At 53.9% G+C, this 115,343-nt stretch carries 84 protein-coding genes, 1 tRNA gene and 3 pseudogenes (2 of these 88 cut by a window edge); 45 read left to right on the forward strand and 43 right to left on the reverse strand.

Annotated elements, in window-relative coordinates; genetic code table 11:
• The 4 genes from nrdD to IM291_RS09325 all read right to left on the reverse strand — a co-directional run.
• Window positions 1-2,099: the 5' portion of an anaerobic ribonucleoside-triphosphate reductase gene (gene nrdD, locus IM291_RS09310; protein ID WP_192986701.1), read on the reverse strand. 40 nt of this gene lie to the left of the window's left edge; 2,099 of the gene's 2,139 nt are visible here — the first part of the coding sequence; the start codon lies at window positions 2,097-2,099; its stop codon lies beyond the left edge, outside the window.
• Between the two features lie 369 nt (window positions 2,100-2,468).
• Window positions 2,469-3,041: a fructose PTS transporter subunit IIA gene (locus IM291_RS09315; protein ID WP_192986702.1), complete on the reverse strand. Its 573-nt coding sequence runs from the start codon at window positions 3,039-3,041 to the stop codon at window positions 2,469-2,471.
• A 1-nt stretch (window position 3,042) separates the two neighbouring features.
• A complete protein-coding gene (locus IM291_RS09320) occupies window positions 3,043-5,640 on the reverse strand; it encodes a glycoside hydrolase family 38 C-terminal domain-containing protein (RefSeq protein ID WP_192972023.1) in 2,598 nt (865 codons plus the stop codon).
• 10 nt (window positions 5,641-5,650) lie between these two features.
• Window positions 5,651-7,048 (reverse strand): PTS fructose transporter subunit IIC, encoded by a 1,398-nt coding sequence (locus IM291_RS09325; protein ID WP_192986704.1) that lies wholly within the window; start codon window positions 7,046-7,048, stop codon window positions 5,651-5,653.
• A gap of 179 nt (window positions 7,049-7,227) precedes the next feature.
• Between IM291_RS09325 and IM291_RS09330 the strand changes: the two genes are divergently transcribed.
• Window positions 7,228-7,887: a MurR/RpiR family transcriptional regulator gene (locus IM291_RS09330; protein WP_041911449.1), complete on the forward strand. Its 660-nt coding sequence runs from the start codon at window positions 7,228-7,230 to the stop codon at window positions 7,885-7,887.
• An 8-nt stretch (window positions 7,888-7,895) separates the two neighbouring features.
• Here the strand turns inward: IM291_RS09330 and IM291_RS09335 are convergent, their stop codons facing one another.
• From IM291_RS09335 to treR, 4 genes are all read right to left on the reverse strand, one after another.
• Complete coding sequence (locus tag IM291_RS09335) at window positions 7,896-8,642, reverse strand: oligogalacturonate-specific porin KdgM family protein (protein ID WP_045259644.1); 747 nt, start codon at window positions 8,640-8,642, stop codon at window positions 7,896-7,898.
• A gap of 136 nt (window positions 8,643-8,778) precedes the next feature.
• On the reverse strand, window positions 8,779-10,434 hold the full coding sequence (treC, locus tag IM291_RS09340) for an alpha,alpha-phosphotrehalase (protein ID WP_192972025.1): 1,656 nt from the start codon (window positions 10,432-10,434) through the stop codon (window positions 8,779-8,781).
• A 51-nt stretch (window positions 10,435-10,485) separates the two neighbouring features.
• The gene (gene treB / locus IM291_RS09345) at window positions 10,486-11,904 is read right to left on the reverse strand and encodes a PTS trehalose transporter subunit IIBC (RefSeq protein ID WP_028015311.1); all 1,419 of its coding nucleotides are present in this window, start codon (window positions 11,902-11,904) and stop codon (window positions 10,486-10,488) included.
• A gap of 127 nt (window positions 11,905-12,031) precedes the next feature.
• A complete protein-coding gene (gene treR, locus IM291_RS09350) occupies window positions 12,032-12,979 on the reverse strand; it encodes a trehalose operon repressor TreR (protein ID WP_028015312.1) in 948 nt (315 codons plus the stop codon).
• Between the two features lie 390 nt (window positions 12,980-13,369).
• On the opposite strand from treR, the gene mgtA reads away from it, so the two are divergent.
• Window positions 13,370-16,078: a magnesium-translocating P-type ATPase gene (gene mgtA / locus IM291_RS09355; RefSeq protein ID WP_048957647.1), complete on the forward strand. Its 2,709-nt coding sequence runs from the start codon at window positions 13,370-13,372 to the stop codon at window positions 16,076-16,078.
• Window positions 16,079-16,256: 178 nt separating this feature from the next.
• Window positions 16,257-18,641 (forward strand): beta-N-acetylhexosaminidase, encoded by a 2,385-nt coding sequence (locus IM291_RS09360; RefSeq protein WP_192986706.1) that lies wholly within the window; start codon window positions 16,257-16,259, stop codon window positions 18,639-18,641.
• A gap of 85 nt (window positions 18,642-18,726) precedes the next feature.
• On the opposite strand, the gene gbpA is transcribed toward IM291_RS09360, so the two are convergent.
• The 5 genes from gbpA to IM291_RS09385 all read right to left on the reverse strand — a co-directional run bounded on the left by gbpA (window position 18,727) and on the right by IM291_RS09385 (window position 22,323).
• Window positions 18,727-20,178, reverse strand: coding sequence for an N-acetylglucosamine-binding protein GbpA (gbpA, locus tag IM291_RS09365; protein ID WP_045259606.1), 1,452 nt, complete (start codon window positions 20,176-20,178; stop codon window positions 18,727-18,729).
• A gap of 139 nt (window positions 20,179-20,317) precedes the next feature.
• Window positions 20,318-20,704, reverse strand: coding sequence for a 2-iminobutanoate/2-iminopropanoate deaminase (ridA, locus tag IM291_RS09370; protein WP_003863373.1), 387 nt, complete (start codon window positions 20,702-20,704; stop codon window positions 20,318-20,320).
• A gap of 73 nt (window positions 20,705-20,777) precedes the next feature.
• Window positions 20,778-21,239 carry an aspartate carbamoyltransferase regulatory subunit gene (pyrI, locus tag IM291_RS09375; RefSeq protein WP_010427352.1) on the reverse strand — a complete coding sequence of 154 codons (462 nt, stop codon included), beginning with the start codon at window positions 21,237-21,239 and terminating at the stop codon, window positions 20,778-20,780.
• A 12-nt stretch (window positions 21,240-21,251) separates the two neighbouring features.
• Complete coding sequence (gene pyrB / locus IM291_RS09380) at window positions 21,252-22,184, reverse strand: aspartate carbamoyltransferase (protein ID WP_028015316.1); 933 nt, start codon at window positions 22,182-22,184, stop codon at window positions 21,252-21,254.
• A gap of 34 nt (window positions 22,185-22,218) precedes the next feature.
• Window positions 22,219-22,323: a pyrBI operon leader peptide gene (locus IM291_RS09385; RefSeq protein WP_022646880.1), complete on the reverse strand. Its 105-nt coding sequence runs from the start codon at window positions 22,321-22,323 to the stop codon at window positions 22,219-22,221.
• Here IM291_RS09385 and IM291_RS09390 point away from each other — a divergent pair.
• A pseudogene (locus IM291_RS09390) lies at window positions 22,303-22,420 on the forward strand (hypothetical protein). The gene IM291_RS09385 and the pseudogene IM291_RS09390 overlap by 21 nt on opposite strands.
• A 3-nt stretch (window positions 22,421-22,423) precedes the next feature.
• Here the strand turns inward: IM291_RS09390 and IM291_RS09395 are convergent.
• The 5 genes from IM291_RS09395 to arcA form a co-directional block, all read right to left on the reverse strand.
• Window positions 22,424-22,903, reverse strand: coding sequence for an arginine repressor (locus IM291_RS09395; protein ID WP_028015317.1), 480 nt, complete (start codon window positions 22,901-22,903; stop codon window positions 22,424-22,426).
• An 80-nt stretch (window positions 22,904-22,983) separates the two neighbouring features.
• Window positions 22,984-24,387 (reverse strand): YfcC family protein, encoded by a 1,404-nt coding sequence (locus tag IM291_RS09400; protein ID WP_045259604.1) that lies wholly within the window; start codon window positions 24,385-24,387, stop codon window positions 22,984-22,986.
• Between the two features lie 47 nt (window positions 24,388-24,434).
• Window positions 24,435-25,439 (reverse strand): ornithine carbamoyltransferase, encoded by a 1,005-nt coding sequence (gene argF, locus IM291_RS09405; protein ID WP_003863360.1) that lies wholly within the window; start codon window positions 25,437-25,439, stop codon window positions 24,435-24,437.
• A gap of 25 nt (window positions 25,440-25,464) precedes the next feature.
• Window positions 25,465-26,376, reverse strand: a complete 912-nt coding sequence (gene arcC / locus IM291_RS09410; RefSeq protein ID WP_192986708.1) for a carbamate kinase — start codon at window positions 26,374-26,376, stop codon at window positions 25,465-25,467.
• Between the two features lie 9 nt (window positions 26,377-26,385).
• On the reverse strand, window positions 26,386-27,606 hold the full coding sequence (arcA, locus tag IM291_RS09415) for an arginine deiminase (RefSeq protein WP_008501384.1): 1,221 nt from the start codon (window positions 27,604-27,606) through the stop codon (window positions 26,386-26,388).
• A gap of 675 nt (window positions 27,607-28,281) precedes the next feature.
• On the opposite strand from arcA, the gene IM291_RS09420 reads away from it, so the two are divergent.
• The 5 genes from IM291_RS09420 (at window position 28,282) to IM291_RS09440 (ending at window position 35,058) form a co-directional block, all read left to right on the forward strand.
• Entirely contained in the window at window positions 28,282-28,734 is a 453-nt protein-coding gene (locus IM291_RS09420) for a YhcH/YjgK/YiaL family protein (protein ID WP_045259600.1), read from the forward strand.
• A 202-nt stretch (window positions 28,735-28,936) separates the two neighbouring features.
• A complete protein-coding gene (gene yagE, locus IM291_RS09425) occupies window positions 28,937-29,845 on the forward strand; it encodes a 2-keto-3-deoxygluconate aldolase (RefSeq protein ID WP_028015323.1) in 909 nt (302 codons plus the stop codon).
• A gap of 14 nt (window positions 29,846-29,859) precedes the next feature.
• Window positions 29,860-31,827, forward strand: a complete 1,968-nt coding sequence (yagF, locus tag IM291_RS09430; protein WP_048999499.1) for a xylonate dehydratase YagF — start codon at window positions 29,860-29,862, stop codon at window positions 31,825-31,827.
• 226 nt (window positions 31,828-32,053) lie between these two features.
• The gene (locus IM291_RS09435; RefSeq protein ID WP_192986710.1) at window positions 32,054-33,436 is read left to right on the forward strand and encodes an MFS transporter; all 1,383 of its coding nucleotides are present in this window, start codon (window positions 32,054-32,056) and stop codon (window positions 33,434-33,436) included.
• 11 nt (window positions 33,437-33,447) lie between these two features.
• Complete coding sequence (locus IM291_RS09440) at window positions 33,448-35,058, forward strand: glycoside hydrolase family 43 protein (RefSeq protein WP_192986712.1); 1,611 nt, start codon at window positions 33,448-33,450, stop codon at window positions 35,056-35,058.
• Here IM291_RS09440 and xynR read toward each other — a convergent pair.
• The 5 genes from xynR to IM291_RS21910 all read right to left on the reverse strand — a co-directional run bounded on the left by xynR (window position 35,043) and on the right by IM291_RS21910 (window position 38,158).
• Window positions 35,043-35,804 (reverse strand): DNA-binding transcriptional repressor XynR, encoded by a 762-nt coding sequence (gene xynR / locus IM291_RS09445; RefSeq protein ID WP_192986714.1) that lies wholly within the window; start codon window positions 35,802-35,804, stop codon window positions 35,043-35,045. The genes IM291_RS09440 and xynR overlap by 16 nt on opposite strands.
• Before the next feature lie 190 nt (window positions 35,805-35,994).
• A complete protein-coding gene (locus IM291_RS09450) occupies window positions 35,995-36,447 on the reverse strand; it encodes a DUF3828 domain-containing protein (RefSeq protein ID WP_192986716.1) in 453 nt (150 codons plus the stop codon).
• Window position 36,448: 1 nt separating this feature from the next.
• Window positions 36,449-36,811 (reverse strand): hypothetical protein, encoded by a 363-nt coding sequence (locus IM291_RS09455; protein ID WP_033144509.1) that lies wholly within the window; start codon window positions 36,809-36,811, stop codon window positions 36,449-36,451.
• Between the two features lie 277 nt (window positions 36,812-37,088).
• On the reverse strand, window positions 37,089-38,093 hold the full coding sequence (argF, locus tag IM291_RS09460) for an ornithine carbamoyltransferase (protein ID WP_050859691.1): 1,005 nt from the start codon (window positions 38,091-38,093) through the stop codon (window positions 37,089-37,091).
• Window positions 38,063-38,158: a hypothetical protein gene (locus IM291_RS21910; RefSeq protein WP_213083700.1), complete on the reverse strand. Its 96-nt coding sequence runs from the start codon at window positions 38,156-38,158 to the stop codon at window positions 38,063-38,065. The genes argF (IM291_RS09460) and IM291_RS21910 overlap by 31 nt, the downstream gene beginning before the upstream one ends.
• A gap of 99 nt (window positions 38,159-38,257) precedes the next feature.
• Between IM291_RS21910 and rraB the strand changes: the two genes are divergently transcribed.
• From rraB to IM291_RS09530, 14 genes are all read left to right on the forward strand, one after another.
• Window positions 38,258-38,683, forward strand: coding sequence for a ribonuclease E inhibitor RraB (rraB, locus tag IM291_RS09465; protein ID WP_003862940.1), 426 nt, complete (start codon window positions 38,258-38,260; stop codon window positions 38,681-38,683).
• A gap of 47 nt (window positions 38,684-38,730) precedes the next feature.
• Window positions 38,731-39,489 (forward strand): tRNA isopentenyl-2-thiomethyl-A-37 hydroxylase MiaE, encoded by a 759-nt coding sequence (gene miaE, locus IM291_RS09470; RefSeq protein ID WP_192986718.1) that lies wholly within the window; start codon window positions 38,731-38,733, stop codon window positions 39,487-39,489.
• Window positions 39,490-39,519: 30 nt separating this feature from the next.
• Window positions 39,520-40,242 carry a topoisomerase II gene (locus IM291_RS09475; RefSeq protein WP_192971532.1) on the forward strand — a complete coding sequence of 241 codons (723 nt, stop codon included), beginning with the start codon at window positions 39,520-39,522 and terminating at the stop codon, window positions 40,240-40,242.
• Between the two features lie 106 nt (window positions 40,243-40,348).
• Window positions 40,349-40,433 (forward strand) — tRNA-Leu (locus IM291_RS09480).
• A gap of 198 nt (window positions 40,434-40,631) precedes the next feature.
• Entirely contained in the window at window positions 40,632-41,897 is a 1,266-nt protein-coding gene (locus tag IM291_RS09485; protein WP_192986720.1) for an integrase arm-type DNA-binding domain-containing protein, read from the forward strand.
• A gap of 1,139 nt (window positions 41,898-43,036) precedes the next feature.
• Entirely contained in the window at window positions 43,037-47,746 is a 4,710-nt protein-coding gene (locus IM291_RS09490; RefSeq protein ID WP_192986722.1) for a hypothetical protein, read from the forward strand.
• The gene (locus IM291_RS09495; RefSeq protein ID WP_192986724.1) at window positions 47,743-49,974 is read left to right on the forward strand and encodes a hypothetical protein; all 2,232 of its coding nucleotides are present in this window, start codon (window positions 47,743-47,745) and stop codon (window positions 49,972-49,974) included. The genes IM291_RS09490 and IM291_RS09495 overlap by 4 nt, the downstream gene beginning before the upstream one ends.
• 251 nt (window positions 49,975-50,225) lie before the next feature.
• Window positions 50,226-53,084 carry a DEAD/DEAH box helicase gene (locus IM291_RS09500; RefSeq protein ID WP_192986726.1) on the forward strand — a complete coding sequence of 953 codons (2,859 nt, stop codon included), beginning with the start codon at window positions 50,226-50,228 and terminating at the stop codon, window positions 53,082-53,084.
• 2 nt (window positions 53,085-53,086) lie between these two features.
• Window positions 53,087-58,018, forward strand: coding sequence for a class I SAM-dependent DNA methyltransferase (locus IM291_RS09505; RefSeq protein ID WP_192986728.1), 4,932 nt, complete (start codon window positions 53,087-53,089; stop codon window positions 58,016-58,018).
• Entirely contained in the window at window positions 58,018-64,359 is a 6,342-nt protein-coding gene (locus tag IM291_RS09510) for a DEAD/DEAH box helicase (protein ID WP_192986730.1), read from the forward strand. The genes IM291_RS09505 and IM291_RS09510 overlap by 1 nt, the downstream gene beginning before the upstream one ends.
• Entirely contained in the window at window positions 64,356-66,479 is a 2,124-nt protein-coding gene (locus tag IM291_RS09515; RefSeq protein ID WP_023343028.1) for an ATP-dependent helicase, read from the forward strand. Before IM291_RS09510 ends, IM291_RS09515 begins: the two co-directional genes overlap by 4 nt.
• A 180-nt stretch (window positions 66,480-66,659) precedes the next feature.
• Window positions 66,660-68,042: a hypothetical protein gene (locus tag IM291_RS09520; protein ID WP_031518863.1), complete on the forward strand. Its 1,383-nt coding sequence runs from the start codon at window positions 66,660-66,662 to the stop codon at window positions 68,040-68,042.
• The gene (locus IM291_RS09525; RefSeq protein WP_031518861.1) at window positions 68,039-69,940 is read left to right on the forward strand and encodes a hypothetical protein; all 1,902 of its coding nucleotides are present in this window, start codon (window positions 68,039-68,041) and stop codon (window positions 69,938-69,940) included. Before IM291_RS09520 ends, IM291_RS09525 begins: the two co-directional genes overlap by 4 nt.
• Window positions 69,930-72,584: a DEAD/DEAH box helicase gene (locus IM291_RS09530; RefSeq protein WP_192986732.1), complete on the forward strand. Its 2,655-nt coding sequence runs from the start codon at window positions 69,930-69,932 to the stop codon at window positions 72,582-72,584. Before IM291_RS09525 ends, IM291_RS09530 begins: the two co-directional genes overlap by 11 nt.
• Window positions 72,585-73,006: 422 nt before the next feature.
• Here IM291_RS09530 and IM291_RS21915 read toward each other — a convergent pair.
• The 4 genes and pseudogenes from IM291_RS21915 to IM291_RS09550 form a co-directional block, all read right to left on the reverse strand.
• Window positions 73,007-73,452 (reverse strand): annotated as a pseudogene (locus tag IM291_RS21915) (inovirus-type Gp2 protein).
• A 167-nt stretch (window positions 73,453-73,619) separates the two neighbouring features.
• Window positions 73,620-74,243, reverse strand: a complete 624-nt coding sequence (locus IM291_RS09540) for a hypothetical protein (protein WP_048328396.1) — start codon at window positions 74,241-74,243, stop codon at window positions 73,620-73,622.
• A gap of 95 nt (window positions 74,244-74,338) precedes the next feature.
• The gene (locus IM291_RS09545; protein ID WP_072065341.1) at window positions 74,339-74,545 is read right to left on the reverse strand and encodes an AlpA family transcriptional regulator; all 207 of its coding nucleotides are present in this window, start codon (window positions 74,543-74,545) and stop codon (window positions 74,339-74,341) included.
• A gap of 107 nt (window positions 74,546-74,652) precedes the next feature.
• Window positions 74,653-75,231 carry an inovirus-type Gp2 protein gene (locus IM291_RS09550; protein WP_048291786.1) on the reverse strand — a complete coding sequence of 193 codons (579 nt, stop codon included), beginning with the start codon at window positions 75,229-75,231 and terminating at the stop codon, window positions 74,653-74,655.
• 416 nt (window positions 75,232-75,647) lie between these two features.
• On the opposite strand from IM291_RS09550, the gene IM291_RS09555 reads away from it, so the two are divergent.
• Entirely contained in the window at window positions 75,648-76,565 is a 918-nt protein-coding gene (locus IM291_RS09555; protein ID WP_192986734.1) for a hypothetical protein, read from the forward strand.
• A 442-nt stretch (window positions 76,566-77,007) separates the two neighbouring features.
• Window positions 77,008-78,036: an HNH endonuclease signature motif containing protein gene (locus tag IM291_RS21920; protein WP_226840322.1), complete on the forward strand. Its 1,029-nt coding sequence runs from the start codon at window positions 77,008-77,010 to the stop codon at window positions 78,034-78,036.
• A 111-nt stretch (window positions 78,037-78,147) separates the two neighbouring features.
• Here the strand turns inward: IM291_RS21920 and IM291_RS09565 are convergent, their stop codons facing one another.
• A complete protein-coding gene (locus IM291_RS09565; RefSeq protein ID WP_048328403.1) occupies window positions 78,148-81,777 on the reverse strand; it encodes an ATP-binding protein in 3,630 nt (1,209 codons plus the stop codon).
• A 290-nt stretch (window positions 81,778-82,067) separates the two neighbouring features.
• Between IM291_RS09565 and IM291_RS09570 the strand changes: the two genes are divergently transcribed.
• The 11 genes and pseudogenes from IM291_RS09570 (at window position 82,068) to IM291_RS09620 (ending at window position 89,412) form a co-directional block, all read left to right on the forward strand.
• Entirely contained in the window at window positions 82,068-82,673 is a 606-nt protein-coding gene (locus tag IM291_RS09570) for a hypothetical protein (protein ID WP_064373968.1), read from the forward strand.
• 231 nt (window positions 82,674-82,904) lie between these two features.
• The gene (locus tag IM291_RS09575) at window positions 82,905-83,780 is read left to right on the forward strand and encodes a GTPase family protein (RefSeq protein ID WP_192986736.1); all 876 of its coding nucleotides are present in this window, start codon (window positions 82,905-82,907) and stop codon (window positions 83,778-83,780) included.
• Between the two features lie 243 nt (window positions 83,781-84,023).
• On the forward strand, window positions 84,024-84,740 hold the full coding sequence (locus IM291_RS09580) for a YafY family protein (protein ID WP_192986738.1): 717 nt from the start codon (window positions 84,024-84,026) through the stop codon (window positions 84,738-84,740).
• Window positions 84,741-84,775: 35 nt separating this feature from the next.
• On the forward strand, window positions 84,776-85,228 hold the full coding sequence (locus tag IM291_RS09585; protein ID WP_000734321.1) for a hypothetical protein: 453 nt from the start codon (window positions 84,776-84,778) through the stop codon (window positions 85,226-85,228).
• A gap of 71 nt (window positions 85,229-85,299) precedes the next feature.
• Window positions 85,300-85,773 (forward strand): hypothetical protein, encoded by a 474-nt coding sequence (locus tag IM291_RS09590; RefSeq protein WP_060175535.1) that lies wholly within the window; start codon window positions 85,300-85,302, stop codon window positions 85,771-85,773.
• A 119-nt stretch (window positions 85,774-85,892) separates the two neighbouring features.
• A pseudogene (locus IM291_RS09595) lies at window positions 85,893-86,714 on the forward strand (DUF932 domain-containing protein).
• A gap of 30 nt (window positions 86,715-86,744) precedes the next feature.
• Complete coding sequence (locus tag IM291_RS09600) at window positions 86,745-87,185, forward strand: antirestriction protein (protein ID WP_060175537.1); 441 nt, start codon at window positions 86,745-86,747, stop codon at window positions 87,183-87,185.
• Between the two features lie 12 nt (window positions 87,186-87,197).
• A complete protein-coding gene (gene radC / locus IM291_RS09605) occupies window positions 87,198-87,740 on the forward strand; it encodes a DNA repair protein RadC (protein WP_192986740.1) in 543 nt (180 codons plus the stop codon).
• Window positions 87,737-87,958 (forward strand): DUF987 family protein, encoded by a 222-nt coding sequence (locus IM291_RS09610; RefSeq protein ID WP_192986742.1) that lies wholly within the window; start codon window positions 87,737-87,739, stop codon window positions 87,956-87,958. Before radC ends, IM291_RS09610 begins: the two co-directional genes overlap by 4 nt.
• A gap of 25 nt (window positions 87,959-87,983) precedes the next feature.
• Window positions 87,984-88,340 (forward strand): type IV toxin-antitoxin system YeeU family antitoxin, encoded by a 357-nt coding sequence (locus tag IM291_RS09615; RefSeq protein ID WP_049010462.1) that lies wholly within the window; start codon window positions 87,984-87,986, stop codon window positions 88,338-88,340.
• Window positions 88,341-88,677: 337 nt separating this feature from the next.
• Window positions 88,678-89,412 (forward strand): DUF3800 domain-containing protein, encoded by a 735-nt coding sequence (locus IM291_RS09620; protein WP_097404727.1) that lies wholly within the window; start codon window positions 88,678-88,680, stop codon window positions 89,410-89,412.
• A gap of 222 nt (window positions 89,413-89,634) precedes the next feature.
• On the opposite strand, the gene IM291_RS09625 is transcribed toward IM291_RS09620, so the two are convergent.
• Window positions 89,635-90,264 (reverse strand): hypothetical protein, encoded by a 630-nt coding sequence (locus IM291_RS09625; protein WP_192986744.1) that lies wholly within the window; start codon window positions 90,262-90,264, stop codon window positions 89,635-89,637.
• Between the two features lie 1,542 nt (window positions 90,265-91,806).
• Entirely contained in the window at window positions 91,807-92,676 is an 870-nt protein-coding gene (locus IM291_RS09630; RefSeq protein ID WP_045259571.1) for a phosphorothioated DNA-binding restriction endonuclease, read from the reverse strand.
• 300 nt (window positions 92,677-92,976) lie between these two features.
• Here IM291_RS09630 and IM291_RS09635 point away from each other — a divergent pair, with 300 nt between their 5' ends.
• Window positions 92,977-93,450: a SymE family type I addiction module toxin gene (locus tag IM291_RS09635; RefSeq protein WP_075206615.1), complete on the forward strand. Its 474-nt coding sequence runs from the start codon at window positions 92,977-92,979 to the stop codon at window positions 93,448-93,450.
• 77 nt (window positions 93,451-93,527) lie between these two features.
• Here IM291_RS09635 and IM291_RS09640 read toward each other — a convergent pair whose 3' ends face one another.
• The 7 genes from IM291_RS09640 to trpS form a co-directional block, all read right to left on the reverse strand.
• Window positions 93,528-93,899 carry a hypothetical protein gene (locus IM291_RS09640; protein ID WP_192986745.1) on the reverse strand — a complete coding sequence of 124 codons (372 nt, stop codon included), beginning with the start codon at window positions 93,897-93,899 and terminating at the stop codon, window positions 93,528-93,530.
• A 114-nt stretch (window positions 93,900-94,013) separates the two neighbouring features.
• Entirely contained in the window at window positions 94,014-94,262 is a 249-nt protein-coding gene (locus IM291_RS09645; protein WP_045259639.1) for a bacteriocin immunity protein, read from the reverse strand.
• Between the two features lie 58 nt (window positions 94,263-94,320).
• A complete protein-coding gene (locus IM291_RS09650; RefSeq protein ID WP_075206614.1) occupies window positions 94,321-94,578 on the reverse strand; it encodes a colicin E3-like toxin immunity protein in 258 nt (85 codons plus the stop codon).
• A gap of 39 nt (window positions 94,579-94,617) precedes the next feature.
• Window positions 94,618-94,869: a hypothetical protein gene (locus tag IM291_RS09655; protein WP_045259569.1), complete on the reverse strand. Its 252-nt coding sequence runs from the start codon at window positions 94,867-94,869 to the stop codon at window positions 94,618-94,620.
• Window positions 94,869-96,410 carry a colicin E3/pyocin S6 family cytotoxin gene (locus tag IM291_RS09660; protein WP_045259568.1) on the reverse strand — a complete coding sequence of 514 codons (1,542 nt, stop codon included), beginning with the start codon at window positions 96,408-96,410 and terminating at the stop codon, window positions 94,869-94,871. Before IM291_RS09660 ends, IM291_RS09655 begins: the two co-directional genes overlap by 1 nt.
• A gap of 3 nt (window positions 96,411-96,413) precedes the next feature.
• Window positions 96,414-96,896: a hypothetical protein gene (locus tag IM291_RS09665; RefSeq protein WP_192986747.1), complete on the reverse strand. Its 483-nt coding sequence runs from the start codon at window positions 96,894-96,896 to the stop codon at window positions 96,414-96,416.
• Window positions 96,897-97,147: 251 nt separating this feature from the next.
• Window positions 97,148-98,149, reverse strand: coding sequence for a tryptophan--tRNA ligase (trpS, locus tag IM291_RS09670; protein ID WP_192986749.1), 1,002 nt, complete (start codon window positions 98,147-98,149; stop codon window positions 97,148-97,150).
• Window positions 98,150-98,348: 199 nt separating this feature from the next.
• Between trpS and fosA the strand changes: the two genes are divergently transcribed.
• On the forward strand, window positions 98,349-98,774 hold the full coding sequence (gene fosA, locus IM291_RS09675; protein WP_126326252.1) for a FosA/FosA2 family fosfomycin resistance glutathione transferase: 426 nt from the start codon (window positions 98,349-98,351) through the stop codon (window positions 98,772-98,774).
• Here fosA and IM291_RS09680 read toward each other — a convergent pair.
• Window positions 98,760-99,767 carry a LacI family DNA-binding transcriptional regulator gene (locus IM291_RS09680; protein WP_192986751.1) on the reverse strand — a complete coding sequence of 336 codons (1,008 nt, stop codon included), beginning with the start codon at window positions 99,765-99,767 and terminating at the stop codon, window positions 98,760-98,762. The two genes, fosA and IM291_RS09680, sit on opposite strands and share 15 nt — an antisense overlap.
• A 185-nt stretch (window positions 99,768-99,952) precedes the next feature.
• On the opposite strand from IM291_RS09680, the gene IM291_RS09685 reads away from it, so the two are divergent.
• Together IM291_RS09685 and IM291_RS09690 are read left to right on the forward strand one after the other, a co-directional pair.
• Entirely contained in the window at window positions 99,953-101,041 is a 1,089-nt protein-coding gene (locus IM291_RS09685; protein WP_048999281.1) for a cellulase family glycosylhydrolase, read from the forward strand.
• 45 nt (window positions 101,042-101,086) lie between these two features.
• Window positions 101,087-102,481, forward strand: a complete 1,395-nt coding sequence (locus IM291_RS09690) for an MFS transporter (RefSeq protein WP_048999282.1) — start codon at window positions 101,087-101,089, stop codon at window positions 102,479-102,481.
• A gap of 36 nt (window positions 102,482-102,517) precedes the next feature.
• Here the strand turns inward: IM291_RS09690 and IM291_RS21925 are convergent, their stop codons facing one another.
• From IM291_RS21925 to IM291_RS09715, 5 genes are all read right to left on the reverse strand, one after another.
• A complete protein-coding gene (locus tag IM291_RS21925; RefSeq protein WP_048999283.1) occupies window positions 102,518-103,759 on the reverse strand; it encodes a hypothetical protein in 1,242 nt (413 codons plus the stop codon).
• A 125-nt stretch (window positions 103,760-103,884) separates the two neighbouring features.
• Window positions 103,885-104,706: an alpha/beta fold hydrolase gene (locus IM291_RS09700; protein WP_048999284.1), complete on the reverse strand. Its 822-nt coding sequence runs from the start codon at window positions 104,704-104,706 to the stop codon at window positions 103,885-103,887.
• 30 nt (window positions 104,707-104,736) lie between these two features.
• On the reverse strand, window positions 104,737-106,356 hold the full coding sequence (locus IM291_RS09705) for an MFS transporter (protein WP_192986753.1): 1,620 nt from the start codon (window positions 106,354-106,356) through the stop codon (window positions 104,737-104,739).
• Window positions 106,353-106,760, reverse strand: coding sequence for a DoxX family protein (locus IM291_RS09710; RefSeq protein WP_028015359.1), 408 nt, complete (start codon window positions 106,758-106,760; stop codon window positions 106,353-106,355). Before IM291_RS09710 ends, IM291_RS09705 begins: the two co-directional genes overlap by 4 nt.
• On the reverse strand, window positions 106,760-108,631 hold the full coding sequence (locus tag IM291_RS09715; RefSeq protein WP_192986755.1) for an amidohydrolase: 1,872 nt from the start codon (window positions 108,629-108,631) through the stop codon (window positions 106,760-106,762). The genes IM291_RS09710 and IM291_RS09715 overlap by 1 nt, the downstream gene beginning before the upstream one ends.
• A 219-nt stretch (window positions 108,632-108,850) precedes the next feature.
• Here IM291_RS09715 and IM291_RS09720 point away from each other — a divergent pair, with 219 nt between their 5' ends.
• The 5 genes from IM291_RS09720 to IM291_RS09740 all read left to right on the forward strand — a co-directional run.
• Complete coding sequence (locus tag IM291_RS09720; RefSeq protein ID WP_023331928.1) at window positions 108,851-109,537, forward strand: hydrolase; 687 nt, start codon at window positions 108,851-108,853, stop codon at window positions 109,535-109,537.
• A 61-nt stretch (window positions 109,538-109,598) separates the two neighbouring features.
• Window positions 109,599-109,820, forward strand: a complete 222-nt coding sequence (locus IM291_RS09725) for a DUF1427 family protein (RefSeq protein ID WP_028015362.1) — start codon at window positions 109,599-109,601, stop codon at window positions 109,818-109,820.
• Window positions 109,817-110,077 carry a XapX domain-containing protein gene (locus tag IM291_RS09730; protein WP_028015363.1) on the forward strand — a complete coding sequence of 87 codons (261 nt, stop codon included), beginning with the start codon at window positions 109,817-109,819 and terminating at the stop codon, window positions 110,075-110,077. Before IM291_RS09725 ends, IM291_RS09730 begins: the two co-directional genes overlap by 4 nt.
• A 23-nt stretch (window positions 110,078-110,100) precedes the next feature.
• Window positions 110,101-110,481 carry a response regulator transcription factor gene (locus IM291_RS09735; RefSeq protein WP_028015364.1) on the forward strand — a complete coding sequence of 127 codons (381 nt, stop codon included), beginning with the start codon at window positions 110,101-110,103 and terminating at the stop codon, window positions 110,479-110,481.
• A gap of 9 nt (window positions 110,482-110,490) precedes the next feature.
• Window positions 110,491-115,343, forward strand: partial view of an ATP-binding sensor histidine kinase gene (locus IM291_RS09740; protein WP_192986757.1) — the 5' portion only. 730 nt of this gene lie beyond the right edge of the window; only the first 4,853 of its 5,583 coding nucleotides appear in the window; the start codon lies at window positions 110,491-110,493; the stop codon falls past the right edge of the window.

Consider the following 115,343-nt stretch of genomic DNA (forward strand, 5'->3'; position numbering starts at 1 on the left):
TTCACCTCTTCCTGCTTGCCGGCGTTAAACGGACGGGCATCCGGGCTGCCGAGATAGCCGCACACGCGGCGGGTCACGGAGACACGGGCTGCATCGTGGTTGCCGCATTTCGGGCAGGTAAAGCCTTTGCTCGTACACTCGAACTCACCGGTAAAGCCACACTCGTAGCATTCGTCGATTGGCGTATTGGTCCCGTAATACGGCACGTGCTGATAGCTATAATCCCACACGTCTTCCAGCGCCTTCAGGTTGTGCTGAATGTTCGGGTACTCGCCGTAGCAGATGAACCCGCCGCTGGCGATGGGCGGATAGGCCGCTTCGAAGTCGATCTTGTCGTACGGGTTTACCTTTTTCTCCACGTCGAGGTGGAAGCTGTTGGTGTAGTACCCTTTGTCGGTCACGCCTTCCACAATCCCGAACTCGGCGGTGTCCAGACGGCAGAAGCGGTCGCACAGGTTCTCGCTCGGCGTACTGTAGAGGCTAAACCCGTAGCCAGTTTCCTCTTTCCACTGGTCAACCGCGTCGCGCAGGCGCTGGACAATCGCAATGCCTTTTTCGCGCAGGGCCGCGCTGTCGTACATATGCGCGTCGCCAGACAGGGCGTTGATGGTTTCGTGGATGCCGATATAGCCCAGCGAAATCGACGCGCGGCCGTTTTTGAAGATCTCGGACACGTCGTCGTCCGCCTTCAGCCGCACGCCGCAGGCCCCTTCCATATAGAGGATGGGCGCCACGCGGGCTTTCACCCCTTCAAGGCGTGCGATACGGGTCATCAGCGCCTTACGCGCCAGCTGCAGGCGTTCATCCAGCAGTTTCCAGAATTCAGCTTCATTGCCTTTGGCCTCCAGCGCGATGCGCGGCAGGTTCAGGCTGATGACGCCCAGGTTGTTACGCCCGTCGTGGATCTGCTCGCCGTTTTCATCCTCGTACACCCCGAGGAAGCTGCGGCAGCCCATAGGCGTTTTAAACGAGCCGGTGACTTTTACCACCTGGTCGTAGTTCAGAATGTCCGGGTACATGCGCTTGCTCGCGCACTCCAGCGCCAGCTGTTTGATGTCGTAGTTCGGATCGCCAAACTTGTGGTTCAGGCCGTCGCGGATGGCGAACACCAGTTTCGGGAACACCGCGGTTTTGCGGTTCTTGCCGAGGCCGGAAATACGGTTGCGCAGAATGGACTGCTGGATCAGGCGTGATTCCCAGCTGGTGCCCAGGCCAAAACCGAAGGTCACAAACGGCGTCTGCCCGTTGGCGGTGTGCAGCGTGTTCACTTCATATTCCAGCGACTGGAACGCGTCGTAGCACTCTTTTTCGGTACGGGAGCGCGCATAGCCGTCCGCGTCCGGGATCTGCCACTCTTCGGCAGTTTTCCGATGCTTGTTGAAGCTCGCCGTCACGAACGGGGCCAGCACTTCGTCAATACGGTTAATGGTGGTCCCGCCATAAATGTGGCTCGCCACCTGAGCGATGATCTGTGCCGTTACCGCTGTCGCCGTGGAGATCGACTTAGGCGGTTCAATCTCGGCGTTACCCATTTTAAAGCCCTGGGTCAGCATGCCTTTCAGGTCGATCAGCATGCAGTTGAACATCGGGAAGAACGGCGAGTAATCGAGGTCGTGATAGTGGATCTCGCCGCGCTCGTGTGCCGAGACCACGTCGCGCGGCAGCAGATGCTGGCGGGCATAGTGTTTGGCGACGATACCGGCCAGCAGATCGCGCTGGGTCGGGATCACTTTGCTGTCTTTGTTGGCGTTTTCATTGAGCAGGGCAGAGTTGGTCTGCTCCACCAGGCCACGGATCTCCTGATTCAGACGACCGCGCTTCTCACGCTGCACGTCGCGATCGTGGCGATACTCAATGTAGGCGCGGGCTAACTGTTTGTAGGGGCCAGCCATCAGCTGGTTTTCAACCGCGGTCTGGATCTCGTTGATATCGACCTGGCTGCGTTCAGTCATCTGGCTGCTAACGACTTCTGCGACGGTGGCGCAGTAATCTGCGTCATCGACTCCCGCTGCTTTAGCTGCACGCAGAATGGCTTCCTGGATGCGCTCTGATTTAAACGGCACTTTACAGCCATCACGTTTCATCACATGCGGTGTCATGATCACTCCATTTTTAAAAACAGGTTATCCACAGAGGTGGAGAAGTATTCACCGGACGTATTCCCCGCCAGGCCAAAGACTTCCCCCGTTCCCAGCTCATGTTATCCACAATTCCGGCCAGCGTAAGCGCCGTCTTGTTGTTGGAATAGTAGACGATTAATACAAGATGTTGGGTCGGCGTGCATTTTAAGTTCTACATATAGTGATTTGCATCAAACAAGTTTGCGATTTATTTGACGCAGAACAAAGTAAAAAGACGAGAGTACAAACGGCGGGCGCTTCAGCCTTTGTAAAGACGCGAAGGAAAAATCTGATTAATTATTCAACAAAAACAAGCGCTCAACGTGGTACATGCTGAGCGCCGTTCGGTTAACTCACCGCGCAGGCCCAGCTCAATCCTGCCTGTAAAAAGGCTGCGGTAGCGATACTGCCCAGTATCACCGGAATGAGAAGGGAGCGGTCAGGGGCCGCATCCTGTTTTTGAGGTTCTTCAGCACTCAGGGCGGACATCGCCTCTTCCCGGGTGCGCGCCGCCAGAAGCTGCGCGCGCACTCGATCTTCTGTCAATAAACTGGTCAGCGTCGTCAGCAGTTGCATATGGGTACTGCCTGCTTCCGCGGGCGGAATGGCGAGCAGGAAAACCATTCTGACCTCTTCATCACCGTCCAGCCCCGGCCAGCGTATCGGGTCGTCAAAGAGTGCCAGACAAAACGCCGCCTGCTGCACCGCCTCGGTTTTACCGTGCGGAACGGCGAGCGCTTCACCCAGCGCGGTAGGGCCTTCGCTTTCGCGCTGTAACACGCTCTGGATGAATGTTTCTTCATCGCAGATGATTTTTCGCTTGGCGAGCGGTTCGGCGAGCCAGCGGATCAGCGCTTCAGGCGTACGGTGCGGCGGATTGATAAAAACCAGATCGGGGTGCGTCAATGCAAGCAAGTTCATATTAAGCCTCCATCAAAAAATCGCAGGTTGCGAAAGGGGGGATTGCCGTTACCGGCGGCACAGGCTCTTCCAGATAGTTGATCTGACGTAGCCCCGCCAGACTTTCCGGGACGGGAACCGGCTGCGTCCCGGCGTTAAACACCCGGACGACGGTGCCATTCGATCGTTGCGCATGGGGCAGGGCAGAAAGGACTAGCGGCTCCGGCAGGGTCAATAATGAGAATTGTGCCGGAAGCTGATGCTCGGGCAGACGCAACGCAAAGCGCTCAAGGCGGTGATCGAGCGTGTGTAACGATTGCCGTTGGTAGGTGAAGGGCTGTCCGGCCGCCTGATTTTCCAGCTGGCGAAGCGTGAGATGGTCGGCGTTGTCGGCCAGCGCGACGGTAAATGAAAAGTGCAGCGGTTTCAGTAACTGGGCGTCGGGGGTCTCAACCACCGTATTATTAATGCCGGACGCCCGGCCCGGTCGCCAGTCGAGATCGTTGCGCCCGAGCACGCCCGTCGCTTTAAATAACGTCAGGGCAATCGTCGCGGGTTCGCTGCCGATAATCTGAAATTCCTTCATACCGCGACTATTCACCACCAGCGCTTTGCCCGCTTCCGCGACAGCAATAATGCCTTCGGTGGTTTCGATATCCACGGGCATCTCGCGATAGCGCTCCTGCCAGTTTCCACTCTCACACCCCGTATCGCGCTGGATTATCGCGAAGGGCTGGGAGGCGATAGCGTGACGGGTGCGAATATCGCTGCCGATCAGTAAACGTAGCCGGTGATCGCAGTGGCTGTTTTCCAGCGAAGCCTCGACGTACAGGTTCGGATCGTCTTCGCGTAATGTACACTCCAGACGAATGGATAACGGCGTTCGGGCAGTATCCTGGCGTCCGGCGAGATCTGGCGGAAGAAACAGGGTGACTTCAACGATCAGCTTTTCGACAAGCGGCGTTTTCAGGCAGTCGACGAGCGTGAAATGGTCGCATCGCGTCGGCGTATCGCCCGCAAGCGGTGAGAAATCGTAGCTGTCGCCCGCATCCGCACAGTCTTCAAGGGTAAAGAACGAGGGGATGCATCTGCCACTGCGTTTGTCGTGCAGAGTTAGCGTTCCGTCGTCCAGCGTTAATCTGTACTGTGCATTCTCTATCTCGCTGCCCGTTGTCTGTTCAGGCTGCCGGAAAGGCGCCGGGTCATCTTCAACGTTAACGCTGAGATAGCCGACCGGCGGCAGAACCGGTGTTTTCACAGCAACGTGCCAGCGGTAATAAGGGGGAAGGGGCGTTTCACACTCGCCTTCGGCGTTAAGGGAGATCGCCGTTCCGCCGGGCAACACGTCTCTTTTCAGGACGTCGAAGGGGATGGCCTGCCCCTGATACATCAGGGCGATATTTTCAGCGCGGCTATAGAGAGTGGTTTTCACCACGCGCTGCGTTTGCGTGGCCAGCGGGTTAAAAATCAGCAGATCGCCTTCCCGAGCGCAGCCGGCGGCCAGCGTTTTTACCACCAGGTTCCACAGGCTGTGGCACAGCTGTTCGGTTTGCTCCAGTCGATGCAAAATATCGCGGTTGGTGGCATCGCTGTTACAGCCGCCGATGGAGTCATGGGCATGGCTTCGCAACAGCTTCTTCCAGAGCGTATCGACCACCGAGAGGTTGACCGGGAGCCCCTGATGACGCGCCATGGCGATTGTCGGCTCCAGCTGCCGCAGGATGAACTGCTCAACTGCATCATTTTTCTTTTTAATGTCGTAGCGCACGGAGCCGATCGTTTTATGGATGCGGGTGTAGCGCGGCGATTTCAGCTCTCCTTCCCAGAATTCAAACTGCTCACGCTGCGCGCGCAGAATGTCGACGTAGCGCTCCAGCGAACTGATGACGTAATGGTCCTCATCCGGGGAGCGTGCGCTGGCGACCTGCAGGATTTTCGGCAGCGCCGGGTCGATACTGACCTGATCGCCGCCGCAGGGCAGCAGCAGGTCATTTATTCCGGCCCGCGAGCGCAGGAGATTAACCATCGGGAAGATTTTTCCCTGCAAATGGCTCGCGTCTGAAGAGATGTTTTTAGCCGCGCCATAACCGAATGCCATCGCGCAGGCGATAACGGTCGCCCCTGACGGCGCGCGCCAGAGGAACTGGCTGCTTTTCGCCTGTCTGTCGTGATCGATGCCGCGCCAGAAGACGATGTTGTCGATATTGCAGCCCTGCAAAATCGTGGGCATCTGCGCATTGTGGCCGAAGGTATCCGGAAGATACCCAACCTGCATGGTGTGCCCCAGCTTACGGGCAGAGAAGATGCCGTATTTGAGGTTGCGGATAATGGATTCGCCATGCACGTTGTAGGTGTCCGTCTGGGTATACCACGGCCCCACAAAAATCCTTTTCGCTCTGACCAGCGTCTCCAGCCTGGTGCGATACTCGGGATTGATGGCGAGAAAGTCCTCTACCACCGCCATCTGTCCATCAAGGTGATAGCAGCTGTAAGCCGGGTCCTGCTCCAGCGTGTCGATGACGTCCGCAAAGTTATATGACGCCAGCACCATGCTGTCCTGACGGGTGAAATACCACTCCTGATCCCAGTGCGTATGGGCAATGACGTGGATCTGATTCATAACCTTCCCCTTAGCTGGCGTTCTTTGGGCTGACGTAAAGCACGCCCAGGGCGCAAATCAGTGCGCCAATAAAGACGCTCGCCAGGTAGCCCACCACGTTGGTTGCCAGCGGCCAGCCCCAGATGGCAGGCAGCGGCAGCGTCTGCTTCACGCCGAGTGCAATGGCGACCAGCGCGCCGGCGACGGCACCGGTCATGAACACCGGGATCAGACGTGGGTTTTTCAGGATGAACGGGATCGCGCCTTCGGAGATCCCAATCACGCCCAACAGCAACGAGGTACTCCCGACGGTTTTCTCTTCCCGGCTAAAAACATCCGGTAATCCAAAGCGGCCGTTGAGGAACGCGGCAAAGCCGACACCAATAGAGGGGATCACGATGGTGAGTTCGCGGGCGGTGAGATCAAACGTTTCGCTCATGCCATTCAGGCCGAGCGCGACTGAGCCTGCCGCCTTGTTGACCGGGCCGCCCAGGTCGAACGCGGTGCCTGCGGCGATCATCGCGGAATAGAATCCGCGCCCGGTGTCACCTGCCGAGGTAAAAAAGACCACCATCAGCTGGTTAAGCGAGCCAAAAATCGGGTTAATCAAATATTCCATGACCATCACCAGCGTAATGCCGGTGATCAGTGGGACGACCAGCATGGTCTTGATGGTGGTGAGCTGCTGGCGGACGTGAATGGAATCATTCAGCCAGCGCACCAGATAGCCCACAAAAAAGCCAATGCCGATCGCGCCGAAAAAGCCGGACGGCATAAAGCCTTCGATATCAAAGAAGCGCTTGTAGACCTCGTCTGACATGATGCCGCCGATAAGTCCGGGGATCAGCGCCGGTTTGCCGGCAATGGAAAACGCCAGATACATGGCGAAAACCGGATACATGAACTTAATGGTCATAAAGCCCACTTTATCCAGCACGCTGAACGGCGAATGGTCGATGTTAATAAACTGGCCGGTAATTTTGGCCGTTGCCATCATCAGCCCGCCCATGACCACCACCGGCAGCATATAGCTGATGGCCGCCATGATATGGCCGATAAAAATCTGGTAAGCCGAAGGCTGGAGTTCGTCTTCATGTACGACAGTCGTGACGTTTTTTTCCATGGCAAGCGCCTGACGCAGATAGCGATCGGTATGCTTGATCAGCTCTTGCGTGCGGGTCTGAAGGTGGGGAATGTTTTCAAAGCGCTCGGCATCCTGAATGGGGACGTCGGTTGCCAGAATAATGGCCGTGGCGGAGGCGATATCCTGCTTCGTTAAGCGGTTTTTAACGCCGTCGCTGCCCTGCGTTTCGACCTTAACCTCAATATTGTGCTCTTTAGCCCATGCAATAATTTTATTCGCCGCCATAAAGGTATGTGCAATGCCCGTCGGGCAGGCCGTTACCGCGACAACTTTCTGTTTCGTCATTGTCATAATTCCCTGGATGTGAAAACAGGGAAAGTATAAAGAGAACCTAAAACAGTTTTTAACGTTTGCTAATACTAATTACGTATCGCGATACGCGTAAATGCAATGTGTGAAGCGCCTTCCAGAGACTATTTCTCTGTTGTGTTAATATCATGCCGGGATTAAACAGGGTGTAATATATGAATTCATTCCAGGGAAGTGAACGCTTGATATTTGAATACATTCAGCATCACGCGTGTAATATTTCTAATATTTCGGCAAAAGAGATTGCCCGTGATACCTTTACAACGACAACATCCGTTAATCGTGTGTGTAAAAAAATGGGGTATAAAAGCTATACCGAGCTTCGGTATCGTTTTTTACGCGATCATTTTACCCCGGCGCCTGCAGTGCCCGACGCGGGTCCGCAGGCGGACGACATTGTGGCGGAGGTGTCCAGGCTGCTCATCCATTCCAGCCATATCTATCTGTACGCACGCGGCGCCTCGCTTACCAGCCTCAACTACCTGTCGCGCTTTTTATCGCTGGCGAGCCTGCCGCATCTTATTTTGAATGACATGCACCAGCTGACACGGGTATCGAAGGGGACGCTGGTGCTGATCAGCAAATCCGGGGAGACACAGTCGCTGATAGAAATGGCGCGAAACGCGCTGCGCAAGGGCTTAAAGATTATTGCAATTACCCGTCAGGGGGCGACGCTGGCGTCGATCTCAACGCTATGCTGGCCGTTATCGATCGACATTAACGCGGTATCGCTGTATCAGCGGGAGGGCCAGCTTGAACTGTTAAGCGCCGTGGACCGTATCGGCTGCAGGCTGCTGCAGCACGATACGGTGTAGTCAGGCCGTCAGAGCTGCTTCACTATCCCCAGACGTACGGCATAATCATTTTCATGGTTGCCGTCATTGTTGATATAGGTTTTATCCAGTGACACCAGCTCGACGTAAGGCGTCCAGCCATCGTCGAGCTGGTAGTTGAACGCAACGGTATGCTCCCAGTAGGTATCATCCCCGGTTCCCTGATCGACATTATCCTGCCAGCGGAAGCGCGGGTTGTAGGACATACCGAATTTGCCAATGTTGTACGCGAACCAAATGTCGAACTGGTGTGACTGGCGGCGGGTATAGCCGCTGCCGTCGAGTTCTTTGTCGCTGTGCGCGTCATTGACGGTGTTATAACGGTAACGGGCGGAAAGATTCAGACCGTTATCAAACGCTTTCCAGCCCTGAATGAAGGGGCGATAGTGGGTATTACTGGGGGTGAAAACCGTCACCATGCCAGGCGCAACGGCAAAGCCATTGCCCAGATTGAAGCGCCAGCGCGTTTCAATCTCCTGTGCCGCCTCCGTTAATCCTTTGTCATCGGGATTATTTCGGTCGGTATCACCAAAAAAGGTATCGTTGTGGTTTTGTGCAGCTTCAACGGAGAAGTAAAAACCGTTATCCGCCTGATGCATAACCTTAATACGTGAATCATTTACGTCAGAGCGCGTATTATGGCCAAAGCGAAGGTCGACGGACGTATTTCCGCACCATCCCTGTGTGCTCAATAATAATGCGCTAATACACGTTACTTTAATAATTGTCTTTTTCATCATGTCCTGCCGAGGTTATTTAATTGGCAGGGCTATTTTTATTTTCGGTACGCCGTGATGTAAAAGTTATCGTCGTACATTTAGCGTATCGCTAAACATAAAAAAAGGAGATACAGCATGCTGTATCTCCTGACGTTTATTCCTGCACCCACCAGATGGCTTCAAACGGGCGCAGTTGCAGCGTATCGGGACGAGAGGGGACGTCCTCATAGTTGCTGAGTGCGACCTGCCATGCGCCCTGTACCGGGTCCGGCTGCCACTGCTGGTGCTCTCGGCTCAGGTTCGCCACCACCATCAGCGTCTGGCCCTGCCACTGGCGGCGATAGCACCACAGGGAAGGGTGTTCCGGCAGGAGATCTTCATAATCTCCCCACGTCAGCACCGGGAGGGCTTTGCGCAGACGAATCAGCGACTGATAGGTGTAGAACACTGAATCCGGGTCGTCCAGCGCCGTACGGGCATTCACAGTTTCATAGTTATCGCAGACCCCAATCCACGGCTCGCCCTCGGTAAAGCCCGCATTGTGTGACGCGTCCCACTGCATTGGGGTTCGCCCGTTATCGCGGGATTTACTCGCCAGAATCGCCAGTAATTCATCCGGCTCACGGCCATTGGCCCGCAGTTCGGCGAACATGTTCAGGCTTTCCACGTCGCGGTAGTCGGTGATGCGGCTGAAGTGCGGGTTAGTCATGCCCAGCTCTTCACCCTGGTAGATATACGGCGTGCCCTGCATGCCGTGCAGCACCATGCCGAGCATCTTTGCAGCGTGAACGCGGTGTTCCCCTTCGTCGCCAAAGCGCGACACGATGCGCGGCTGGTCGTGGTTACACCAGAACAGCGCGTTCCAGGCTTTGTTGTGCATCCCCTGCTGCCAGTGGCGGAAAAGGGTTTTCAGCGCCACGAAGTCCGGCTTTGCCTTCGTCCACTTTTCGCCGCCGGGGTAGTCCACCTTCAGGTGGTGGAAGTTAAAGGTCATCGACAGCTCGCGCCCGTCGAGCGACGCGTACTGCTGGCAGTTCTCCAGCGAGGTTGACGACATCTCGCCCACCGTCATCAGGTTGCGCGGGGTGAAGACGTCGCGGCTCATCTCCTGGAGATATTCGTGGATGCGCGGGCCGTCAGTGTAGAAGCGGCGACCATCGCCAATGGTGTCGTCCGGGAAATCCTGATCTTTAGAGATGAGGTTAATCACGTCCAGACGCAAGCCGTCCACGCCGCGATCGGCCCAGAACTCGCATACCTTTTTCAGCTCGGCGCGCACCGCCGGGTTTTCCCAGTTGAGATCCGCCTGCTCGGGCGCGAAAAGGTGAAGATAATACTGCTCGCTCTCGGCGTGCCAGCGCCAGGCGTTGCCGCCAAACTTGGAGCGCCAGTTGTTGGGGAGCTGCTCCGGCGTGCCGTCGCGCCAGATGTAGAACTGGCGGTACGGGCTCTCTTTGTTCAGCGACTCGCGGAACCAGGCGTGCTGCGTGGAGGTATGGTTAAACACCATATCCAGCACGATGCGAATGCCGCGTTCGTGCGCTTCTGCAACCAGCTCGTCAAAGTCATCCAGCGTGCCAAAGGACGGGTCGATGGCGGTGTAATTCGCCACGTCGTAGCCGTTATCCACCTGCGGGGAAATATAAAACGGCGTCAGCCAGATGGCGTCGATGCCGAGGGTTTTCAGGTAATCCAGCCGCTGCGTCACGCCGCGCAGATCGCCGGTGCCGCTGCCGGTGGTGTCCTGAAAACTCTTTGGGTAAATCTGGTAGATGACGCCGTTCTGCCACCAGTGAGGAAGGGTATTCATAATGCGTTCCTGCAAATGCGAAGGGGCGCAACTGCGCCCCGAAAGATGAAGTTAAACAATCTGCAGCGTGCCCTGACGGAACTTACGCTGGTAAACCACGGTGGTGAGCGCCATGGGGACGATAATCGCCACCGCCATGGCCAGGGCAAACACTTGCCAGAAAGTAGGCTGGATGGAGAGGATCCCCGGCAGGCCGCCGACGCCAATCCCGTTCGCCATCACGCCGTTCAGGCCGCACAGCAGGCCCGCCAGGCCAGAGCCGATCATCGCGCAGAGCATCGGGAAGCGATACTTCAGGTTGATACCGTACATCGCCGGTTCGGTGACGCCGAGATAGGCGGAGATGGCCGCCGGAACGGAGATCTCACGCTCGTTGTGCTTACGGCTAACGATAATGATGCCGGTCACCGCAGAGGCCTGTGCGATGTTAGAGAGGGCGATAATCGGCCAGACCGGGGTACCGCCGAGGCTCTGGATCATCTGCATATCGATGGCCAGCGTGGTCTGGTGCACGCCGGTGATCACCAGCGGGGCATACAGGAAGCCAAACAGCGCGGCACCGATTGGCGCGAAGCTGCCGGTCATCAGATGACGCACCGCGAAGGCCACGCCGTCGCCGATCATGCGGCCAAACGGACCGATAAAAGCGTGCGCCAGGAAGACGGCCAGGATCAGCGAGCAGACCGGCACCACCACCAGGTAGAGGTAATCCGGCACGATGCGCTTCAGACGCGTCTCAATAAAGCCCAGCGCCAGACCCGCCAGCAGGGCCGGAATGACCTGCGCCTGATAGCCCACCTTGGCGATGGTAAACAGGCCGAAGTTCCACACTTCCGGCACCTGCTGACCAAGTAAGTAAGCGTTCATTAACTGCGGAGAGACCAGCGTGACGCCCAGTACGATACCGAGAATTGGCGTACCGCCCATCTTGCGCACCGCGGACCAGCAAATCCCCACCGGCAGATAGAAGAAGATCGCTTCGCCAATCAGCCACAGGAAGTCATAGATGCTTTGCAGCGCCGGGTACATCTGCGCCAGGGTTTTACCGTCGCTCATTGGCACATCGCCGATGACGTTACGGAAGCCCAAAATTAAGCCCCCGCTGATCAGCGCCGGCAGCAGCGGGAAGAAGATTTCTGCAAAGTGGGAAATCAGCTGCTCGTGCCACTTCATATTCTGGCGCGCCGCCTTCTTCGCCTGCTCTTTATCGGCAGAAGAGTGTCCGGTGGTCGCCAGCAGAGCCTGATAGTAATCGCCCACTTCGGTACCAATCACCACCTGGAACTGTCCGGCGTTGGTGAAGCAGCCTTTCACCATGGAAAGCTCTTCAATCGCCTTCGGGTTGGCCCTGGCCGGATCGTTCAGCACGAAGCGCAGGCGGGTAATGCAATGGCTGACGGTGGCGATGTTCTCGCGGCCGCCGACCAGGACGATCAGCCGATCGATATCTGCTTGTTTGACTTTACTCATCATGAAACCTCATGACAGATGTTGAGGGGGGTAATGACCTGAGCGCAAGCCTACTCCTTCAGCGTGACGGCGAAAATGGGAACGTTCCCGAAATCGGGCGAAGATCACAATAAACGATTCAGGGGGGTTATGAGAGACGGGCAGGAATAACGATCTGGCGCGGCTCGCTCCGCCCGTTGATCTGCTCGATCAGCTGCGCGGCGGCCTGTCTGCCGGACTCGGCGTAGCCCGGATCGACGGTGATAATTTCAGGGTGCAGGAACTTCATCAGCGGCGTGCTGCCGACGCTCGCCACCTGCAGGTTATCAATGCGCTGCTCCTGCAGATACTTGCTGGCACCCAGCGCAAGGGTGTCCGTGGCGCACACCAGCGCGGTGGTCTGCGGCGTCAGGACGCTGGCGACCTGCTCGTAGCCCTGCTTCATGCCCAGCCCCGGCAGGGAGGCCACGGCAGGGAGATTGTGCTTTTTGCAAAAGGCCAGATAGGCTTCGTGGCGGCGCTTGCCGGTGGTAACGTCCGCGTGCGGCACGCCCAGATAGCTGATGTGGCGGTGGCCTTCTTCGTACAGGCGCTGCATCAGGGTAATAATCGCCCCCTCATCGTCATAACAGACGGAGGCAAAGCCGTGGGCATCGCGCGCCAGCAGCACCAGAGACGGCTGCCAGTGTTTCAGCATCTCCTCGTCAATGCCGGTAAAACCAAACAGCACCACGCCGTCAATGTTACGGCGCTGGAGCATGCCGAGATGTTCTTCCACCAGCTGTGGCGAGAACTGGCTCTCCATCATGATCGGATCATAGCCCTGCTCGTAGAAGGCAGGCAGCATGGTCTGAACGGCGAGGTTTTCGGAGAGGGAATCCAGACGCGAAACGATGATCGCAACCACTTTATCGCTCTGCCCGCGCATGGCGCGCGCGGAGCGGGAAGGGGAAAAACCGTGCTGATTCATGACCGCCTCAACGCGCTCGCGGGTGCGTTCGCTGACGCCGCTTTCGTTGTTCAGCACGCGTGAGACGGTTGATTTCCCCACGCCGCTTAAACGCGCGATGTCTTTAATTGTAAGGCGGTTCTGCATGCTGTTTTCCCTGTAACAACGACAAAATGGTCAATTGAGCCTAATGCTATAGCGCGATTTCGCTATGGGCAAAGTCTGGTTTACGTACTGTTTATTTGCAGGCGCGTATAATACCGCCCGAATCGTCACAAAGGGTACGCTTAAATCTTTATACTGCGCGGCGACACCCTGTTTTTTTACTTACCGGAGGCTTTATGGATCCCGATCCCGCACCTCTCCTGAACGGGAGAATTTGTTCTTTCCGGTAAGCCAGCTTTTGCTGTCTCACCGGTAATGTGAGGCAGCAACGTCCCAAACGTTCCTGCTTGAAAAATTGAGTGCCTGACAGGTACGGCTTTGCCACGCCTGAAGGGAATGCTGCGTCCGCCTGGCGGATGCGGAGGAATGTCTATGTTTAAAAATATCACCCGGCAGCTGCAGGCGCTGCTGAGCCGCCATCTGCCACACCGTCTTGTTCAGCGCGATCCGCTGCCCAATGCCAAAAACATGGCGGGAGCGGCGATCCCGGCGTCCCTGACCGAACGCTGCCTGAACGTGGCGGCGATGGATGAAAACGAAGTCTGGCGCGCCTTTGGCGGCCATCCGGAAGGGCTGAACGCGTCTGAAGTGGAAAAAATCCGCGCCGTGCACGGCGATAACCAGATCCCGGCGCAGAAGCCCTCTCCGTGGTGGGTGCACCTGTGGCTCTGCTACCGCAACCCGTTCAACCTGCTGCTGACCGTACTCGGCATTATCTCTTACGCGACGGAAGATCTCTTTGCCGCGGGCGTGATTGCCCTGATGGTGGGTATCTCCACGCTGCTGAACTTCATTCAGGAAGCCCGCTCCACCAAAGCGGCGGACGCCCTGAAGGCGATGGTCAGCAACACCGCGACCGTCTCGCGCGTGATTAACGACCTCGGCGAAAACGCCTGGGTTGAGCTGCCCATTGACCAGCTGGTGCCGGGCGACCTGGTGAAGCTGGCGGCGGGAGACATGATCCCGGCGGATTTACGCATCATCCAGGCGCGGGATCTGTTCGTGGCGCAGGCCTCCCTGACTGGCGAGTCCCTGCCCGTTGAGAAGGTATCGCGCAGCCGCGACCCGCAGCAGATGAACCCGCTCGAGTGCGACACCCTGTGCTTTATGGGCACCACGGTGGTCAGCGGCACGGCGCAGGCAATTGTCACCGCCACCGGGGGCAACACCTGGTTTGGCCAGCTGGCCGGACGCGTCAGCGAGCAGGAGAGCGAGCCGAACGCCTTCCAGAAAGGGATTGGCCGCGTCAGCATGCTGCTGATCCGCTTTATGATGGTCATGACGCCGATTGTCCTGTTGATCAACGGCTACACCAAGGGCGACTGGTGGGAGGCGGCGCTGTTTGCGCTCTCCGTGGCCGTCGGCCTGACGCCGGAAATGCTGCCGATGATCGTTACCTCCACGCTGGCGCGCGGGGCGGTCAAACTCTCTAAACAAAAGGTGATCGTCAAGCACCTCGACGCCATCCAGAACTTTGGCGCGATGGACATCCTCTGCACCGATAAAACCGGCACCCTGACGCAGGACAAAATCGTGCTGGAGAACCACACCGACATCGCTGGTAAAACCAGCGAGCGCGTGCTCCACAGCGCGTGGCTGAACAGCCACTACCAGACCGGGCTGAAAAACCTGCTCGACGTGGCGGTGCTGGAAGGCGTGGACGAGGAGGCCGCCCGTACGCTCTCCGGCCGCTGGCAGAAGGTGGACGAAATCCCGTTCGACTTCGAGCGCCGCCGCATGTCGGTGGTGGTGAGCGAGCAGCCGGACGTGCACCAGCTGATCTGCAAAGGCGCGCTGCAGGAGATCCTGAACGTCTCCACGCAGGTGCGCCATAACGGGGAGATCGTGCCGCTGGACGACACCATGCTGCGCCGCATCAAGCGCGTCACCGACAACCTGAACCGTCAGGGGCTGCGCGTGGTGGCGGTGGCGAGCAAATTCCTGCCCGCGCGGGAGGGGGACTATCAGCGTATCGACGAATCCGATTTGATCCTCGAGGGTTACATCGCATTCCTCGATCCGCCGAAAGAGACCACCGCACCGGCGCTGAAGGCGCTGAAGGCGAGCGGCATCACCGTCAAAATTCTCACCGGTGACAGCGAGCTGGTGGCTGCCAAAGTGTGTCACGAAGTGGGGCTGGACGCGGGCGACGTGGTGGTCGGGAGCGACATTGAGCACCTCACCGACGACGAACTGGCGCAGCTTGCCCAGCGCACGACGCTGTTTGCCCGCCTGACGCCGATGCACAAAGAGCGCATTGTGACGCTGCTGCGTCGTGAAGGGCACGTGGTGGGCTTTATGGGCGACGGCATCAACGATGCGCCCGCGCTGCGTGCGGCGGACATTGGCATCTCCGTGGACGGCGCCGTGGATATCGCCCGTGAAGCGGCGGATATCATCCTGCTGGAAAAGAGCCTGATGGTGCTGGAGGAGGGCGTCATTGAAGGGCGCCGCACCTTCGCCAACATGCTCAAGTACATCAAAATGACCGCCAGCTCCAACTTCGGTAACGTCTTCAGCGTGCTGGTGGCGAGCGCGTTTCTGCCGTTCCTGCCGATGCTGCCGCTGCACCTGCTGATCCAGAACCTGATGTACGATGTCTCTCAGGTAGCGATCCCGTTTGATAACGTGGACGACGAGCAGATCCAGAAGCCGCAGCGCTGGAACCCCGCCGATCTGGGCCGCTTTATGCTGTTCTTTGGGCCGATCAGCTCCATCTTCGACATTCTGACCTTCTGCCTGATGTGGTTTGTGTTCCACGCCAACACCCCGGAACACCAGACGCTGTTCCAGTCCGGCTGGTTCGTGGTAGGGCTGCTGTCCCAGACGCTGATTGTGCATATGATCCGCACGCGCCGCATTCCGTTCATCCAGAGCCGTGCCGCGTGGCCGCTGATTGTGATGACGGGCATTGTGATGGCGCTGGGTATCGCGCTGCCGTTCTCACCGCTGGCAAGCTACCTGCAACTTCAGGCGCTGCCGCTGAGCTACTTCCCATGGCTGGTGGCGATCCTCGCGGGTTATATGGTGCTGACCCAGATGGTGAAAGGATTCTATGCGCGTCGATATGGGTGGCAGTAAGCTCATTTTGCCACAATCCAAACGTAGGCCGGGTAAGGCGAAGCCGCCACCCGGCATCTGGCTTTCCTCCCAAATTCAACAACCTGTGATCTCCGTTGGCGCATTCGCTTGACGACAATTTGTACGCATGTTAACAGAATGTTTTGCCTGTATTTGGCCCGTCAGATAAGGAACATTCATGTTACGGTACAGTCTCTTAACCGCCGGGCTTATGCTCGGCGCCTCCGCTTTTGCCGCGCCGGCAGGCGATCTTCCCCTGATGCCCTGGCCTGCGAAGGTTGAACGCCCGACGACGCAGGGCGCGCTGGTGCTTAACAATCAACTCTCCGTGAGCGTCAGCGGCGACGATCTGGGGGACGCGGTCAACCGCCTGCGCCAGCGCATTGCGCTGCAAACCGGCTGGACGCTACAGCCACAGGCCGAAAAACCTGACAAGCCGACCATCCGTATCGCCATCGCTAAAAAGGTGAAGCCGCAGCCGCTGCCGGACAGCGATGAGAGCTACAAACTCATAGTGGATGCCAACGGCGTGAACATCTCCGCTAACACCCGCTTTGGCGCATTGCGCGCAATGGAAACCTTGCTCCAGCTGATGCAGAACGGTGCCGAAAACACCTCGATTCCGTGGGTAACCATCGAAGATTCGCCGCGCTTCCCGTGGCGCGGGCTGCTGCTCGATTCGGCGCGCCATTTCATCCCGTTACCCGATATCAAACGCCAGATCGACGGTATGGCCGCGGCTAAGCTCAACGTCCTGCACTGGCATCTGACTGACGATCAGGGCTGGCGCTTTACCTCGAAGCGTTATCCAAAATTAACCCAGCTTGCCAGCGACGGGCTGTTCTACACCCCTGAGCAGATGCGCGAGATTGTGCGTTACGCTGCCGAACGCGGCATACGCGTGGTGCCGGAAATCGATATGCCGGGCCACGCCTCAGCGATTGCCGTCGCCTATCCAGAACTGATGAGCGCGCCGGGGCCGTACGCTATGGAGCGCCACTGGGGCGTGCTGAAGCCGGTGCTGGATCCCATCAAAGAGGCGACCTACACCTTCGCCGACGCGATGGTCAGCGAACTGGCGGCGATCTTCCCCGATCCGTATCTGCATATCGGCGGCGATGAGGTGGACGACAGCCAGTGGAAGGCAAACGCGGCGATCCAGAGATTTATGCGCGACAACAAACTGGCGGACAGCCACGCGCTGCAGGCGTATTTCAACCGCAAGCTGGAGACGATCCTTGAGAAGCACCACCGGCAGATGGTCGGCTGGGATGAGATCTACCATCCCGATCTGCCGAAAAGCATTCTGATCCAGTCCTGGCAGGGACAGGACGCGCTGGGGCAGGTGGCGCAGAACGGCTATAAGGGCATTCTCTCAACCGGCTTCTACCTCGACCAGCCCCAGTCCACCGCCTATCACTACCGCAACGAAATCGTGCCGCAGGGGCTGAGTGGCGTGGACGTGATAGCGGACACCGACAGCGCCCAGAGCTGGGCTTTCTCCATGCCGCGCCTGAAGGGCAAGCCGGTGGAAGGCAGCTTTACGCTGGTGAAAGGCGACGCCGGGTGGCGCGGATTTATTGATTTTGCCGGGAAATCGCGTCGGGCGGTGAATAACATTCAGTGGCGCGACGACAACCAGGTGACCTTTACCGTCGACACCTGGATGGGTGAAACGCGCCCGGTGGTCAACGTTGATAACGACAAACTCACCGGCTATTTCCTGGTGGGAAACACCCGCTACCCGATTAGCGGCGCGCGTCTGGACGACGTGCCGAAAGGTACCCCTCCGGTCGTGCCGGACGTGGCGAATCAGGCCAACCTGCTCGGCGGCGAAGCCGCGCTGTGGGCGGAAAACGTGGTCGCGCCGGTGCTGGACATCCGCCTGTGGCCGCGCGCCTTTGCGGTGGCGGAGCGGCTGTGGTCCGCGCAGGACGTCAACGACGTCGATAACATGTATACCCGCCTGCAGGCGATGGACAGCTGGTCGACGGTGTCCGTCGGGCTGCAGCAGCATACCCAGCAGCAGGTGCAGTTCACGCGCCTCGCTAACAATGCCGACACACTGCCGCTGCAAATCCTCGCCCAGGCGCTCGAGCCGGCCCAGTATTACACCCGCCAGCACCTGAAGTTCCAGGCCGGAAACTACCATCAGTTTGAGCCGCTTAACAGACTTGCAGATGCGCTGAACGCCGAAAGCGCTACCGTGCGCCAGATGCACAAGTGGGCGGACCGCCTGGTGAGCGACGCGGAAGACACGGAGAGCGCCGAGGCGCTGCGCCACGTCTTTAACCGCTGGCAGAACAACACCAGCGATGTGCTGGCCTTGAGCGAAAACAGCTATCAGCTGAAGGCCATTAAGCCGGTCATTCTGGAGGTGGATAAGCTGGCCTCGATTGGCCTGAGGCTGACGGATCTGGTGGCGCGTCAGGGGACGCTGGACGACAAAGAGATCGCGTCGATCCAGAGCGAGCTGGACAGCGCGGCGAAGGTGCAGGATGAGGTGGTGATTGCGGCGGTCTATCCGCTGGAGACGCTGCTACGCGCCACGCGAAATCAGTAACACGCATGCCCGGTGGCGCTGCGCTTACCGGGCCTACGTGGTGTGTAGGCCCGGCAAACGCAGTGCCGCCGGGCGTAAAGGCCACTCAGTTCTTCAGAACCCACGCCTCTTTCCAGTGTGCGCCAACGCCTGGCTCATACTGGTTTGCGGTTGGGCTGTACTGCACGCAGAAGCCGCTGTACGGGAATGGCTTACATTCGTAGGTCTTACCGTCTTTAGGCTGAAGCACCACGGTACCCGCCTTGTACGACGCGATATTGTCCGGGAAGGTAAAGTCGTGGTGGCCGGTGCTATCCGCAGCGGCATCGCCTTCCAGCATCAGGTTCAGGACGTCCTGCGCGAACAGGGTGCCGTCTTTATTGGTCGCGTAGTATTTCAGCATGTGGTGACCGGCGGTCACGTCGGTCAGGGTCATGGTGACGTCCTGATTGCTGTTGTTCATGTCCTGCTTCAGGTAGCCTTTTTCCGCACCGTGGTGGTTCATCACGTGTGCTTCAAAATTCACGTCGCCCTGCGTATTCACGTGGAAGGTCACGGTCGCGTTGCCATGTTCGATTTTGCTGTATTGCAGATCGGTAACGGCAATGGTCTCATTCACCTGCGCTTTTTGCTCTTCATAAGAGATAGCAACGGACTGCAGCGTGCTGCCGTCTTTCACGAATACGCTGTTGGCGCCGTGAACCGGGCTGATGTCACCGGCTTCATCTTTCACGCCGACGCGCACGTCGTGCTGTGCGGTGTTGATCTTCTGCGCCAGATCGTAGGACCACTGGTTAGCGTCGCCTTGTTCAGCAGAGCCGATGGTCATCTCGGTGCGCATGGCGGTCACTTCGCCGTGGGCGTCGAAGAAGCGTGCGATAACTTTATCGCCCACGTTCAGGTTATTACCGGCAATCTGGCCGCTCAGGGTTTTGCTCCACTCGGACACAACCGCAGGCGTTTCGTCCGGGGTAACGTTGCCGCCATTCCCGAAATCAACGTCGATAGCCTGATAGAAGCTGTTTGTGGTATCTGCAATTTCCCATACGCCGTAAATTACCTGATAGCCTGTGCGTTCAGGAACATTACAGGTCATGGATTTAGTTACGGCTGGCGCCTGGCTATTTCCGTTAATTGTACAGAACGGGGTTAATTCAAACTGATCGCGAGTTAGCGGCTTATTTGGGTCCCAGTTTTGTTTGGTAATGTAATAACGCCAGTTGGTGGTTTTGTGCGGCGCAGTATGGTGCCAGACAAATTCATGCGGGCCCGCGGTCATCGGGTTTTTAGTCCACGCATTCAGGCTCTGCTTATCCAGCTGAGAATATTGAGAGATACCCGCGCTGGCGAGGTGTCCGTCTGCTGGCTCTGCCCCGGTCGGGAAGCCGGAGGTTTTCTCTACGCTCTGCGGTTCATACTGTACGGAGCCGCAATCAATATTTTGACCCAGCTTACACATATAGGCGCGGCTGGCAGGAGATTCAATATATCCGTGAGCAAATGCCGAAGATGCAACGGTCACTGTTGCGAGGGCAAGTGCAATTTTTGAAAGTTTCATTACTCATCCATTATTAGAGAATATTACTAGGCGAGGGAGAGTCTAATAATGGATCTGGCTCTGTGTCATTTTACCCGGAGAGTAAAAATAACCGAAATAAAAAAGGCAGCCCGAGCTGCCTTCTGTTTATTGAAATGTATTAACGACGTACGGCGATCGCTTCAATTTCAATTTTCACGTCTTTTGGCAGACGCGCCACTTCCACGCAGGAGCGCGCCGGGAAGGTGGCGTTGTGCTCGGTGAAGAACGCTTCGTAAGTGGCGTTAACGGTGGCGAAGTCGTTCAGATCTTTCACGAACACCGTCGTTTTGACGATATCACCCACTTTCAGGCCCGCAGATTCAACGATAGCTTGCACGTTTTCCAGCGACTGACGCGCCTGCGCCGCCACGTCGGCCGGTACTTCACCGGTTTTCGGGTTTACCGGGATCTGGCCAGAGGTGATGATCATGCTGCCCAGATCAACGCCCTGAACGTATGGGCCGATAGCCGCTGGTGCATTTTCCGTCGCGAGTACTTTGCTCATTTTTTCTCCAGAATTACAGCGTTAAGAATGTTCCCGGCCATTATAACAGCCGGGATTTCATTACCAACCTCAATTAGTTGGCCAGCACCACATAATGGGAAAACTCTTTTTCGCAGTATTTGCATTTAAGCGCGATGTCATTGGCGCGCTTTTTCACTGCAAAGCTGGACGAAACCGGCTCGGCGTGGCTGATGCAGTTGCTGTTCGGGCAGACCAGCACGCTTTCGATGCGCTCCGGCAGGCTCGGGCGGGATTTGCCCACCACGTCGTAATCGTCGATGCGGTTAACCGTGGCGTCCGGCGCGTACAGCGACAGCTGGTTGACCTGCTCGTCGGTCAGGAAGGTGTTCTCGATCTTGATCAGATCTTTACGGCCCATTTCGCCGGACGGCAGGTTCAGGCCGATGGTGATGCGCTGGTCGGTTTCGGTCAGTTTGAACAGCGTCAGCAGCTTAAAGCCCACCTGCGCAGGGATGTGGTCAATCACGGTGCCACGCTTGATGGCTTCAACCTGGAGTTTGTTATCGTGTGTCATGGTCGTCTCCCCTTACAGAGCTAATTCGCGATTCAGAACCAGTGCCAGTAACGCCTGGCGAGCGAAGATGCCGTTTCCGGCCTGCTGGAAGTACCAGGCGTGCGGCGTTTTATCCACGTCGGTGGCAATCTCATCGATGCGCGGCAGCGGGTGCAGCACCTTCATGTTGTCGCGTGCGCCGTCGAGATCGCTGGCGCGCAGCACGAACTGCGCCTTCACGTTGGCGTATTCGGACGGATCCAGACGCTCTTTCTGCACGCGGGTCATATAGAGAATATCCACGTTACCCACCACCTCTTCGATGCTGGCGTGCAGGCTCCACGTAATGCCTTTCTCGTCCAGCATGTCGAGGATGTACTGCGGCATCGCCAGCGCGTCCGGGGCGATGAAGAAGAAGCGGTTGCCGCTAAATTTCGCCAGCGCCTGGGTCAGGGAGTGGACGGTGCGGCCGTACTTCAGGTCACCGACCATGGCGATGTTCAGGTTTTCAAGCGTGCCCTGTGTCTCCTGAATGGTGAACAGGTCCAGCAGGGTCTGCGTCGGATGCTGGTTGGCGCCGTCACCGGCGTTCAGCACCGGAATGCCGCCAGAAAACTCGGTCGCCAGACGCGCCGCGCCCTCCTGCGGGTGGCGCATCACAATCGCGTCAACGTAGGTGCTGATCACTGAAATGGTATCCGCCAGGGTTTCGCCTTTTTTGCCCAGCGACGTGTTGCTGCTGTCCGAGAAGCCCACCACGCTCGCGCCCAGGCGGTGCATGGAGGTTTCAAAGGAGAGGCGGGTGCGCGTCGAGGCTTCAAAGAAACAGCTCGCGATCACCTTGTGCTTCAGCAGCTCCGGCTGCGGATTGGCCTTCAGTTTTGCCGCGGTTTCCAGAACCAGTTCCAGCTCTTCGCGGCTGAGGTCGTTTATGGAAATGATGTGTTTTTGATAAAGCGGATTCATGTTTATCTCCTGACGCCGGGCAAAAAAAAGCCCCTCAAATGAGGGGCTCTGGGAATAGGTTTAGCAACGGGAAGAAAAACGGCAGGCCAGCGTCTGATTTCAGACGCGGTAAGACGTTATGTCGTACACGCTTGACCATGCTTCCTCCCGGCAAATTGTCGGGCATTATACGCAGCTCGTTTTTGGGATCAAGCGATTTAATGCACGCTTTACTCAATGCAAACGGTTCTTTATGAATATTAATGCATTCTGAGTAAATAATTAATTTGCTTATGCACCAGCGCGGTACGTTTCACCACCCGGGGCGCGACCCAGACAATACTGCTTCCCGCCACCACGCCTAAAATTTCCGGTAACTGGTGATAATCCAGAATACGCGCCACCGCGCGGCCATATCCGGCAACGGTATGAATAAGGATAAATTCGCTATTGTGCTCCACGCTCACCACCATTTCGGAGACGGTACGCGCGGCGTCGGGGGCAGGGCGCAGCTGGGGATTCAGCGAATAAATCTTTAGCCCTTTGGCATTGCGAATTTTTATGACGCCAAGCAGCTTGAGCAGACGTGAAACGGTGGACTGGCTGATGGTCTCAAAACCCCGCTCCTGCAAGTCGCGGCGGATCTCTTCCTGAGAGAGATAGCTCTTTTCCGCGATCAGACGCTGGCAGACCGTTAGCTGTAGTTGCTCTTTGGGAGAGTACTCTTCGTAATCCATCATAGTTCCCATATCAGTTCCCGAAATAACCGGTGGCACCGCACCGATCCGTAGGCCGGATGAGCGCAGCGCCATCCGGCAAATCACAACAACGCGCCCAGGCTTAACGCCACCATAATCACCACCGTCAAAATCCCCAGCAGCGGCGCGACCCATTTCAGATAACGCACGTAGGGCACGCGGGCGATAGCCAGCCCGCCCATCACAACGGCAGAGGTGGGGGTGATAAGGTTAACGATGCCGGACGCCGACTGGTAAGCCGTAACCACCAGGTCGCGGTTGACGTTAGCGAAATCGGCAAGGGGCGCCATGATCGGCATCGTCAGAACGGCCAGGCCGGACGAAGAAGGCACAAGAAACGACAGCACCACCTCCAGCCAGTACATCACGTTAATGAACGCCACCGTCGACAATCCGGTGACCATCCCCTCGGCGCTGTGCAAAATGGTGTGGGTAATCATGCCCTTATCCATAATCACTACGATACCGCGCGCGATGCCGATAATCAGCGCGACGCCCAGCAAATCTCGCGCGCCGTTGATAAACGTCGACGTCAGCTCCTCTTCGCTCATGCGGGCGATAAGCCCAACGATAATGGCGCTGGCGAGGAACACCGCCGAGATCTCCGCCATCCACCAGCCCAGCACCGCCACGCCGTAGATCATCACCGCGAAAGCGAGGGCGAAAATCACCAGGATGAGTTTGCGCACCGGAGTAAATTCCAGCGACTGCTCGCCCTTGTTGCCGAGGAAGTGGGCGAGGTTCTCCTCCTGTTTATCCGCCACGATCGACAGCGACGGATCTTTGCGCACCTTACGGGCATAGCGCATCACCCACGCCACGCAGATGATCCAGCCGATGACCAGCAGCGCGATGCGCAGCATGATCCCATTGGTGAAGGGGATCCCGGCGGCGTTGGCGGCGATCACCGTCGCGAACGGGTTAATGGTGGACCCGAGCGTGCCGATCCCCGCCCCGAGCAGTACGGTGGACGCGGCAACCACCGGATCGAACCGCGCCGCCAGCATCACCGGCACCAGTAAGGTATAGAAGGGCAGCGACTCTTCGGCCATGCCGTAAATCGTGCCGCCTGCGGCAAACAGCGCCATCAGGATCGGGATCATCCACTCTTCGCGCCCGCGCAGCTTAGTGGTGACGCGCTCGATCCCGGCGTCAATTGCCCCGGTTTTGGTGACGATCCCGAGAAATCCCCCGATGATCAGGATAAACAGCGCAACGTCGATCGCCCCGGCCTGGCCGGATTCCGGATCGTACAGTCCGGCAATCGGCGCCATCAGCACCGACACCAGTCCCTGCGGGTGCGATGCCACGTGCGCATAGGTGCCGGCAACCGGCACCTCTTTGCCGAGCGCCTCGTTCATCGCCATATGGTACTGCCCGGCCGGAACAATCCACGTCAGCACGGCAACCACGGCAATCAGAAAAAAGAGAATGGTGTAAGCGGAGGGAAACTTGAACTTGCCCATGATGTTCTCCTGAAACCCGGCGCACCCCGCGGCGCGCCGGGCGGTGATTAGTCGCCGAGTGTCGCCACCATGACCGCCTTAATGGTGTGCATGCGGTTTTCTGCTTCGTCAAAGACGATAGAGTTCGGTGATTCAAAGACCTCTTCCGTCACCTCCAGCCCCTTCAGGCCGTACGCCATCTCGATCTCGCGGCCCACTTTAGTGTGCTCGTTGTGGAACGCGGGCAGGCAGTGCATGAACTTGACGTTCGGGTTGCCGGTGGCCTTCATCACGTCCGCGTTGATTTGATACGGCTTCATCAGGCTGACGCGCTCGGCCCAGGCCTCCTTCGGCTCTCCCATGGAGACCCACACGTCGGTGTAGAGGAAATCGGTGCCCTGCACGCCTTCTTCCACGTCGTCGGTGAGGGTGATGCGTGCGCCCGTTTCTTTGGCGATGGCGCGGCACTGCTCAACCAGCCCGGCTTCCGGCCAGAAGGATTTCGGTGCCACAAGGCGGATATCCATCCCCATCTTGGCCGCGCCGACCATCAGGGAGTTGCCCATGTTGTTGCGCGCGTCGCCGAGATAGGCAAAGCTCAACTCCGGCAGGGTTTTGCCCGGAGAATGCTCCAGCATGGTCATCAGGTCAGCGAGAATTTGCGTTGGGTGGAACTCGTCGGTCAGGCCGTTCCACACCGGCACGCCCGCGTACTCGCCCAGCTCCTCGACGATGGCCTGGCCGTAGCCACGGTACTCGATGCCGTCATACATGCGGCCCAGCACGCGGGCGGTGTCTTTCATCGACTCTTTGTGACCGATCTGCGACCCGCTTGGGCCGAGGTAGGTAACCTGCGCGCCCTGGTCAAACGCGCCCACTTCGAAGGCGCAGCGGGTGCGGGTGGAGGTTTTTTCAAAGATCAGGGCGATGTTTTTCCCGACCAGGGTCTGCTTTTCGCGCCCGGCTTTTTTGGCCGCCTTCAGCTCGATGGCGAGGTCGATCAGGTACTGAATTTCCGCCGGGGTGTAGTCCAGCAGTTTGAGGAAGTTGCGGTTTTTCAGGTTGATGGTCATGGCTAAATCCTTTTTAAATGAGTGATCAGTTACGAATCAGCGTGCCTTTCTCGCCCGCGAGGATCTCCGCGCCGTCGGCCAGCGCGCCGATCCCGGCAATGCCGTTGCAGGCCTCAACAAATTCGCGGCAGGCGGCCACTTTCGGCCCCATCGATCCGGCGTCGAACGGCATGTCTTTAAGCAATTCCGGCGTCACCTGCGCCAGCGGGCGCTGGGTCGGCTTGCCCCAGTCGAGGTACACCGCGTCGGCATCGGTGAGGATCAGCAGGGCATCTGCCTCGATCTGGCGCGCCAGCAGGGCGGCGGAGAGGTCTTTGTCGATCACCGCTTCAACGCCGCGATAGCCGTTGGCGTTTTCCACTACCGGCACGCCACCGCCGCCGTTGCAGATGACCAGGTGGTCACGCTGGATCAGCGCCGTAATGGCGTCGCTCTCCACGATGCGCTTCGGCTGCGGAGAGGGCACCACGCGGCGGAAATAGGCGCCGTCGGCCCTGAACGTCCAGCCTTTTTCTGCGGCCAGCGCTTTCGCCTGCGCTTCGCTGTACACCGGACCGATGTACTTGGTCGGGTTGCTGAACGCCGGATCGGCGGCGTCCACTTCCACCTGGGTGAGCAGAACGCTCACCTCACGCTGCGGCAGATTGTTTTTCAGCGCCTGCTGGAGCATGTAGCCGATCATCCCCTGGCTTTCCGCGCCGAGAACGTCCAGCGGGTAGGGCGTCACTTTGTCGTAGGCGCTGTTCTGCAGCGCCAGCAGCCCGACCTGCGGCCCGTTGCCGTGCACCAGCACCACGCGCCACTGTTCTGTTAATCCGGCGATGATGCGGGCGGCCTGCTCGATGTTCTGGCGCTGGATATCCGCTTCCAGCGGCTCGCCGCGCTTGAGCAGCGCGTTGCCGCCCAGGGCCACAACCAGAGTGGGTTTTCGTTCCATGATGGCTCCTTAAATTCCGTCGCGTTCCAGTGGGCAGCTCATGCAGCGCGCGCCGCCGCGACCGCGTCCCAGCTCGTCGCCGGGGATCGGCAGCACGGTAATGCCCGCTTTGTCGTACTTCTCGTTGGTCCAGACGTTGCGCTCGTAGCCAATCACCACGCCAGGGCGGATGGTCAGAACGTTGTTGGCGTCGTTCCACTGCTCGCGTTCGGCTTCAAAGGCGTCGCCGCCGGTGGTGATGAGGCGGACCTGGTTAATGCCGAGGGCTTTTTCGATGGCGTGCAGCAGGTCGGTTTCCTGCGTGCGCAGCAGGCCGCCGCGTCCGTCCGGCGTGAGCGTCCAGCACTGAGCGTCTTTACGCACCACTTCCGGATAGACGGAGAAGGTGTCCACGTCGATGTGGGTCATCACGGTGTCGAGGTGCATGCAGGAGCGGTGTTTTGGCAGCTCAACGGCAATCACGCGTTCGGCCTGACGGTGTTTAAACAGGCTGTTGGCGAGGAACTCCACGCCCTGCGGCGTCGTGCGCTCGGACATGCCGATCAATACCGCCCCGCGGCCAATCACCAGTACGTCGCCGCCTTCTAAGGTGGCGTGGTCGTAATTAATATTCTCGTCGCCGAAATACTTAATAAAATCGCCGTCGGCAAATGCCGGGTGCCAGCGATATATCGCGCGCAGATTATTGGTTTCACGCTGGCGGGCGGGTTTCGCCATCGGGTTAATGGACACGCCGTTATAAATCCAGCAGGAGGTATCGCGGGTAAATAAATGGTTCGGCAGCGGCTTCATAATAAAATCATTCGCCGTGTGGGTATCCACTACCATATTTTTAATGGCTGCCGGAATTTCGCCGTAGGTTAATCCCCCGCTTAATCGCCGCGCCAGTTCGCGGTGCGGCATATCCGCCAGCCAGCCGCGCACGTCGCCGGCAAAGGTTGGCCCGAGGCGATAGTCGGAGATTTGCGTTTCAAGAAGCCAGGCTTTCGCTTCTGCAATATCAAGCGTTTGCGTGAGCAGGTCGGTCAACAGCAGGACTTCCACACCCTGCTCGCGCAACGTGTTTGCAAAGATGTCATGCTCCTCACCCGCCCGTTCAACCGACAGTACATCATCAAATAACAGCTCCTGACAGTTTGAGGGGGTTAACCGCTTCAGACTTAAATTAGGGCGGTGCAGCATAACGCTACGCAATTGACCAATTTCAGAACCGACGTAATGCTTTTCCATAATTATTCCTTTAACTGTTTTTCAGAATAAAAAGGGCATGCGCCATGTGGTGTGTTTAATTACATGGCGGCTAAGCTCAATTGATTTCGTGATTTATACTAGGCAGTTAAATAATCCGTAATGTGATATTGCTCACGCGAAAATGGATATTAATGAGTTTGTTTTCATTTGCATGATTCGCATCAGATAATGATTAATTTCATATTATTGGGAGTTGAATAGCTAAGCAGGATCCGGTGGCATTATTTGAGGTTGTTATTATTTTGTAGAATTACACATTTTGTAATTATTGGTTATCCATTTGATTTTAAACGATTAAATGAAATTGAAAGAATGGCTATGCAATAATGACAATTAACTATTTTTGACTTAAGGAAAATCCATAAATAATTATTGGCTTATAACGGAAATTATCAAAGTCGTAAAATGTGATACGGCAGCGGGTTTTGTTATTATGTTCTTTATTTCAGTGGGTTATGTGAGAGCCTTAGCGCGCGCGAAATGAGGTTATGCATAACCGCTGCATAATTGCCTGGGCAGGATTAACAGTGGGTTAACACCTTTCCCAATAAACATGCGCTCGCGCAAACCTCGTCCAAAAAGGGCTGGTATGGCAGCCTAGATTCTCGTATAAAAGGTAAAAATGAAACATTGTTTTATATTGAGGATTGAAACATGATTATTGGAAACATTCACCATCTGCAGTCCTGGCTGCCTGACGCGCTGCGCCAGGCCATTGAGCACGTTAAAGCCCACGTCACCGACGCCACACCGCTCGGCAAGCACGACATCAACGGTAACAGCCTGTTTTATCTGGTGTCAGAAGACATGGCCCAGCCGTTCGCCGAGCGCCGCGCCGAGTACCACGCGCGCTATCTGGATATCCAGATTGTGCTGAAGGGGCAGGAAGGGATGACGTTCAGCACCCTGCCGCACGGCACGCCGGACACCGATTGGCTGGCGGATAAAGACATCGCGTTCCTGCCGGAAGGCGAGCAGGAGAAAACCGTGGTGCTGAGCGAAGGGGATTTTGTGGTGTTCTGGCCGGGTGAAGTGCATAAGCCGCTGTGCGCGGTGGGGGAGCCTGCTAAGGTCAGAAAAGTGGTTGTTAAAATGCTGGTGGAGTAATTTCCCCTCACCCTAACCCTCTCCCTGTGGGAGATGGTTAGGGCACCAGACCGCACCCACGCATAATGTGATCCAGCTTAAACTTCCCGCACTCCCTCCTCATCTCCCATTTACCTCCCCTTTTTCTGCGTCATAGTATGATCGTTAAATTAATGAACGCTGTTCTATAATATAGAACAAAATGATTCAACAAGGAGATCTCATGCCGCAGTCCGCGTTGTTCACGGGAATCATTCCCCCTGTCTCCACCATTTTTACCGCCGACGGCCAGCTTGATGAGCAGGGCACCGCCGCGCTGATCGACGATCTCATCAAAGCAGGCGTTGACGGCCTGTTCTTCCTGGGCAGCGGCGGCGAGTTCTCCCAGCTCAGCGCCGAAGAGCGTAAAACCATTGCCCGCTTTGCTATCGATCATGTCGATCGTCGTGTGCCGGTGCTGATCGGCACCGGCGGCACCAACGCCCGGGAAACCATTGAACTCAGCCAGCACGCGCAGCAGGCGGGCGCGGACGGCATCGTGGTGATCAACCCCTACTACTGGAAGGTGTCGGAAGCGAACCTGATCCGCTATTTCGAGCAGGTGGCCGACAGCGTCACGCTGCCGGTGATGCTCTATAACTTCCCGGCGCTGACCGGGCAGGATCTGACTCCGGCGCTGGTGAAAACCCTGGCCGACTCGCGCAGCAATATTATCGGCATCAAAGACACCATCGACTCCGTCGCCCACCTGCGCAGCATGATCCTCACCGTTAAAGCCGCTCATCCGCACTTCACCGTGCTGTGCGGCTACGACGATCATCTGTTTAATACCCTGCTGCTCGGCGGCGACGGGGCGATTTCGGCGAGCGGCAACTTCGCCCCGCAGGTGTCGGTGGATCTTCTGAAAGCCTGGCGGGATAAAGACGTGGCGAAAGCGGCTGAGTATCATCAGACCCTGCTGCAAATCCCGCAGATGTATCAGCTGGATACGCCGTTTGTGAACGTCATTAAAGAGGCGATCGTGCTTTGTGGTCGTCCTGTCTCCACGCACGTGCTGCCGCCCGCCACGCCGCTGGACGAGCCGCGTAAGGCGCAGCTGAAAACCCTGCTGCAACAGCTCAAGCTCTGCTGAGCCGGACGATAACGATGACCATTGAGAAAATTTTCACCCCGCAGGACGATGCGTTTTATGCGGTGATCACCCACGCGGCGGGGCCGCAGGGCGCGCTGCCGCTGACCCCGCAGATGCTGATGGAATCCCCCAGCGGCAACCTGTTCGGCATGACGCAGAACGCCGGGATGGGCTGGGACGCCAACAAGCTGACCGGCAAAGAGGTGCTGATTATCGGTACCCAGGGCGGTATTCGCGCCGGAGATGGACGCCCGGTTGCGCTGGGCTACCACACCGGGCACTGGGAAATCGGCATGCAGATGCAGGCGGCGGCGAAGGAGATCACCCGCAACGGCGGGATCCCGTTTGCGGCCTTCGTCAGCGATCCGTGCGACGGGCGCTCGCAGGGCACGTACGGCATGTTCGACTCCCTGCCGTATCGTAACGACGCGGCGATCGTGTTTCGCCGTCTGATCCGCTCTCTGCCCACGCGCCGGGCGGTGATCGGCGTGGCCACCTGCGATAAAGGGCTACCCGCCACCATGATCGCGCTGGCCTCCATGCACGACCTGCCGACCATTCTGGTGCCGGGCGGGGCGACGCTGCCGCCGACCGTGGGGGAAGATGCGGGCAAGGTGCAGACCATCGGCGCACGCTTTGCCAACCACGAGCTCTCCTTGCAGGAGGCCGCCGAGCTCGGCTGTCGCGCCTGCGCGTCGCCGGGCGGCGGGTGCCAGTTCCTCGGCACGGCGGGCACCTCGCAGGTGGTGGCGGAAGCGCTGGGGCTGGCGCTGCCGCACTCCGCGCTGGCGCCGTCCGGGCAGGCGGTGTGGCTGGAGATCGCCCGCCAGTCGGCGCGGGCGGTGAGCGAGCTGGATAACCGCGGCATCACCACGCGCGATATACTCACCGATAAAGCCATCGAAAACGCCATGGTGATCCACGCGGCGTTCGGCGGTTCCACGAACTTACTGCTGCACATCCCGGCCATCGCCCACGCGGCGGGCTGCACTATTCCGGACGTAGAGCACTGGACGCGCGTCAACCGTAAGGTGCCGCGCCTGGTGAGCGTGCTGCCCAACGGCCCGGACTACCACCCGACCGTGCGCGCGTTCCTCGCGGGCGGCGTGCCGGAAGTGATGCTCCACCTGCGCGATCTCGGCCTGCTGCATCTGGACGCCATGACCGTCACCGGCCAGACGGTGGGCGAGAACCTCGACTGGTGGCAGGCATCCGAGCGCCGGGCACGCTTCCGCCAGTGCCTGCGAGAGCAGGATGGCGTGGAGCCGGATGACGTGATCCTGCCGCCGGAGAAGGCCAAAGCGAAAGGGCTGACCTCGACGGTCTGCTTCCCGACGGGCAACATCGCGCCGGAAGGTTCGGTGATCAAGGCCACAGCGATCGACCCGTCGGTGGTGGATGACGATGGCGTGTACCGCCACACCGGCCGGGTGCGGGTGTTTGTCTCGGAAGCGCAGGCGATCAAGGCCATCAAGCGGGAAGAGATTAAGCAGGGGGATATCATGGTGGTGATCGGCGGCGGGCCGTCCGGCACCGGTATGGAGGAGACCTACCAGCTCACCTCCGCGCTGAAGCATATTTCGTGGGGCAAGACGGTGTCGCTCATCACCGATGCGCGCTTCTCGGGCGTGTCGACGGGCGCCTGTTTCGGCCACGTGTCGCCGGAGGCGCTGGCGGGTGGGCCGATTGGCAAGCTGCGCGACAACGACATCATCGAGATTGCCGTCGACCGCCTGACATTAACAGGCAGCGTGAACTTTATCGGCACGGCGGATAACCCGCTGACGCCGGAGGAGGGCGCGCGCGCGCTGGCTCGGCGGCAGACGCACCCGGACCTGCACGCTCACGACTTTTTGCCGGACGATACCCGGCTGTGGGCGGCATTGCAGTCGGTGAGCGGCGGCACCTGGAAAGGCTGTATTTATGACACCGATAAAATTATTGAGGTAATTAACGCCGGTAAAAAAGCGCTCGGCATTTAATTATTTTTCACGCGATTGTCGTCTACGGAAAATATTCCGTGGGCGGCTTTTACGCATCTGTAATTTGTTAATTTAAACAATACGTTGCGATATATCGTTGGCGTCACAAAAGCAAAATAACATAATTCAGAAATAAGATATGACCATTGCTGGTTAATTGAACAGCTCATTACACTCCATTAACACGATGTTGTAATTCAGCACACTACCAAAGGGTGTAATTCTGATGACGCAATTAACCATGAAAGACAAAATTGGCTACGGGCTGGGTGACACCGCCTGCGGCTTTGTCTGGCAGGCCACGATGTTCCTGCTGGCCTATTTCTACACCGACGTGTTTGGTCTCTCCGCGGGCATTATGGGCACGCTGTTTTTAGTCTCCCGCGTGCTCGACGCCGTGACCGACCCGCTGATGGGGCTGCTGGTAGACCGCACCCGCACGCGGCACGGCCAGTTCCGCCCGTTCCTGCTGTGGGGCGCCATCCCGTTTGGCATCGTCTGCATGCTGACCTTCTACACGCCGGACTTCTCCGCGCAGGGCAAAATCATCTACGCCTGCGCGACCTACATTCTCCTGACCCTGGTTTACACCTTCGTTAACGTCCCGTACTGCGCCATGCCGGGGGTGATCACCGCCGACCCGAAAGAGCGCCACGCCCTTCAGTCCTGGCGTTTCTTCCTCGCCGCGGCGGGCTCGCTCGCCATCAGCGGCATCGCGCTGCCGCTGGTCAGCATCATCGGCAAGGGGGACGAGCAGGTGGGCTATTTCGGCGCCATGTGCGTGCTGGGGCTGACCGGCGTGGTGCTGCTCTACGTCTGCTTCTTTACCACCAAAGAGCGCTACACCTTTGAGGTGCAGCCGGGCTCGTCGGTGGCGAAAGATCTCAGGCTGCTGCTCGGCAACGGCCAGTGGCGCATCATGTGCGCGTTCAAGATGATGGCGACCTGCTCCAACGTGGTGCGCGGCGGGGCGACGCTCTACTTCATGAAATACGTGATGGATCATCCGGAGATGGCGACCCAGTTTTTACTCTACGGCAGCCTCGCCACCATGTTCGGCTCGCTCTGCTCGTCCCGCCTGCTGGGCCGCTTCGACCGCGTCACCGCCTTTAAGTGGATCATCGTCGCTTACTCGCTCATCAGCCTGCTGATTTTCTTCACCCCGGCCGAGCACATCGCGCTGATTTTCGCCCTCAACATCCTGTTCCTGTTCGTCTTTAACACCACCACGCCGCTACAGTGGCTGATGGCCTCCGACGTGGTGGATTACGAGGAGAGCCGCAGCGGGCGTCGCCTCGACGGGCTGGTGTTCTCCACCTATCTGTTCAGCCTGAAGATTGGCCTGGCGATTGGCGGGGCGGTGGTGGGCTGGATCCTGGCCTGGGTGAACTACTCCGCCAGCAGCAGCGTGCAGCCGGTTGAGGTGCTCACCACCATCAAAATTTTGTTCTGTGTGGTGCCGGTGGTGCTCTACGCGGGCATGTTCATCATGCTGTCGTTCTACAAGCTCACCGACGACCGCGTGGAGGCCATCAGCCAGCAGCTGATCAAACACCGCGCGGCGCAGGGCGATGCCGTACCCGACGCCGCGACAGCCGCATCCCATTAACCGGAGGCAACATGGAAATTACTAACCCGATCCTGACCGGCTTCAACCCGGACCCGTCTCTCTGCCGTCAGGGCGAGGACTACTACATCGCCACCTCGACCTTCGAGTGGTTCCCGGGCGTGCGCATCTACCACTCCCGCGACCTGAAAAACTGGTCGCTGGTCAGCACGCCACTGGACCGCGTGTCGATGCTGGACATGAAGGGCAACCCGGACTCCGGCGGCATCTGGGCGCCTTGCCTGAGCTACGCAGACGGCAAGTTCTGGCTGCTCTATACCGACGTGAAGATTGTCGACTCGCCGTGGAAAAATGGCCGCAACTTCCTCGTTACCGCGCCGTCCATCGAAGGGCCGTGGAGCGAGCCGATCCCGATGGGCAACGGCGGGTTTGACCCGTCCCTGTTCCACGACGACGATGGCCGCAAGTACTACCTCTACCGCCCGTGGGGGCCGCGCCACCATAGCAACCCGCACAACACCATCGTGATGCAGGAGTTTGACCCGCAGACCGGCACGCTCTCGCCCGAGCGCAAAACCCTGTTTACCGGCACGCCGCTCTGCTACACCGAAGGAGCACATCTTTATCGCCACGCGGGCTGGTACTACCTGATGGTTGCCGAGGGCGGCACCAGCTACGAGCACGCGGTCGTGGTACTGCGTTCCAAAAATATCGACGGGCCCTACGAGCTGCACCCGGACGTAACGATGATGACCAGTTGGCACCTGCCGGAGAACCCGCTGCAGAAGAGCGGCCACGGCTCGCTGCTGCAAACCCATACGGGAGAATGGTATATGGCCTACCTCACCAGCCGCCCGCTGCGCCTGCCCGGCGTGCCACTGCTGGCCTCCAGCGGGCGCGGCTACTGCCCGCTGGGGCGCGAGACCGGCATCGCCCGTATTGCGTGGCGCGACGGCTGGCCGTACGTGGAAGGCGGCAAGCACGCGCAGCTGACCGTGCCCCGCCCACAGGTGGCGGAGCAGCCCGCAGCCGCTCAGGGTAACTGGCGGGAGGATTTCGACGGCAGCACGCTTGACCCGGAACTGCAGACCCTGCGCATTCCGTTCGACGACACCCTCGGCTCGCTCACCGCGCGCCCGGGCTTCTTACGGCTCTACGGCAACGACTCGCTCAACTCGACCTTCACCCAATCGACCGTGGCGCGCCGCTGGCAGCACTTCACCTTCCGTGCCGAGACGCGGATGCAGTTCTCGCCGATCCACTTCCAGCAGAGCGCCGGGCTGACCTGCTACTACAACAGCAAAAACTGGAGCTACTGCTTTATGGATTACGAGGAGGGTCAGGGGAGAACCATCAAGGTGATCCAGCTCGACCACAACGTGCCGTCGTGGCCGCTGCACGAGCAGCCCATTCCGGTGCCGGAACATGCGGAGAGCGTCTGGCTGCGGGTGGACGTGGATACGCTAGTCTACCGCTACAGCTACTCGTTCGACGGCGAGACGTGGCACGCCGTGCCGGTGACGTATGAGGCCTGGAAGCTGTCGGATGACTACATCGGCGGGCGCGGCTTCTTTACCGGCGCGTTTGTGGGGCTGCACTGCGAGGACATCAGCGGTGACGGCTGTCACGCGGACTTCGACTACTTCACCTACGAGCCGGTATAGCCCAGCGCACGTGACAGCTCGAGCCCGGCCTGCTGAAGCTGCTCGCGGAAATTAGCCAGCTCAGCGTCGTCCACGCGGGAGGTCAGCGTCGACAGGCTCAGGGCGGCAATCACGCGGGGCTCGTGGTTCCACACCGGCACCGCCACGCAGCGCACGCCCTGCTCGTTCTCTTCGCTGTCCAGGGCGTAACCTTGCTCACGGGTCTGCGTCAGGGCGCTCATTAAGGCTTCGCGAGAGGCAAGGGTTGAAGGGGTATAGGTGGTGTACTGATAGCCCTCAAGCAGGGCGTTAAGCTCGGTCTCGCCCAGCCAGGCAATCAACACCTTACCGATGGCGGTGGCGTGAACCGGCAGGCGGCGGCCGATGCGCGAATAGGCGATGGCGGCCAGCTTGCCTTCAATCTTCTCGATATAGACCCCTTCACGCCCGTCCAGGATCCCCAGATGGGTGGTCTGCCCGGTCCGCTGGGACAGCTCCGTCAGCCAGCCTTTCGCCTTCTGGCGAATATCGATGGAGCCCACGACAAAATGGCCGCGCTCGACCAGCTTCATGCCAAGGCGATATTTGCCGTTCTCCGGGTTCTGATCGATATAGCCGTGAAGCTGCAGGGTTTTTAGCAGCGAGTGGAGGGTACTCTTGCTCAGCCCCATCAGTTTGCTGATGTCGGTGATCTTAAGCTCGGTGGCCTGCTCGTTGAACAGGTCGAGGATCTGCAACGCACGTTCAACAGACTGAATAATCGGCATAATGCTGGCATGTCCACGCTGGAATTAAGGCGAAAACGTACCTTTTTTGGGGTGAAAAATCAATGAAATGGAGCCGGTTTGCCCGGCGGCGCTTCGCTTGCACGGGCCTACGGGTTTTGTAGGCCGGGTAAGCGCTGTGTCACCCGGCAGGAAGATCGCACCGATCCAATATCATGTCAGTACGTTTGGCTCAGTTCGGTATAGTCAGGTTTCTTGAGAATTCAACAGCAGAAACCGACTGCACCTTCCATAAGTTGTTTTCTTTAACCATGCAGTCTATGACTATGTGGTCCTGCTTTTTACCGAATGCAATATATACGTTGACACAGACTGGATCGGTATCCCCGGCTATGGCTGTTACATTCTGCGGCCAGTCATCGCCGACGTATTGCGCTTTTAAAAATATATCAGCCTCGTAAAAGTCTTCGTCTGCATAGCGAGGATCCTGCGCGTGACGGAGTTTTTTCATTGTTGATGCTGTGACATATTTATCTATTTCGTTTCCATCAGTGATGGGAAATACGTCTTTGTTGATTTGATTTACGTACCAGCTGTTAAATTTTACAGCACGCTCAATCGGATCAGAATGGCCAGCCATTGCAGAAAAAGAGAATATGAAGAGAAGCAGTAAGATATTTTTCATATCAATAGTGCCTGTAAAGGGTGATTTTGGGTTGTATCTTCCGATATGTCTGGCCGGGATAAAGGCTATTCTGTTTAAAGTCTGAATACCAGGTACCCGATCCGTCGTAGATACAAGCATGCCCGTTCTGATGCGCTCCAGGTAATGCGTCAATGACTGCAACATCACCCTCAATAGGGGTGCCATACACTTTACTGAATCCTGCCTTCTCAAGAGAACGCCAGAAGTTTTTTGCATCAGCGCCATCAATCTTCAGTCCTCCGGCACGGATAGCTGCAGCAACCGCGCGGGCGCAGTAACCGGTACTGTTATGATGTGCGTGGCTGCGGGCATACGACACAGCTTCATGCTTATTCCATGACATAAATAATCCTCATTAACGAAATGCAACAATAAGGAAATATTACGCCGATAAAATACGGTATTTTGTAATTGATAATGACCTGATGTTAACCACTATCTGCTCAATAAATAATGGTTAATAAAAACATAAATACTTATTATGGTTAATGTCTATCTGAGAAAGCGGCAGTAAAAATAGTTTTCTGCCAGACCATAACGCTGTTGTCATATTTTAGGGTTTTCTCCCTCTCCCTGTGGGAGAGGGCCGGGGTGAGGGCACCAGACCGCAGACGAGCCAATCACTCCCCAAGCGTCGCCACCATTACCGCCTTAATCGTATGCATCCGGTTTTCCGCCTGGTCGAACACGATGCTCGCCGCCGACTCAAACACCTCGTCCGTCACCTCCATCCCGCCGTGCAGGTCGAACTCCTTCGCCATCTGCTTGCCGAGCGTGGTCTGGTCGTCATGGAACGCGGGCAGACAGTGCAGGAACTTCACGTCCGGGTTGCCGGTGAGCGCCATCATCTGCGCATTCACCTGATACCCGCGCAGCAGGGCAATACGCTCCGCCCACTTCTCTTTGGCTTCGCCCATCGACACCCAGACGTCGGTATAGATAAAGTCCGCGCCCTTCACGCCCGCCGCCACGTCTTCCGTCAGGGTGATCTTCCCGCCGTGCTTCTCCGCCAGCGCGCTGCACTCCGCCACCAGGCTCTCTTCCGGCCAGCAGGCCTTCGGGGCCACCAGGCGCAGATCCAGCCCGGTCAGCGCCGCCGCTTCCAGCATTGAGTTGCCCATGTTGTTGCGCGCGTCGCCCGCGTAGACCAGCGTCATCTCGTTAAACGCCTTGCCCGGCAGGTGCTCCTGCATGGTCAGCAGGTCCGCCAGCAGCTGGGTCGGGTGGAACTCGTTGGTCAGCCCGTTCCACACCGGCACGCCCGCATACTGCGCCAGCGTCTCGACGACTTCCTGGCCGTGGCCGCGATACTGAATGCCGTCGTACATCCGCCCGAGCACGCGCGCGGTGTCCTTAATTGACTCTTTATGCCCAATCTGGCTGCCGCTCGGCCCTAAATACGTGACGCGTGCGCCCTGGTCAAATGCGGCAACTTCGAAAGAGCATCGTGTACGGGTCGAGTCTTTTTCGAAGATGAGCGCGATATTTTTACCGGTAAGCTTCTGTACTTCCTTGCCATTTTTCTTATCGGCTTTGAGCTGTGCGGCAAGGGTCAGCAGAGAAGTCAACTGTGCAGGGGTAAAGTCGAGCAATTTCAGAAAGTGTTTCTTGTACAGATCAGACATTTTATCCTCGCATGGCGAACGCCACTTATTGAATTAAAATTCACTTTATATGTGTAATTATTCATTTGCAACCCCGTTTCACAAATCTTTCCAACAAAGGTGGAGGCAAACCCGTCCGTGTGTGAAAATAGAAGTATCTGCCGCACTTTAAAGAGGATTGAGCCATGGCAAACCCGGAATTACTGGAAGAGCAACGCGAAGAGACGCGTCTGATTATTGAAGAACTGCTGGAAGACGGTAGCGATCCGGACGCGCTGTACACCATCGAGCACCATTTCTCTGCGGATGATTTCGACGCGCTGGAAAAAATGGCCGTAGAAGCCTTCAAGCTGGGTTACGAAGTGACCGAGCCGGAAGAGCTGGAAGTGGAAGAGGGCGACACCGTCATCTGCTGCGACATCCTGAGCGAAGGCGCGCTGAAGGCGGAGCTGATCGACGCGCAGGTAGAACAGCTGATGAACCTGGCCGAGAAGTTTGAAGTGGAGTACGACGGCTGGGGAACCTACTTCGAAGATCCAAACGGTGAAGACGGCGAAGAGGGCGACGACGAAGATTACGTCGACGAAGACGACGACGGCGTGCGTCACTAAGCGTTTCAGGCGGTGGCGCGCGCCACCGCTTTTTTCAAGGCAGAACCATGGATTACCCGCAGATACTCGCCCCCGTACTCAACTTCCTCCAGTGCCCGACCCCGCAAGCATGGATTGATAAAGCCCGAGACCCGTCGAACCTGCCGCTGCTGCTCACCGACCATATGGTGTGCGAGCTCAAGGCCGCCCAGACCGCGCTGCTGCTGGTGCGTAAATACGTCGCCGACGAAAGTGGTGCCGACGCGCTGCTCGACTGGCTCAAGCCCTACGAACAGTTCACCTTCCGCGACGGCCCGGAGCCGCACTTCATCGCCCTGCATAAGCAGATTGGCAAAAGCGTAATGCCCAAAACCGACGACCCGTGGGGCCAGGCGCTCATCGACAGCATGGTGCTGCTGATTAAAGAGGAGCTGCACCACTTCTGGCAGGTGCGCGAGGCGATGCTGGCACGCGACATTCCGTACGTCAAAATCACCGCCAGCCGCTACGCCAAAGGGATGCTGAAGGAAGTGCGCACTCACGAACCGCTGACGCTGATCGACAAGCTCATCTGCGGCGCCTACATCGAAGCCCGCTCCTGCGAACGCTTCGCCGCGCTGGCCCCGTTCCTCGACGATGATTTGCAGAAGTTCTATCTCTCGCTGCTGCGCTCGGAAGCGCGCCACTACCAGGACTACCTGACGCTGGCCCAGCAGGTAAGCAACGACGATATCTCACCGCGCATACAGCTTTTTGGCGAAATTGAAGCCACACTTATCTCGACACCGGACCACGAGTTTCGCTTCCACAGCGGCGTGCCGGTGTAAACCGGCATAACGCAAGGATAAGGATGCGAGATGAAAAAAACGTGGATCAGTACGGTCATTGTTGTTGTCGCGGCTGCCGCCGTGGCGTTCTGGGTCTTCTTCGACAGGCAGCGCGCTCCGGAAGCGCAAATTGATACCGCTCTTAACGCGATGCCCGCCTGGCAGGTGATCAAGGAGCAGGAGCCTGTGCTGCATCAGCGCATCCTCGACCAGATGGCCGCCCTGCAAAAGGCCGGCGAGCCGGAGCAGCACATTATCGACACCATCCAGCCGCAGATCCTGCATTTGCAGATGACGCGCCTGCAAAATGCCCCGGATGCCAACGTGGTGAACTACATGACCATCAACATGGAGCAGACCGCCGCCATCCAGAAGGTGAGCGACGACGCCTGTTTCCGCTTCCTCTACCCGATGGTGAAGGGCGGCGTGAACCCGATGCGCATGCTGGATAAAGACCTGATGACGCGGCGCATGCAGGCCGATGCCGACATGATGCGCGCGGCCTACGGCAAAAATCGCCACACCGTGACGCAGGCCGAACGCGAGGCGGCTGTCGAGGATGTGCGACCGATTATGAAGGAACTCGCTGATAAGTACGGCGAGGACATCCAGCTGTTGCAGATGCCGGAGAAGGCGGCGGGCAAAGAGAAGCTCTCCTGCGATATGGTGCAGGAGATGTGGGCGAAGGTGCTGGCGCTGCCGGAGCAGAAGGCGGCAGGGGTGATTCGGCTGGCGGTGTCTGAGCTGGAGTGACAAAGGGCGCTGGTTTTTTGGGCACTTAGCGCGGGTTTAGCGCGTCGTCGCTTGCATGGCGGCGCGCGACGGGTATAATCCACAACGTTTCCGCATCCCCTTCAGTGCCGAAGTGGCGAAATCGGTAGACGCAGTTGATTCAAAATCAACCGTAGAAATACGTGCCGGTTCGAGTCCGGCCTTCGGCACCATCGGAACATCAATAGACGTCAACGGACGTCTTTTTTTGTGCCTGAAATCCAGTATCCGCAAGGCTTTCCTCGCTTTTTCACTCTACCTAAGTCAACCTGATTCAATCTACATCAACTTACTGATGTGGGTACAACTGCGGGTATATCCCGGTTCGATAATGTTTGTACCCACACAGAACCCTTGAAAGGATACTCATCATGGCTCTGAGTGATGTGAAGGTTCGTTCGGCTAAGTCTGAAGCAAAAGCCTATAAACTAACTGACGGTGAAGGCATGGTTTTGCTGGTTCACCCTAACGGTTCCAAATATTGGCGGCTTCGCTATCGCTTCGGCGGCAAAGAGAAAATGCTGGCGCTGGGGAAATACCCTGATGTGTCATTGGCAGATGCCAGAGCTCGCAGGGATGAGGCCCGTAAGCTATTAGCGAATGGCGTCGATCCCAGTGAGAACAAGAAAGCTGTTAAGGTAGAACAAGAGCAAGAAGCGATAACGTTTGAAGTGGTCGCCAGAGACTGGCACGCCAGCAATCAAAAGTGGTCTGAGTCGCACAGTGCTCGTGTATTGAAAAGTCTCGAAGACAATTTATTTGCTTCAGTTGGGAAGCGAAATATCAAAGATATTGGTACTCGTGACTTACTGGTCCCAATTAAAGCGGTGGAAAAGTCAGGACGCCTTGAAGTGGCTGCGCGTCTTCAACAGCGAACAACGGCAATAATGCGCTTTGCGGTACAGAACGGCTTAATTGATTACAATCCTGCACAAGAGATCGCTGGTGCGATCGCAACAGCTAAACGAAAGCATCGCGCTGCGCTAGATCTCAACCGCATTCCTGAGTTACTCCATCGTATTGATCGCTACTCCGGTAGGCCGTTAACTAGATTAGCCGTCGAACTCACATTGTTGGTTTTCATTCGTTCAAGCGAACTGCGTTTTGCCCGCTGGTCAGAAGTGGATTTTGAAACGGCTATGTGGACGATTCCTGGTGAGCGTGAACCACTGGAAGGTGTTAAACATTCTCAGCGTGGTTCAAAGATGCGAACACCTCATCTCGTTCCCTTGTCGCGCCAGGCGCTGGCCATTCTGGAAAAGATCAGAAGTATGAGTGGGAATCGAGAGCTGATTTTTGTGGGCGATCACGATCCGCGTCAGCCTATGAGTGAGAACACGGTGAACAAGGCGCTACGCGTAATGGGGTATGACACGAAAACGGAAGTTTGTGGACATGGTTTCAGGACAATGGCATGTAGTTCTTTGATTGAATCGGGATTGTGGTCGAGGGATGCGGTGGAGCGGCAGATGAGTCACCAGGAGCGTAGTTCTGTACGGGCAGCTTACATCCATAAGGCGGAGCATCTGGGTGAGCGTAGGCTGATGCTGCAGTGGTGGGCGGATTATCTTGATGCGAATCGCAATGAGGCCACATCACCTTATCTCTATGCAAAGATTAATGAACCCTTATCTTGATTGAATATAAACAGCCATTCAGTTATTTATCAATGAAATGGCTGTTTATACCCGTGTTGTGCGCTGTATCGTCAACGGCATTACGACCGCCAGGCAACCTTTCTCCTTAAAGGCGGAATTCAACATATTTTTATAATACTCTTTTTTGATGACTTCGCTGCGCCGGAGGCCATGTGTAACGTGGTTTAGAGTAAGTAATGTTGATGATCTACCCCGAGATAGATTCTTCTAGCCATTAATTAAAATTTATAACTGTTGGCTAACAACGCTGAACGGTTCTCTGCCAACGGTGGAGATAATCGGCTAGGTGTTGAAGGTATCATATTCTTCCAGCAACCAAGTGGATTTGCCGACATTGCTGCTCGTGCTTGTTGAGCTCATCAAAAAATTAATCGCTCGAACGCGGCTATTGGATTGGATTTTATACTGTCTATTTATCATTCAACTAAAACACATAAACCATGTTAATGATATTGTTTTTATGCTTGTTCTTCAGCTCAGTCACGGTATGATTTAACAATTCGCCCTTCAGTTTATGCTATATGACTTTGCTATAAGTAAGCAATTTTGGGAAGCATGATCAGCTATTAATAGCTTGAAATAGCTTATCAAAAGTCAACTTACTCCGGTGATATTAGACTGATATGTAACCAATATTTTTTTGTCGTGGTCGCTTCGGAAGGTAGTCGAAATCGTTAGTAAAAAAACATCAATGTTGAGGCGAAAAATAGTTGGCAGCTACTTTGATCAGGCGATGAGGAGATGTGCGTTCATGTTGTTGTTCGTCAGGGACGGTTCACCATTTATCGGAAAGGTGACTGCCCTATCACAGTGTGTGCTCAAATAGTAAACACGTTGTAGATATGGCCTATCCTGCACGGTTTTAAGACCGTCTCATTTGCTGCCGTAGTTGAAGTTGAAAAACACGCTCGGGAAAGTTAAGCAGACGCTAAGCAATGCACTACAGGAAGGTTTGTCCTCCTGAGTTCCGTCTTGCCAAGAGCATCTCTGAAAAGTGCCTCGAAAATATGATGAATATTTATCGAAAACGTTTTTGGCGTGGGAGTATGGATTACGGGTTTTGACGTTGAGCGTTTGGCTGAGTGGTTGCAGGTGCATTTATATTAAGGGGGAGAAGAATGAGAAAAAGCTGGACTATAAAGGAAGATTGTAAGCTGCTTACCTTGGTACGTCAGCACTTTTCCGCGTTGGTCAGCCATAACCGGCTGAATGCCACAATGCCATTTAGCCAGCAGCTTCACGATGCATTTGACTCACCTGATCGCGATGCCGCAGCATTGTTGTATCGACTCGAACAGGCAAAAATCCTGGGATTTGCCAGCCGTCCTGGAGGCGATCCCACTAAACAGCGGTTTCGCTGTCTGATAAACAATGATTTGGCGCTATACGATTATAGCCTCACCTTTCCCACTCTCAAAAAAGCATTGCATCCAGATACCGTTGCAGCAGCACTAAACCACTTCACGAATAGCAATCCACACGAACCACTGTCCAATACTATCAATGAAATTGCAAAAGCCTTGCATCTTTCCTCCATGCAGATAGAAAAGCTTCTGATCGACAGTGGCCAAATAACCATCAATAGTTACCGTGAGTGTGAGCGTGTTGGAGAGATAACTATCAATAATAATCTGCAAGATCTTATCTCCAGGCAAATTCCTGACATAACGCTGGTTGAAGATATTAACGCTTGCCGCGCCCAAGTCTCTCAACTTTACCACGTGCATGAACGTGATGGTGCTGAGGTCATATTCAGTTCCGATGGTACGGGATTCGGCAAAAGTTATGGCGTAATTCAAGGGTATGTCGAATATCTAGAGTGTTTCGCCAAAAACCAAAAGTCAGATGATCTGTTTCCCGAAGGTGGCTTTACCAACCTGCTGTTCATGTCGCCGCAAAAATCACAAATCGACTTGGATAGCAGCCAGAAAGACAAAATTCTGGCTTCTGGCGGCGAATTCATTTGCGTTCTCTCTCGTAAGGATATTGCCGATCTCGACTTCATGGACTGGGCCACGGGCTTGAAAAATCGCGACCGCTATATTCAGTGGTACGAAGGGGCGAAAGGTAGCAAATATATTGGCAGCGCAATGCGTTCGCTCAATTACCATGTCTCACAAATTGATCGCTGTGAAGAGCAGTTAAAAAAGCTGACAACATACGGTTCTCAGGATACCAACTACGAAAGAGAAATTCTTGAAGAGCAGCTAAAAAACTGTCGTCATAGTATCCGCAATACGATTGAGTCAGCCTGTAAATTACTATTTGGACCAGATAGTGAAAAAGCTTCCATTAAAGAGTACATTCGTCGCGGGCTCCAGGCGCGCCAAGAGCGAATGCAACACGTGGAGACAGCACGAAAACCAAGCAAGTCTGAACTAAGCGTACACGAAGTCTACTTCGAGCTTATCAAACAGGTATTGCCTTTCGAAGTTTGCCAGTACCGCCCGTCGGTGCTATTAATGACTACAAATAAGTTCGACACATCAACTTACCGACTGGCGCCTCGTCAGCGAGGTGAAGGCGTGCGTTTTGAGTCCGTAGGTTTCGACTTGCTGATTGGCGGCAAGCTGACTCCCAAAGATCCACAGATCAGCACCGTTGCGGCAGCTGGCCATACCGGGCAGGTTGCCTATCTTCGTGATGAACACTTCAGAAGTAATCCAGACTGCCCTTTTCGCCAGAAAAATATTCGCTTTACGGTAATCATTGATGAACTACATGAAGCCTACACCCGCCTTGAAGAAACATGCCATGTAAAGCTAATCACACAGGAAAATAATCTGGCGCATGTTATCTCTGTCGCGGGACGTATTCACAATGCGGTACTCAGCCTGGAGCGCCGGAAAAAGCCCAAAGAAGCGCAAACGACCTTTGAGCAAGAGATGGTCAAATTCATCACCATCCTTCGAGATCTACTGGCGAAAAAGTGCGAATTATCACCCGGTACGACGCTGGGCTCGATACTGGAGATGTTTCGCGACCAGTTAGGAGCATTCGAAGTTAACGGCGACGCCGCCGAACGCATCATTTCCATTACCCGGAATGTGTTCAGCTTTAACCCCAAAATGTACGTTAATGAAGAGGGGCTGAAACGTATTCGTATGCGCAACAGCGAAGGCGACATAACGCGCACCGAGCTGTATTACGAAGTCGAAAATGATGCCAGCGACACCAATCCCACCCTGCACGATCTGTTCCAATTGGTCTCCGTCATCCTCGCCGCCTGTTCTGATATCACCAACCGACACTTTAAGCGCTGGGTAAAAAATGGTGGCCAGGATAACTCCAGCAGCCAGAATACACCCTTGGGCCAATTTGTTGACGCAGCCAATAATGTAGCTGGAGTGGTGCGACATATCTTCGATCGCACCACCGATAAAAACTTGTTGATTGATCATTTCTACACTTATCTGCAACCCAAAACTGTATTCACGATGACGCCGATAGTTGAACTCAATTACGTGAACAGTGGAGCCGAGCGTACAATTATTCTGGCGTTCGAGATGGATCTGGTACAAGAGTTGCCTGAAGCCATGCTGCTACGTTTATTAACGGGCACGCACAATAAAGTGATTGGACTTAGCGCCACCAGTGGTTTTAGCCACACCAAAAACGGTAACTTCAATCGTCACTTCCTGGAGCGCTATAGCCGTGACCTTGGCTATCGAGTCATTGAACGTAAAAAAACAGATATCGATACGCTTAGAGCACTACGCGCGTTGAGAGCCAGTATCCGCAACGTCGACTTCAGGGTGTTCGATGATAAGCAGTTAAAATTGACCGATATCTACCAAAATTGTGAGATCTATAGCAGGACGTATGACAACTTTTTTGACGCGCTGAAGAAACCGCTGGAGTACGACCTGAAAAATGCCTATAAACGGCGTCAGTACCAGCGGGAACTTGAAGCGTTATTGCTTGCCGCCTACGAGGGTAAAAACAGCCTGATTTTGTCCCTTTCAGGGACATTTAAGCGGGCCTTTATCAGCGCCTGGCGCACTCATCAATCAGCCTGGCGTCAGCAGTACGGTATGCACTCCCGGTGCGATGAAAAAACGGATAACGATAAGAAACATGACCAGATCCTGACCTTTACCCCATTCAAAGGGCGTCACACAGTCCATTTAGTCTTTTTCGATTCACCACTGGCTAATGTCGAAGATATTAGGCAAGAAACCTATCTCCAGAACAGCAATACCGTACTGGTATTTATGAGCAGCTACAAAAGTGCAGGCACCGGCCTCAACTACTTTGTGAAATACCATGACGGCGATATTAATGATATCAATGCACCACGTCTGGATGTCGATTTTGAGCGCTTAGTGCTCATCAACTCCTCGTTTTACAGCGAAGTAAAGGACAACAGCGGCAACCTTAATACATTACCTAACTACGTTACCGTGCTTAAACACTACGCTGATGACGATATTACCGTCCACAAGCTGGCCGATTTCAACGTTAATTTCGCCCACGGCGAAAACTATCGCCTGTTAATGGCCGAACATGATATGAGCTTATTCAAAGTCGTCGTGCAGGCCGTAGGGCGAGTCGAGCGTCGCGACACTCTATTGAAAACAGAAATCTTTTTACCTCGCGATGTGTTCCGTAATGTTGCATTCCAGTTCGCCGCTCTCAGTGAAGATAGCGGTAACGAGGTAGTATCAGAAAGCATGTCCTTGCTTAACCACCGCCTAATGGAGGAGTGCGAAAAGCTGAGTCAGAACCAGTCATTTAGTGATGCAGAACAGCGGTATGCGTTTGAACAGGCTATCGTAGAAAATGGTCGCCGCATCGATGCTGTTCATAAGCGAGTCCTGAAAACCGACTGGATAAATCAGGTACGCGCCGGCAACCTTGAATATCTCGAATTGTGTAATTTATTCCGCGATTCTGACTCCTTTACCGATCCCATGCGTTGGCTGGAAAAACTTCAGGCTAATTCCTTGTATGCCGCCAATCGGCAAATGCAGTCAATCCACCACGCCCTGTTTATCGACCGCCATCAGGGCAACCAAACTATTTTACTTTGCCACAAACGCGGCCCGGATGGACTTGTCCACAGAGATTATTCCGCCCTGTCGGATTTCGCTGGCGGCGCAAGAGAGTACCGGCCTGAGCTCACCCTCTTTCCGCAGTATAGAAACGATGTCGATTTTACCCCCGGCAACCTGGTCGGCGAGTTGATTCGTGAATGTGACAACATCCAGGAAACGGCATTCAAAAAATGGGTACCCAACCCCAGGCTAGTTCCGTTGCTCAAAGGCAATGTCGGTGAATATCTCTTCGATAAAGTGCTAAAAAGCTATGGCGTTACCCCACTTTCTGATCAACAGGTGTTTGAACGCCTTGAACCGCTAGTATATGAGTTTTTTGACCGCTTTATTGAAGTGGGTAACGACCTGCTCTGCATCGACGTTAAACGCTGGGCGACGCAGTTGGATGATTTAACGCGGGCAGAAGAAACGCTTGAGAAAAGCAACAACAAGATTCGCCAGATCCGTAATATCACCAGCCAAAAGGCAGATACAGAGGGGCAGAAACAGCTTCAGGCTGTGCTGTCAGGCCGTTACGAACGCATTCGATTTGTCTATCTGAACGTCGCCTACAGCCAGAACCCCAATAATCTGATGTGGCAAGATAACGTGGATCACACGATCCACTACCTTAACCTGTTGCAAACCGACTACCAGTACTATCAGCCCAAAAATCGAGAGAGCGGACGAGCTCAGGAAAACTCGAAACTGAGCATGACATTGGACATTAACCCAATGTTACTAACCCTGCTGGGTGTAGAAAAGTTGCCGACTAAAGGAAAAGTCTCATGATCCCTAATCTGAATGAACTGACGGATACTCCGATTGCCCGAACCAATTTGATCAAGCTTGAAGAAGATCAGCTGACGACTATCCAGCGTCTCTTGGCCCCTATATCTAATATCTATACGATAGACTTTATGGTTCAGCGCTTTACTAAAGAGCGAAAAGAAAAATCCGCTGATTACTATGCGCGAATTCATCAGGAGGTAAAATCTTGCGTGCGGCAGAAGCTTGGGCTGGAAGCCGGGCAGGAGGTAAAATATGAACTGCATTGCTTACCAAATTACCATCACGTCTTTTTTTTCCTGGCGCCTGCAACTAACCCGAACAGTCAGGCTCATAGGACGTTGGCAGAACGTATTGAAACGCTTTGTCAGCAACTCACCGCTGAAAATCATGACCTATCTCGCCTGATTCAGGGATTATTTAGCCTGCATTTGAAAATGGTAATGCTGGAAAAAGCCAGTGAGCGCTTTTCGGTATCGCCGACTTACTTCAACTCAACGCTTTACCTTAACGCTCGTCTGAGTCAGCCCGTCACACAAAAAAAAGGCATCGGGGTGATGGAAGCCTTTGAGCTCGACATTTATGCCTCAGAATATAATGAACTCGCTTTTACCCTGCACAAACGAAAATTCTTGGTCGAACCGGCGGATGAGATGCACCTATCCCTGGACGATACCAGCGTGTGGTTTAGCATCGATAATCGTCGGCTTAAAGCTCGGCGCAAACTTGATGCCCGTGATAGCAAACTGGATTTTTTTCGTGAGCGCAGCGGTTATGGCGAATGCCAAGCCTATACCTATAACGTGGTCATGAATGCTGCCTGCGAGCGGCTCAGTGAACTAGAGATCCCCCATCAACCTATCCCATTTCAGGCTACACACGAGGTCAATCAGTTTGCTACCGACCTCGATCAACAGCTGGCTAATACGCTGTTGGTGGTTAATAACGGCGTCGAATTCAGCGTCACGCAAGAAGCTTATTTCTTTGATGCATTAGCCAACCAGTTCCCCGGGTATCAACTCTGGTCTCTGGCATCGCTTAAACATTCCCGACAAACCGGATTTGCTGAGCTGCCTGCTAATACATCTATTCTGGTACTCAATGCGGTAGAGGAAGAACGAAGCAACAGCATCCGGCAGCAAGAGAATGAATCTGTTGAGTACAATGATTTCTATTCAGCCTTTGCCGACGCCCGAAAACAACCTGAACTCAACTGGGATATTTATACCCAGCTTAAGTTAGATCGTTTGCAAGGGTGGCTAAATCAACAACCACTGCCTGTGGTTTTACAAGGAATGAACATTGATCGTAAGTTGCTGGATGCGATTGATTTTATTAATGAACAATTGATAAGCAACCCTGCTCAATACGAAATCGAACTTACGAAACCACACAGTCGTCTCAAGTCAGCAGTTACCTTATTGAAAAGTAAGGTACGCCGAACGAAAACTGAACTATGGTTCAAAGAGAGCTTACTCAATCAACATCACATTCCACTGCCAGACTTGGCGAACGGGCACTATACCGCCTATGCGGTACGCAAAACGAAAAGTAATATCCACCTGCTTGGGTATGTTGAACTAAAAATAGAGCACGGCCAACTTAGGGTGGTTGATACCGGGATCGTCGAAGGTGAATTCGAGTATCTATCTGTTGATCATCCAGCTCTGGGACGACTAAAGAAATTATTCGATAAAAGCTTCTATCTCTACGACCATACAGCAGATGTGCTGCTTACCACCTATAACAGCTCCCGCGTGCCGCGCCTGATTGGCCCGGCGCAATTTAATATCGTCGATTCATACGCTTATCAGGAACAAGAAAAAGCGCTGGCGGAGCGTCAAGGTGATAAATTTAACGGGTATACTATCACCCGCTCAGCAAAATTGGAGCAAAACGTACTGCCCTATCTGATATCACCGGGCCGCTCGAAATACGACTCGTTGACTAAAACTCAAAAGATGAAGCATCACCATATTTACCTGCAACCGCATGAGAATGGAGTGTTTGTTCTGGTAAGCGATGCTCAGCCTACAAATCCTACTATTGCACGGCCTAACCTGGTAGAAAATCTGCTGATATGGGATGCCCAAGGTAAGGCCGTAGATGTATTTAATCACCCGTTAACTGGTGCTTACCTCAATAGCTTCACCCTGGATATGCTAAGGAGCGGCGAAAGTAGTAAGAGTTCGATTTTTGCCAAGCTTTCACGATTGATGGTTGAGAACTAACACGGTCTATAACCTTCGTCCCTTAATCACGAATTCTCCCCCACCGACTCAGTGTGGGGGAGTTGACCCAGCTCACTTTTTAACTATCGTTGTTTGAAATTTATGCGTGATTTCTGCGCATTACATTCCATTTTATCCCCCTGACGCTGCCCTTCATGTTATCTTTAAGGCCCTCTTTTTTATCGCAGTGTGCCGCACCACATCGCTCGGGATAGTGTTACCGCCACTGCCTCATACAGACAGAAAAACCGATGAATAAGCAAAATTATGCACCTGGGATGCGGGTGGTTATTCGTGATGCAGAGTGGCGCATTCGCCGGGCGGATGACAGCGGAGATGGTGGTCACCTGCTGACCTGTGATGGAATTTCGGAGCTGGTACGCGGTAAAGAAGGGCTATTTCTGACAAAGCTGGAGCAAAAAGTCGAGATTCTCGATCCAGCAAAAACAAATCTGGTGGAAGATGAGTCAGCCAATTACCAGGCGGCTCAGTTGTACATAGAGGGCCAGCTACGCCAACGCGTCCCGACTGACAGCAAAGTCCATTTTGGGCATCAGGCTGCGATGGACTCCATGCCCTTTCAGCTCGATCCCACGCGCATGGCACTGGCACAGCCGCGCCAGCGGATATTAATTGCTGATGCGGTAGGGCTGGGTAAAACGCTGGAAGCTGGTATCCTGGTTTCAGAGCTGATTCGCCGTGGACGTGGCAAACGCATTCTAGTGCTGGCGGTTAAATCCATGCTCACGCAATTCCAGAAAGAGTTCTGGAGCCGTTTTGCTATTCCGTTGACGCGACTTGACTCCGCTGGTTTACAAAAGGTGCGTAACCGCATCCCAACCAACCACAACCCGTTCCACTATTTCGATAAGACCATTATCTCCATCGATACTCTGAAACAAGACATCGAATATCGCCACCACCTGGAAAACGCCTGGTGGGATATTATTGTTATCGATGAAGCACATAACGTCGCTCAACGTGGGACCAGTTCCTTACGCAGCAAACTGGCAAAATTGCTCTCCGGGCGTAGCGATACGCTGATTATGCTCTCGGCCACGCCGCATGACGGTAAGGCTGAAAGTTTTGCTAGCCTGATGAACATGCTCGACCCGACGGCCATTGCTAATCCTAAAGAGTATGAATACGCCGATTTTGCCGATAAAAATCTGGTTGTGCGTCGCTTCAAAAAAGACGTAAAAGATCAGATGGCTGGTGAGTTTCCGGAACGTAATATCGTCAAATTGATGCGCCCGGCAACCGGAGCTGAAGAGGAAGCCTACCGCCGATTGGTTGAGAGTCAGTTCCGTGACGATGATGATGAAGACTCGCTGTCAAATAAAGGCCACCTGTTCAAAATTACGCTCGAAAAAGCGTTGTTCTCCAGTCCAATGGCATGTGCCAGCGTGGTGGCTAACCGCCTGAAGCGGCTTGAGAACCGCAAAGAAATAAACAGTCAGAGCCAGATTAACGAATTAGAGTCACTGCTGCTGGCGCTCAATAATATTGATGCCAGCCAGTTCAGCAAGTATCAGTTGTTGCTGGAGACCATCCGTAACGATCTCTGCTGGAAAGCGAATAACACGGAAGATCGTCTGGTGATCTTTACCGAGGGTATCAAAACGCTCGAGTTCCTTGAGCAGCAACTGCGCTCCGATCTCAAGCTGAAAGACGATCAAATTGCCACGTTGCGAGGCGATCAGGGCGATACAGTTCTGATGGAAACCGTCGAAGCGTTTGGCAAAACCCAGTCTCCGCTACGCCTGCTCATCTGCTCGGATGTGGCGTCTGAAGGTATCAACCTGCATCACCTCAGCCATAAAATGATTCACTTCGATATTCCGTGGTCGCTGATGGTATTCCAGCAGCGTAACGGACGTATTGACCGCTATGGGCAAAAACACCAACCACAGATCCGCTACTTGCTGACTGAAGCCAGCGAACCGCAGATCAATGGTGATATGCGTGTGCTGGAAGTGCTGATCAATAAAGACGAACAGGCGCAGAAGAATATTGGCGACAGTTCCGAATTTACCGGCAAATTTACCCAAGAAGAGGAAGAGGAGCAGGTTGCTGAATTCATGATGCAGGACGATGGCGCCAGCCTGTTCGACGACCTGTTGAATAGCAATGTCACTGAAAATTCTGAACACGACCTGTTTGGCGAAATCTGCAGCGCAGTGTCCAGCGATGCTTCGATCGTGACCGAAAGCGACATTAGTCTGTTTGATAATGAGCAGGCATACTGCGAAAAAGCGCTAGGCTATCTGAAGGCCTGCGGCCAGACCGTGCAATACAATACCTTGCCTGATAACACCTTATCGCTGGTCGCACCGGAGGAGTTACGCCGTCGCTTTAACCAGTTACCGCCGGAAATTGCGCCGGAAAACTGGCAGCTTTATCTAAGCCAGGACAAAACCGTTATCACGGAAGCCATTTCGCGTGCGCGCGGTGAGCAACATGCCTGGCCCGATGTGCAGTATCTCTGGCAAATTAACCCGGTAGTGCAGTGGTTAGACGACAAAATTCAGTCTGCCTTTGGTCGCCACCAGGCTCCGGTGATGCGCCTGCCGCACCTGTTTGAACCTGATGAGGATCATTTCATCCTTTCCGGGTTGTTCCCGAACCGTAAGTCGCACCCGATGGTGAACCCGTGGCTGGTGGTGAGCTTTAACCGCGAAACGTTAAGCGGTAGCCTGCCTTTTGCTGAGTTCCTGAAACGACATCCGCAACTGAGAAGCAAACTGACTAACAGTGGTGGTAAAGATCGTAACCACCAGCGCCAGCAGGATCTGCTGGAAGCGGCAATCTCCCATGCGCGGGATGTGTTTGTTCACGATCGAAATGCTTTTGAGGAGCATATCAATCAGCAGCTCAATGAACATCTACAAAAGCTGGAGGTTCTGCGTGGGCGTCAGCTGAGTCAACTGGAGCTGGATTTTGCCGATAATAAACAGCTGCTTTCAGTGAAACAGAACCGCAAAGAACAACGTCAGCGCGAAATCGAACACAATTTTGACAGCTATATCCAATGGATTGAGGACACCATGACCACCGAAAAAGAGCCCTACATCCAGGTTATTGCAGTAATCACCGGAGCGGAGGGCTAATTATGGCGCTGGTCGGTATTAATAACGAAAACGAATTTTACTCTAACCACTATTTGGGCGAAGTCTTTACCAGCGATATTCGCGATGTCCTGGAATCCTGGATTGAGCAGGAAAATGCCGCTCGTGAAGCTGAACGCGCTGCCCGTGAACAGGGCAAAGAGGTTGAGGCGGGCTACCGCGCGCCGTGGAACCAGCTTAACAGCCTGGCGACAGAGTTTTTCCGCAAACTCACTGATCATGAAAAACAGCGCCAGATCCCGCAGCGTCTTGCCGATCAGCGCACTCGCTGGCAGCCGCTGTTAAAGGCATTGGGTTATGAACTCAATCCGCACATTCAGATGCTGGATGACGATACGCCTTTGCCGGTACTGGCTCGTTACAACAGTACCGACGGCAGCCCGTGGCTGTGGATTGTTGAAGCACATGATCAGGATGAAGGAACGCTGGATCCGCTGGCGCTGTCGCTGCTGACCGCGCAGTTCCCGGCAGATACCGATAAACATAAGCGCGACAGTCTGCGTAAAAAAGCGAACGGCGAATACCGTAGCTGGCAGGATCTGCTCTCCACGGTGGTCTTCACGCAAAATGAACCGCCGCGTTTTGTACTGCTGCTTGGCAATCGCCAGCTGTTATTGCTGGATCGTACTAAGTGGGCGCAAAACCGTCTGCTGCGTTTTGATTTTGAAGAAATTTTAAGCCGTCGTGAAACGGATACGTTGAAAGCGACGTCGGTGTTGTTACACAAAGACTCGCTGTTACCCGGCAGCGGTGCGCCATATCTCGATTCGCTGGATGACAATTCGCACAAACATGCGTTTGGCGTGTCGGAAGATCTGAAATATGCCCTACGTGAGAGCATTGAGCTGTTGGGCAATGAAGCGATGCGTTATCTCATCAACAACGAGCTGGCCTATTACACCGGGAAACGAGCTATTAACCCGGATGAGTTGAGCCGCGAATGCCTGCGGTATATGTATCGTCTGTTGTTCCTGTTCTATATCGAAGCGCGCCCGGAGCTGGGCTATGCGCCGATGACCGCCAAAACCTATCTGCAGGGCTACAGTCTGGAAACGCTGCGCGATCTTGAGATGATTCCGCTGACCAGCGAAGAAGATCGTAACGGGCGCTACTTCCACGATAGCCTGAATATGCTGTTCAAGCTGGTACGTGACGGCTATAGCGGAGGCGTGAAAATGCAGAGCGACCTGGAGAGCGGCGACCGGATCACTATTCACAGCCATCAGTTCAGCGTGCCGCGTCTGGAAAGCCATCTGTTTGACGCGAATAACACCCGCATTCTTAACCGCGTGGTGTTTCGCAACGAAACCCTGCAACAAATTATTCAGGCGATGTCGTTAAGCCGCCCGGGTAAAGGACGTTTTAACCGTCGGGGGCGTATATCCTATCGCCAGCTGGGTATTAACCAGTTAGGTGCAGTGTATGAAGCGCTGCTCTCTTATCGAGGTTTCTTTGCCAGTCATGACCTCTACGAGGTGAAAAAAGCTGGAGAAGAGTTTAACGAGCTGGAGACGGGCTATTTCGTCAGCAAAGACGAGATCGGTAAATACCACGACGACGAGAAGGTCTACGAAAAAGACGGCAGCCTGCGTATTCACCGTAAAGGCAGTTTTATCTATCGCATGGCCGGGCGCGACCGCGAAAAATCCGCCTCTTACTACACCCCGGAAGTGTTGACTCGCTCATTAGTCAAATATGCCCTGAAAGAGCTGTTTAAAGAGCAGATTGATCCGATTACCGATCTGCACGCCAAAGCCGACGCAATATTAAACCTCACCGTGTGCGAACCGGCGATGGGCAGCGCAGCGTTCCTTAACGAAGCCATCAACCAGCTGGCGGAAGCTTACCTGTTCCACAAACAGCAGGCGGAAGGTCGCCGCATTCCTCAGGATCGCTACACCCAGGAGCTGCAACGGGTGAAAATGTACATTGCCGACAACAACGTATTCGGCGTGGACTTAAACCCCGTGGCGGTGGAGCTGGCGGAAGTGTCGCTGTGGCTGAACGCCATCAGTGGCGATGCATTTGTACCGTGGTTTGGCTACCAGCTGCACTGCGGCAACTCGCTGGTTGGCGCACGTCGTCAGGTGTTCAACAAGAGCGAGCTGACCTACAAAAAAGCGAAAGATCCGAGCTGGCTTAACAGCGAACCGGCCGAGCTGGCGATGAATATTCCACGCGAAGATAAGCAGATTTTCCACTTCCTGCTCCCGGACAGCGGCATGGCCAACTACAGCGACAAAACCGTTAAGCAGCGCTATCCGGATGATTTCAAAGCGTTGGACAGCTGGCGCAAAGAGTTTACCAAAAGCTTTGCACCGCATGAGATTGTTGATGTGCAGCGCATCAGCGGCAAAGTGGAAGCGCTCTGGAACACATTCCGTCAGCAGCTGAAAGCCGAGCGCCAGAAAACCGCCGACAATTATCCGGTTTGGCCTGCGGAAAATACGACCCAAGCCCGCTCTTCTTTAAGCAGTAAAGATGAAACCTTCAGCGGCCGCCTCGAAGATAACAGTACCTATCAGAAACTGCGCTGGGTGATGGACTACTGGTGTGCGCTATGGTTCTGGCCAATCGACAAAGTGGATGAACTGCCGGATCGCGGTATGTGGCTGATGGAGATGGAGACTCTGCTCGATGGTATTGTCGTCACGGAAAGAGTCACTGAAGTTGCAGAGCAGGCCACCGGCAATCTGTTTGCCGACGAGGATATTGTGCGTGAAGAATCTTCGCTGTTTTCCGGTGCAGGCCGCCTGAAAACTGAAGTACTGTTCCGTCATTTGCCGCGTTTGGCGATTGTTGATGCGCTGAAGAAGCAACATCGTTTCTTCCATTGGGATCTGGAGTTTTGTGATTTGTTTGCCGAACGCGGCGGCTTTGACCTGATGCTCGGAAACCCGCCGTGGCTGAAAGTTGAATGGCAGGAAGCGGGCGTGCTGGGCGACTATGAGCCGGAGTTTGTTCTAGGCCGATTGAGTGCTTCGAAGTTGGCGACATTGCGTCATGAAACCTTCAATCGAATTCCGCTGCTCGAAAATGCTTGGCGCAGCGAGTATGAAGGCTGTGAGGGGATGCAGAACTTCCTGAATGCGCAGCAGAACTACCCTGTACTGCGCGGTGTGCAGACTAATCTGTATAAATGCTTCCTGCCGCAGGCATGGCGCTTAGGGGCGCAGAAAGGTGTGGCAGGTTTCCTGCATCCGGAGGGTATCTATGACGATCCTAAAGGCGGGCAGTTGCGTGCGTCGGTGTATCCGAGGTTGAGGGCGCATTTTCAGTTTGCGAATGCTTATTTATTATTCAATGAAGTACATGATCAAACTCGGTTTGGTATAAATGTTTATGGGCCTTACCAACAAAGTATTAGCTTTGTTTCGATGGCTAATGTGTTTCTTCCTCAAACTATAGATGCATCATTTGCGCACAAAAATTACTCTGAGCAGGTTCCGGGGATTAAGTTTGATAGCGCTCTTGAGGCAGGCTCATCGGTTCTATGGAATAATAATGGCCATAATTCTAGACTTATAAATGTTGGTTCGAAAGAACTTACGTTATTTGCTCGTCTGTATGACAGCGAAGGAACTCCTGCATGGCGGGCTCGTTTACCAGCTTTGCACGCAGAACAGCTTGTTGCTGTGCTGGAAAAGTTTGCTAATCAGCCGAAGAGATTGGGTGATTTACAGGGGCAATATTTATCCCTGGAAATGTGGCATGAAACAAACCAGCAGAAAGACGGCACTATTGAACGTAAGACACAGTTCCCTGAGGATGCATCACAATGGGTATTGTCTGGCCCGCACTTCTTTGTTGGAACACCGTTCTACAAGACGCCACGCCAAAACTGTACGTTAAACAGCGATTATGACTGCCTGGACCTGCTAACATTGCCCGACGATTACCTGCCGCGTACTAACTATATGCCAGCATGTGATGTGCAGGAGTATGCCAAACGTACTCCACGAGTGACTTGGACTGAACCAGGTGAAGACGAGCCGAGGAAGGTGACGGATTATTATCGTTACGTTGCCAGAAAAATGCTGAGCCAGTCTGGTGAAAGAACTCTAATTCCAACGCTTATACCACCTGCAGTAGGGCATATAGACGGTTGTTTCTCGGCGGTTTTCAGCGATGCTCATCGCCTGACATTATTTACAACGGCATCACTGTCCATCGCATTTGATTTTTGGGTTAAAAGTACAGGTAAATCAAACTTTAGAGATGAACTACTAAAACTGATGCCTTTGGTTTGCGAAGCTGAAAGGCAATTAGTCGCACGCGGCTTAACATTGATGGGTGTAGGTACCGCTTATACTAATCTCTGGAAATCTTGTTATAACCCAGATTTCAACACCCAGCGCTGGAGCCGCAATCTCCCGCAACTTCCACAAGATTTCTTCGCCAATCTGACCCCTGAGTGGCAGCGTGATTGCGCCTTACGCTCTGACTACAGTCGCCGTCAGGCGCTGGTGGAAATCGACGTGCTGGTAGCACAGGCGCTGGGTTTAACCCTCGAAGAGCTGCTGACTTTATATCGCGTCCAGTTCCCGGTAATGCGTCAGTACGAAGCCGATACCTGGTACGATCAAAACGGCCGCATTATTTTTACCCCAAGCAAAGGGCTGGTGGGCGTCGGCCTGCCGCGTACCGCGCGTAAAGCGGACCTGAAAAACGGTTTTGTCTTTGATGTCGACAGCCCTGAATGGACCAGCGGCGACTGCACCGATCAAGCCATCGGCTGGGATGATGTCAAGCATCTGCAAACCGGTACCGTTAGCGTCACTTTTGATGACTATACCCGAAGCGACGAAGGCGAGCGCCGAACCGTCACTTGGCAGGCTCCGTTTATCAAACCCGACCGCGAAGATGATTACAAAGTGGCCTGGGCATTTTTTGCACAAGATAAGGAGAGCGCCTGATGCTGCCTTCTGTTGTCAGTCGGCAGGTTGCCGACAGCGTTGCTTCCTTTTTACGGGCAGCCTTCCCGCTTAACAGCCCACTGTTTAATGGTGAAGAAAACAATAACGTCTCGATGCTGGAGCAATTTCTGGCCCAGCCGGAAACGCTGCTGAAAGGGCCGTATCTTTCCGCTCAGCTGCCGTTTCGCAAAAGTGACTTACCGCTGAACTTCTTCCCTAACCTGACGCTGCCGTTCCCACCGCACGCTCATCAGGCACAGGCGTTCCAGCGCCTGGGTATCGAGGTGCCTCTGCCGACGCTGGTGGCGACCGGGACGGGTTCCGGTAAAACGGAATGTTTCATGTTCCCGCTGCTTAACCATTGTGCTGGGGCATCAGAGGCCGGTGTTAAAGCGATCATCATTTATCCAATGAACGCCTTGGCAACCGATCAGGCCAGCCGTTTCGCTAAAACCATCTCCAGCGATCCGCAACTACATGGCAAAGTGACTGTCGGCCTGTTTGTCGGCGACAGTGAAATTGAGCCCAGCAAAAAGATGTCTGCAGATAAAGTCATCACCTGCAAACATACCCTGCGTGAGAACCCGCCGGATATCCTGCTGACCAACTATAAGATGCTGGATTACCTGCTGATGCGCCCCGGCGATCAAAAGCTCTGGCGCTACAACCAGCTAGGGTCGCTACGTTATCTGGTGGTGGATGAACTGCATACGTTTGATGGTGCGCAGGGGTCGGATCTGGCCTGTCTGGTGCGCCGCTTAAAGCATCATATCGGTGTCGATGACAAGCGTTTTGCCTGCGTGGGGACGTCGGCTACCGTAGGTGACGAACTGGGACAACTACTCGATTACGCGAAAACGATCTTTGATCAGCCATTTGGTGATGACGCGGTTATTCGAGAAGATCGCTATACGGCGGCAGAGTATCTGCAAGGTTATACCATCGAGTACAGTCAGTATCCGGGCCAGGAGGCCAGCGCTGTGCTGGATCCGCAAGCGTACGCCAGCCCGGTAGACTATCTGAACGGACAAATTCCGCTGTGGTTCCCGGATAGTTCACTGCAATTACCTGCCGATCTGGACAGCGATCTCGGACGTGAAAAGCGTATTGAGTTGGGCTCATTGTTACGCCGCCACAGCATCCTGCACGTGCTGCTGGAGGATTTGCAGGGCGGTATTTTGTCGGAACAGCAGTGCCTGGAAAATCTCCAGGTGATGCTGGCGGAAAGCGCCGGGCATGCAACCCGCGTGCTGCAAAGCATTCTGGCACTAATTGCCCAGGCACGCCTGGAGGTTCCAGAAAAACAGGAAGATCGGGAAAAGCGCCTACAGGCGAATAAAGCACGTCCCGTTCTGCCCTTTGTGCAACTTCGTTCTCAGCTGTGGTTGCGCGAGATGCGCCGCCTGGTCGCCAGCGTGTCAAAAATACCTGAGCTTGTTTTTGCTGATGATGTCGCGGTGGAAGACCGCGAACATTACCTTCCCGTTATTCACTGTCGTGACTGCCATGCTACCGGTTGGGCGAGCCTGCGCCATGGTCAGAGTGTTCAACTCGAAACCGACCTGGACGGTATTTATCGTCAGTTCTTCGAAAAAGGCCGTTCTATTGTGCTTGCCTTCCCGGATAACAACGATAAACCGGTCAGCGGTGTTCACCAGAAACTGTGCCCTTCCTGTTTAAAGCTCAACAAGCAGACTAACGTACAGTGCGGGCATTGTGGCCATACTGATCTGCTACAAGTACTTATCCCGGATATGCTCAAAGAGCGTAAGGATGAGCTGGAATTTGCTAACGAATGTCCGTACTGCAACAGCAAACAGGGTATTTCGATTCTTGGGTCGCAGGCAGCCAGCTTGTCGGCGGTGATGATCCATCAGCTTTATGGCAGCCAGTTCAACGAACATAAAAAGCTGATTACGTTTTCTGACTCGGTACAGGATGCCGCACACCGCGCCAGTTTCTTTACCGCCCGAACCTGGCCGTTGATGGTACGCGGACAAATCGCCAGCGTGTTGGGTGAAAAAGAAACGTTACCGTTGGATACCTTTGCGGCACGCGTCTGCCGGCAGACGCGTGAGCGTTCACCGGATGATGCTCATTTTGCCGCGAGCTTCATCGCGCCCAACATGCAGTGGATGAACGATTACCAGACGCTGAAGAACGAAGGCCTGCTGGCAGAGAGTTCCGATTTACCGGAGCTGGTTTCTCTTCGTCTCGACTGGGAGGTATACAGCGAATTTACCCTACGCGCACGAATTGGACGTACGCTTGAGGCCACAGGTTACGCAGCTGCAGGAATTGATATTGCGCGTTTCAATTCAGCGATAACGGTGCTTCACCAACAGCTTGTCGAAGAGCTGGGTGATGAAATGGCTGGGGTCAGCGTTGAGCAGGTGGCACACCTGGTGATTGGCGTTCTTTGGCATCAGCGGCAGGCGGGAGCTGTTCTGCATCCGGCGTTCGAAAGTTATCGGCGTGAGGGTAAGACCTTTATGATGACGCAGAAGGAGCGAACTTCACGCTATATGCCGTCTATTGGCCCGAAAACGCGTAAACCGGCCTATGCCTCGTTTGAAAAAATAAATGGCTTCCATCGACTGATTGGTGCGAAATCCAACCCCAGCTGGTATCAGCATTGGATCAACCGAACGCTCAGCAACGGCAATAATCTGTTTATCAGCAGCCTGGCAGAGACGGTTTTACGACGTCTGTTTGCGACACTAAAAATGGCCGGGTTGGTAAAAGACTTTGACACAAAAGGCAAAGAAGCTTGGGGGCTAGTACCTTCAGCGCTGGTAGTGAGCCGAGATGTTGTTCAGCTAAACTGCTCTTGCTGTCGTGAGGTTGTTCGGGCACCGGCCGATCAGGGGTGGCACTGGCGAAACGCGCCATGTCTTTCTCTGCGCTGTGAAGGCCGCTATCAGGAAACTGAAAATACAGTGACCTGGCACTGGGATAATATGGACATCGCTCGTGTTCAGGGGGCAGAGCATACCGGATTACTGAGCCGTGAAGATCGTGAGGCTACGGAACAATCGTTCTACCGCGGTAATCAGCCATGGAATATAAACCTGCTTTCGGCAACACCGACGCTGGAGATGGGTATCGATGTGGGTGACCTTTCTACGGTATTACTCTGTTCTGTTCCACCCGCGCAGGCTAATTACTTACAGCGTATTGGTCGTGCCGGGCGTAAAGACGGCAATGCACTTAACATCACGGTGGCTGAGGGGAACCCGCACGATCAGTTCTTCTTTGAAGAGCCTCTGGAGATGATGCAAGGGCAGGTACAGGCCCCTGGTGTGTTCCTGAACGCAACGGCTATCCTGGAGCGTCAGCTGGCCGCATTCTGCATGGACAACTGGGTGAAAACCGGCGTCCCGGCATCTGCTATCAGCAAAAACGTGAAGCAGATGCTGGACGAGCTGGAGTTTGGACACAAGTCTGGGTTCCCTTATAACTTCCTGCGTTATGTTGAACAACATCATGCGGATATTGCTCAGCAGTTTTCGTCCATCTTCCTGGATCTTACGGAAGACACTCGTCTACAGTTACTGTCATATTTGCAAGGGGCATCAGGGCAGCGTTCTCTGGTTCAACGTATCGAACAAGCATTAAAACTGCTGGTGGAAGATCGCAAATCGTTGCGTTCCCGGATTGATAAACTCAAGCGCAGTATCGACAAGCTGGAGAGCGATCCGCACGATCAAAACTTTGACAGCGATATGCGCGAGTTGACTTCGGAACGTCAGACGCTGATGGCCCTGGTGAACCAGATCAATAACAAGCAAACGCTTAATTTCCTCACCGATGAAGGATTACTTCCCAACTATGCCTTCCCGGAGGCCGGTATTACGCTGCGTTCTGTGCTGTGGCGGCGTAAAGACGGTGGGGAGACGCGTGAGTATCAGAACACGACCTACGAATACGAACGTCCGGCATCAACGGCGCTGGCTGAACTGGCCCCGTTGAATAACTTCTATGCGGGCGGGCATAAAGTTGAAATCGAACAGATTGATCTTAAATTGTCTGAGCCTGAAAACTGGCGTATTTGCAGCCACTGTAACTACAGCGAGAATATCGATCAGACCGGCGATCAGCATAAATACTGCCCTAAATGCGGCACACCAGGTTGGGCTGATGCCGGACAAAAAACGACGTTACTGAAGCTTCGCCAGGTTTATGCCCGCTCAAGCGCCCGGGACAGCCAGATCAGTGATGAGAGCGATAGCCGAGAACCGGCATTCTTCCAGCGACAGCTGCTGGTCAGCTTCGAAAAAGAGGATGTATCGGCCGCTTATGCCATTGATGAAGGAGAAATCCCGTTTGGCTTTGAGTTTTTGAGCAAAGTGACTCTGCGAGATATCAACTTTGGCAAAATGGCGGATGATGCCAATGAACTGATGATCGCAGGAGAGGCAAAGAAACGCACCGGGTTTAAAGTTTGCCTCGGCTGCGGCATGGTGCAGCGCCCTCGCGATCATGAACCTCGTCATGACCTGAGCTGTAAATATCGCGCTGAACCCGAAAAAGCGAAGTTTGAAGATTATCTCTACCTTTATCGCCAACTGGAATCTGAGGCATTGCGTATCCTGCTGCCAGTGACCAGCTACAGCAACGATCGCGTGGTGGAAGCCTCCCTGGGTGCAGCCATTCAGCTTGGGCTTAAACATTACTTCAAAGGTAACGTGGATCATCTGAAAGGCGTGGTGTATCGCGAGCCGGAAAATGAGGGCGAATCCTGGCGTCAGTATCTGGTGATTTACGACACCGTACCAGGGGGGACTGGCTCACTCAAAGAATTGATGCGTACACCTGACAACCTTCTGAAATTACTTGAGCTGGCCTACAAGGCGCTAGTGGAATGCAGCTGCAACCATGATACGCATAAAGACGGCTGCTATCGCTGTGTTTACGCTTACCGTGACCGCGGGCGTATGAAGTATGTATCAAGAGATCAGGCGCGTCTCTTACTGGCGAAAATCCTGAAGGCCAGTGCTTCTATACGCGTTATTGATTCCATCAAAAACATTTCGCTTGATGCCATGATGGGGAGTGAACTGGAAAAACGGTTCATTCACTGCCTGCAGGATAACAAAAATCTTCTCGTGAGCCGGAGTTATGCCCATCAGAATGCAGGCTGGATTATTAATACCCGTACAGAACCGGCGATGAGCTGGCATCTCAAAGCACAGATTGATTTAGGGGTTAAAGAAGGGGTTGGCATCCTTAGCCGACCAGATTATGTGCTCTACCCTCTGATGCAGTCAGAAAAGATAAAACCGGTAGCAATTTTCCTGGATGGTTTTGCTTTTCATAAAGATAGCGTGTCGGATGATGTCCAAAAACGGCAGGCGATTAAAGACAGCGGTAATTTTTGGGTATGGACACTGACCTGGGCTGACCTTCAAGAACAAGGCATTAAACATGTACAGAATGTTATGGGGCTTGGCCATAATCCGGATATGAAACAGCCTAAGTTTTATAACCTGTTCCATGATACAAACTTTGCTACGCTTGAAGGTTCATTCCGGGAGAGAAACAGTTTTGCACTGCTACTCGATTATCTCTCTGATCCCGGTAATAAAACTATGCTATGGCAGAAAATGGCCGCTGCCTTTGCCTGGGTGTGGCTGGATCCTAAAAAGTCGCAGGATACTGGAGCCAAACAAAAGTACGCCTATGAAATGCAGGAGAACGCTCCCGCTTATCGGTTGAATGCACTTTTGCCTGATGAACCTTTTGTATTTGGTGGTTTACTGGATAGCTGTAGTTCATCACAACAGTTCATTGAGCTGGCAGCTGTTGTACCGCAACAAGCCATTAAATCAACGACAAGCATTGAACAAATGCGAAATTGGTTGAGGCTGCATATTTGCTTTGACGATCGTTATTCCCAGGATGATGGCTATGAAGCCGGATTTAACGGTTTCTGGTGGATGGTGAATTTACTGCAGTTCCTGCCAGATATGACATTTACCAGCCGTAAAGCGGTTCATTTACCGCTGGAGGCTGAAACGGTAAAAATGCAGACTTCGGTTGTAGTGGATATTCAGCCTGACGAGAGCTGGGCAGAAATACTTGAGTTTGGCTTATTGGGCGCAGAAGAAATCGCTTTGCTTCAGTCGTTATCACTACCGGCACCGACGGTTGGATATGAATTGCAGGATGACGATGGCGAAATTATTGCAGAAGCCGATCTCGCCTGGCCATTACAAAAGCAAGCCTTGATTATTGATAATCAGGAGTTTACTGCTTTATTCGCAAGTAAGGGTTGGCACGTTGCATTCGGGCCAATTGACGAAAATACATTGCAGCATCTGTCCGGAGGTGACAAATGACGATTCCAACGCCAAAGGTGGCACTTTCTGATGGTTTTCTGGGGGCTTTTGCGCGGATTCCTAAAGCGCAGCAAAAAAAGGTCCAGGAATTCATCTCTAAGTTCCGCCAGGATCCGACGAGTAATGGGCTGAACTACGAAAAGATCCACGATGCACGCAGCAATAATGTGCATTCCGTGCGTATAGACCAAACCTACCGGGGGATCGTCCTGAAACCTGAGCAGGGTGCTCTGTATATGCTGATGTGGGTGGATAAGCACGACGAAGCCTACGACTGGGCGCGGCGACACGAATGTGCGATTCACCCGGTAACCGGTGCGATTCAGGTGATTGATACCAGCTATATCAAACCTACCCCCGAGCCGACTGTTGTCGATAAACCCAAACTCTTTGCTGCGTATACGGCAGAGCAGATCCTCGCGCTGGGTGTTCCTCCTGTGTTTATTGAGCAGGTGATGGCTCTTGTGGATACCACAGGGCTGAATCAGCTGGAAAGCGTGATGCCAGCAGAAGCCTGGGAGCCCCTACACTGGCTGGCAGAAGGTCTGGATTACCAGGAAGTGCTGGAGGAGTTTAACGATCACCGTGATGAGCCTGTTGATACCAACGACTTTATTGAGGCAATTGAGAGAAGTAAACGTCGTTTCCATGTCGTTGAAAATGAACAGGAGCTACTGCAAATGCTCAATGCGCCACTGGAAAAATGGCGTGTATTCCTGCACCCGAGCCAGCGAAAACTGGTGGAGTCTCCGGCAAATGGTCCGGTGCGAGTGTTAGGTGGTGCAGGCACGGGTAAAACAGTTGTTGCGATGCATCGTGCACGTTGGTTATCCCAACGCCTGGCCGATAAACCCGGTAAAAAAGTTCTGTTCACAACCTTCACCCGTAACCTGGCGGCGGATATTCGCGCCAACCTCCAGCGTTTGTGTAGCCGTGAGGAGATGGCGCGTATTGAAGTTGTTAACATTGATGCCTGGATGAGCGAGCAGCTTAAACGCCATGGATATGATTTCCGCGTGGTCTATGATAGCGATGAAGGGCGACGTAAATGCTGGAACTATGCCTTGCAGCAAGTTCCTGCTGAATTGGGATTACCGGATAACTTTTATTCTGAAGAGTGGCAACGTGTTGTTCAGCCGAATGCGGTTTACAGCCGTGAAGAATATCTGAAGGTGAGTCGTATTGGTCGTGGCACGGCGTTATCCCGTATTCAGCGTGCGAAAATCTGGCCTGTGTTCGAAGAGTTCCGGGCACAAATGGCGCGAGCCAAACTGCGAGAGATGGGAGATGCCATGCATGAGGCTATCATTCTGTTTAAAGAAAAACAGGTGCAATTGCCTTATAGCAGTATCGTAGTCGATGAAGCTCAGGATATAGGCGCACCGGCCTTTACCCTTATTCGTAGCCTGGTTCCAGAGTCTCCTAACGATCTCTTTATCGTGGGTGATGGACATCAGCGTATTTACCGCAATAAAGTCGTTCTAGGTCAGTGTGGGATTAACGTTCGTGGGCGCCGTAGTAAAAAACTGAAAATTAACTACCGGACTACAGAAGAGACGCGACAGTTTGCTGTCGGGTTGTTAACCGGCGTTAAGGTTGACAACCTGGATGGTGAAACTGATGCCAGCAACGATTATTTATCATTGCTTCATGGTGAAAAACCCATGATCACTCATGCTTCAGATTTTAAAGAAGAGGCTGCGACGATTATCAAGCAAATTCAGGCGTTGTTAGCCAATGATGTCCGTTCCCAGGATATCTGCATTACCGCTCGTACGAAGCATGCTTACGAGCGTTATGCTTCTGCTCTGAATGATGCTGGAATCGAGACCTATAATTTAGGTCAGGATAGTGGTGATAGTGATCAACGCCCTGGTGTGCGTATGGCAACGATGCACCGCATTAAGGGGTTGGAGTTCCAGTATGTGTTTCTTGCGGGCATCAACGATGGTGTTGTGCCGGAAGTCAAAGCAATTGCATCTGATGACCCTGTAGAACAGCGCGATGCATTATTTAATGAACGAGCGTTGCTCCATGTGGCTGCAACGCGCGCGGTAAAAGGATTGTTTGTTTCGTCTTACGGTAAACCTAGTTTTTTACTGGAGCCTGAAAGCGAGTAATCCAGCCAGATAACCAGAAGCTACAGCTTCTGGTTATCTGCATTTTAGCACTCATCAATATCGGCCACTGATTTGCTGATTTGGTAAGTGCCAGGAAAGAAAGTGGAACATGGAAGGGCTTTCGCAGTGCACTGATTGCGTGTTGTTAGCCCTGTGGGCATAAGCGACTGACGCAACGAAATGTACATCGAGAAATTTCTGACTGAATACGATGACTCGCTAACGGGTGAGTTGAATGTGGATCCGCTTGGGCAATTAGTCATCTGGTCGTCCTGGGGGCAGGACATCTTTCATAGCCGTATTACTTCTATCGCAAATGATGTACGGCAATATACGCTGAATCTGCTGCATCACAGCGTATTGCGCCAGATACTGGTCGATGAAAAGCTGCAAACTTCAGGCGTGATGAAAGGTCTGTATCCCAAAAAGCAATTACATGAGTTTAGAGTTGCCTGTCTGATCCATTTGGAAAATATTTATATCTACTCCATGCTGGCGGCTGAAAAAAGAGGTGTCACTCTCACTGGTGTGCAGGGTATTAATAAAGCCAGATCTAAATGGAACGCTGCAAATAAAAATCCTCAGATATTTTTTGGTCATGAGAAAAGTAGTGAGTTACTGACTAATCAGATCGCTCTTGGTACCAATGGGCGCTATAAATCGCCAATGATGAAAATGCATTTTTTCTCTACTGATTATCGCTATGATCTGCCGGAAAGCAAGCCAGTGTGGCAGGCAGCAGAGGCATTTATTCGGAATGTACCAGAGCTGAAAAAATTACATGCAGCGGCATTGACTTACATGCAATTGAAAATGCAGGCCTCACATAAGCGCGACCTCAACCCATTTTTCGAAGATATTCCTGTCGGCCTAAAAAAGGCGTATGTAAAGGCATTCCGCGACCCGAAAATGGTCGGGGATTATTCGCGAATATTCTGGCTACAAAGAACGGGGTTAGATAAATATGCAGCGGGTGCTATTTATCGGGTACTCAAGCAGGAACGTTTGGACGAGTTAGAGCTTACAGATGCTGAAGTTTTCAAACGTGCCATGCATCAGGCGAAAAGTATGCCTGAAATGAATGAAAGTGACCTCAGGGCGTTACAACATATCAGTCAGGCGGAGCCATTTTTATCCCTGATCGACCTGATGTTTTCAGGCTTACGCCGACAGAGTAGTCAGACTTTGGCAGAATTTCGTCAATTCTGGCAGTCGCGCGGTCTTACGGAACTTGATCTGCCACAAAAGGCGGCTCAGCTTCTGGAAAATGATGTGCTCCTTTCCTCGCTTTCCGGTACGCCCGCCAGACGTTTTCAGCAACTATTAGCACTGGCCTGTATGCCGTCGCTGGAAGATCAGGTTCGAGGCTTGCTGGATTATCATCACAAGATAATGGAGTCAAGGGGGCAGTTCCCGTGGCTCCTGCTTGAAGGTGATGATATTTTGCTGCAGGTACCACCATGTTCGCTACGCGAAGATCGTCAGAATAGCGACTGGGTAAACCGTTATTATCTACCACAGTTCAGACATTTGCTGAACGGTTTATGGGGGCATTCTGCATGAAGCTGTTAGATGTCTTCAAAAAGCAAATTGCTGATATGGGTATGTTGAAACGTGTCTGGCTCACCACCTTTAATCTGGATATCTCTTTTGTTGAAACGTGGGTACTTCCTGCTGTGTTGGGTATGGACCCGCCCGTTAGTCGTATGGATTACGAAGGTCTGCAGCGTGCGCTGAATGAGAGTGGTATTGATTTCCGCATCTACTGCGATCCGCGCATGATTGCGAAAGAAAAGCCGAAACGTACCTCCATTGCGGTATATCCGGTGTCGGTGCGTAAGCTGGCTCAAAGCGAAGAGTCTTATCTGGATAAAGAGCGCGGGCTGTTTCACCCAAAAGTATTTTATCTCGAAGATCACTACAGAAAGATTATTGTGGGTGCGGGCAGTGCCAACCTTACGCTTAGTGGGTGGGGGCGAAATCAAGAAACTGTGGATTTTCGTTGTGTTGCAAGTAATGCCCAATACCAGCAGGTAAAACGATTTTTTACCACAATTGATAACAGTCTGAATGATGAAGAATTTTTCCCAACCCGTCGCAAGTTTCTCGGTGATGATCCTGATTGGTCATTTATTCACAGTCTGGCTGGTTGCACACTGCTAGATGCATTAAAAAACGGCGGTGAGATTCATACACTCAGTGTTTGGTCGCCTTATCTTGCTGAGGATTTAGCAGGGTTTATCGACAATATTGGGCATGAAGTGCTCGTAGAACTGGTTCCGGATTTGGTTGAGGGACGTTATATCCGCACTCGATGGAGTGACAGTATTCAGGCAATGATTACAAATAAAAAGCTTACCGTGTATCGCTCTCCAGTGCCCAAGGACGATAGGGCATTGATGACCCATGCCAAGCTCTGGCTGGCGAAAAGCAATACCGGTACGCAACTTGCCGTGGGGTCCTGGAATTTCACCAACCCGGGTTGCAGCAGCTTACCTGAGGCAAACTGGAATGTAGAAGCGGGAATTGTGCATCCGGTCTCTCGTAACATCACGATTTGCGGCAAAGAATGGGATGATGTTAATGAAGAGAATTTCGCCAGTGAAGCATTGTTGGAGGAAGAGGCGCTGGAGCCTGATGAACTTCAACCTTTCGATCTGAGCGTTATTTTTGACTGGACTCGATGTGAGTATCAGATTTCCGGGCAATGGTTCGGTGGTAAGCCTGCGTCAGGTTATCAACTGATATTGCCCGGTATCAACGGGGCAAATGAATTGGTATGGAAAGCTACCGGTATAGGTCTGAAATCGCCCCGGCAATTGACGGTATTAAAAAGCAATGCCGTATTGGATAACCCTTTTTATACCCTTCGTAGAACTGGAATAACCGACTGGCAGGGCATGATCGTTGAAAGCGGTATTGAACACCGGCGTGCGTTGAGCTTTAAGTCGCTAGATGACTTACTTAACAGCTATCTGAATTCAGTGGATCCCGCATTGAGTGATCGCCTTATGCTGCGCTGTGCTGGCGCGCAGGATGAAGAGCAAAGTGAGGGGATGGCGCAAGCCATGAATTTAGATGCCACTAGCTATTTCCGCCTCTTTCAGGCTATCCAACAACGGCGCAACTGGCTAGCAGACGCGGACGATGGCACTCAGCTGTATCGTCGTTTGTTCAGTGAACCAGGTTGCTTACAGGAATTGGCTGAAATAGCCAGGGAGCGTATAAATCAACCGACTCAGCTAGTATTTAACTGGTTTCTGGCCCAAGAAGTTAACACTCTGGCCGCTCTGGCAAGAAAGCGTGTTAAAAGCATACGTCACAAACAAGGGGCTGAAGCCATATCTGTGGCTGTGCACTTGTGGGAGTCTCTACAGGTTGCAATTCCCCCCCTAACTAGCGATGCCACTAGCCTACGTTATCTCGCTGCTATCATGGAAGACTGTAGTTATGGCGAATAAGTTAAAACAGATCATTACCCCGGTTGAGGTTTCAGCCGTGATGAATTTCGATGCAACTGATACGCACTGGCAGTATCAATCCGGTGCTTCCAGCATGGCGGCGAAGCAGGCAGAGGGGGTGGCTGGGTTGTGGAATTTGCTGAATAAACAACGACTGGCACTCCTTGCTGATGAAGTCGGCATGGGGAAAACTTATCAGGCGATGGGAGTAATGTTGTTGTTATGGCAGGCAAAACCTGATGCACGCATTCTGGTTATGGCACCTAACAGGACGCTCTGTGATAACTGGGAGAGAGAATTTAGCATTTTCACAGAGATACACTATCGGGCTGAACATAATGCCTTTACCACTTTAGAGGATAAGACAAAATATGCCCCACAAATTTATGGCAGACTGGCGGAGCTGGCGGCCGCTGTGGAAAAAAAATCTCACCATTTTTACCTTACTACTATCCATTCACTAAGCGGTCTGGTCCCTCCAGATGAAAAAAAAGATGCTTTAAATGCTGCCGCGTCTTATGGCGTGTTATATCGTCAGCAGATTAAGCAAGCTCTTGGAAAAGGAGGGTTTGACTTAATTATAATCGATGAGGCTCATTACTTTCGTAACCGAAGCGGATCACAGCGTGCCGCCGCCGCTCAGGCCTTCTTTGGTGATGCGCAGGACCGGCTGGGGAGCAATGTACTGTTGTTGACGGCAACTCCAAATCACTCAGCATCGCGAAATGTTTATGACATATTTAGCTACTTCAGTGACATGCCAAAACGTTATGCAGAGGATGATGTCCGTGCGCTGATGAATGATTTTGCCATCCGCCGACTGCGCAAAATGCAGGGCAGAGAGAGCAGCCACAGCAAATATGAATATCGTCATGAGCGCGCTAGCATTTCCAGTTTTACTAATAAGATGGATGCTGAGTTGTTTTTTGCTCTATATCAGAAACAACTCGTGGTTCAACTGGACAAAGAGAAAAAGGCAGGTGGCGGCAGGCGCATGCTATATGGCTATCTTGAAGGGTTTGAATCAACGGGCAGTACCGCAAGTGAGCGGGATAATAGTAGTGATGAAGAGGGGCAAATCCATAATGACTTCAACCACGCGCCGGATTCTGCTCTGCTCAATAGCTTGACCCGGCAGTTTCACGATATCTATAACCGCTTTCCAGATCATCCCAAATACGACACTCTGGTAGAGGCCTGCTTTACCAGTGATCCGTTCAAGCAGTCTCAGCCGCTACATTGTAGTAAGCATTTGGTTTTTGTTCGTCGAATACCATCTGTACGCGAAATTACTCAGCGCATCAACGCACGTTATGATGAAATAATGGCTGAGCGATTGATGAACGTCTGGCAGCTACCTGCAAAGGCGCTGGCAGAATGGCGAGAGTCGGGTTGGTCCCGAGATATTTTTGTTAAGCTTTTATCGGAAAAATCCAATGAAAAGTCCGATTTTGATGAGCATATGCTGGAGGACGGGGAGACAGATGAGCCTGAAACGGATAACGAGCTAAAGCTTTCAAGTAAAATTGCCGAGCTATTTGTTATGAAGAAAACGGGCCTGCGCAGTACCGACTGCGCCAACGTTAGTTTGCGTTTCCGTCGCCCTGAAAGCCTCTTTTCATTATTTCTTGAGCCTGCATTGGATGGTACGACCGGGACCTATCATTATCATTACCGCAAAGAGTCTGGTGAACGTCAACGTGACAGCTATGGTGATGCCGCGAGAGATGCCCGGCTGCAGCAGTCGACAACAGCTCAGAAAATCAAATATATCACTGCTTTGCCCACTGCCTGGGGATTGATGTTTCATGAGCTGCCGCAGCCAGCAAAAGAGCAATTGATTAAGTGGCGTGACCAGCCTAACGGTATGGCAATTATTGAGAACTTTGCCAACTATCTTCGCACGGGTTACCTGTTTGCCAGCCCTGTGATCATTGAGCTCTATTGCTGGTTTACAGAGTTCAACCGTCGACCTCAAACAGGTGAGGTCCAGCAGCGATATCAGCATTTTGTAGAATGGGTCACCCCAAAATTGAATGGATCACTGATGCTACGTTATTTTGTGGCTGCCATTGAAACTTTCGAAACGCTATGTGTGAAAATTGTTGGCCAGAAACTAGATAATACTCAATATACTTGGCGCGAGTTCACTAGCTTGAGTAGTCCAAGTTGGTATGCCAGCGGGCAGTCAAAAAATCGCGAACGTTTAATTCGTGGATTTAATTCACCTTTCTTCCCTAATGTGCTGGTAGCAACCTCTGTGTTGCAGGAAGGCGTGAATCTTCATCTTCAATGCAATCAAGTTCATCATTATGGCATCGCCTGGACTCCTGGTGATAACGAGCAGAGGAATGGACGGGTTGATCGCCTCTTTGGTCGAATCAATACAATGCTTCAAGTCCAGGGGGCGGCTGAGATGATTATCAATTATCCCTACCTTGCAGGTACCTTCGACCAGGATCAGTTGGCATCATTTATACGCCATAAACACAGTGTTGAAGAGAAGTTAGATAGTTGCGAGCTGGAGGATTTTGACAGCGAAATTGATATTCAGGAGGATCCTCAAGGTTGGCAAAAATGGCTACGGCATCCTTCTAAGGATAAAGATAAAGAAGATCCTTACCCAGCCAAGTTTGATCAGTAGTGTTTATCATTTATGCGGTAATAATATATCAGGTGGTTACGAGCAGTTTTTTGCAGGAAACTATTTTAAATAGAAACTGGGGTCACAACACCACAGGTCAGGCAGTATTTTTTTCCATCGCAATCATTTTTACATAAAACGCAGTGCCAGAAAAAACAGTGGTGCAGACACTAGTTCTGCCAGCATAAATCTCAGTTTTCTTTGTCGGCAATTATCCTGAGCCTGAGGGGGCCAGAGCGTTATCGTCGAAAGCAATCAAGGAGTTGGCAAAAATAGTATTGGTTCCTACCAGACAATTCGCAGGTCTAACCGTCCCAGCAGGACTGACAGACACCGTGCGGTTGGATGGTTTAAAGGTGTTATGAGGGTGGGAGTAGTGTGGTTCTCACACGATGAGATGCTGGCGTAAAAAATTGCCTTACTTAGAAGACATTCTTACGTGGCCGTCTGCTTGAAGGTCGTTCGGGGACCTCATTGCAACCGAACAGTAACAGCCCATATTTCTGCTGGGTTTTGGTCATATACACCAGTACAAACCGGCTTGCTGTGCCCAGGGATAGGTATTCTGAGTTTTACTACCATCCAGCCAGAACACGACATGAGCATGGTAGTGGTGGTCTTCTGTCCATTCGATAACCCAGAAGAAACCGACCACCGCTTCGAGTTGCATCATACGGTTCATCAGCTTTCGGATATCTCATTCGAGTTGCCGATGATCCCGCAGGAAAAACTTAGCGGTATGATCCTGGTAAAACAGATCTGTTCGGAGTGCCAGCAGGCAGGAATAGCGCTCTATCAGTTTGTCGATATGGTTGTTCAGAAGTGACTGTCGAAACCAGTCTGGCTCCCATCGTTGTTTGTTTTGCATAGGATGAATTTCTTTAGTGCTGGCGAGGGCCAGTCAATGGAATGCACCTGGCCTTAAGGAAGAGCCATGGCTGGGGTAACCGCATGGATCAAGAGGATGGTTGTAAAAAGGGATTGCCTATTAATTATATTAATTAACCTAAATTAATTTTCACTCCCCAATAACCCTCAAATCCCTTGCATGACTATGGATGAAGCCTGATTCAGTGGCTCCGCTGTCGTCCGCCATGCAAAGCAGACATACTCGTCCATCAGACTGGTCAGCGCAGGGTTTTCAGCCTGCCGGTCATTGATCCAGATATCCATCTCCTTGTCTTTTTTGAACCTGAGGTTGTCGGTCCAGTCATCAAGGCAATTACCCAGCATCAAATCGTACCAGCACAGCCAGACCAGCTTCAGACGCAGCTCGCTACCGCCGAACTGGCGGAACAGACTGATGAGCTTATTTGCCAGAGGGCGTTGTTTTAAACGCACGCACTCAGACAGCAAAACCCCCTCCAGCATTGGATGGTGAGCCAGCAGATGCTCCTGGGTAAATAAACTGACACTCAGGTCATCATTAACAGTCAGTGGGGCTGCTGCTCTGCCATAAATAATCCGGTGCAGGCACTGGGGGACAATAGCAATAACCTCTTCCTCTCCCGGAAACTTAAGGCTGCCAATCGTCAGGGTATGATGGTGGTAGATATTCTGGTGACACATACCCGATCTGACCGTCAGTTTCGTAAAATCAGTCAACCAGACCTGATAATATTTATAAAGTTCTTCGTAACGTGGTTTGTAATCTTTCATTGTTCATATTCCTTCTGGCTTTAATGACAGACAGCAGAAAACCTCCGAACGAGTCGGATAGTTATTTTCTTGCCGGGGGTTAGGTCAGAGTGGTGTTATTTATGGGACTGGTTAATGCGTTCCTGAAGCCAGTTTTCTACTTCGCTCTTTAACCAGCGAGAACTGCGCCCCAGTTTGACTGGTTTGGGGAAGTCACCATCTTTAATCAGCTTATAGAACCATTTATCCGTAAGTCCCGTTAGCTTCGTGAGGAACCGCATATCCACCAGTTGGTCATCAAGCAAAGAAATTTGTTCTGTCATAATGCTGTCTTCCATTGTGGGATTATTCTGAGCTGGTGGTTGATTGCTCGTTACTACCAGCCCTTCCACATCAATGGATTGATACGTAAAAAAGTGCAGAACGTAAGTTACAACGTGCGAGGACGCCCCAGTCCACTGGGGGGCGGTACCTCACTGGCTCCGTAGTGATAGTGACCGTGCTTTTGCTCTTCTTTGGCGAGATAGCTGATAATGTAGCGCAGGTTATCAATGGCTTCGGTATCATCGTAGTTCACCGGTCTATCAATACTGACTTCATAAGAGGGTTTGTATTCGCAGCGGTTGTAATAGCCTTCTCGTCGCGTTATTTCCCGCCATATTGTTCCTACTCTCTCAGCTATTGGGTAGGTAGCTTGGTTAAGGTGCCTGTCGAGATAGAACACGATATGGGCATGGCAGCCGTGGTCTACAGAATTCTCTAGTACCCAGAAATACCCAGCCAGATTTGTGTGCTGCATGGTGCGTTCAACCAGCATGCGTACCTCTCGCTCGGTTTCATACCATGAATGACGTTTATAACGCTCTGTACCTTTCTGATAGAACAGGTCGAGTCTGAGTGCCTGTATTCGGGAGTATCGGTTCAGTAGCTGATTCAGGTGGTCATTGAGTAGAGACAGTAGAAACCAGTTCATCGTGTATCTGGAATTGAAAGGGTAAGGTGTGTGCATTGATTTATCCTTTGTCAGGTGGAGTACAAAGGATTGGGATGAGATGTAATTTTTAAGAGAAGCGGAGATATGGCAGATACAGGGAACTGTGTATCCAGGGGATGACAGGCAGGGTTAATGATTGGGGGAAGGCGTTGTGAACAGGGTGGTATAGAAACAGGAAGTGCCCCTTAATTATACTAAAAACCCAAATGTTCATATCTGCTGTTGAACGATTCTAATGAGGTGAAAAGAGGAGATTCGTAGAGTAAAAACCACAGGAATAACGCAGTAATAAGTCAGAGTATTATCACAATAAAATCAGCAGGATATCAGTTAAAAATCAGTCATTCTTCAGGTCTGTGACTAGACTCCACCACACAAAAAGGTACTCATGCTAATCTGTTTTTGGGAGTCAGAAGCAGAGGGAAGAGACGATGTTGCATTACGATATGATCCGCAGCGAGATAATGTACCTAAAAGCGCTGGATAGTTTTTTCAATACAGATCACTCGTTACTGTGCAGTACTTATGATACGCCGGATGATTTTCGACGTTTGATCTCTCAGATACTTGAACGACATTTTCTTGGCGATCAGGACAGAATCAAAGCTGCGCGGAAAACACTTAAAGAATGGGCCGACCTGCAACTGATTGATAAAGATTATTTTGATTGTTTCAAAGGTTCACCAAGAGCATCGTGGTTTGCTCACCATTATATTTTCGAATACCCAGTAAAATCTGCAGGGTTGACACTTGGTGGATTGGGGAATGACGTCGGTTGTTCAGGTGGTTTTAATTCTCTTTTAATGAACGATAATATCCTCACAGAGCTTGATTTCTCTAAATTTAATTTCGACCTGGACGATATTGATTGGGACCTGATAACAAATCCACAGGCTACTGCTTCGAAAAAACCGAAACGTGTTTTCTCCCGATTTTATCTGAACGCGGGAGCAAGTACCGATCTGTACAACCCCACTCCGGTAACTGAGCGTGAACTCATCAATGGTGTGATGAGGTACATTGATGAAGCTACATGCTCACTTGGAGATAAGATCTCTTATTTCAGAAAACTGCATGAGCGTTGGCTTGAGCAATATGATTTTTTTCTGACAGATTTTGACTGGATGTCACGAGATGATGAAACTCAGTTAGTATATCTCTGGGACTATCTCAAAGGAAAAGGACGAATAGCGGGCTATCTTCGCCCTTATAATACGTCTATGCGTTATGACATGATTATTGCGGCTATAGATGTGTGGAACGTCCAACCTGAAGAGAAGTTGGAGTTTATTGAGAAGATGAAACATGCCTGGCAAGCATCAAAATCTTATCGACGATCTGCTAAATAGCGTTGTGACCCCAATGGTTTTTTCGTCTGATTTCTCAATGTAGTGATGAATCTGAGTAGACCCTGGGTCCTCTATCTATCTCCCTCTTTGTCCCGTTACGTACAGAGCACATACTTGTGAACGATTACCATAGCGAGGTTGAACGATTGCCAGGTTATTGGCGCGTCTATCTCAGGTACCAAGCGAACAACCTGCTGGATCTGAAGGTCAGCAATGAGCGAGTAGCGGAAGCTCGCAATTGTTATTACCGCGTAGGATGCATTACTAACGTTGCTATGTGTTAACGAACGGGGAGCGGGTCAAGCTAATCGTAAATGCAGGTCGAACCGATTTCAAATGCAGGTCACTACATTTATGCTTACGGCAATTGTTGACAGAAATAAGTTGGCAAGGTCGATCTCGAAGGGGTGGACTGGAAAAAAGCTGGTTGAGGTGGATTAAAATGGCTATGGAAGTTCACGGGTTTATTATTTCGTCTCCGTTCGTGTTCGTCTGCGATGGTAAGGTTTATCGCAGCCAATCGGGGAAAAACTGGACGGTCATATTTAGCCGTTACGGTACGCAAGCCTGGGGGAATGATACCTATGCTTCCCAGCGCGTTGACCGTGCTTGCCCGCCAAATCGTAACGAAGAAGTTCGTTTGGCTTTCCGTGGCGCAGTTATGCGCCACTTCAAGCTGAACTACACCCAAATTGAGGCATTCTTCCAGCGTCAGATCGACGAGGACAAGCAAATCCTGGTCGAAGGAAATTCGGTTAAACGCCATGTGGGTGGCCGCAGCAGCTACAGCACAGGCAGTAGCAGCACGACGTTATCTGCTCCCGCGCCCGCTCCAGTCAAAAAGGAATCCCCCCATCCAGCGCTTAAACATGGTTGTCCAGCAAGTCGTTTGGAAGAATTCCTAGCCTGGGAAAAAGCGCACCTTGGGATTTTGAATCGTGTCAAAATGCCCCAGCGCGTTGCCATGTTCCTGGGAACCTGGGAAGAACCGAATGCGGTCAAACCTGAACCCGTGGTGGCCGAAGAACCCCAGGCTGAAGAACCTCGAGCCGAACGGTCGCTGGCTGAAGAACGCGAACATAAAGAAGATGTACCCTTCTATGGCCGTCGCCGTCGTGATCAGGGGAAATTCCGTGAAGATGTGATGCTTAACTGCGGTGGCCGTTGCGTCTACACGAATGCCATTGCGGTACGCTGCGAAGCCGCACACCTTAAAGCCCACGCTCGCAAAGGTGGCGCGAGCTTTAAAAACGGTCTGCTGCTGCGCGCTGATATCCACAAGCTCTTTGACGCGGGACTATGTGCCATCGATCCGCACACGCTTAAACTCTGGTTCGCGCCAGACCTGGTAAAAAAAGACGCAGATCTCGCGGCCATTGATGGGGTAACGATGCGCAAAACGCTGCTCCCTATCAACAAAGACAACATCGAAGACCGCTGGGATGCCTTCGTTAAGATCTTGCTGGCATGATTAACTGGTCATAAATGTCCGCTCCTGGCACATAGCGGTCGGCTCGTTACAGAGCTAAATAAAAGATTAGTTGCGATGTGCCCTTAACAATGAGTGCCGCCTCGGAGATTGTCAGGCTGATTGCGCCAATTGTCGCTGCAGGACCTGTAGGCTCGTTCCCGCCCCTGCCCATGCAGCAGCCGAGCCGACCACATACAGGTTTTGCTTGGCGCGTGAGACGGCTACATTGATAATGTTTGGCGGGCTTGCCGCCCACTGACGGGCTCTTTGCTGACTCGCTTTCGGAGCACCCAGCAGCAGGATGACCGTGTCCGCCTCTCGGCCCTGGAACGTGTGGATCGTGCCTACACGATCACGGCTCCACTCATTCCACTTTACTCCCAGCGCTTGCAGCAGATCGGTCTCACTGTCGAGACGCCGACGCATGTTCTGCTCTACGATCTTGAATGGTGTGATGATAAAGACGTCCGGATTTGTAATGCCCGATGCGGCCAGCTCTTTAAGCATTCGTACAACCGCATCACCCTCCTCGGGGCACCACTTCGTCTCAGCATTGCCATTGACGTCGAACCAGCGAGATCGCCCCAAAGCCGAGCCGATAGATCCTAGTCTTTTAGGCCCGACAGCATGGACCATCTGCCCGGCATAGGCGATGGAGTTAGAAACATCGAACATTGGGTTCTGGCAACGCCTGTGAACGAGGAGTGGCAGCCCGACTTCTCGATCACCTACATCCATGACGAAGGTGGATTTGAAGCGCGATGCCTGATCAGCAAGGGTCTGCGTAGATGCTGCGGGCGCAGACCATTCGCTCTGATCAATGTCGAAGAATTTGCAGATTTCGACGTTCAGCTTTTCAGGAAGTGAAACTACAGGTGGGATTTGCAACGGGTCACCTACCACGATGGAGCGCTTTGCCCGCATGATAGCTCCAACTGCTGCCTGAGGAACGGCCTGGCCCGCTTCATCTACCAGAAGCCAGCCAATGCTCTCTGGTGGCAGATCCCCGAACATCGTCCGAACAGAGGCGAATGTCGTGGACACGGTCGGCACCACCATGAAAAGGCTTGACCAAAGGTCGGGGAGAAGTTCACGGTGAGCGGAAGACTGGAAGGCACCAGCCACCATGCCCGACATCAATAGCCCAAGGTTGTGTTGCAAGCGGCTGGCCGAAGCATCGATGAACGTTTTATGCACAGTCAGGGCAGCGGCGAATAGATCCTCCCGCAGGCGATGAACCTCATCGGGAAGCCATGGCGCAGTCAGGTGGATAGCCTCGTGCTCGCGCTCGAAGAATCTCTCATCAACGACCCTGTCTCCCATGCGGTTTCGTGCCTCTGCCTCGGTTGCTTTCAATTTCGAGACAGCCTGACACTTGCTGGAAATTTCCTGGTCGAGTTGCTGTAACTGGGACTCAGTATTGCTCCACTCAGCCCTTGCAAGCTCCAGGGCACCGTCTGTCTCCAGCGCCCGTAAGACTGATTGCTGCAAGGTCGCCGAGAGCATCTGCAGTGTCGATCTCCACGACTTCCAGGCCGCAGTCGCGAACAAACGGGAGAAGAAACCTGGACGGCCAGCAAGATGGCTGTCGAGCATGATCTTATCCTGCTCGATCTGCGATTTTGCCTTCTCATGCTCCCGTTGGCAGGATTCAGCAATCTGGTGTGCCTCTTCTACGGCTTCATCCAGACTCGGTCGACGCTCTTCAGCCCTTTGAAGTTCGGTGATCGCTCCCTTGAGCGCCTGGATATCCCGTCGCATCTCTTCGATGCTGGCGATTTCGGCGTCTACCGTTGCCTTGAGTTTAAGAAATGCGGTTCGCGCTTTCAGCCAGGCCGCAGCAGCATCCGCTTCGTTGGTGCTGGGCCGCTCATTGACAACCACGCTGGGCATTACGCGATCGATGATTTCGCCTGTTCGTTCGTCCTTGATCTCACGCATGACATTTATGCCGCGAGCTGCTTTCAGGTAGGTAAGGAAACCACCGTCTTCATTCCACCAGAAACCTTGCTGGAACGCGCCTCGGTTGCTGCTCTTGCCGAGAGCAGCGGCGATCAGCCCCCAGGTTTCGACTGGGTCGGAGGGGATGTCCCCCTCGGCCTCGGCTTCGAAATAGCCGACGCGTTTGGGGTTCGCAATCAGGTCGCTGATGGACCGAAAATAGGCGATTTGTTCATGACGACCATTGGCTTCCTTGAGAGGAAGCTCTTTACTAACGTTCTCGACCGCTTTGTTATTGGAGGACGCTACAACGATCTCATGGCCCTTTAAGGATGCATGTAACTTGTAGAAGTGCAGGAATGCATTGGAGCCGAATGCCAGCTTCTCGCCTGTTGTGGAAAAGGCATCCTGCGGTTTATTGAAGCCGCACATCGCCGTGGCCCGATCAAGAATGCACCCGACGACAATATCTCGCAGAAGAGTGGTCTTTCCGGTTCCCGGAGGCCCATTGACGCCGATGATACCTGGAGCATCATTCAGCTCAGCACGCGCCGCATTCACGGCAGCCTGTTGAAGCAGTACCAGTGGATGGCCGCCTTTCGAAGGCCAACGAGCCTGCGGCATGAGCGAGGGTGCGACGAATGGCTCAACTGCGGAAATGGGCGATAGCACGTCGATTTTCTGTTCAGGCCTGCCAATTCCCATGTAGCGGCGCAAACCGGCTCCGGCTTTGCCCGTCTCGAGCAATTTGGTTGCTTCACCGAGATCTTCAAGATAGAAGGAATTCAGTAACGAAGGTTCAGGCGGCGCCTTGGCCTTGAAATGATGAAACACCTTAATCGCGAATGTGGGTGGCTCAACCAAATGTTCGGGTACACCGAACTGAGACACAAGCCATCTATAAGCGTTAAGAACGACATCCAAATCGATCGGTATGGGTTCTCCATCCTCGTTGTGGCGGCGAACCATTCGATCCAGATGCTCGATAATGCGCGGCTCAACATTCGGCCAATTCCCTAAGCTCCCAAGCTTCAGGTCGAGAGCCGGCTTGAGTGCCCAGGCAAAACTGGACACGGCAACGCCTTTGTCCTCAAGCACATAACCTTCTTTGTCGATCAGGAGCGAGCCGATGGCCGCCTTCTTACCGTCCGGGCGTGAACGCTCCTCATCCTCGCCAAAAACCTTGACCAGCTCGTCCGTCGCCTTGTCGAGAGCGATGGAGCCGAGGACGACCTCGAAATAAAGCTTATGGCTGGGCTTGCTGCGGGCATTTGGTCCCCATGGTACACCTCGCTCCAATAGGGCAACCCTAGAGCGGTCGCCGGTTGCCATATCCTCTGGGCGTTTATAACCTTGAGGCGACAGTGCTTCGAGGGCTGTCCATGCTGCCAGTATTGCTCGCGCATCATTCGACTTACCTGTCGGAGAGAAAGATGGGAGTGGACCTAGGTCGATCTGGTCTTCGCCGAATTGCTGTTGCATGACAGGAGCTGGATTAGCCTTGGGTTGCTGTTGCACTACCGCTGCAGGCACATCACGGGGCGGAACTTGGGAGGATTGTGTGGACGACGAGCCCGGATGACGCGCTGATGGACTGGAATCCGACATTGAGATCACGCAGTGACCACTAAGTACAGTTCGGGCTTGCTCGATTTTAGTCCTCAACGTTCGGGCCTTGGCAGTATTGCGGAAGGTCAGTTCGTTCAACAGCCGTTCAAGTTCACTAGCATTGTTCCGTGACCGCTCGAAAATTTCCTCCAGATCGAAGATTGATTTTTGCGCATACTGCCTTGTAGTCATTTTTTCTGCAACTCCAGACCCCATCAGTTGAGAGATTTTATGCTAATTAGCATGATTTCTAAAACGGTAAACTTCCGCTCCTTGCACGGAGCAGACCTAAAGCAAGTCCGTTAGGCCCGCTGTGAGCGAAGAGCGGATCCAACTCAATATAATTTGTTAAAATTTTCGAGTTGATCACTAGTATCTTTCATGAAACCCAACTTACTGATATTCTGGTAAAAAAGAATTCTTAACTTGTGTGAATGTAGATAATAGCAGGAATTAAAGCTTAATAACTTAGGAAGCTTGATATGTCTGGTAGCCACAATGATAGTAACATTAGTGCACACTCTGGAAATGCGCAGAACAAAGCTGAAGTTGTTAAAGCATCTTTAGACATAGGTAGTGCGCTATTGGTCGCAATAATCGCAGCTTTAGGGGGAATGGCCGGCTCATATCTCACGGGTTCAAAGTTAGTTGAAAGCACAAGAGTCCCAGCACTCATCAATGCCAGAACGATTTGTACTACTGCTGTTAACGAAGATGAATACAAATTTCGTGAAAAAGCCTCTGATTTTTTGGCTGCGGTAGCTGCATTTGATGCTGATAAATCTCTTTTATATAAAGCTAATCATAATCAACTTTACCAACCAGCGAAATCAGCCATAACTAAAGCAATGTCGATAAGTTCTTATTCTTCTGAACGTCTATCAGTACTGGCAGTAAATATTGCATCATCTATAAAACAACTTGCAATTTCTGATATGGATTATGTTATTTCAGATAGTGGCGCTTATAAAAAACTATCTTCCTCAATGGAGGAATGGCCAGAGGCATATAATGAATATATGAAAACCTTCGATGTCAAACGTGCTTCTTGCAACTCCGATGCTATAAGCTATAAATCAGAAAAATAAGGAATGAAATGACTTCAAGACAGTTGGCCAACTTCTAAAGAATCAGCATTATAGAATGCTGATATCATCTGCTTCAGGCATGAAGCAGACATAGTTCAATCCTATATTGCACAAGGTCCTTTACGTGTTAATCTAAAATTCCAAATTATTTCAGACAGATATTATCTCAGTGAATCCCCGCCTTCCTGACTGAAACGCGGGGTTTTTAATTTTTCACGCTGAGACTACTGTATGAATAAACCTGATGGCCTTCAGGCCTTTGAACAACCGCTTGCGTCGCTTCCCTCTACGCTTCGCGAGCTTATTCTTGAACGTATCCAGAACCTGACCCACTACGAGCCGGTTATTGGCATCATGGGCAAAAGTGGTGCAGGTAAATCCTCTCTTTGCAACGAACTTTTCCGGGGCGAGGTGTCCCCGGTGAGTGACGTGAATGCCTGTACTCGCGACGTGCTGCGTTTCCGGTTACGCAGTGGGCGTCACAGCCTGGTGATTGTTGATTTACCGGGCGTGGGCGAAAACGGGCAGCGGGATCAAGAATACCGTGCCCTGTACCGTCGAATCCTGCCGGAGCTGGACCTGGTGCTGTGGGTCATTAAGGCCGATGATCGGGCACTAACCGTGGACGAGCAGTTCTGGCACGGTGTGATGCAACCTTACAGGCAAAAGGTACTGTTCGTGATTAACCAGGCCGACAAAATCGAACCCTGTCATGAATGGGATACCCTCACCAGCAAACCTTCACCGCACCAACAGGGAAATCTTAAAGCGAAGCAGGCTGCGATTATGGCGATGTTTAAACCGCATCATCCGGTCTGTGCGGTGTCCGCCAGCACTGGATGGGGCAGTGAGGATATGGTGGCAACCATGATGCGCTGTCTGCCTGACCGCGCCACCAGCCCGGTGGTGACACAACTGCACGGGAGACTCTGCACAGAGCCGGTAAAGTCGCAGGCCCGTGACAGTTTCGGTGACGCAGTGGGCCGTGTTTTCGATACGGCTGAGTCATCGTCATTGCTGCCTGCGCCATTGAAAACGGTGATTCGTACCGTGCGTGATGCGGTGGTGTCGGTCGCACGGGCCGTCTGGGACTGGATATTCTTCTGATATCGCAATTTTCTCTGCGAATGATGAACTGGTTGTTAATGATGTGTTGATTGTGGACACGTCCTTTCCACTGCGTTTTATCATCAATTAAATCAGGCGAAGCATCATTATCTGTCAGACGAGCGCCCACAAGGCTGGACTGCTCATAAAAAATAGTTCCGATGTTGTCCATACCCTGTCCACTCCTTCCTTTAAAGTAATCATTATTAATTCATAGAGTTAACTTCTCAGGAGAAATCTTTCATGACGCTTCAGGAGCGGCGACATGACCGGCTTGCCGTCAGGTTGTCGTTGATTATCAGCCGTCTGGTGTCCGGTGAAACTCTGTTTATTCGCAAACTGGCAACTGAATTCGGGGTGTCAGAGCGCACGTTACGTCGTGACTTTCGGGAACGTCTGATGTATCTCGACCTGGATTATTACCAGGGGCAGTGCAGTCTGCGCTCAGATATTCACAGTACGCGGCAGGAAATAGATATTCTGACCTTTGCTCACCGCACGGGGTTGGCCGGGGCTTTCCCTGGCTTTGACCGGCGACTGATCAGCAGCCTGCTGGACTGTGATGATCGACCCTGTCTGGTATGGCATCAGGACAGACCTCATCCCCCGGCAGGAAAGCTCTGCTTCTACAGGCTGGTCAGAGCTATTTCGGGATGTCAGCGCATCACCGTTCTGACTGAAGGGGAGCGTCATGAGGCCATCGCACCTTACCGGCTAATCGCTCTTGACGGTTACTGGTATCTTGTCGCTGAACATAACAGACAATTACGTGTCTTCCGGCTGGATGAGATTCATCTGGTAAGGTCATCGCGGGAAACATTTATTCGCAGTGAGCTTCTCTATCAGCTGTCGGAGGACAAACATTTTATCTCTGCCTTACCTCATTTCCGTTTTATTCAGCAGTCGCTGAATTCATTTTCTCCATCAGAAAGTCGGGGGCAATCCGGACAAACTGATTAGAGATGGTCTCCACAATTGAATGTAAGGTTAATCTAATGAAAAAATTGAAATTATTGTCTTTACTGCCAGTCATGTTTTTTCCCTTACTTATCGCAGGTAATGCTCACGCAGCACGTCCTTATAGCGGGTTCCTGCCTGCGGCAGTGAATAATAAAAGTGGGAATATATTCTGGTGTGATGCCCACCGACAGGTCAGAAAACTGTGTACAGCGACGGAAGTGGATTCAATGGGATGGTTTATTGTTGTTCGCTCGAAACCTTCCAGAGATTGTCCGGGGGGAATATGGGGGTGGATCACTCCCAGTAAAGACGATGTGGCAACAGGGTATACCATTACGCCAGGTAAAGAATTCAATCTCACCATGAAGGATATGTGCAGTCCCGATATGAAAGTAACGTTCCGCCCGAATAAAAAGGACCCTCGTTATGACGATCTTGTCGGGATTTATGCCGGGAAAGAAGCGTTTCGCTACAAACAAATAAAATAATCCAACTGTTTTTTCATTACTTTATTGTTTTAAACAACAAAAGCTTTATTACATGATTTGAGGACAACATTATGCGACTGCCTTACGTAATATTTACATTAGCTATGCTGGCTTCTGTATCAACAGCACAGGCTATTCCCAATATGTGGACGAGTGGTTTTGGGATGGGCGTGACCGAATATATCATTACCAGCCCGGAGAAGGTGGTGTTTAATCTGAACTGTACTGGCAATCCGGATGCGCAGAATATTCTGCAACACGGTGTTGATCTCACTCTGCCTGATGGAACATCAGTAAGTTCTCATGACGACGGGACGGAAATAACGGTCGTCATTGATAACAGTCAGTTCTCATTACCTTCATCCCTCGGCTGGAGGAATGGCGATAATGCCTGGGTGTCATTTATTGACGCACTGGGGCAGGCAGCAAATTTCGATGTTTATGTCAGCGATAAAAAAGTAGGCACTTTCAGTCCGGGTCTGAAGAATACGCAAAAAGAGCTGTCTGACCTCAGTGAGTGCCGGACCACACACTACAGCGATTAGTTACTTACAATTCAGTCCTCTCCACCTCGCAACACACCAGCACCAGATAGCAACAGGCCATGCTCCTTCGGGAACATGGCCTTTTTGTTTTTATTTCATTATCAGATAAGGAGTTAGCTATGCGATTAGCCAGCCGCTTTGGTCGTATAAACCAGATACGCCGTGACCGGCCTCTGACCCACGAAGAGCTGATGAGTCATGTCCCCAGTGTGTTCGGGAGTGACAAGCATGAATCTCGTTCAGACAGGTACACCTACATCCCGACCATTACCATCCTCGAAAGCCTGCAGCGCGAAGGTTTTGAGCCGTTCTTTGCCTGCCAGACAAAGGTTCGCGACCAGAGCAAGCGGGAACACACCAAACACATGCTTCGCCTGCGTCGTGCTGGTCAACTGACCGGACATCAGGTGCCGGAAATCATTTTGCTCAACAGCCATGACGGCTCATCAAGCTACCAGATGCTGCCGGGGCTGTTTCGAGGCGTCTGTACCAACGGCCTGGTCTGCGGTTAGTCGTTCGGAGAGGTACGGGTGCCACATAAAGGCAATGTCGTTGAGAAGGTGATTGAAGGGGCTTACGAAGTGCTCGGGGTGTTTGACCGAGTGGAGGAGAAGCGCGATGCAATGCAGTCACTGGCACTGCCAGAACCAGCCCGGAACGCCCTGGCGAATGCCGCGCTGAAGTATCGCTTTGGTGAAGACCACCAGCCGGTCACGGTATCGCAGTTGCTGACCCCACGTCGCCGGGAGGACTACAGCGATGACCTGTGGACCGTATACCAGCGCGTGCAGGAGAACCTGATGAAAGGAGGTCTGTCAGGGCGAACCGCTCAGGGGAAAAGCAGCCGCACCCGTGCTGTTACCGGTATTGATGGCGATGTGAAACTCAATCGCGCCCTGTGGGTTATGGCAGAAAACATGCTCGAATTTTTCGGGCGTTAAACAACCGTTCCGGCATAAGGAGATAGTTTAATGGATACCCACAACCCTGAGTTTGCTGAGCAGGCAGCAATTACTGCCTCGGTAGTCGCTGACGAGTTACGTATCGGCTTCTGGCCAAAGCGCTTTGGATCTATCCCACAATGGATAACCCTTGAGCCCCAAATATTTGGCTGGATGGATCGTCTGTGCGCTGATTACAGCGGCGGCGTCTGGAGCTTTTACACACTCAGCAACGGCGGCGCATTTATGGCTCCGGAGCCCGACGGTGAGAAGTGGACGTTGTTCAACCCGATGAATGGCAACGATGCGGAGATGAGCGGAGAGGCTGCCGGTATAGCGGCCTGCCTGATGGCATACAGCCACCACGCTTGTCGCACCGAATGTGACGCGATGACTGAGCACTATTATCGCTTACGTGACTACGCGCTAAACCATCCGGAATGCAGCGCCATTATGCATCTAATCGACTGAGGAATACCTGACATGAATATCGCATTATCCCCGGTATCATCACAGCCTGAACTTTTTCCGCTGGCGGTTATGGCTCAACATGATTACCTGCTTACCGCGACATCCGGATTAACACCCTATGCTCAACGGACCATCCGACGCGCTACCAATCTGCTGGATAAATATCTGCGCCAGCCCGGTATATCCTTTACCTCAAGTACTGCTGCCCGTGACTGGCTTCGGTTACAGCTGGCAGGACAAGAACGGGAAGTGTTTATGGTGCTCTATCTCGATAACCAGAATCGTTTACTGGAGAGTGAAACGCTATTTGCCGGTTCGATTAACCATGTGCAGGTCCATCCCCGTGAGGTAGTGAAATCAGCGCTTCGTTTCAATGCTGCGGCCGTTGTGTTGGCGCATAACCATCCATCCGGTGATCCGGAGCCCAGCCAATGTGACCGCAACATTACGGGCAGGCTTAAAGAAGCGCTGACACTGGTTGATGTGAACACACTCGATCATCTGGTTATCGGTTCAGATGGAATTGTGTCGTTTGCAGAGCGAGGCTGGATATGAAAATCATCAGTAAACGCCAGGCAATGACCCTATACCGGCAACATCCTGGCTCCCGACTGTTTCGCTTCAGTACGAGCAAATATAAATGGTCAGGTAGTATCTGCCATTATGCTGGCCGCGAGATGGAGGACATACGCGGCGTTCTGGCCGTGTTTGCTGAACGGCGTCAGGACCGCAATGGTCCCTATGTCATTCTTCGAAGCGTTACTCTCAATTAATCCTTCCCTTTAATCAGGAACAATAATGAACAATCACTCAGAATCCGGTACAAAGCCGGAGAATCCCGCCTGCCAGCAGTGGGGGCTACAGAGTACGATAACACCCTGTTTTGGCGCTCGTCTGGTGCAGGAAGGCAACCGACTGCATTTTCTCGCTGACCGCGCCGGATTTAACAGTGCTTTCAGCGACGATGACGCGTTGCGTCTCGACCAGACATTTCCCCTGATACTCAAACAACTTGAACTAATGCTCACCAGCGGAGAACTCTCTCCCCGGCATCAGCACTGCGTCACGTTTTACCACAACGGACTCACCTGCGAAGCCGATACGCTTGGTAGTTGTGGCTACATATACATCGCTGTTTATCCCACTCAACGTTAATGACTTTCACGAGAGCCATAATGAAATTTCTACCTGCAACAACTCTGCGTGCAGCGAAGACATCCCGTCACCTGTCGCTATCTGGTAAATGTTACTTACTTATCTGCTATCGGCATAGTCTTTACTAGGATGACTGTAAACGATGACTTAGAGTCCGCTTCGTTCCAGAAGCGGACATATTGATTAATTAATGTTCAGCATGTTTAAAGTTATGTCACACGCAAAATGATAACTTAATATATTTAGAAGATTACTAATACAAAAATAGCGTTGTAATTCAATGAACTCTACCTATAATCTAACATAAAAAATCATATGTCATTGAAAGGATAAGGCTTTGAACATTTACATTGATGAGTCGGTACACGAGGAGTTTGGGTTTATGATCATGGCTTATGTAGTTTGTGATCAAGATCCTCAGTCTGATATAAACAAAATTCTTTCAGAGCATTCAGTTGATGAACATCACTCATGCGCAAGAATGGATCAATCTGAATCTTTAAGAGATTTGAGGTGTAAACTTATTTCTTACTTGAACTCAAATTGTCGATGGGGATCATTTATTATGCCAAGTGAGTATCGCCATCGTTGTTATTCGGATGTGTCATTTTTATTAAGCTTATTGATTAAGAACTTTCCAGATGGGAAAGGGAATGTTTTTTTCGATGAAGGTATCATAAACTCTACAGAAGCTCTCAGTCTATGTTCTGATGAAGTAAAAGTTATAACATGCTCATCTCATGAAGTTTGTGGGATACAACTTGCTGATTTGGTGGCATCTTTTAGTGGTGTTAGGTTTAGAGAAACAATAACTGGAAAAGCAAAAATCTTAACTTACGGTTACGACTGCGGCTATGAGCCCCCAATAGAAGCCCCTCTTGGATTTGAGCTTTTTGCTACGCTTCGACAGTCTATGCTCAGGGAAAATGAACCTCTCGGGGATGAGATGCCTGAGTTTGCCACATTTAAAACTATCAACAAAGGGTTGGTTTTGTCGAAAAACTTAACAACTGAATTTAGTCAGTTGGCATTAAAAACCTTTGGGGAAGTGTACTTAGGTTGCATCCATTAAATGTAATATCACTATCAATTAATAGCAAAATAAAGCGAGGTGTACCTACGAATACAGGAGACGATGATACAACTGACTTTCGCTTCTCGTTCATATCGAACCTTAGGCTTCGTAAGCTTGTTCGCTTAGTGCCAGAAGCGGACTTTCTGTTATTATGTTGCGACAACTAGCACACAGACTAGTAAGACAATCCGTTTCTGGGATAATAAAAAGCTAGGTTGCTTATAACCTTCCTGCGCGCACAAAAGTTATGCATAACTCCGTAGGAATAATTACACTTTTCCATGCCCCATTGTTCTTTCCCAACCCAGCATTAACTAGACTATCTAAAAAGGCCTCATCCATTTCCACTGGTTGGTCAGGGTCGATGGCAACAAAGGCCGCCAGTTCACTGATATCAAATGAGGGAATACGTTCAAGAGCAACGAGCAAACGCCGAAGAACATTAAAATCTATCTCTTCTCGTGCGAATGACTTGAGAAATTCTGCCGCAACTTCAGGCTTGCTTTCGCTTTCCATCCGGTCAATGATTTCAATCAGTCTTGCACCTGCCTGGCCAGCAAACTTATCGTTTTCATTCAACCTTTCAGTCATTTTAATCCGTTCAGAGTCGGGTAGGTCTGAGAAGTGAGTGAGGAAACGAAAAATCTTTTCAGTAAATAGCTGACTCCTGACAGAACTGGCAACTTTGTATACTCCAACCACAGTGCTAACAAAAGGGATAGATTCAAGCGTTTTTGATTCAATCAAAGCGTCAATGCTAAGCTCAGTGTATTCCTTGCTCAACTCGACTACCTCGTCAGATTTTAAAGCGCAGATTAATGCGCTACCGCGTTTGGAGTCTTCTGTCATGATTCCTCAATTACACATTTCTATGGATAGTTTAGGTTGAGACTATTGAATCAAACGCAGGAAGAGTATGCGACTTTTTTTATAAAAAATAGGTGAAGTATTTTATTCATTCATCGTTACCAATAAGATGTTGTTACTTACAATCTGATAGTAGCTATTATTTCGGATAGATTGATCTACTCTTCGCTTAAGTCTGTCTGTCATGCTGCTTAAGAAATAGGCGTAGCATAATTCTCTAAACGATCCCCATTTAGCACGTATGCGCAAAAAAACTACGGTAGATATGAGTGCATAATGCAACACACACATTTAAAGAGGGCTTTTTATGCCTGTTATTGAGAGTATTTTACGCATACAGCTAGACAGAGATGTATTTCATGGAGAAGAACAAATGGTTAGCGGTATAGCCCAACTAGCTGTAGATCGGGGATTTAACGCGTTATCCCCTCGCCAAAAAATAGTATTAGAGCCGTTCTTAACACAACACTGTTCAGGCGTAATCGATCCAGGTGGTCACCATAACAACTGTACTACAGTTCTGACTGGTGAGGCATTATTAGATGCGTATGAGAATTGTGATGATACGGAAAGCCTGGAGTGTGAAAGCTGCCGTGAGGAAAGTTCTTTTCACGCCCACCAGTGGGCAAGAATAGAGCGAGAATAGGAATAAGTATCCTCCGGCTTAACCGGAGGTTTTTCAGATGCTCTTATAAGGCTCTGTTACCAGTCGTGCCCTAACAGGAGTATATGAACTGGCATTTACATCTGAATTCGTTACTTACGGCCCATTGTTCCTGAATCTTCGTGGTGTTCTTGCCTACAATATTATCTAGTATGACCGCCCCTGTTGATAAACGCACGGCAATGTCAGTATTTCTCGCCAAGACATGGGGGCAATTTCGTCGGTCTGCTCTTCGCTCATAGCAGACTACAAGCGCTTAGATTCTGCCCACCTTGTACCAGAAGCTGTCAATGCTAGTATTGCGATGTATCGATCAACGAGTGAAGGTAAGGATAAATGATTGTAACTAGGGAAAGCATGAAACAATGGATCATTGAGTGTCTTCGTGAACGTGGAGGTAGTGCTTGGCCACGCGAAGTTTCAAAGTATGTATGGAACAGCTACGAGACTGAGCTTAGAGATTCGGGCGATATGTTGTATACGTGGCAATATGACATTCGTTGGGCCGCTCAACAATTGAGAAACGAGGGCACTCTAAAACCAGTAAATAGACGCAGAGATTTGCCTTGGGAACTAGCATAGCAAAGCAAGGATTAACGTTCATTTCGCGGCCATATCTGACTTTGTTCTGAGTGGATGAGAATTGATACCTCTGAAGAAAACTTTCCTGCCTGCCTGAATCTTGCTTTGCTGGCCATATCGGTGTTCTACTGGTATGGCTTTATACCCACTCTCAATGTCTATTTTTTTGTACGGATTTTAACTTGTGGGTACAAGTGCGGGTATAGCTATTTATTCCTGCCAATAAAATATATTGATATCAGTCTATTGGGTGTGAAATTCGAGTCCGGCCTTCGCACTCATCCTCTAAACACCTCCCTCCAATGCCACTCCACAAACCCCTCCCTTGGATAATTCCCTTTGACCATCGGCAACGCAATCTGCTTCCCGGCAAAATCCCAGAACAGCCGCCCAACAATCCCGCCCCCATTCACCGCCTCGGAAACCAGCACCCGCATACTCTCATCCAGCCCAATCGATCCCTTATCAAACGCCTTATGATGAATCGCACACAGTGCCAGTCCGTTCTGGATCTCACACGGTCCGCCAAACTGCTTCCACTTGATATGCGCGGCTTCAAGTCCAACAGAGGCGTTATCATGCCGCATGTTAAACCCGCAGATTGCGCACTCATAGTTATAAGCACGCAGCACCTGCTGGCGGAACAGCGGATCGCGAACCTTACGGATCTGCTGAATATCAAAACCCATCTCATCCGCGATCTCTTCCTGAATGCTTTCGGGAAAATGCGCTTCAAGGATCTGCTGCGCCAGCGAGCCTATCAGGTTTTTGTTCTTATTCAGCAGCGCAAAGTGTTCTTCATCAAACCCGCCTGCGACGTTATGTTCCACAAGTTCTTTAACGGGCGGCTGCTTACTGCCAGTGGTCGAACAAAACTCAGTATTCTTCAGATCCCAAAAGCCGTCCCCTTTGAGCCTCCAGAAGGGCATATTTGGGTAATGCGCCTTCCTCTGTGGGCCAAAGCGTTCTAGCAGGCTAAGCAACTGTTCGTGGACCTCAGTACCGTAATCAAACAGTCGTGCATGCCCCTGCTGATAGCTCGCCAGCACGTACAGAAGCAATAAAGGCTTATGCGGCGCACGCTGTTCGCCTTTGCGCCAGATGGTGATGTCGGCAATTGCCTGTTCGAGAGTTTTGCTGGAAGCCATCGCGTTACGGAAGAGGGTAAATAATTGCGATGATGCTCGCAAAACTCAGACCAATCAACCTGTAACCAACAAAAACATGACCTTACCCCACAGAACCCTATTTCCTGAATCCCCCTCGCAAATTCTAAATTTACCCCACACCAAACCGCTGTATTTATATTCAGCCCTGTATAATGGGCACCAGAGATTACGCCGAACGGCAAAGGTAGTATCGAGGAATATTTAACGAAGAATTCGCGATATGAAGGTGCTGCAACACCCCCATACCGCTAACCACAAACAACTAATCAGGAGTTGAAAATGGCTGCGACGAATTTTAAGCCAGAGTTTACCGTTTGCAAAACAGAATCAGACGCTTTCACCGGCATGATTGAAAACCGCGAGCTGGTACGCAAAAACAGCGCCCGCCGTCTGCACGGCAACCAGCCCAACGCGGCACCCGTCCACCCTCGCGCGGAAACGCAGCAGGACAGTGCAGCCTGCTGCGAACTGTATGCACGCATAGACATGAAATACCTCCTGCTGGGCGGCGACTGGTTAAAACGTGCGGGCTTTATCAACGGCATGCCCGTAAAAATCCGGGCTATGAAAGACTGTATTGTGATTACGCCCCAGCATACAAGAGAATTATGGGGATGCCTGGAAGGGATGAGTGTGGTGAATATAAATAAACAGAAAGTCGCGCAGTGGTTGAAGACGTTTCCGGGAGCGCTAAATGATACCGGGGATATACCCGTTGTGAAGCGGGGAATCGGGCAAGCGATGCCTGAGTAGTTCTGGCTTCCTGCCTCATATTCCTGGAGCAATAAAACGATACGGGCATGTCATCCCATGCCCGTTTTAAGTAAAAATCACTCGTACTTTACCTGTTCTTTCACAGCCTTAACCAGCACAGCGTGAAGTTCGCCGACGGTTAAATCGCGTATCACAGGTTCGGGTATGCCACGCACCCAGCGGATAAATCGACAGATGCCAAAAAAGTCTATGCCTTCACCCGTAAACAGATACTCATTCTCCGCGAGAGAGAACGTTTTCCTGTAGCCATCTTCTTCTGTGGCAAGCTGAACGCCAAAAGCTTCTTCGCAGTCTTCCAGTAGGTCTTCGCCATCCATACCGCAAATATGCAAATCGGCCTCAATCCAGGTGTTGCTATCGATAGGTTTGCGATGTATCCCAGAGGACTCACGTACGACCTCAATTACTTGTGCGAGAGTAGGTTCCATTTACAAAATATTCCGTATTCGTTAGTTTCAATTGGCTATCCGGAGCTTAACAGTCACCCACTATTCGATAAGTTGTAAAGTAGAGTACGGATTCAGAAAGCGTGATTATCTTTGCTATGGCTTGAAACCGGGTTTGCCATTTGCGCTACGCCACTCCTTTACTTCCTGGACTACGCCCTCGGGAGTGTCTTCTCTGCCTTCTCGTGGATAGTAAATAAGATCAGAACCATCAGGGTGCTGCGTCAATCGTTTGAATTCGAGGATGTTTTTTATATCTTCAGCTTCAGTGGTACCAGATACATCAAAAATTTTTCTTACAAATTCCAAAAATTGCTCTTCTGTGTAATCTTCAATTTTATCCATTTTTAAATCGTAGATGAGATCTTTTAATGTGCCCGATAAGATTATCGGGCAATGCCTCTCACCAATTATCCCTATAGTCGAAAGAAACCTGATAGTCATAAATAGTGGGGGTTATTTTATGTACGAAGTGGGGCTGAAGAACGGGGATCCATTCGGCTTCAACATCAAAAAAACCATTATTCACATTGTTCTTAGTCGGCATATGAAAACCTTTGGTCATGATCTTCGCATTATCGCCGAAATCTTTCGAAAATTCTCTACCTTCACCTAGTTCAGTCCTCATATCATACCATTGCAATCTAATCTTCAAACCCATGGTAGCCCTCTTTTTTAAATTATTGATTCTAAAGTTAGGTTAAATTTCCCCTCCAGAGAGCTGAAAAGTTAAATCATCGGAATAAAATTTTTTCCCAAGAAGGCTTTCTAAACGATGTGCCTGATGCTCATTGATATTATAGACGCCGATACCATGCGAAAAATCGCTTCTATCTTCTGCATTCATTCCCATAATCATGCATAGATCATTGAGGTTTTGATGCGGTATTTCGATTTCGAAAAGCAAATTTTCATCCGTTTTACTGTATGCATCAATTGTGTAAACGATCATTATTTTTCTACCTTTCTGGTTGGATCTGCTGGTTTAGTTTGCTTACCCGTAGTGGGATCAAACTCACCGAGGTGACTGCGTCCTGAGCGATCATAGACCTCAACTGTACCGTGTTGAGAGTCCCATTCGTAAATTTTACCTTTTGAATCCTTCCAACGGGTACGAAGTTTTCCTCCCCCCTTAATTGGTGTTTTCGCTTGAGCTTTCTTAGCATCAGGAAATGCAGATAAGGGAGGATTTCCTTTAGGAGGTGAATGGTATTTGTGATCTGAATTACTATAGACATAAATCGGCGGCACCCCGCCCACCGGCAGAATCAGAATATAATCCGCAAACGTCCTCTCTTCCGGTGTCGGGCTGGTCGTCACACCAATCCCCGTATCCTCCGGCAGCGGGTCAACCACAACCGGGTTCGGTATCCGTACCGGGTTGTGATTGCCCGTATCCCACGGCTTACTGTCTCCGGTGCGGTCCGGTGTCCAGATGAGGGTGATACCGGGGTCTTCTTCGGTGGTAAAGGTGTACGCCTGGCGTTGGCTATCCCACTCCATCCTGCGAACGCGCACGCTGTCTTTGCCCGGCGGCGTATGCCAGCCGCGCGGTGTCGGGTTACCGCTGGCGTCGTTCTCCCAGGTGAAGCGAACGCGGGTAGGGGCTTCCCGCATCTGTTCGGCGCGCATCCTGTCGATAAAATCCTGTTCGCCGTCGTTCAGCTTGCCGGGGTACATTCCTATCAGCAGCCCTGCGACAGGGGCACCAAGGCCTCCCGTGGCTATCTCGCCAAGTGCAGCGCCGCGCACGGCCCAGGTGCCAGGAGTGATTGTGCTCCCGCCAACCAGAACAAGTTCGCTGGCATCGGCGATCGCGGTCCGTGCAATCCAGGCCCTTTCTTCGTCCGCAACGGCAGCCTGATAGTCCATCTCCTCGTGATGCCCATTCCACCAAAGATAAAGCGCGCTGCGTTGCTTCGGCTTTGGGATCGCCTTACGCTTTGCCGCCTGAGCGTGTTGCGGGGCGTCTTTAGGCATGGCCTGGTAAAATGCCATCTCGGCGAAGTTGGTGTGCGGCTCGCTTCCGGTGCCTGCATCGTTACAGCCTTCACCACGCAGGCAGGATTTCGCAAAGACCCGATTGCGATCGCGTTCTTCTGTTCGCCGCAGCGCTTCGGCCTCTTGCTCTTTTTGGCGTACTGCGAGCATGGCCTGATGCTTTTCCTGTGCGATCTGTTCAGGAGAGGGACCGGATCCGAGCCACTCTCCCGATGGGGCAATCACGCGGTTGGTTCCGCGCGGGCATCCACAAATGACGACAGAACCATCGACGGCTGAGGCTTGCCCCATCCAGTTGACGCGTGGCTCACCGTTGGCAATCACGCCCTGTTTGCCGCATTTAGGGCATGCCGTGGTTTTATCGCCAACACGAACGATGCCGCGACCATGCTCGGTGCAGTTGGGCAGAGTTGTGCAGCATATTGCGCCGGTGGTTGTTCTGTCGCCGTGCAGCGCCTGACCGCGTCCATGGTTATCGGAACGGTAGCCCATGTCCTATTCTCCGGGCCAGGTTAAGAAGTCCTCATGAGGTGGAATACCTTCGCGGGTGACCAGATAAGTACTGCCTAGCGGTGTGCTGATAATCTCGTCATCGTTATCAAGCAGGCTGCCAACCAGCGCAACGCCCTGACGTCTCCAGGAAAACGCTTCGCCAGCTGAGGTCATAATCGTGGCGAGCGTTCCATCCGGATAGGCCACACAGTCTCCTTCGACAATCACGCTGGTGTAACTCCCATCGTCCATGAGCATTGTGGCTTCACGATCGACGGGAAGTACCATGCCGCCCATTCGGGTCTGGCTGCCAGCCGTGGCAATCCGCCAGATGGCGGTTACGAGATGTAGTCGATGAAAGGCTTCCTGTTCAGCAATAATGGCGCGCGCGTCCTCAGGCATGGAGGCCAGTTGTTCATCGGAAAAAGGCGAACGATCTATTTCCGCTTTCAACTCAGCGGTAAATTCATTGGTATAAAGCTGCATGACAATTCCTTGTAGGGGTATAAGAGTAAATGCAGCAATGCTAGGTTTTAGACTGTAAGGCGAATATACATAAAGTGGTTAATAAGTCGGGCTAAAATCCGAAATAAATATCCAGATTGATATTGGTCATCTTTTAAAGAAGGGATAGTAATGGTTCCTGTTAATTATAAATTTAATGTTCGCTGAATTGCCGATAAATAATATTATGCAGCGCATGTAATATTTGAATACATACGCTGCATGACGTTATTTCAAAACACCGGCACCCCCAGCCCCACCTTCACCTCCCTTAACGTCGCCTGCGTCACCCCCTGCGCCCGCTCCGTCCCGCGTTTCAGCATCGCCATCAGCTCCCCCTTGTCCTGCATATACATCGCCCGCCGCTCCCGCATCGGCGCAATCAGTTCCTGCAAACACGCCTCCAGTTCGTTCTTACATACCCGGTCACCCAGCCCGCCCGCCTGATAGTGCGCCTTCATTGCCGCCACTTTGGCCTTGTCCGGATGAAACGCGTCGAGGTACGTAAACACCACGTTCCCCTCAATCTGCCCCGGGTCGCTCACCTTCAGGTGGTTCGGGTCGGTGTACATCGCGCTGACCGCACGGTGAATCGTCTCTTCGCTGGCCGAAAGGTGCAGCGTGTTGCCCAGCGATTTCGACATCTTGGCGCTGCCGTCGATACCGGGCAGGCGGCTGGTATCGCTCAGCATCGCCTTGCAGTGGCGCAGCACCGGGGCGGGCAGCAGGCTATTCATCTTGTGCACAATCTCGTTGGTCTGCTCAATCATCGGCAGCTGGTCGTCGCCGACGGGCACGCACTCGGCCTTGAACGCGGTGATGTCCGCCGCCTGGCTGATGGGGTAGGCCATAAACCCGACCGGCAGCGAGCGGGCGAAGCCCTTCTGCACAATCTCGTTCTTCACCGTCGGATTACGCTCAACGCGGGCGACGGTGACGATGTTCATATACAGCATCGTCAGCTCGGCGAGGGCGGGCAGTGCGGACTGGAGGCAGATCGTGGTCAGGTTCGGGTCGATGCCGGCGGCGAGGTAGTCGGCCAGCACTTCGGGGATGTTGTCGCGAATTTTTTGCGGGTTGCTGCCATTGTCGGTCAGCCCCTGCAGGTCGGCAATCAGCACAAACTGGTTGTGTGTGTGCTGGAGCGCCACGCGCTGGCGCAGCGATCCGACAAGGTGGCCGAGGTGCAGCGGGCCGGTTGGGCGATCGCCGGTGAGGATGGTGGGTGCGTTCATAAAGACTCCTTAACGTTGTAATGCCGAAAGGGGTCTTAGAAAAGTGAAAGCCGCCTTTCGGCGGCTATCTGAAAATGGGGAAAACTACTCCGTGCCGCCTTTAAGAAGGCAGCCACCAGCGGTTTACGGTGAGGACGGCTTGGTTTATGTTCATCTCTTTACCGTACCACGTCCGGCGCGAAAAACAAAAGGCCATGTCATGCTGCAATCACTCAACCACCTGACCCTCGCGGTCAGCGACCTGCAAAAAAGCGTCACCTTCTGGCACGAGCTGCTGGGCCTGACGCTGCACGCCCGCTGGAATACCGGGGCCTATCTCACCTGCGGCGATCTGTGGGTCTGCCTGTCGTACGACGAGGCGCGCCGGTACGTGCCGCCGCAGGAGAGCGACTATACCCACTACGCCTTTACCGTGGCGGAAGCGGATTTTGAACCGTTCTCGCAAAGGCTTGAGCAGGCGGGCGTCACCGTCTGGAAGCAGAACAAAAGCGAGGGGGAATCGTTCTACTTTCTCGACCCGGACGGGCACAAGCTGGAGCTGCACGTGGGCAGCCTCGCCGCGCGGCTGGCGGCGTGTCGCGAGAAGCCCTACGCGGGCATGGTGTTTACCTCAAACGAGGCTTGAGGCGCGCACCTTCAGCCTGCCCGCCAGCGTCACGTGCGTGGCGGCATCTTCCTCATTGCACAGGTACTCCACCGCCAGCCGTCCCAGCTCGCTGTAGGGCAGCTGGATACTGGTCAGCGGCGGGGTGAGCTGCTCGGAAATCTTCTGGTCGTCGTAGCCCGCCAGCAGCATGTCCTGCGGAATGCGCACGCCGTTCACCGCCAGCGCCTGATAGCAGCCAATCGCCAGCCAGTCGCTGGCGCAGAAAATGGCGTCCGGGCGCTCGGCCAATTCCAGCAGGGCCGTGGTGGCGGTAAAGGACTCGCTGAACTGCCAGTTGGTCTGGCGCACCAGGCCGTCGTCGCACGCTAATCCGGCCTGCTGTAGCGCCGCCCGGTAGCCCGCCAGACGCTGGCGGGAGGCCTCCATCCAGCTCTCGCCGGTGATGTGGGCGATGCGCGTGGCCCCGCAGGCGATGAGGTGTTTAGTGACCTGGAAGGCGTTGGCGTAGTCGTCCGGGATAAACGACGGCAGCAGCGGCGAGCCGGGGTCGCGCTGGTTGAGCAGCACCAGCGGGATGCGGGTACAGTCGTGAAACGCCGTCATGTCCACCAGCGTGGTGACCGGAGAGGCGAGAATAATCCCGATGCAGTTGCGCTTCTCCAGCTGGCGGATAATGTTCAGCGCCAGCTCGATGTCGTCGCCGTAGTCGTAGACGGTAAGCAACGTTTCGTTGCGCCACGCCGCTTCCCGCGCCTGGCTGATGGCGTCGATAAACGGGTCAAAGCTCTGCAGCGAGCTGACCAGCAGGGCGATCTCTTCCTGGTTGCGCGGGGCGTGAACGGTGGGGAGGCGGTCGTAGCCGAGCTCGGTGGCGACGCTAATCACCCGCTGGCGGGTGTCGTCGCTGAGCTTGATGTTGCGGGACTGGTTGAGCACCAGCGATACCGTCGCCTGCGACACCCCTGCCGCCCGCGCAATATCGTTCATCGTCACTTTTGTTTTTCGCTTCATCCGTCCTCTCCCTTTCGCGACTTCGCATCATACCCTAACCGCACGCTTTAGCGCCGTCGATCACGTTTCTCATTCATCGAAGCGTGAACTTTGTGAGGGGCATCGCTTTTCTAAACGCCGTGATTTGCGCATTTATCCCGCAACTAATATTTATTAGCTAAACATTATCAGTAAGAGGATGCGTAATGAAAGAGCAGTGGAGCAGGGAGCAGGCAAAGGCGTGGTATGAACAAAAAGGCTGGCTGTGCGGGTTTAACTATCTGCCGTCGACGGCGGTGAACTGGACTGATATCTGGCAGGAGGAGACCTTCGATGCCGAAACCATCGAGCGCGAGCTGGGCTGGGCGGCGGAGGCGGGCTACAACACCCTGCGCATTAATCTGCCGTTTATCGTCTGGGAGCACGACCGCGACGGGCTGATTGCGCGCATCGACCGGTTTTTGACGATTGCCGACGGTCACGGGTTCAGCACCATGCTGACCCTGATGGACGACTGCGGCTTCTCCGGTGACGAGCCGTACCTCGGCCCGCAAAAGCCGCCGGTGCCGGGCAAACACAACAGCCAGGCGGCGGCGAGCCCCGGTCGCGATAAGGTTTGCGATCCCGACTGCTGGGCAGACATTGAACGCTATATCCGCGACGTTGTTCGCCAGTTCCGCGACGACAGGCGCGTGCTGCTGTGGGATCTCTACAACGAGCCGGGCAACCGCGGCATTTTCGCGACGGGCACGCAGGAGGTGCAGTACGACGCGAAGCTGGAGACCTGCGCCCACGCGCTGATGAAGCTGGCGTTCCGCTGGGTGCGTGAAGAAGACCCGACCCAGCCGCTCACCGTCTGCGCGTGGCGCGTCCCGCCGGAAGAGGAGGGCGAGACGTTCTTCCAGCACCCGCTGGACCAGACCGCGCTGGCGCTCTCGGACGTGGTGAGCTTCCACGCCTACACCCACACGGGGCGCATGACGGCGATGATTCAGCAGCTGCAAAAGCTCGGTCGCCCGCTGTTCTGCACCGAATGGCTGGCACGCCACGTGGGCAGCACGATTGAAGAGCAGCTTCCGCTGATGTACATGGCGAAGGTTGCGCCGTATCAGTGGGGGCTGGTGCGCGGCAAGACCCAGACGTGGCTGCCGTGGCCGGTGGTGATGAAAGAGTCCACGGACTACTGTCGCCTCTGGTTCCACGACGTGTTTGAGGAGAACGGCATTCCGTTCTCACGCGCTGAAATTGCGCTGATGCAGCAGCTGCGCAAAATCGCCCCGAATCCGCAGGGCTAATAATAACGACCCGGCGCGCTGTCGCCGGGCAACCAGGTACGCACTATGGCAACGACAATGAAAATACCGTCTCGCGAGTTGTGGTCTTATTTTGGCTATGGTTTAGGTCAGTGTTTTAGCTTTGGTTTAGTGGGTTCGTTTATTAACTATTTTTACACCGACGTGCTGGGGATCTCGGCGCTGGCGGCGAGCACCATCTTCCTGATTGCCCGCGCGTGGGACGCGGTTCACGATCCGCTGTTTGCCAGCATAATGGACACCATTAACAGCCGGTTCGGCAAGTTTCGCCACTTTTTGCTGATTGCGCCTTTGCTGATCACCGGCGTCACGCTGCTGTCGTTCTATAAAATCGAAGCGGACATGACCACCAAAATCCTCTACGCCGGGGTGACGTATATCCTGTGGGGGACGCTGTACGCCATCTCCGATATCCCGTTCTGGTCGATGTCGTCGGTGATGACCAACGACTCCGGTCAGCGCACCCGCGCGGTGACGGCGGCGATGCTCGGGGTGAACGCCGGGATTGCCTGCGCCAATATCTTCTTCCCGAAGCTGGCGGCGTTCTTCGCCCAGTACAGCAACGATAAAGGCTACTTTATGGCGGCGCTGGTGATGATGCTGGTGGGCCTGCCGCTGATGCTTAACGGCTTTATGCAGATCAAAGAGCGCGTGCCGCCGAGCCCGGAAAAGGTGACCATCCGCGACACCTTCCACAACCTGCGCCAGAACAAGCCGCTGTTTATCGTCCTGCTGTCGTTCTTCTTTTGCGTGTTCCACAACGTGGCGGGCGGGCTGTATATCTATTTCTTTATCAACAACCTGGGCGACGGCAGCCTGCAGATGGCGATTGGCGTGATGGGCATTGTGGCGGCGGTGCTGTGCCTGGTCGCCCCGATGCTGACGCGCCGGATGCAGAAGCGGAAGCTATTTATGATCCTCTGCGGGCTGGACGTGGCGGTGCGCGTGGTGATGTGGTTTGTCGGATATCAGCAGGTGACGATGCTGTTTATTCTGCTCGGCCTGAGCACGCTATTCGTGATGATGACCAACATCCTCACCTCGTCGATGATTGCCGACACCATCGAGTACGCGGAGTACCACACTAACAAGCGCTGCGCGGCGATCACCTTCTCCGGGCAGACCTTTACCGGCAAGATGTCGGTGGCGGTGGGCGGCGGGCTTATTGGCGTGTTCCTGACGATGATCGGCTACGTGCCGCAGGCGCAGATCCAGAGCGAAGGCGTACTGTCGGGGCTGTTCTTTGGGATTTGCCTGCTGCCGGCGATTGGGTCGCTGATCCGCATGGGCTTTATGTCGCGCTTTACCTTTACCGAGGAGAAGCATGCGGAGGTTTGTCGGTTGCTGGCGGAGCGCGAGCACGGCGTTGTGCAACGCGGTGAGCCTGGGCAGAAGCATGAGCCTCCGCTTACTGTGAATTGATTAAGTAGCGCCCGCGCTGCGGGCGTTTCTTAAAAGCTACTTGATATCATGAAGCAACTTTAATAAAAGGCTATCACCGTTAGATTTAATTTTCTGAAAATAAACAGGCTCAGCTATAGGCGAATCCCATTGGTGTATCTCATCCTTCTTAAACGGGATACATTTCATAGCGGTGTTTTTTAACCGTTTTATGCGAAGGTCATATTCGTCAAAGTTGTCTGGCGTAGTTTTCAGGCTCAGCGATCTGGCATGATTGATTTGCGTAGGGCAAATAAGCTGAATGTTTCCAAGCGAGAAAATGTTTACGCCGGTGATAAAGAATCTCGAAGGGATATCTTTATAGTAACGTGTGTTCCATGTTAAACCATCAAACATCGCTGGCGGGTGAGTGTGAGTATCTATGTAATATTGATGTGTGCGCCAGTCGCTAATGCCGGAAAGGTTCATGGTCATGTTAATGATCATATTGGGGGTGGGGCGGAAAATCATTGTCAGGACAAGCATGCTGAGAGGAATAATAATTAGTGTATAAGTGATTATTTGCAATAAACTTTTATTTTTCTTTTCGTTTATCAGGATCATTCCTGGGAAAATACCCACAATAATCATCGCGACCGAGAGTGCAAGGAAAATGATAACCTGTAAGAACGTATTACTTCCTTCGCTAAAATCTAGTTGACCCGCGATAAAAATGAGCGGGAAGATTTGTGTAAATGCAGGGGCAATCAATAACAGAGGCAGCCAGTTTCTGACGGCGTTTTTCTGCAAATATTTTACATCACGCGTATCATCAACATCCTTATATGACTGAACGTTGAACATAAGCCAGTAGGATAAGCAATACGATGCGGCCAGTATTATGGCTATCGCTAAGGCAAGAACGATAAAACCATTTATATCAAGAAAAAATTGTAAGCAGAACGCTCCGATAAGCACAACGCACATCACAACGCTATTACCAAAACAGATTGAGGTAAAGCTATGTGTCAAACCTTCGTATTTAACAAACTCTTTCTCATGTGCGGTGTAAATTAAGTAAGCAAGGACAGATGAGATAAAAATGACAAGGCTGAAACCAAGTAGTGAGACAAGGGTAAACCCAAATATTATTCCTACTGCGCTACTCACGCTCAACGCATCATATAAAATATCAAGCCGGTCAATATTCGCAAGATAGAACCATATAACGCTAAATGTACAGGCTGTGACAAATGAAGAGGATGTTAAAATAGCGATGATAAACTTTCGGGTTAGCCGCTTAAGAAACTGGATATTCATCTTATGTAGTCTCCCTTTGAAATGAAGGAATACTAGTCACAAGGGAGAGGGAGTTCTACGCTCAAATTTAGTATGCCGGGAAGTGCATATTCAGGCTGACGCCTGCTGGCGTCAGCCCCGGGACCTTACAGCGACTTCACAAACGCCAGCAGATCTTCGTTGAGCTGATCCTGGTGGGTCAGCGCGAAGCCGTGCGGCGCGTTGTCGTACACCTTCAGCGTGGCGTTTTTGATCATCTCCGCCGCCAGCTTGCCGGTGCTTTCAAACGGCACGATCTGGTCGTTGCTGCCGTGGATCACCAGCGTCGGCACGTCGATTTTCGCCATATCCGGGCGGAAGTCGGTTTCGCCAAACGCGGTCACGCAGTCGATGGTGCCCTTCAGGGATGCCAGCAGGGCGATGTTCAGCGTCTGGGTCAGGGCACCGGCAGAGACGGTCTGCCCGGCGTTGGTGCCGTAGAACGGCGTCGCGAAGTCGCTGATGAACTGGGCGCGATCTTTACGCAGTCCGTCGCGAATGCCGTCGAACACGCTCTGATCCACACCCTGCGGGAAGGAGTCGGATTTACCGAAGATCGGCGTGACCGCGCCCAGCAGCGCCAGACCGGCCACGCGCGAACTGCCGTAGTTGTTGATGTAGCGGGACACGTCGCCGCCGCCCATGGAGAAGCCCACCAGCGTCACGTCCTGGAGGTCCAGGGTGGTGATCAGGTCGTTAATGTCGGACGCAAAGGTATCGTAGTCGTAGCCGTTCCACGGCTGATCCGAGCGGCCAAAGCCGCGACGGTCAAAGGCGATGGCGCGGAAGCCGCGTTCGGCCAGGTAGTTCAGCTGGCTGTCCCACATGTCGCCGTCCAGCGGCCAGCCGTGGCTGAAGAGAACCGGTTTGCCCGCGCCGCAGTCTTTGTAGTAAATCTGCGTGCCGTCTTTTGCCTTAAACGTTGCCATAGTGTGTTCCTGTACAGGTGATGGTTATGGTTATACCGGCGCGACCAGATAGCGAATTGCCGGTGATGTTGTGCCCTGATGAAAAGCCAGAACGCGGCTCTGCAGCAGGAGGTCATTCATGGTGTGGCGTTCCTGCTGGCGCAGATGCTCAATCCACGAGCCCATCAGGAAGGTCTCGATAAACAGACCGGGGCGCTCAATATCCTCGTACACCGCCCAGCTCATCGCCCCGGCGCGGCGGCGCACCCGGCGCAGCTCGTGTACCGCCTCCAGGAAGGCTTTCGCGTTCTGCGGGTCGATGATGTACTCGTGCGAGACCAGCACCGGGCCGCGCTCGTTCGGCAGCTCAATCTCCACGCCGTCCAGCGGCTGGCCGCTCAGGTCGAGGTTTAAATCAGGATCTTTCTCCAGCTTCCAGCGGAACACCGTTGCGCTTGCCAGCACCATCCCCAGCGTGGCGATCACCAGCGAGGTTGGGGTGCCAAACTGCGAGGCGATCTGCCCCCAGATGGCGCTGCCCGTGGTCATCGAGCCGAAGAACACCGTCAGGTAGACCGCCAGCGCGCGGGCCTTCACCCAGCGGGCGGCGCTGCGCTGCGCGCCGAGGTTCAGCGTCGAGAGCACCGCAATCCACGCGAAGCCGGTGAAGAACTCAAACAGGTTCAGCAGCCAGACGTGGCGCACGAACGCCAGCGCCAGCATGGTGAGGGCAAAAACCAGGCTCGCGGCCACCATCAGCCGATCGGCGTTCAGCCGCTGGCGCAGGCGCGGCAGCAGGATCGCCCCGGCAATGGCGCCCAGGCCAATGCACGCCAGCATCACGCCGTAGCCTGCCGGGCCTAAGCCCAGCTCGCGGCGTGCCACCAGCGGCAGCAGTGCCCAGCCCGCGCTGCCGAAAACGAAGAAGGCCACGGTGCGCACCAGCACGTTGCGCAGCACCGGCGCGGCGTGCACGTAGCGAATGCCGGAGCGCACCGCGGAGAAGAAGTGTTCCGGCGGCAGGCGCTGCACGGACGGCGCCGGACGCCAGCGCCACAGCACCCACGCCACGCCCACCACGGACAGCGCGTTCAGGGCAAACACCATCCAGGGCCCGGCGAGCGAAAGCAGAAAACCGCCCAGCGCGGGGCCAATCGCCCGGCTGATGTTCACCCCGAGCGAGTTCAGCGCCAAGGCGGCACCCAGCTCCGGCTTGCTCACCAGATCGGGCACCACGGCCTGGAACGGCGGCGAGCTCATCGCCGCGCCCACGCTCAGCAGGAACGTCGCCACTAGCAGAACGGTAGGGGTGACGTGTCCGGTGAAGGAGAGCACCGTCAGCCCGGCGGCGGCGATGAACACCCACAGCTGGGAGAAGAGCAGGTATTTACGCCGGTCAACGATGTCCGCCATCACCCCGGACGGCAGGGCGAAGAGGAACATCGGCAGGCTGCTCGCCGCCTGCACCAGCGCGATATCCAGCGGATCGGCGCTGAGCGTCAGCATGCTCCAGTTGATGCCGACGTCGCTCATCCATGAGCCGACGTTAGAGACCACCGTGGCGATCCACAACATGCGGAACACCGGCTGGCTCAGCGGCTGCCAGGGCGAAACCGCCCGCGCGGGCGTCGTCTCAACGTGTGCGTCGCGAACGTCGTTAACCTGGGTCATGCGAACCTCTCCGTTGCCTTACGCTGCAGCCGCCACTGGCCCGGCCCGGTGAGGGCCAGAGTGGTGAAGATAATCAGCAGCAGCCAGCCAAACTGCCCTTCGGCGATCGACCAGTCCGGGTGTACCGCCAGCATCGCCACCAGCAGCACGGCGATAATCGGCAGGCACGCCAGGCGGGTGTAGACGCCCGCAATGATCAACAGCGGGCAGATGACCTCGGCGACGATCGCCGGGATCAGGCTCGCGTAAGGCCCGAAGCCGAACGGATCTTCAATGCGCGTCAGCTCTTCGCTGAAGTGCAGCACCTTCGGCAGGCCGTGCACGTAGAGCAGCAGCAGGCTGCCGGTGAGGCGCAGGAAGAACAGCCCCAGGTCGACCCGGGGCGGCATAGTAGTGTTTTTCATCAGAATGCAAAGCAGCTGCAGCCCAGCGCCCCCCAGAAAGCGTTATCGTCGGACACCGGCATCTCTGACGTGCGGGCGAAATCATGCTGGTGGCTGTGAACCCCGCACGGGCCGCTGCAGTGGTGAGCCACACTCATGCCCACGCGGGCGGCCTGCGGCGGCGCGCTGCGGTAGTGGCCCGGCACTTTCACCACCGGGGACCACTCGGGCAGGACCGGAATGGCCGGTGGCGCGAGCGGGCCAAAGCTGCCTGCGGCGTAGACGATGTCGCCGTTGACCACCGTTAGTACGGACTCGATGCCCTTGATCTCCTCTTCCGGCACGCGGAAGTAGTCTTTGCTGAGCACCGCCAGATCCGCGAGCTGGCCGACCTTGATCTGCCCCTTCTGGTTCTGCTCGCTGGAGAACCACGCGCTGCCCTGGGTCCAGAGCATCAGGGCGGTATCGCGGTCCAGACGGGCGCTGTGGTCGTACATCTGCATCCCGCCGACGGTGCGGCCGGAGACCAGCCAGTAGAGCGCGGTCCACGGGTTGTAGCTCGCCACGCGGGTGGCGTCCGTTCCTAAGCCAACCGGTACGCCGGTCTCAAGCATTTTGGCCACCGGCGGCGTGTGGCGGGTAGCTTCGATGCCATAGCGCTCGGCAAAGTACTCCCCCTGGAAGGCCATGCGGTGCTGGACGGCAATGCCGCCGCCCAGTGCTTTGATGCGGTCGATGTTGGCCTGGGTAACGGTTTCCGCGTGGTCGAAGAACCAGTGCAGGCCGTTGAACGGAATGTCGCGGTTCACCTTCTCGAACACGTTCAGCATGCGGCTGATGGATTCGTTATAGGTGGCGTGCAGGCGGAACGGCCAGCGGTGCTCCACCAGATGGCGCACCACGCGCTCCAGCTCGTCCTCCATGCCCGGCGCGAGGTCCGGGCGCGGCTCGAGGAAGTCTTCAAAGTCGGCGGCGGAGAAGACCAGCATCTCGCCCGCGCCGTTGTGGCGGAAGAAGTCGCTGCCCTGGCCCGGCGTGAGCATGTCGGTCCATTTTTCAAAGTCTTCCAGCTCGTGGCCCGGACGCTGGGTAAACAGATTATAGGCGATGCGGATGGTCATCTGCTTTTTCTCGTGCAGCTCGGCAATCACCTCGTAATCTTCCGGGTAGTTCTGGAAGCCGCCGCCCGCGTCGATGGCGCTGGTCAGCCCCAGGCGGTTCAGCTCGCGCATAAACTGACGGGTGGAGTTAACCTGCTGCTCCAGCGGCAGCTTCGGCCCTTTCGCCAGCGTGGCGTAGAGGATCATGGCGTTCGGACGGGCAATCAGCATCCCGGTCGGGTTGCCGTTGGCATCGCGCTGGATCTCGCCGCCCGGCGGGTTGGGCGTCTCTTTGGTGTAGCCGACCACCTTCAGCGCGGCGCGGTTGAGCAGGGCGCGGTCGTACAGGTGCAGAATGAAGACCGGGGTATCCGGCGCGGCGTCGTTAATCTCATCCAGCGTCGGCATGCGGCGCTCGGCAAACTGGAACTCGCTCCAGCCGCCCACCACGCGCACCCACTGGGGCGACGGCGTGCGCAGGGCCTGCTCTTTCAGCATCCGCAGGGCGTCGGCCAGGGACGGCACGCCTTCCCAGCGCAGCTCGAGGTTGTAGTTCAGCCCGCCGCGGATCAGGTGCAGGTGCGAGTCGTTCAGGCCGGGGATCGCGGTGTGGCCTTTCAAATCCACCACCTTAGTGCCGTCGCAGTGGTGCTGCATCACCTCGGCGACGGTACCCACTTCCAGAAATTTTCCGTCGCGCACGGCAACGGCTTCCGCGACAGGATTTTCGCGATCGACGGTGTGAAACTGGCCGTTAACCAGAATAAGATCGGCTTTACCGAGGGTAACCATAACTGCTCCTGACTGAGAGGGGGAATGGTCAGGATTATGGGAACCGGTTTCGGCAAAGATCCAGTTATACAATAGGATAGGTATACCAAAGTATAACTATACCTAAGGTTAACTATACGAAGAGATAATTACGCGCGGCGACGGAAAACCGCAGGATGAGGGTGACTTTATCGTCGCGGCGCTCGCGGCGATTTCTACCCTTAACCACTGGAAAATGCTATGACCTCTTCAAAGCTCGAAGTGTTAACCCCTGCGAACTGTCAGATCATCTTTATCGATCACCAGCCACAGATGGCGTTTGGCGTGCAGTCGATTGACCGCCAGGTGCTGAAAAACAACACCGTGGCGCTGGCGAAAGCGGCCAAAGTGTTCAACATCCCGACCATCATCACCACCGTTGAGACCGAAAGCTTCTCCGGTAACACCTATCCGGAGCTGTTGGACGTCTTCCCGGGCCAGGACATTCTGGAGCGTACCTCCATGAACTCCTGGGACGACCAGAAGGTGCGCGACGCGCTGAAGGCTAACGGCAAGAAGAAGGTGGTGGTTGCCGGCCTGTGGACCGAAGTGTGCAACAACAGCTTTGCCCTGTGCGCGATGCTGGAAGGCGACTACGAAATTTATATGGTGGCGGACGCGTCCGGCGGCACCTCCAAAGAAGCCCACGACTTCGCGATGCAGCGCATGATCCAGGCAGGCGTGATCCCGGTGACCTGGCAGCAGGTGATGCTGGAGTGGCAGCGCGACTGGGCGCGTAAAGAGACCTATACCGCGGTGATGGATATCGTGCGCGAACACTCCGGCGCGTACGGCATGGGCGTGGATTACGCCTACACCATGGTGCACAAAGCACCGTCTCGCCAGAAGAGCGAGCACCGCACCTTAGCGCCGGTCCCGGCTCGCTAAGTTCCGCTGGCGGGCTGGTCCCTCATCCGGCTCGCCGCTGCCTCTTTCTCTGGAGTTCACAATGAGTACTGGGCTGATATCCCTTGCCGCAGGCGTGTTGATTGGCCTGATGTATGCCGTGCTGAAGGTGCGCTCCCCCGCGCCGCCCGCGCTGGCGCTGATTGGCCTGCTGGGGATGCTGGCGGGTGAACAGGCGACGCGCCATCTGTTATCCCGCGACGGCGCGCCGCCTCCTCAGGTAACGGTTCCGCAGGTGAAATCGCAGACGGGAGCGACGTCATGAGAGCATGGATAATTTCGCTGGTGTGCGGCGTGGTTGCTGGGGTAATTTACGCCCTGCTCGACGTTCATTCCCCGGCACCGCCGGTTGTCGCCCTGCTTGGCCTGTTTGGCATGCTGGTGGGTGAACAGCTCATCCCGGTGGGACGGCGTTTACTGAGTCGCGAACCGTTTACCCTCGCCTGGTTTCGTCACGAATGCGTGCCGAAAATCAGCGGCACGGCGCCCCCCGCGCCCGCGAAGGACGATCGCGACGTTTAATGATTTTTTTGAGGAAAGACAGCATGACGCTGCCGTGGCGCATTGCCATCATTGATGACGAACGTTCCGTCCGCAGCGGGCTGAGTAATCTCCTGGAGTCGGAAGGGTATGCCGCCGATACGTTTGATTCGGCAGAGGTGTTTCTGAGCCATCCGCTCGCCCTGTCCGGCGCGGCGCTGGTGATCGCCGATATCAAGCTGCGGGGCATGAGCGGCCTGGAGCTGTTTGACAAGCTGCGGCTGCTGGCCGTTCCCCCGCCGCCCGTGATCTTTATCTCCGGTCATGCTGATGAAAATATGCAGCGGTACGCTCTTAGCCTGGGCGCCGCTGCATTTTTGCGTAAACCCATTAACATCGATATTCTGCTGGATCATATACAGCGGGAGCTGGCCCGCCGACGATAAGGATCGCGGATGAACGAACACGAGCAGCCTGCATTCTGGCCCGCCCAGGGGAATCTTCACCAGGGGCGGGTTTTTGTCCTTAAAGAGGATGTGATTTTTACCGTGCTGGCGCAGGAGGGCGGTATCGCCTGGATGCACGCGCGCCATCCCCATTCAGGCGGTTCGTTCATCATTGCCACCGCGGTGAGCGACGAAGAGGAAGAGCGGGCCACGCGGCTGCTGAAAAACGAATTTGCGCTGCGTGACGTGCTGCAGGACAGCTGGGCCATCCGCGCCGTTGCCTCCACCCAGTACCGGGGACGATTCGCGCTGGTGTATGCGCCGTTTGCGTTTGAGCTGCTGGCGCGACGCGCGGGCAGGGCGATCTCGGGGATCTCGCGCTTTATTGAGATGGCGATCCAGATCTGCGTTCCCCTGCGCCAGATGCACCTGCAAAACCTGATCCACGGCGATATCAAGCCCGGCGCGATTTTTGTTCATCACGATGCCACCTGCCGTCTTGGCAGCTTTGGCCTCTCCTGTAGCCTCTCCGGTGCCTTCTCCCAGACCCGGCTTGCCGTTTCAGGCGGTACGCCCGCGTATATGTCACCGGAGCACACCACTCGCACCCGGCGTCCCGTTGACGGCCGCAGCGATCTCTACAGCCTCGGCATGGTGCTGTATGAACTCCTGACCGGACGCCTGCCGTTTGAGTTGGGGGAGGACGATCAAACCAACTGGGCTCACTACCATATTGCCTCGGAGCCGCTGGCCCCGGACGTGATTCGCCCGGACGTGCCGGGAATGCTGTCGACCATCATCCTCAAGCTGCTGGAGAAGCACCCCGATAACCGCTACCAGACGGTCGACGGGCTGATTGCCGACCTCCGCCGCTGCCAGGCGACGCTGACCTGCGAGGGCGAGATCGTCGCCTTTACGCCCGGCCAGCAGGACCGCACTCCCGCGATCCATCTGGCGGACTCCCTGTTCGCGACGCATCCGCAGGCGAATGACGTCATTGCCGCGTTTGAGCGGGTGGGCCAGAATCTGGTGCCGGAGCTGGTGACGATCGGCGGGCCGTCGGGGATTGGCAAATCGTCCATCATCGCGACGGCGCTCAAAACGCTGCAGCAGCGTCAGGTTTTGCTGGCGGTGGGGAAAGTCGATCAGTTCTCGCCGTCTTTGCCCTACGGCGTATTAAGCTCCGCGTTCCGCACCCTGACGCTGCACCTGCTGGGGCTGCCCGCGGAAGATGTAGCGAAGTGGAAAATCCGCCTGTCGCGCGCCCTGGAGGGGTACGAAGCGCTGGCCGTCAGCCTGGTGCCCGAGCTGGGGCTGCTCCTTGAGAGCAAGCCGCGCTACTCGGCGGATACCTTTTCCATTGATGCCCGGGCGCGCTTCAGCCATATGGTGCTGGCGCTGGTAAAAACCTTTGCTTCTCAGGGCTGCCCGCTGGTGCTGGTGCTCGACGATCTCCAGTGGAGTGACGCGGCCAGCCTGCATACGCTGAAACATCTGCTGGTGACCTGCGGCGCTATCCCGCTGCTGCTGGTGGTCGCCCACCGCGATATCGGTTCGTTGTCTGAACCGACGCTGCAACAGCAGCTGGCGAGCCTGCCGGAGGCGGCGCAAAACGCGACTGAAATTGTCCCGCAGGCGCTGTCCGTGAAGGCGGTGGCGCGCTGGCTGGCGACGATATTTCGTGCCCGCAGCGCGGCGACGACCGACCTCGCCACGCTGATCCACGAGAAAACCGGGGGCAACCCGCTCTTTGTGCACGAGTTTTTCCGCCGCATCGTGGATGACGGGCTGGTGGTGCACAACAAATATCAGGATAAGTGGCACTACGATCTGCAGGCGATCCGCGCCCGGCACTACACCGAAAACGTCGTTACCCTGGTGCTGGAGCAGCTCGAAGAGCTGCCCGACGAGACGCGCCGCCTGCTGGGCAGCCTCGCCTGCCTCGGCGGCACGGGCGAGATGGAGATGATCTGCCGGGTGGTCAGCATGTCGATGGCGGAAATGCGCTATGCGCTGCATCCGGCGGTGATGGCCCAGCTCATTGTGCTGACGGAAAAAGAGTACGCCTTCACCCACGACCGGGTGCAGGAGGCGGCCTTTGCGATGCTGGATCAGCATGAGAAAAGCCATCTTCACCTGACCACCGCCAGCCTGCTGGCCGATGCCGCGCGTCAGGCCGCGGGGAACGAACTGCTGTTTCGCGCCGTTCACCACGTCACGGCTGCGCTGGACTGCATCCAGCCCGCGCCGCAGCGCCAGATGTTCCGCGAGCTGAGCCTGCTGGCCGCACGACGGGCAAAGCGTTCGGGGGATTATCCATCGGCGCTCAGCTATATCCAGACCGCCAGAGCGCTGGGCAACGCCGGAACGGTGTCAGACTTTATGCTTGATATCGAAGAGGCGGGCTGCGAGTTTGCTCTGGGGCACCTGGAGCGCACCCGCGAGCTGTGTGACGCCATCCTCGGCTGCCCCGGCGGGCTGACCGAAAAGGCGCTGGCGGCCAACCTGCTGGTGGAAGTGTACATTCGCCAGTCGGACAGCCGTCTGGCGCTGGAGGCGGCGCTCTGCTGGCTGGGGATTTTTGGTATTCAGATTGGCCGCCACCCGGAAGACGCCGACTGCGACGAGGCCTGGGAACGCTTCTGCAACCGCACGGCCGACGCGCCGCAAAACCTTTTTGCCCAGCTGTCGCGAATGGATAACCCGGAAACCGAAGCGGTGATGAACCTGCTCTACAGCGCCAGCATTTGCGCCAGTTTCATCTGCCCGCGCCTGCATTTTTTGCTGCTCTGCCGCATGATGCACCTCACCCTCGACCACGGCATCACTGGCGCCTCCACCACGGCGATGGCCTGGTTTGGCGTGCTGATTGGCCAGCGCTACGCCGAGTACCGCCTCGGGTTCCAGTACGGCACCCTGGCCCGCGAGCTGGTGAACCGCCACGGCTACGACGCGTTCGAAGCCAAAACCCTGCTGCCCCTCGACCAGCTCAGCGTCTGGACCCAGCCGCTGTCATTCACCATCGAGTGCGCAAAAGCCTGCTTCACCGCCGCCGTTACCCACGGCGATATGACGGTGGCCTGCTTTGCGGCCTGCCATCAGGTCATTAACTTCCTCTCACGGGGCGATCACCTGGACGGGGTATTGACCAGCATCGATCGCGGCCTGGCGTTTGTACGTAAAACCCACTTCCAGGACGTAGAGACCATATTGATGCTCCAGCGCACCTTCGTGGAGTTTTTGCGCACGCCGACGATCGGCACCTGGACCGCGTCGCAGGCGCTGCCCGAGGCGCTGCTTCCCGCGTCGCCGGAGCAGGCCCCGGAGCAGACCTCCACCATGCTGTTCTGGTACTGGCTCTACCGTGGCATGGCGCACTTTACCTGCGGCGAGTATACCGACGCGCAGGCGGATCTTGAGATGGCGGGCTGGTACGCGTGGTCTGCGCCGGGGCACATCCATCTGCTGGATTACCATCTCTACAGCGCGCTGGCGCTCTCACGTCAGCTGACGCCGGAGACGTTTTCGGCGAATCACCGCCGCAGCATTCACGCACACTACGACAAAATCGCCCTCTGGGCGCGCATTAATCCCGGCACGTTCGCGGATAAAGAGGCGCTGATCTACGCCGAAATTGTCCGTCTGGACGGGATGAACAGCATTGCGCTTGAGCAGTATGAGAAGGCGGTCCGGCTCTCCCGCGAGGGTGGCTTTAACCCGATTAACGCCCTGGCCCACGAGCTGGCGGGCCGCTTTGCGCTGGCCTGCGGCTACCCAACCGCATCAGACGCGCACTTCCGCGGCTCGATTGCCGCCTGGGGCCGCGCGGGCGCGCAGGCCAAGGTGCGCCAGCTGGAGCAGGATTTCCCGCACCTGCTGGCCTCCGGGCAGGCCAGCGCCTACGACACGGTGGCGTTTGCCCAGAACGAGACGATCCGCGATCTGCAGAGCGTGATCAAGGCTTCCCGCGCGCTGTCGGAAGAGATCAATCTTGAGCGCCTGATTGAAAACCTGATGACCATCCTGCTCGAACGCGCCGGGGCGCAGCGCGGCCTGCTGCTTCGCGTGAGCGATAACCTGATCCCGGAGATCGAGGCCAGCGCCTGGACCAGCACCGACGGCGTGCGGGTGCGGATCCTGAAAGACGTGCCGATGGCGACCGACATGCCGCTGTCGGTGCTGGCTGCGGTGATCCGCACCGGGCAGGAGATCCGCACCGGCAAGCCGGAGGAGTTTCATCCCTTCAGCCAGGACCCTTATCTGGTGACCTCGGGGGCGGCGGTGATGTGCGTCCCGATGTTCAAACAGGCGCGGCTGGTGGGCGTGCTCTACCTGGAAAACCGCCTGATGCCGGAGGTCTTCACCGCCGAGCACTCGCGCGTGGTCAGCCTGCTGGGCGCGCAGGCAGCGGTATCCCTGGAGACGGCGCGGCTCTACGCCGAGCTGCTGGCGGAGAACATTCAGCGCCGCCGGGTGGAAAAAGAGCTGCGCGCCAGCCAGACCTCGCTGATGCTGGGCGAGCAGATCAGCCACACCGGCAGCTGGCGCTGGGAGCTGGAGCAGGATCTGATGTTTGTCTCGGAAGAGTACGCCCGCATTCTCGGCCTGCCCGACCAGCAAAAGATGATCTCCATGGCGGAGTTTTTAACCTTCGTCCACGAGGACGATTACGCCCGCATCAGCGCCATCGTCACCCAGAGCGTGCGCGACGGGCTCTCCATGCGTGCGGAGTTTCGTATAAAGCGCACCGACGGCTCAACGCGCTACATCCTCGGAATTGGCGATCCGGTGGGGGTGGGCAGCGAGGTGAACGAGTACTACGGCATCATTACGGATATCACCAGCCAGCGCGCCGCGGAAGA

It is taken from the genome of Enterobacter cloacae complex sp. P27C (assembly GCF_014895705.1).
GTDB classification, from domain to species: Bacteria; Pseudomonadota; Gammaproteobacteria; order Enterobacterales; family Enterobacteriaceae; genus Enterobacter; species Enterobacter bugandensis.

Coding starts and splice junctions, on each gene's coding strand:
- IM291_RS09315 (WP_192986702.1), bottom strand. CDS start 3,041: ATGAACTTGCTTGCATTGACGCACCCCGATCTGGTTTTTATCAATCCG.
- IM291_RS09320 (WP_192972023.1), bottom strand. CDS start 5,640: ATGAATCAGATCCACGTCATTGCCCATACGCACTGGGATCAGGAGTGG.
- IM291_RS09325 (WP_192986704.1), bottom strand. CDS start 7,048: ATGACGAAACAGAAAGTTGTCGCGGTAACGGCCTGCCCGACGGGCATT.
- IM291_RS09330 (WP_041911449.1), top strand. CDS start 7,228: ATGAATTCATTCCAGGGAAGTGAACGCTTGATATTTGAATACATTCAG.
- IM291_RS09335 (WP_045259644.1), bottom strand. CDS start 8,642: ATGAAAAAGACAATTATTAAAGTAACGTGTATTAGCGCATTATTATTG.
- treC (WP_192972025.1), bottom strand. CDS start 10,434: ATGAATACCCTTCCTCACTGGTGGCAGAACGGCGTCATCTACCAGATT.
- treB (WP_028015311.1), bottom strand. CDS start 11,904: ATGAGTAAAGTCAAACAAGCAGATATCGATCGGCTGATCGTCCTGGTC.
- treR (WP_028015312.1), bottom strand. CDS start 12,979: ATGCAGAACCGCCTTACAATTAAAGACATCGCGCGTTTAAGCGGCGTG.
- mgtA (WP_048957647.1), top strand. CDS start 13,370: ATGTTTAAAAATATCACCCGGCAGCTGCAGGCGCTGCTGAGCCGCCAT.
- IM291_RS09360 (WP_192986706.1), top strand. CDS start 16,257: ATGTTACGGTACAGTCTCTTAACCGCCGGGCTTATGCTCGGCGCCTCC.
- gbpA (WP_045259606.1), bottom strand. CDS start 20,178: ATGAAACTTTCAAAAATTGCACTTGCCCTCGCAACAGTGACCGTTGCA.
- ridA (WP_003863373.1), bottom strand. CDS start 20,704: ATGAGCAAAGTACTCGCGACGGAAAATGCACCAGCGGCTATCGGCCCA.
- pyrI (WP_010427352.1), bottom strand. CDS start 21,239: ATGACACACGATAACAAACTCCAGGTTGAAGCCATCAAGCGTGGCACC.
- pyrB (WP_028015316.1), bottom strand. CDS start 22,184: ATGAATCCGCTTTATCAAAAACACATCATTTCCATAAACGACCTCAGC.
- IM291_RS09385 (WP_022646880.1), bottom strand. CDS start 22,323: ATGGTCAAGCGTGTACGACATAACGTCTTACCGCGTCTGAAATCAGAC.
- IM291_RS09395 (WP_028015317.1), bottom strand. CDS start 22,903: ATGATGGATTACGAAGAGTACTCTCCCAAAGAGCAACTACAGCTAACG.
- IM291_RS09400 (WP_045259604.1), bottom strand. CDS start 24,387: ATGGGCAAGTTCAAGTTTCCCTCCGCTTACACCATTCTCTTTTTTCTG.
- argF (WP_003863360.1), bottom strand. CDS start 25,439: ATGACCATCAACCTGAAAAACCGCAACTTCCTCAAACTGCTGGACTAC.
- arcC (WP_192986708.1), bottom strand. CDS start 26,376: ATGGAACGAAAACCCACTCTGGTTGTGGCCCTGGGCGGCAACGCGCTG.
- arcA (WP_008501384.1), bottom strand. CDS start 27,606: ATGGAAAAGCATTACGTCGGTTCTGAAATTGGTCAATTGCGTAGCGTT.
- IM291_RS09420 (WP_045259600.1), top strand. CDS start 28,282: ATGATTATTGGAAACATTCACCATCTGCAGTCCTGGCTGCCTGACGCG.
- yagE (WP_028015323.1), top strand. CDS start 28,937: ATGCCGCAGTCCGCGTTGTTCACGGGAATCATTCCCCCTGTCTCCACC.
- yagF (WP_048999499.1), top strand. CDS start 29,860: ATGACCATTGAGAAAATTTTCACCCCGCAGGACGATGCGTTTTATGCG.
- IM291_RS09435 (WP_192986710.1), top strand. CDS start 32,054: ATGACGCAATTAACCATGAAAGACAAAATTGGCTACGGGCTGGGTGAC.
- IM291_RS09440 (WP_192986712.1), top strand. CDS start 33,448: ATGGAAATTACTAACCCGATCCTGACCGGCTTCAACCCGGACCCGTCT.
- xynR (WP_192986714.1), bottom strand. CDS start 35,804: ATGCCGATTATTCAGTCTGTTGAACGTGCGTTGCAGATCCTCGACCTG.
- IM291_RS09450 (WP_192986716.1), bottom strand. CDS start 36,447: ATGAAAAATATCTTACTGCTTCTCTTCATATTCTCTTTTTCTGCAATG.
- IM291_RS09455 (WP_033144509.1), bottom strand. CDS start 36,811: ATGTCATGGAATAAGCATGAAGCTGTGTCGTATGCCCGCAGCCACGCA.
- argF (WP_050859691.1), bottom strand. CDS start 38,093: ATGTCTGATCTGTACAAGAAACACTTTCTGAAATTGCTCGACTTTACC.
- IM291_RS21910 (WP_213083700.1), bottom strand. CDS start 38,158: ATGAATAATTACACATATAAAGTGAATTTTAATTCAATAAGTGGCGTT.
- rraB (WP_003862940.1), top strand. CDS start 38,258: ATGGCAAACCCGGAATTACTGGAAGAGCAACGCGAAGAGACGCGTCTG.
- miaE (WP_192986718.1), top strand. CDS start 38,731: ATGGATTACCCGCAGATACTCGCCCCCGTACTCAACTTCCTCCAGTGC.
- IM291_RS09475 (WP_192971532.1), top strand. CDS start 39,520: ATGAAAAAAACGTGGATCAGTACGGTCATTGTTGTTGTCGCGGCTGCC.
- IM291_RS09485 (WP_192986720.1), top strand. CDS start 40,632: ATGGCTCTGAGTGATGTGAAGGTTCGTTCGGCTAAGTCTGAAGCAAAA.
- IM291_RS09490 (WP_192986722.1), top strand. CDS start 43,037: ATGAGAAAAAGCTGGACTATAAAGGAAGATTGTAAGCTGCTTACCTTG.
- IM291_RS09495 (WP_192986724.1), top strand. CDS start 47,743: ATGATCCCTAATCTGAATGAACTGACGGATACTCCGATTGCCCGAACC.
- IM291_RS09500 (WP_192986726.1), top strand. CDS start 50,226: ATGAATAAGCAAAATTATGCACCTGGGATGCGGGTGGTTATTCGTGAT.
- IM291_RS09505 (WP_192986728.1), top strand. CDS start 53,087: ATGGCGCTGGTCGGTATTAATAACGAAAACGAATTTTACTCTAACCAC.
- IM291_RS09510 (WP_192986730.1), top strand. CDS start 58,018: ATGCTGCCTTCTGTTGTCAGTCGGCAGGTTGCCGACAGCGTTGCTTCC.
- IM291_RS09515 (WP_023343028.1), top strand. CDS start 64,356: ATGACGATTCCAACGCCAAAGGTGGCACTTTCTGATGGTTTTCTGGGG.
- IM291_RS09520 (WP_031518863.1), top strand. CDS start 66,660: ATGTACATCGAGAAATTTCTGACTGAATACGATGACTCGCTAACGGGT.
- IM291_RS09525 (WP_031518861.1), top strand. CDS start 68,039: ATGAAGCTGTTAGATGTCTTCAAAAAGCAAATTGCTGATATGGGTATG.
- IM291_RS09530 (WP_192986732.1), top strand. CDS start 69,930: ATGGCGAATAAGTTAAAACAGATCATTACCCCGGTTGAGGTTTCAGCC.
- IM291_RS09540 (WP_048328396.1), bottom strand. CDS start 74,243: ATGAAAGATTACAAACCACGTTACGAAGAACTTTATAAATATTATCAG.
- IM291_RS09545 (WP_072065341.1), bottom strand. CDS start 74,545: ATGACAGAACAAATTTCTTTGCTTGATGACCAACTGGTGGATATGCGG.
- IM291_RS09550 (WP_048291786.1), bottom strand. CDS start 75,231: ATGCACACACCTTACCCTTTCAATTCCAGATACACGATGAACTGGTTT.
- IM291_RS09555 (WP_192986734.1), top strand. CDS start 75,648: ATGTTGCATTACGATATGATCCGCAGCGAGATAATGTACCTAAAAGCG.
- IM291_RS21920 (WP_226840322.1), top strand. CDS start 77,008: ATGGCTATGGAAGTTCACGGGTTTATTATTTCGTCTCCGTTCGTGTTC.
- IM291_RS09565 (WP_048328403.1), bottom strand. CDS start 81,777: ATGACTACAAGGCAGTATGCGCAAAAATCAATCTTCGATCTGGAGGAA.
- IM291_RS09570 (WP_064373968.1), top strand. CDS start 82,068: ATGTCTGGTAGCCACAATGATAGTAACATTAGTGCACACTCTGGAAAT.
- IM291_RS09575 (WP_192986736.1), top strand. CDS start 82,905: ATGAATAAACCTGATGGCCTTCAGGCCTTTGAACAACCGCTTGCGTCG.
- IM291_RS09580 (WP_192986738.1), top strand. CDS start 84,024: ATGACGCTTCAGGAGCGGCGACATGACCGGCTTGCCGTCAGGTTGTCG.
- IM291_RS09585 (WP_000734321.1), top strand. CDS start 84,776: ATGAAAAAATTGAAATTATTGTCTTTACTGCCAGTCATGTTTTTTCCC.
- IM291_RS09590 (WP_060175535.1), top strand. CDS start 85,300: ATGCGACTGCCTTACGTAATATTTACATTAGCTATGCTGGCTTCTGTA.
- IM291_RS09600 (WP_060175537.1), top strand. CDS start 86,745: ATGGATACCCACAACCCTGAGTTTGCTGAGCAGGCAGCAATTACTGCC.
- radC (WP_192986740.1), top strand. CDS start 87,198: ATGAATATCGCATTATCCCCGGTATCATCACAGCCTGAACTTTTTCCG.
- IM291_RS09610 (WP_192986742.1), top strand. CDS start 87,737: ATGAAAATCATCAGTAAACGCCAGGCAATGACCCTATACCGGCAACAT.
- IM291_RS09615 (WP_049010462.1), top strand. CDS start 87,984: ATGAACAATCACTCAGAATCCGGTACAAAGCCGGAGAATCCCGCCTGC.
- IM291_RS09625 (WP_192986744.1), bottom strand. CDS start 90,264: ATGACAGAAGACTCCAAACGCGGTAGCGCATTAATCTGCGCTTTAAAA.
- IM291_RS09630 (WP_045259571.1), bottom strand. CDS start 92,676: ATGGCTTCCAGCAAAACTCTCGAACAGGCAATTGCCGACATCACCATC.
- IM291_RS09635 (WP_075206615.1), top strand. CDS start 92,977: ATGGCTGCGACGAATTTTAAGCCAGAGTTTACCGTTTGCAAAACAGAA.
- IM291_RS09640 (WP_192986745.1), bottom strand. CDS start 93,899: ATGGAACCTACTCTCGCACAAGTAATTGAGGTCGTACGTGAGTCCTCT.
- IM291_RS09645 (WP_045259639.1), bottom strand. CDS start 94,262: ATGGATAAAATTGAAGATTACACAGAAGAGCAATTTTTGGAATTTGTA.
- IM291_RS09650 (WP_075206614.1), bottom strand. CDS start 94,578: ATGGGTTTGAAGATTAGATTGCAATGGTATGATATGAGGACTGAACTA.
- IM291_RS09655 (WP_045259569.1), bottom strand. CDS start 94,869: ATGATCGTTTACACAATTGATGCATACAGTAAAACGGATGAAAATTTG.
- IM291_RS09660 (WP_045259568.1), bottom strand. CDS start 96,410: ATGGGCTACCGTTCCGATAACCATGGACGCGGTCAGGCGCTGCACGGC.
- IM291_RS09665 (WP_192986747.1), bottom strand. CDS start 96,896: ATGCAGCTTTATACCAATGAATTTACCGCTGAGTTGAAAGCGGAAATA.
- trpS (WP_192986749.1), bottom strand. CDS start 98,149: ATGAACGCACCCACCATCCTCACCGGCGATCGCCCAACCGGCCCGCTG.
- fosA (WP_126326252.1), top strand. CDS start 98,349: ATGCTGCAATCACTCAACCACCTGACCCTCGCGGTCAGCGACCTGCAA.
- IM291_RS09680 (WP_192986751.1), bottom strand. CDS start 99,767: ATGAAGCGAAAAACAAAAGTGACGATGAACGATATTGCGCGGGCGGCA.
- IM291_RS09685 (WP_048999281.1), top strand. CDS start 99,953: ATGAAAGAGCAGTGGAGCAGGGAGCAGGCAAAGGCGTGGTATGAACAA.
- IM291_RS09690 (WP_048999282.1), top strand. CDS start 101,087: ATGGCAACGACAATGAAAATACCGTCTCGCGAGTTGTGGTCTTATTTT.
- IM291_RS21925 (WP_048999283.1), bottom strand. CDS start 103,759: ATGAATATCCAGTTTCTTAAGCGGCTAACCCGAAAGTTTATCATCGCT.
- IM291_RS09700 (WP_048999284.1), bottom strand. CDS start 104,706: ATGGCAACGTTTAAGGCAAAAGACGGCACGCAGATTTACTACAAAGAC.
- IM291_RS09705 (WP_192986753.1), bottom strand. CDS start 106,356: ATGACCCAGGTTAACGACGTTCGCGACGCACACGTTGAGACGACGCCC.
- IM291_RS09710 (WP_028015359.1), bottom strand. CDS start 106,760: ATGAAAAACACTACTATGCCGCCCCGGGTCGACCTGGGGCTGTTCTTC.
- IM291_RS09715 (WP_192986755.1), bottom strand. CDS start 108,631: ATGGTTACCCTCGGTAAAGCCGATCTTATTCTGGTTAACGGCCAGTTT.
- IM291_RS09720 (WP_023331928.1), top strand. CDS start 108,851: ATGACCTCTTCAAAGCTCGAAGTGTTAACCCCTGCGAACTGTCAGATC.
- IM291_RS09725 (WP_028015362.1), top strand. CDS start 109,599: ATGAGTACTGGGCTGATATCCCTTGCCGCAGGCGTGTTGATTGGCCTG.
- IM291_RS09730 (WP_028015363.1), top strand. CDS start 109,817: ATGAGAGCATGGATAATTTCGCTGGTGTGCGGCGTGGTTGCTGGGGTA.
- IM291_RS09735 (WP_028015364.1), top strand. CDS start 110,101: ATGACGCTGCCGTGGCGCATTGCCATCATTGATGACGAACGTTCCGTC.